Origin of the sequence: Rhodococcus sp. NPDC059969 (genome assembly GCF_042738325.1) — a bacterium.
Classification (GTDB): Bacteria; Actinomycetota; Actinomycetes; order Mycobacteriales; family Mycobacteriaceae; genus Rhodococcus_F.
This window is the reverse complement of the sequence record NZ_JBHWUF010000006.1, coordinates 57,672-173,014: the sequence shown is the minus strand read 5'-3', so window position 1 is coordinate 173,014 and position 115,343 is coordinate 57,672. Positions and strand designations below refer to the sequence as shown.

Sequence of the window (115,343 nt, the reverse complement as noted above, 5' to 3'; positions counted from 1 at the left end):
GGCAACGGGCAAGCATTTCACGATGCCGTGCAGTCCATCTCACAGGCAAGTTCGGTGCTGGCGGGTGCAAGTCCTGACATCTCCGAGCTGGTGAAGAACCTGAACACCCTCGTGCAGTTGATCGCGGACAACCAGACCCAGGTCGATTCGCTGTCGAACTCGGTGACAGTGACCGCCCGCGCGTTCAGCGAACAACGCGAAGACATCAGCGGGGCGCTCGATTCCCTGACCACATTGCTCGGACAGGTCTCGGCGCTACTCGCCGAACACGGCGAGAGGGTCACCGCCGACCTGGGTGCGCTCGCACAGTTGACCGGAGCAGTGGCGACCAAGCAGGACCAACTGCGCGAGATCATCGAAACGGCACCAACGGGATTCGAGAACGTCGCCAACCTCGTCACAGAAGACGGCAGGGCACGCGGCCGCTTGGACATCGCCACCGACCTCTCACAGTTCGACACGACACGAGCACTGTGCGAGAAGATGCCGATTCCACTGTGCACCGGGCCGGGAATCGTCAATCCCATCGAATTCCCTTCCGCAGGCAGTTCCGAGCTGGCACGCATCCTGGGTGGAGGCAACTGATGGCGTCGAACAGGTCCGTGGCGAGCATTGTTGTGGCACTTGCCTTCGCAGCGCCCTTGACCGGCTGCAGTCTCAACTTCCAGCACCTCCCCCTCGGTCGCGGCCTGCCGGGACAGTCGTACCCGTTGAACATGGAGTTCGACGACGCGTCACTACTGCCCGTCGGCGGCGAGGTACGGATCGGGCAGGCCGTCGTCGGCAAAGTCACCTCGATGAGCGCGGAAACCTTTGCCGCCGTCGTCCATACCGACATCGAGTCCGACATCGAACTACCCATCGGCACCCGCGCCCGTATAGAGCTGTCAACCCCGATCGGCGATGCATTCGTCAACCTCGAAGTTCCGGCCGATGCGACCGGCCCCGTCCTCGAACCAGGTTCCACCATCAAACGATCGGAGACCGTTCGCGGGCCCGACGTCGCACAACTACTCGGCGCCGTCGGAACTCTGTTGAACGGCAGCGGGTTGGCGCAGGTCAAGAACATCGTCAGCGAGGCTGATCAGATTCTCGACGGCAGGGACGAGACGATCCGCGATCTGCTTGCGCGCCTTGACGCTTTTCTCGGAACACTCGAAAACCGAAAAGAATCGATCAACTCGGCCCTGGACTCACTGAATCGGCTCAGCGCCTTGATCGGTGACGAGAGCGCCACCATCAACGAAGGTTTGCGCGCACTCACGCCTGCCTTGGGTGTTGTCTCCGACCAACGACAACCACTGCTGGATCTTCTCGATGAGACCGACAGGCTCAGTACCGCAACCAATTCCGTACTCGATCAGTCGGCCGACCAGATTTCCGACATCACCGATCGACTCTCACCCATCCTCGACCAGTTCTCGGCGATGGGCCCGACACTGGGTGAGACGATGACCAACCTGGACAACGCGAGAGTGCTCCTCGAACGCGCCAGCCCAGGTGACTACGTGAACATCGACCTCGACGTCGATCTCGAGGGAACAGTGACCGGAGTGCTCAACGAGATCATTCCCGGTGCCGCACCGCCACTGCCACCTCTGCCTGCCTTCGACCGGGAGCTGCCGATCACGACACCCCTGCAAGGAGGCGCGCGATGAAGAACCGAACCGTCTATTTCGAGATCGTAGCCTTCCTCCTCATCGCGGTGATCAGCACGACGTACGTACTCCGGCAAGTAGGTGCCGGAGATCCGTTCACCGGAACCTTCTCGGTCACCGTCGAATTGGAGAACGCGGCCGGAATCGCACCAGGTTCGGAGGTGGCATACCGCGGAGTCACCGTCGGCGACGTCGAGTCGGTGCAGGTGGACTCCGCCCGGGACCTCGTCGTGATGACGTTGAGCATCGCCGCCGACAAACAGATCCCCAACGATTCGCATGCGGCCATCAGCCAGGACACCGCAGTTCCGGTACTGAAAGTTCAGTTGTCCTCGCAGACCGACGGCGGCCCCTACCTCGCCGAAGGTTCGGTGGTTCCGACTGAGCGCACGTCGATCCCGGTCGCGTTGGGAACCGTCATCGCGAATTTCAACGCTGCTGCCGACACCGTCGATCCGGCAGACCTGCGGACCCTCTCGCACGAACTCGGTGAGGGATTGAACGGATCGGGTCCGGATCTACAGGCTCTCGTCGACAACTTCGACGTACTCGCGCGCACTGTCCGAGCCGATCAACCGCAAGTCAACACACTCGTACAGAATTCTCGTTCACTCTTTGCCGCGAACGAAGACAACGTCGATGCTCTTCCCGAAGTTGCACTCACACTTCGCCAATTGACAGATCAGGTACGAAACTCCGACCCGCAACTGCGCACACTCCTCGATCGAAGCCCGAGCGTTCTCGACAATCAGATACTCCCTCTCATCGAGCAGAGCCGTGAACCGTTCAGTCTGCTGTTGGCCAATTCCCTCGTCTCCACGCAGATCGTCACCGCACGGATGCCTGCCGTCGACGCCTTGTTGGTGGTGGTCCCGAAAGGTTTCGAAAAGTTCGGAAGCATCGTCAAAGACGGACGCGCGCAACTTGATCTGATCACAGCACTCGGTCCGGTCTGCCTCTACGACACACCCCGGCGATCGGTACAGGACACCTCACCGACCACAATCGACAAGAACCAACACTGCACGGACCAGTCGGGCCGCATCCAGAACCGAGGTTCGCAGAACATCCCCACCGCAACCGGAGCAAACACTGGAACGATCGACGGGGTCGCGCAATACGATCCTGCCGTCGGCACGGTCGCTACCGGCGACGGAACATCGATTCGCCTGGGCCTCAACGGTGGTCAGAACACCGTTCTCGGTGACAACTCGTTTGCCGCACTACTAGTTCAAGGAACGCAATGACCGAGACAGCTGAACCCCAGACACCCGAGCCCCCGACACCCGCAATCGTCGACAAGCCCAAGCGGCTTCGCAAGCAGACCGTAGTGATCATTGCCGGCGTCCTGGTCGTCGTCGCTGCGCTCGGATGGGGTGCATTCGCGACCTGGCAGAAATCCGTCGACGACGACGCCCGCACCAGCGCACTCGAGAGCGGACGGCAATTCGCCACCGACCTCGCGACATACAACTTCGAGAACCTCGATCAGAATCTCTCCGTGGTGCGCGACAACTCCGTCGGTGAGTTCGCCGGCCAGTACGCCCAAGTGGCAGCCAACCTGCAGAACATGATCGTGCAGTATCAGGCGACCTCGTCAGCGCAGATCATCTCAGCCGGGCTGGCGAGCAGTGACCGCGACAACGCCGAAGTTCTCGTTTTCCTCGATCAAACGATCACCAACACCAACTCCCCCGATCCGAGGATCGACCGCAACCGCATGCAACTCTCACTGGTCCGCGAAGACGGCGAGTGGAAACTGAGCAACGTGCAATTGTTGTGATCGGGAGGTCTGCCATCAGCAAGCGGCCGTATCGGCACGCAGCAGTATCGGAACGCAGCCGTATCGGAACGCAGCCGTATCGGAACGCAGCCGTGTCGGCGCCTGCCGATAAAGTGGCCTCCACAAGTCGACGTGTCCTTCGTCGGCCGGGAGCGCAGGTTCGAGGAGTGTGTCGGTAGCGGTGGCAGTGGAATCTTCGGTGCTGCTGAAGTGGTACTCCGATACGGCCCGTGACCTGCCGTGGCGACGTGAGGGCGTCAGTGCCTGGCAGATCCTGATGAGCGAGATCATGCTCCAGCAGACGCCAGTGGTGCGTGTTGCGCCCATCTGGGAAGAGTGGGTGGAGCGCTGGCCGGTTCCGTCGGCGATGGCAGCGTCCAGTCAGGCAGAAGTGCTTCGCGCGTGGGGCAAACTCGGTTACCCTCGACGTGCGCTGCGCCTCCACGAATGCGCCGGCGTCCTGGCCACCGAGCACGGTGACGTGGTGCCGCAAGACGTCGACATCCTGCTCTCACTGCCGGGAATCGGTTCGTACACTGCCCGCGCCGTAGCGTGCTTCGCGTACGGACAGCGAGTACCGGTGGTGGACACCAACGTACGACGCGTAGTTGCGCGGGCCGTCCATGGCAATGCGGAACCTGGCAATCCATCCAACACGCGCGACCTCGCCGACGTCGCGGCACTACTGCCGAGGACGCGAGAGCGCGCCGCCACCTACAGCGCAGCTCTCATGGAACTCGGCGCACTGATCTGCACGGCGCGGACACCGAACTGCGAAAACTGTCCGTTGCCGAATTGCGCCTGGGTCGCGTCGGGCAAGCCGGCACACACCGGACCGCCCAAGAAAGTGCAGAAGTTCGCCGGCACCGATCGCCAGGTACGGGGGAAACTGATGGCCGTTCTGCGTGAAAGTCACCGTCCGGTCGAACGTGCGCAACTGGACATCGTCTGGCCGACCGATCCTGGTCAACGTGACCGCGCGTTGCATTCCCTGCTGGTCGACGGACTGGTCGAGCAGACCGACGACGGCCTGTTTGCGCTGGCGGGAGAGGGTACGGCTTAACCGACTCGCATCGGGTCGCATGCTGCTGCGGGTTCGGCGGTCTGGGGTGGTGCGACTTCAGGATCCGAACGTCGAAGTGCAGCAGGAACGACGGGTACAACCGGGTCGCAGGGCGGAAGGGTCACAATCGGTAGTGCAGCGCCTGGCGGTGGCCCGCTGGTCGAGGTCGCAGGCTCGGCGCCGACGTTCGGGCTGTCAGTGGACACCGCGTGCGACCCGTCTGGAGAGAGGGCGATCAGCAATCCCGTCAGCATGAGCAGAAGCGGCAACACTATTGCCGCTGCCCACCGGATCCTGTTGACGGGCTGAACAGCCACGCCAGGCCGAACTTCATTTCCCCTCGCGGCCGCTACCAGCGCAGCGCCGATCGCCAGTTGTGCGCGCTCGCTCAGAAACAGGAAGCCGAGCCCGGCCAGTTCGGCGGCTTCGGCGCAGGGCTGCCTGGCCTCTTGGTTCACCAGCATCGCGACGAGCATCTTCGGAGCTGGGTCTTGTTCGGCGACGAGCAGATCCAAAGTCGCAGCAAATGTCGAGCTGTCTGCAAGCAACTCGGCGGTGGCGTAGCGGTGAGCCGAGTCCACGACGCCGGCACTCGGATCAATGGCCGCGATCACAATCTCGCTGCCGTCCGGCCAGAATGCGAGGATCGGCGAAACACCGTTCAGCGCGTCCACAGTCCGCAGGTAGGCAAGGCGGGCGTCCAGACCGTTGACCAACTCGACGTTCTCGAAAGCACTGGAAGACAACACATCCGGGACAAGTTCGCGCACGTCCGCACGCTCGCACATCACTCCGACGACGGTGGGGCACAGATTCGAGCGCAAAGCTCGGCTGGTGGCGACCTCCGCAGCGGAGGCGAGCGCGTGTGCCGACGTCTGCGCAGAGGGAAGAGTCCCGTCTACACCCCACGGGTGACGGAACTCGTCGATCGAACCAAGTAGCGGCGTGTCGGCATCTACGAGAGCTGTTGAAATGGAACTGTTTTCGAATACAACGCCCAGGCTTTCACGCACTGGATCCTCCATTGACTATTGCGGGGGTCGAGATCTCTGCGGAGCCGTATCAGAACGTCAGGCCACTGAGCGCCATTGCGCCTGGTTCCAGCACGAGGTCCACCGGCGCTCGGCCGTCGACCGTGACGCGATACCCACCCGGGAGAAGTCCGACAAACGAGAAGCGACCTTCGAACGGCTTGACCGTCCGTGTTATCGCATGCCCGCATTGATCGACACCGTCGATCCTCACTGCTTCCGATATTCCGGACGTCACCAGACCCGAGATCTGCCCGTTCGCCGCAACCGGATTTCCCTGGACCGTCTGACCGTCGACAGAATTCCCTTGCGGATCACACACTCCCGGGGTAGTCGACACTCGCACGGTGACGTCGCCCGACCGCACGCGCACCGCACCCCGATCCGCAGTGACCACTGCCGCTATCGGTAAACCGTCAGCGTCGTCCCGATTACCTGCAGTCATCGTCGCGGTTCGAGTGACGTATCGACCTGCTTCCAGATCCCCTACCCGGCAGAGTAACCCGACCTCGTCGATGCCCGAGTCGTCTCCGCAGTAGTCCGGCACGGACGGCAGAGTAAAACCTCGAGGCACCGGAAGTTGCACCACCACGTCCGAGAGCGACTGGTCTCGAACACCGATGTCGACGACGTACGTCACCGGATCACCCTCTCGGACAATGCCGTTGGACGGTCCCGAATCGAGCCCTGGACCGTCAGCGGGATCGAAGGGCGGTGCACCGTCGATCGCCGTCAGCTCGACGGTGAAGGGAGGCACGAACTCTCCTTCGGCTGCCAATCGAACATCCGACTGCATCGGCAGCACGCCGAGCGCAGCAGCGCCGACCACCAGAGCTCCGGTCACGACAACTACGCCGATGCCTCGTACTCCTCGGCGCCACGCCCTCGGCCGGAGTCCGACCGTAGCGGCCTTCGGCCACACCTCTGACAGACGAGTTCTCACGACGCTCCTTCGATGTCTGACTCTCGGGCCCCTGGCGGGCACTCTCGGCCGCATTTGGCGAATCCCGAGCTACGTTCCATAGAAGTCGCTCGAGGGACTCGAAAGCCAATGGTGAAGGCGTGATTGTGTGGGTGAACTTCTCTCACCCAGGGTGAAGTCCCGGGTGAATTGCCCGGGATGGCACGCTCTGGATTCGCACCAGCTACGCTCCTCCCTGTAGATAGATGGATCGAGACAATCCGCCCAAACTCTCCATTTACCGCGGGCGCGCAAGGAGAAAGGGGCCGCGTTGATGTTCGGGATGGACGGCCACGACTGGGCAGCTATTCCCGAAAGACGCACGATTGCCGTGTCGATTCCCCGGCAGGCTCTGTTCGCGAAACTCGACCGCCGCGCCGCTCTGACCATCGTCCGTGCACCGAACGGCTACGGAAAATCGTCGTTGATCGCGTCGTGGCTACGCGCCAATCTGGCCTCCGAACGAATTCTCGTGTGGGTCTCGGCGCCAGCTCCTTCATCGACACTCGCAACCTTCTGGGCGCTGGTCCTGGAGCGAATTCACGCCGCCGGGATAGCATTACCCGACGCCGGTGATCTCGCCGATCCTTTCACCGCGATCATCAAATCCTTGAACGATCTGCCCCGCCCCGTGCTGCTCGTTTTGATCAGGCCGGATCTGGTGCCGGAACCGGAATTGGACGATCAATTGATCGAACTCCTCACTCGCTGCCACAATCTTGACCTCGTAGTGACGCTCTCAGGCTTCGGCATGTTCTCCGAGCCGTACCTTCTCGACACAGATCATGAGGTTGTCAGCGCGGACGAGTTGTTGTTCACGGCAGCCGATACCGCCCACGTACTGGAACAGACCGACGCTCACACGGCTGCGGGCGATGCTGAAAGAATCACATCTTTGACTGGTGGGCTTCCCTCGCTGGTCCGCGCCGCCGCTGCCGCAGTCGCAAAAATTCCAGGCGGCGACAACCGCCGGCAGGTAATCGAGGAGAACGTCGCGCAGGCGACAGACGACTACGTGACTGGTTCCGTCCTCGCCATCGCCGAGCGCGTGAAGCAACACGAGTTCCTGCTCGCGATCGCCTTTGCTCGATCGATCACCGTCGACATCGCCGCAGTCCTGTTCGAGTCCCAGCACCACGATGCTGCAGAGACCGTTCGTCGAATTCGGGCGAGACTGGTGACACTGGAGACTGCCGGATTGCTGTCGCGTTCAGAAAGCGAGGCCGACGAAACCTGGGAATTGCCGCCCGCCATTCGGCAATCATTACTCGCGCGCCACACCCGCACCGGAATCGAACCGTCGCAACGTCTTTCATTCCTTGCCCACAATCGACTCGACGTCGGCCATTACGCGTCGGCGCTGGACTATGCGATCGAGGCACAGAATTGGACCCTCGCAGTAGACATCGTCGAACAACATTGGGTGACGATGATCGTGAGCAGCCTGGACACGGTTCGCTCTGCACTTCAACGGATTCCGGTGGAGGCCGCCGTCAAACACTCCGCGGTCCAGGCCGGCCGCGCCCTGTTCACCATGCATCCGAGTAAGCGCGCGAGTATCGTCGACTCGCTGCCCGAATCGCCCGCCGAACTGTGGAAACTCGGCGCCGCGGCTGAGGCGAAAGACGCCCTCAGCATCGGCTGTGTCCAATCGATCATGCTCAGGCTCGCCGGCGAGTACGGACTCGCGGCAGAGACCACCAGGCGCCTGGCTCACCTCAGTCGCAGTGCGCTGGAGAACAACCCGGAGACCGTCAGCGCACAACTCCCCCTCATGCGACTTCAATGGGCGATCAATTTTCAATTGAGCGGCAGACTCACCGAATCCACGATCAAAGCTCGAATGGCGTACCACGGTGCCCTGTCTCGAGGAGTCGACTTCATCGCTCGCAACTCTGCCGGCAGTGCCGCGCTGAATTGGGCGCTGGCAGGTGAGCCGCGACAGGCCACACATTGGTTCGAACTCGAGCAGAAGCATCCGGACCCCGGAGGTTGGCTCGAACCTGTGGTCAAGATCGCCGGCTTGACCGCACGGGCTCTCACCGCTCTCGACACGCTCGACTTCGATGACGCACGTATCGCCTTGACCGAACTCGGCGTTCCGTCCGACGTCGAGGAACTGTGGGCGTTCGTCGTCTATGCGCACAGCCAATTCGCCCTGGCTCAGGGCACTGCATCTTCCGCTCTGCCGTTGCTCCACAATGCGATTGAAGCGCATTCCATGCAGTACACGGCTACATCTTTCGCGCTTCCTCTGTTGCAATCCGCGGAGATCGACCTCCTGCTCGCACTCGGCGAGGGAAACAAGGCAGTTGCTCTGGCCAAGGATATCGCTGATCCTGCAGCCAACCCGTGGACGCTCGCGTCGGTGGCACGTTTGCGCCAACGGATCGGCCAGAACGAGGCCGCCGTGGCGCTGTGTCACCAGTTCGACTGGTCGGGCGAATCCTATCCGCGGGCTCAGATGGAATCGCTTCTGGTGCAGGCGGTTGCACACTCCGAATTGGGTGAGCCACGCCTCGCCGCTCAGGAATGGTCCAGAGCGTGCAGTATCGCGGAGCAAACCGGACTTCTGCGTTCGTTCGCGACCATCGCATCGACAGACGTCGAGAAACTCGAATCGATGGCGAAGTCGAATTCGCGAGCGCTCACCGAGTTCGCGAAAATGCCTCGAGCTGAATCATTTCCGGAATTCGTGCACATCGTGGAGCTGACCGAACGCGAACAGCGGGTCCTCTCACTCCTGGCGCTCGGAATGGGGTCGGCCGCGATGGCGGACAAACTGTACGTCTCCGTCAACACCGTCAAGACTCAACTACGCACTCTCTACAAGAAGCTCGACGTACACAACCGCAACGAAGCGATCACGAAGGCACGTCAACTGCGCCTGCTGTAGTCCCGGATCGGATCTGATTCGGACTACATTCTGTAGACATGAGCACCGATACCTGCGTCTTCTGCAAGATCGTCGCACTGACCGAGCCGGCGATTCTCGTTCACGAGAGCGAGACGACTCTCGCATTTCTCGACGCCCGACCGGTGAGTCGCGGACACACTCTGGTGGTCCCCAAGCGTCATGCAGAAAACCTCGATGCTCTCGAAAACCATGAGGGCGCAGAGATGTTCCGCGTCGGGACGCTCATCGCCGGCGCTCTACGGCGCTGCGACATCGCCGCAGACGGCGTCAACTTCCTGGTCAACGACGGTCGCGCCGCGGGCCAGACCGTGTTCCACTCGCACCTGCACGTCGTCCCCCGCCATCGCGGCGACAAGGCGAAGTTCGCTGCCGGACTCCTGGCCAGACGAGCCGTCGAACTGGAGCAGGTGGGCTCGTCGATCCGCAGTCAGCTCACCGTCTGAAGGAACTCCGTCACGACGTCGCGGTAACGCTGCGGTTGATCGTCGTGGACCAGGTGACCGGCGTCGGCAATACGTACGTACCGGGTTTGCGGCCGCTCGGCCATCTCTCGCATCTGTCCTTCTGGGGTGATGGTGAATTCCCCCTCGATGAGCAAAGTCGGCGCCTCGATCGCCTTCCACTGATCCCAGAAGTGCCGCGTGCCCCACTCCTCCGAGATGTCGCGGAAGGTCGAGACGTCACCGTGCAGGTACCACCCGTCGTCGCGGCGGTCGAAGGAATCGAGAAAGTACTGGCCGGCGACGGGGCCGAAGAATTCCTTCATCGCGTCCTCGGAAGCAAACGGTTGCGGCCACGCCGAAATCATCTGCGCCCAATCCGCTGCGGTGCGTCCGCGAAAGTCCGGGGCCATGTCTTCGAGGACCAGGGCACACACCTTCTCGGGATGCGCAGCGGCGAAGCACCACGCGTGCAGAGCGCCCATCGAATGACCGATCACGATCATCGGACCTTCGATGGAGGAAACGGCCGATGTCAGGTCCTCGACGAATGCCTCGGTAGTCAGTTCCGCCGGCGCCGGCCTGCCGTGACCGGCGGCGTCGAAGGTGTAGACGTGGCCGAACTCGCGGATCCACGGCACGTGGCGACGCCACGTTCGGGAACTGCCCATGAGTCCGTGCAACAACAGAATCGGCTGTCCCGTTCCACCTTCGTCATGCAACACGAGTGTCACGGTACGCGGTGAAGGTACACGGGTAATGTCGCTTTCATGGCAGTCGTGAAGATCAATGCAATCGAGGTCCCCGAGGGCGCCGGCCCCGAACTGGAGAAGCGCTTCGCAGCACGCGCTCACGCAGTCGAGAACTCCCCGGGCTTCCTCGGATTCCAGCTTCTCCGCCCCACCGCCGGCGAAAGCCGCTACTTCGTGGTGACGCAGTGGGAGTCCGAGCAGGCGTTCGCCGATTGGCGTGACGGTCCGGCCCGCGAAGCACACTCCGGCGAACGCGCGAAGCCCGTCGCTTCGGGTGCGTCGTTGCTCGAGTTCGAAGTTGTCCTGGACGTCGCCGCCAAGAGCTGATCTCGAACGATTGTGCCCGCTCGTGCGGGCACAATCGACGGTCATCTCGGCTTCACGCGTTGACACGGTGCGGGCAGTAGTGCAAAAGTTCGCATGTAAACGCGATGGTCCGACAGGAATCCGGTGAAAGCCCGGAGCGGTCGCGCCACTGTAATTCGAGGTGAAGTGCCTTTTTCGGCACGACTATTCGACAGCCAGACACTTCGGCCATCGCATGGACCTAGGGGACGCGAAAATCCCAGGAGGCTTCGATGGCTCTCGCCTATTCTCCCGATACGTCGATCGATTCGACTCGTCTTGCTTTCCTCGCCGCTGCAGTCGTTCTGTTCGCGATGCTGGCTCTCTACCTGGTCGGATTCGACCAGGGCGCGATCTCTCGCACCGGCATGTACATGCATGAATTGATGCACGACGGACGCCACTTGATGGGCCTGCCGTGCCACTAGTCGACAGTTTCACGAAGCTTCTCATTCGTGGATTGTTGGCTGGTTTGATCGCGGGCATTCTTGCCGGCGGTGTTGCGTTCGTGCTGGGTGAACCCCACGTCAACGCTGCCATTGCGATCGAAGAAGCCAACAGTGCCGCTGGAGAACATGCCGGCGAAGCCGCTGGGCATTCACACGGTGACGAAGAAGAACCACTGGTGAGCCGCGACGGGCAGCGCGCCGGGCTGTTCCTGGCCACAGCGCTGGCCGGACTCGCACTCGGCGCGATCTTCTCGGTCGTCGCCAACTACGCGCGACGACTCACCGGAATGTCCGGGCCGTTGTTGGCGATCACCATCGCCGTCGGCGGCTGGCTGGCCATCGAGGCGGTGCCGTTCTTCAAGTACCCGGCCAACCCGCCGGCCGTTGGAGATCCGGACACCATCAACCAGCGGACACTCCTGTGGTTGGCGGCCGTGATTCTCGGACTGCTGTCCGTCACTGCGGCGGCAGCTGCAGCAAAGGCAGTTTCCGGACACGAGTTCCTCAGTGTGCGCATCGCCGCTCCGGTGGCTGCGTTCCTGGTGATCGTCGCGATCGGTTACGTCTCGCTTCCCGGCATCAACGAGGTGGGCGAGGACTTCCCGGCAACTCTGCTGTGGGAGTTCCGACTTTCCTCGCTCGCAACGCAGGCGACACTGTGGCTCGTACTCGGATTGGCATTTGCCTTCCTCACCGAGCGCGCGACCAAGAACGCCGACGTGGCAAAGAAGTACGCCCTTCGCTGAACCTGCTGTGCGCCTTTGTTAACCGCGGGCGGTTAATAAAGGCGCACAGCAGTTTTTTCAGCTCAGATGATGCACTTCCTGCAGCCCGTACACCGGCGTCGGAATGCCCTCGTAGCGCGCCTTCAACTGCAGCGCGAGGTACAGCGAGTAATGCCGCGACTGATGCAGATTGCCGCCGTGGAACCAGAGCGCTTCCTGCTGCGTCGGCTTCCACATGTTGCGCTGCTCGCCTTCCCACGGTCCCGGGTCCTTGGTCGTGTTCGAGCCGAGGCCCCACACTTTGCCGACCTTGTCCGCGGTGTCCTGCCCGATCAGATCCGCCACCCAGCCGTTCATCGAGCCGTAGCCGGTCGCGTAGACCACGACGTCGGCAGGCAATTCCGTACCGTCTTCGAGGATCACGCTGTTCTCGGTCAGCTCACGAATGTTGCCGTGCGCGAGCTTGATGTCCCCGTTGGCAACCAGTTCGGCCGCACCGACGTCGATGTAGTAACCCGAGCCGCGTCGTAGGTACTTCATGAACAGGCCCGAACCGTCGTCGCCCCAGTCGTGCTCGAAGCCCGCCTTCTCGAGGCGATCGTAGAAGTCCTTGTCGCGCTCACGGATTGCGTCGTACACCGGGATCTGGAACTCGTGCATGATCCGGTACGGCAGCGAACCGAACGTGAGATCGGCCTTGTGCGTCGTCATTCCGGCAGCGAGGGCGCGCTCCGAATACAGATCACCCAAGCCCAGATCCATCAGCGAATCCGACTTCACGATGTGCGTCGAGCTGCGCTGCACCATCGTGACGTCGATGCCGTTCTCCCACAGAGCGCCGCAGATGTCGTGCGAGGAATTGTTGGCCCCGATCACGACGACCTTCTTGCCCACGTACTGATCCGGTCCGGGGTGCTTGCTCGAGTGGTGCTGATCGCCGAGGAACTTGTCCTGGCCGGGGAACGTCGGAACGTTGGCCTTGCCGGACATACCGGTCGCCATCACCAACTGCTTGGGACGCAACGTCAGCTTCTCGCCGTTGCGGTTGACCTCGACGGTCCATTCCTGCGTCTTCTCGTCGAACGACGCGGAGGTGCAGGTCGTGGAACTCCAGTACGGAACCTCCATGACCTTCGTGTACATCTCGAGCCAGTCACCGATCTTGTCCTTGGGCGCGAACACCGGCCAGTTGTCGGGGAACGGCATGTAGGGCAGATGGTCGTACCAGACCGGATCGTGGAGGCACAGGGACTTGTAACGTCCACGCCACTGATCGCCGGGTCGCTCGTGGCTGTCGATCACGATGGCCGGAACTCCGAGCTGACGCATCCGGGCGCCGAGCGCGATACCACCCTGGCCGCCGCCGACGATCACGACGTAAGGCTGTGTGGTGTAACCGAGTTCGCGGTCCTCGATCTCCTTCTGCTCGGCCCACGTGACGCGGTTCGGATCTGCACCGTGCTTCGCTCCCCGCGGCCGGCGAGTGCCCTTGCCTTCTTCGTGCCCCTTCAACTCCTGCAGCGACGTAAGGAGGGTCCAAGCGACATATTCCCCGGGTCGCTCCGCTCCTGCCCGCCGATCATCTACCTTCAGGCGAAGGTGCCCGTGCGCACGCCCGGTAGCAGTCTCGAATTCGATCCAGGCCGACGTGACGCCGTCGGCTTCGTCGGGTGTCTCGGTGGTCCGAAATCCTGAAGGATCGGTGTCGTCGAGACGTTCGGAGAGCATGTCGGCGATCTGCTCGCGACCTTCGACAGTCTTGATGTTCCAGGTGAACGACACCAAGTCTCGCCAGAAGCTGTCGAGCGCGAATTTGTCTGCAACACGCTCGATGTCACGAGCGGCGAGTGCCGATTCGAAATCCGCCAGCCAGGCGTCGACGCGCTCCTGAGGTGTCACCGCCGTCGCCTTCACCTCTGGGGCGACTGCGGAATCGATGGTTTGCGTCATCACTTCTCCTTGTTTGTGAATGTGACACACAGCACATCGCACAAGTGGTCTCGGTCACAAGCGTTGCAGCCTGTTGCAATCCGGCCCTATGTGACCAATCCCTCGATCACATAACTAGTTGAAGTATGCAACGGTATGTACGATTCAAACCGCTTCGATGATGCAAATCCTTCTCATCGCCAACCACCCTCGACCCGCACAGGAGACACGCATGGCACGTGTGAGCGCTACCGCCGAGCTGCCAGCCCCCGGCATCCGACCTGGTGGACTCGTCGGCGTACTGGCCTTCATCGGCATCGTCGCCGCACTCATGCAGACGCTTGTCGTCCCGCTGATCGCAGATCTACCCAAACTGCTGAACACGACGGCATCGAACGCGTCGTGGGTCGTCACCTCAACTCTGCTGGCGGGCGCCGTCGCCACACCGATAGCCGGTCGCCTCGGCGATCTGTACGGCAAGCGACAGATGATTTTGATCTGCACGATCCCGCTCATCGTCGGATCGGTCATCTGCGCGACCGCTAGTTCGCTGGTTCCGATGGTGATCGGGCGCGGATTGCAAGGCATCTGCGTCAGTCTGATCCCGCTCGGCATCAGCGCACTGCGCGATCTGCTTCCGCCGGAGAGACTCAATTCTGCAATCGCTCTGATGAGTTCATCCATGGGAATCGGCAGCGCACTCGGCCTGCCGATCGCCGCAGCAGTAGCCGAGAACGCGAGCTGGCGGGTTCTTTTTTGGGGATCGGCGGCATTCAGTGTGCTGATTCTGATCCTGACCTGGTTCTTCGTTCCGCCAACTCCGATACACAAGGCCGGCGGACGGTTTGACCTGATCGGCGCGGTCGGGCTCACAGTCGGCTTGATTTCCCTCCTCCTGGCCGTATCGAAGGGCGGCAGCTGGGGATGGACCAGCGGCATCACCGTGGGCTTGTTCGTGACAACGATCATCGTGCTTCTCGCCTGGATCTGGTTCGAACGACGCACCGACGACCCGCTCGTCGACCTACGCGTCACGGCGAAACCGCAGGTGCTACTGACCAATATCGCTTCCATCGCGACTGGATTCGCAATGTACGCACAGTTTTTGATCATCCCGCAACTGCTTCAGCTGCCTGAGTCCACCGGCTACGGTATGGGACAGTCGATGTTGGCCATGGGATTGTGGATGGCACCACCCGGATTCGTGATGATGGCGGTCTCTCCGCTCGGCGCACGCCTCTCCGCAGTGCGCGGACCGAAGTTCACACTAATCACAGGCGCGCTCGTACTCGCCCTCGGTTACGGGTCTTCGATGCTGCTTATGGGCTCGACGTGGGGACTGGTGATCGTCGCCTGTATTGCCAATGCCGGTATCAGTCTTGCGTACGGTTCCATGCCCGCCCTCATCATGGGCGCAGTACCACCGTCCGCCACTGCCGCCGCCAACAGTTTCAACACCTTGATGCGCTCGATTGGCATGTCGGTGTGCGCCGCTGTCATCGGTGTAGTTCTCGCACAGATGACCATCCAGACGAATGGCCATCCTCTGCCGTCGGAAGCCGGATTCCGAACCTGCCTGATGATCGGTTGCGGAGTTGCATTGATCGCCGCAGCGATCGCGTTGTCGATTCCGTTTCGAAAGATGTCTTCCCGGATCGAAATACCCGCAGAGCCTGCGTCTGCCGCGGCGAGCTGACCGCAGTCGGGTTGCCCGCACCGTCGTGCGGGCAAACCGGGTCACCCCTCGGCAGGCCTCAGTTTGCCGAGTCCCAGCGACTGAAATCCGACGACGTAGAACAACGTCCACAGCACGGCCCAGTCCACGAAACCCAGTGCATTGCCGTGCAACCCGTCGACGACTGCCGGTTCGTGAAGAATGCGCTCTGCCGCAAAACGGTAGTAGAACAAGAAGGTAACCACCGCCAGCGCAAACGTGAGCACAGCGCGGATCGCCAAGTTGACCCAGTCCGCAAAACCCGTCGGCTTGTTACCGAAAGCGTTGGCCCAGAAGATCATCCAGAAGGCCCAGCACACACCGAGCTGCGCCGGGAACTGATGGACTACGCCGCCCAATTCGGCAACGGAATCGCTGCCCAACAGCGCCTTCACGACCGGCAGTGCCACGAAGTACAAGCCTGTTCCCAACGCGAAGTTGCCGACTGTGGCTGCGAGTGCCGTCTTTCCGCCGCCGCCGAACAGTCTCCACGGCCAGTTGTCGAGCGTCTGGCCGGTCAAGATCACGACCACCACGACGCAGTAGAACCACCCGAGTACGGTGTCGACGGTCATCAACGGATCGGTGGCGGAGAGCGACACGGACGGCAGACCGAAGACGAAGTACAGCGCCAGCGTCGGAACGGCGACAAACGCGATCTCACACAACCCCACCAACGGCTGCTTCATCCCCAGGGAAGTCCACGGCCAATGCTGCCAGTTCAGGACCACCATCACCCAGGTCCCGAAGCCGAAGAGCACGAACAACGCACCCGCGAAATAGCCGAGGCCGCCCTCACGATCGGCCGCGAAATCCGGGTACAAGCTGCCCAAGCCCTTTGCCAGGAGCCACGTCACCACGACGGCGAAGACCGCGGTCGCGACCATGATCGCCAGGCCCTTCGCCGGCTGCGGAAGTCGATCGAAGCCGGCGAACTCGCAGTTGAAGCCGATGAACACCACAAAGAGGATCGCCCAGAAAAGCGCCGCATTAAATGGCAATGGGTAGAAATTCCACGGGCTGGTGGTCGGATCGGCCAGAAGGTACCAACTCGCCACGGCCAGCACGAGAACGATCACGAGGTTGGCGATCCCGAACCCGATCCAGCGGCGTGACGGCTGCCGACTCGGCGTCGCCGGTTCTGTGGGTGTGTCGACTGTAGCGGTCATGTTCCCTCTCCCAGATTGTCTCGCAGGATGATTCGCGAAGTGGTGGCGCAACTATGAAGCTGTTGCGCGGGGCACCGGGAGGGTTGCCGAGGGTTGCAAGCGCCGTCCGATTTTCCGGAATTGCAACACGGTGCAACCCTTCCGCATTGTGGTCGCCGTCACATACAAATCACTCATCGGTTCCCAGGCAACCGGTTCACTGCTTACGAGGAGAAACTGCATGAGCATCACGGGCAAGGTAGTACTGGTCACCGGCGCCGGCCAAGGCATCGGGCGCGGAATCGCACTCCGCCTCGCCCACGACGGCGCCGATATCGCATTGGTCGACCTCGACCAGACCAAGCTGGATGCGGTTGCCGACGAGATTCGACGGATCGGGCGTCGCACAACCACTTTTGTCGCCGACGTCAGCGATCGAGCGCAGGTCAACGCAGCCGTCGAACACGCACACCAGGAATTGGGCGGATTCGACGTCATCGTCAACAACGCGGGAATCGCTCTCGTCGGCCCGATCTCCGACGCGACGCCGGAAGAGGTTTCCAAAATCTGGAGCGTTAACGTCGACGGCGTCCTGTGGGGAATTCAGGCCGCAGCGGCAAAGTTCCAGGCGCTCGGTCAGCGCGGAAAGATCATCAACGCGTCGTCCATCGCCGGCCACGACGGGTTCGCCATGTTAGGTGTTTACAGCGCAACAAAATTCGCGGTCCGAGCACTCACACAGGCTGCGGCCAAGGAATACGCATCGGACGGAATCACCGTCAACGCGTACTGCCCCGGCGTTGTGGGTACCGACATGTGGGTGACGATCGACAAAAGATTCGCCGAACTGACCGGTGCGCCCGAAGGTGCCACCTACGAGAAGTTCGTCGGCGGAATTGCTCTGGGGCGCGCTGAAACCCCGGACGACGTAGCAGGATTCGTCTCGTACCTAGCCGGGCCCGACTCCGACTACATGACCGGGCAGGCCGGTCTCATCGACGGCGGCCTCGTTTATCGCTGAAGTGGTGTCATCACTGAAAACGGCGCCTTCGCTGAAAAAGCGGTTGCCCGAGCCCGCGATGCCGCCCGGTGAGGATCCTCGCGACTACGCGAGGACCCTCGCCGCGGTGTACGACGCGACGATGGCCGGAGACCGCGCATCGGCCCGCCCCAGGGACGTGGTGCGCCAATCGTGGCAGCGCCTGCGTGAACTCGGTATCGACCCCGAGCACAACCGGGTCGAACCGTCCATGGACGTGGCCGAACTCGATCTCCGCCGCCGTGAGTCCGGACTGTACGACGTGCTCGACGACGTCACGCGCGGACTCGAATCGGTCACCGCAAGCGGCGAAAACATCATGGTCGTCGCGGATCTTCGCGGAACTGTGCTGTGGCGCAGCGGGTCCCATCGTGTACTGGACCAGGCCGCGAGGCTGGGATTTGTCGAAGGGGCGAACTGGGCCGAGGACAGCGTCGGCACCAATGCCATCGGAACGGCACTGGTGTCACGTCAGGCGGTTCAGATCTTCTCGGCGGAACACTATGCGCGCAGCCATCATCCGTGGACCTGTGCTGGGGCACCCATCCGCGATCCGCGGGACGACCGTGTCATCGGCGTAGTCGACATCAGTGGTCCCGCCAAGACCGTCCACCCCACCACACTGGCTCTGGTCGACGCCGTCGCACGTCTTGCCCAATCACACCTGCGCGACAAGCATCGGGACAATCTCGATCAATTACGTTCTGTTGCAGGACCGATGCTTGCACGGAGCGGATCACCTGCATTGGTGATCGATACCCATGGCTGGGTAGCGGCGGTCGACGCGCTACCCCACCGCTCGCGCGTGCTGCTCCCCGCAGCTTTGGCTCCCGGCAGGACGTGGTTCCCCGCCCTGGGCCTGTGCGAACTGGATCCGCTTCCCGGCGGGTGGCTGGTTCGGCCGATCACCACCGGCGAGAAAATCACCGCCCCCACGGTGCATATCGATCTGCGCGATTCCGAGAACATGTCGGTGACCGTCACGTCGGGGTTGGGCGAATGGGCGTACTCCCCGACCCAGCGGCATGCGGAGATTTTGTTCCTCCTCGGATCCGAGAGGCGCGGACTGACGGCATCTCGGTTGGCGCAGGATCTGTTCGGAGATCCGGCCCGCACGGTGACCGCGCGGGCCGAGATGTCGCGTCTGCGAAAGAACCTTGCCGGAGTTGTTGCGGCGCAGCCGTACCGGTTCGTCGATGCAGCACAGGTCACGCTCTCCTGCCCCGACGACGGCGCACATCTGTTGCCGTTCTCGAACGCGCCGGCAGTTCGTGCCGCTCGCCGTACTCAGGCCGGTTCGGAGGCCTGAGTAAGCAACTGCAAGAACACCTCTTCGGGCTGAGCGCCGGATACTGCGACCGCACGGTTGGCGACGAAGAACGGGACGCCGCTGACCTGGAGTTGGCGCGCCATGGACAGATCCTCGCGTACCGCCTCCGCGGCGGCATCGGAGTCGAGTTGCTCGCGCACGACATCGGCGTCGAGGCCGACGCTTACTGCCAGCTCGACCAGCACCTCACGGTCGTCGATCACCTTGCCGTCGCTGAAGTGAGCCTTGAACAGCGCTTCGAGGAGTTCGTTCTGCCGCTCGCCTGCGAGATGCAGCAACCTGTGTGCATCAAAGGTATTGGCGGCGATCACGGTTTCGAAGTCCAAGGTCAACCCGACCTCGGCTGCCGTCGCGCTGACGTGGGCGAACATCTGACGTACCTGATCAGGCGCCATACCCTTCATCTCGACCAGGGCGTCGAGTTCGGTGCGTCCTTCTCCCACCGGAGTCTCCGGAGCGAGCTGGTACGAACGCCAGATGACGTTGACGCGGTCCTTGTTCTCGAAACGATCCAGAGCCGAGAGGAACCTGGTCTTTCCGATGTAGCACCACGGACAAGCAACGTCCGACCACACTTCGATGGTCACGTCTTGGTCAATCACGATTTGATCAGTCACCGAAGGTGCAACAACAAACAGGGGCGGGATTAGTCCCGAGTCACGTGACCAGGCCACACCGGAACGCGATCAACGACGCACTCACCCGGTTGGGCACACCGAGCTTGGCGAACAGCGAAGAGATATGCGTCTTGACGGTGGTCTCACCGAGGTACAGCCGTTCCGCGATGACGCTGTTGGCCGCGCCCGTCGCCAGGATTGTCAGCACTTCACGCTCGCGGTCGGTGAGCGAAGCGAGCGGAGTCTGATCGGGTGCCTGCCGACGCGGCGACGAGGCCACGATGGCGCGTAGAGAATCGGCGCTGAACAACGAGTGGTCCGACGCCACCACCCGTACTGCCTGCTGGAACGCCTGCGGGGCCGCATCCTTGCTCAGGAAACTGTGCGCGCCCGCCTCGACTGCCTGCACGACCATGTCGTCGACATCGAAGGCCGTCATCGCGATGACCTTCGGCGGATTGCTCGTCGACATCAATTCTCGGGTGGCCGCCAAGCCGCCGACTCGTGCCATTTTCAGATCCATCAGCACTATGTGGGGACGAAAACGCGTGACCTTGGCTGCGACCTGATCGCCGTCCTCGGCCTCGGCAACCACCACGATGTCCGACGCTGCTTCCAGGATGTCCTTCATCCCGCGCCGAACCCAGGCGTCGTTGTCGACGATCAAAACTGTGATTCGCGAGTCAGCGTCCATAGTGCGCTCAGATTACCCAGTGCCCCCGACAGTTGGAGAGTAGGCGGCTACGACGACCAGGGCACCCAGCAACTGACGAGAAAATCGTCCCCCAGCGCGCCTGCCTCGACCTTGCCGCCGATCTCCCGCGCCTGTTCGGCCAACCCGCGTAGACCTGACCGCGAACCGATGGACGTCATGGGCGCAAGCTCGCTGAGCTTGTTGCGTGCAAGGATGCGAATTCCGTCGTGCGGCGACCCGGTCACCGAAATGACCAGTATCTGGTCGCTCGCGTACTTCTGGACATTGGTCAGTGACTCCTGCACGACGCGATAACAGACGTGCCCCGCCAACATTCCGACATCACCCGGGAGCAACTCCGATTCGAGACGGCAGTGAATACCTGCCGCACGTGCACTGTTGACCAGATCACCGATCGCGTCGATCCCCTGGTGCCCGCCGTGTTCGCGACGATCACCGCTCCCCCTGAGCACTCCGACGATTCCCTTCAATTCGTCCAAAGCCTCGTGCGCGGTGGTTCTGATCATCGCAGCGGTGTTGACGACCTTCTCGGGATTGTCTGCCGCGCTGACCTGTAACCCACCGGCGAACAACGAAATCCGGCTCAGACTGGCCGCGATCGTGTCGTGCATGTCGCGAGCGATCCGCGTTCGCTCTTCGGTGCGAATCATCTCGTCGCGCATCACGTCTGTTTTCTCAGTGGCCAGATCCCGTACGTGTTCGGCCTCGACGAGTTCGGTTCTAGTCCGAATCAGGAGCGAGAGCGCCACGACGATGCCGACCATGACGGCTGCGACGAGCCACGGGATCCAGATGGCGATGTCATATTGAACTACCGCCGAACCGTCCTTGGGTTTCATCGTTCCCATCGTGAGGACGGAGTACTCACGATTTCGAAAAGCGTCGTAGGTCAACGAAATTCCGCAAACGACGAAGACAGCTGCCGCAGCGGCTGCAAGCCGAGGTCCACGAGCGATCCGAGCAACGGCGAACAACGCGATGAGCGCCGCCGTCGCATCGGTGGGGAAGAACAGCGGGCCGACAAGCGTGATCGCCAGAACCACCCAGGGATGTTGATGGCGCCAGACAAGAGATATCCCACCGGCCACGCCCAGGACGAACCCGATCCCGACCAATACCGGTGGCATATTTCCCGACGCGCCTGCGATGCCCACCGTCATGAAGGAACAGAAAAGGCTGAACGCGACAGCGGCGGTAGTCCACACGCGTCGTCGCACAACAGTTCCTTTGGTAGTGATCACCGAGTAAGCGTATCGATCGCCACCGACGCCTCGAATCAGCCGAACGGGTGGACGAACAGTCAAGCTCCGACCGAAAGGATGAGGTGCCCCGATCTTTCGACTGAAGCGGTGAGCGGTCCTCACATCGTTGACTTGTGCCATACCAACTCTCGAAAGGCGCACATCATGCGATCACTCCGCACTCCCCTCGCCCTCCTCGCCGTCGGCGCAGCTCTGTTCGCCACCATCGCCTCGGGCGAAACAGACGAAGCGAAGAAGGTCGACGACAACGGTTCGTCCGCCGCACCTGCGGCTGCGTTCGGTATCGGTGACGTCGTCGAACTGGGCGACTGGCGCGTCCAGGTACACGGCGTTGTCGATCCTTACGTCTCGACCAATCAGTTCATCACCGCGGATCCCGGAAACCGCTACGTCGTCGTCGACACCGAGGTCACCAACAACAGCGACAAGCCGTCGACGGTCTCGTCGATGATGTGCTTCGAACTGCAGGACTCGGCAAACAAGTCGTACAACATCACGTTCACCGACAGCAGCACGTCGAGTGTCGACGGAGAACTTGCGCCGGGCGCTGCCAAGCGAGGCGAATTGGCGTACGAGGTCCCCGAAGCCGCCACCGGTCTGCGCCTTCAGTTCAAGTGCGATCTGTTCTCGTCCGGCTCGGCAACGATCAACCTGTCGTGAACCGTCCGGGCGATCTGCTGCTGAGTCCGTGGGCGCTGGTCTCGGTGGCCGTCATCTTGGTCAACGACCACGTACTCAAAGGAGCCTTCGGGAACACGATGACGGGCAAGCTGTCCGACGTCGCCGGTGTGTTCCTGTTTCCCCTGCTTCTTCTCTCGGTTCTCGAGGTGCTCAGGCGAAGCCTGGTGGGGCGAGCAGCGATCGCCTGGTCCATCGCAGTCACGGGAATCGGCTTCGCCGCCGTGAAGGTGGTACCGCCGATCGGCGACGCGTACGAGTGGGTGATCGGGTTTCTCCGCCTGACCGCAGGAGGATTCCGCGGAGATCTCTTGCCGATCGTGGTCTTTCGCGATCCCTCGGATCTGTGGGTGCTCCCGATACTGTTCGCGAGCTACCTGGTCGTCACACACCACCGCACTCGGGCGCCGGAGGGGGCGCCCGAGCACGAGATGATCAGTCCAGGGCCGCGTCCAACGTGATGTCGACGCCGGTCAGTGCCTTGCTGATCGGGCAGGTTTCCTTTGCCGCCTGGGCAACCTTGGCAAAACCGTCGGCGTCGAGGCCGTCGACCTCGGCGCGAACGGTGAGCTTGATTCCGGTGAGCTTGAAGCCGACCGTGTCAGGGCCGAGTGACACGTCCGCGGTGATGTCGAGGCTCTGCGGGGTTCCGCCGGCCTCGGCGATCAGGGCCGACAACTGCATCGCGTAGCAGGACGAATGCGCCGCGGCGATGAGTTCCTCGGGGCTGGTGGTTCCGCCGGCCTCCTCAGCTGCGCGCTTGGGGAACGACACGTCGAAGGTGGCGACGCCCGAGCTGGTGAGTTCCACCTGTCCCGATCCGGCCTCGAGGGTGCCGTTCCAGGCGGTGCGTGCGGTACGAGTTGGCATTGCTGTCCCTACTTCCGTCTTCACATGATTCGGTGAACGCCTTGCGATCACGAACCTACCCGCGATACGTGAAGTCACACCTACTGTTTCGGACTGCTCTACCCGAGGAGCGTCGCAGACAGCAGTTTCTCGACGCGCGCCTGCGCGGAGTTCTCGGAGGAAAAGTGAACGATACGGCCGATGTCGAAGACCAGTCCGAGCGCCGCATGGACGAGGAACCGCGCTTGGACGATCGTCAACTCCGGCCGTGCCTCGACGCACAGGTGCGCCCACTCCTCGACATTGAGCCGCTGAATGTTGCGCAACTCGGTCCGTGATCGATCCGGCAAGCTGCCGATCTCGGCAAAGTACACGGCCAACAGTTCGCTGGTCCCGAATGAAACCTCGACGTACATCTTCGCCAACGTCTCGACGGCCGCGAGAGGAGTCTCCGACTCCGCCAAGGCCGAACCCAACGTCATCGTCAGACGATCGGACGCCCGGTGGAATGCAGCAGCAAGTAGGTCGGCCTTGCTCGCGAAGTGCCGATACACGCTCGACGCATTGATACCCGCCGCGGCACCGATCTCCTCGATGCTCACGTCGTGGTAGCCGCGCTGATAGAACAGCAAAACTGCTTCCTGAAGCAGCACTTCACGTTTCGACGTCCGGGCGAGGCCGGGTTTGCGTTCGGACGCCACTACCCTCGCGCCATCCTCCTCACCAACGGGCAATTCGACACCGATGACAGACCAGCATGCCGCAAGAATCAGCGCTTCGATCTGCTTGGCGGACAACGCCGATCGGTGTCCGGTGATACTGGCGATCACACTGAGCACGGCCGGTGCGATCAGCTCTACATCGGCCGGATCGAGTTCGGGACGCACTGCGGCAAGCGGTTCGGCGATCCGAAGATTGAGCGTGCGCATTCCCACCCGCAATTGCTCACGATCCTCGTCGACCAGGTAGCGCCCCTCCCAACGGTAGAGCCCTCCCCTGCGCCGATTCTCGATCGTTGCGCGGATGACACCCACCATCGTGGAGTTCAACTGCTCGCGTGGATCTTCGTTTCCGTGCACCGCTGGATCGCTGGCATCCAACAACGCCTGCGTCAGGTTGTTCACCGTGTAGACGAACAGCGCGTATTTCGTGGGGAAATGACGGTAGAGGGCCGGCCCGGAGATTCCGACCTTCGCTGCGATCTCGTCGATACCGACCGCGTGATAGCCACGTTCACTGAACGCCTCCGCGGCAGCGGCCGCGATTTGCGCCTTCCGATTCTTCGGACGCGTCCGTGGTGCAGGTTCACTGCCGCGCACGGAGACGCGTGTCTGTCCGGGCACCAAACCCTCCACTTCCGTTGCTTTCCACTTCCACTGCCTTCGCCCACTGCACCGCTCTTACACAGGCGCGAGTCCGAACGGATCATGGTAACCGTCACGAAAGTCGCAATTCGCGCCCGGTACAGCTTCACCCGAAACCCTACAACGCAGGTGTTGCGACGGACGGATTCCGGAAAAAGAGTCTTGACACACGCTCTCACCCCGGTGTTATGTTAGTGACGATTCGCACAAACTTGCACGAAGTCCGCTGGCGGGCTCATTCCATGCTGCGTGGGGTTTTTCCTTGCCCCCAAGAGGGTTCGACGTCGATAGACCGACCGTAAGAAAGTAGTTGTGAGCACATGATTCGCACTCGATTCACCGAGATGTTCGGCGTAGACCATCCCATCGTGCAGGGCGGCATGATGTGGGTAGGACGCGCAGAACTTGTTGCGGCCACGGCAAATTCCGGTGCCCTCGGGTTCTTGACGGGCCTCACCCAGCCCACACCGGAAGACCTCGTCAAGGAAATTGCTCGGACCCGCGATCTCACCGACAAGCCTTTCGGCGTCAATCTCACTATTCTGCCGTCGATCACGCCGCCGCCGTACGCCGAATACCGCCAGGCGATCATCGAATCCGGAATCAAGATCGTCGAGACTGCCGGTTCCAATCCGATCGATCATCTTCCGCATTTCAAGGACGCGGGCGTGAAGGTTATCCACAAGTGCACTGCAGTTCGACATGCGGTCAAGGCCGAGAGACTGGGCGTCGACGCCGTCAGCATCGACGGTTTCGAATGCGCCGGGCATCCAGGTGAGGACGACATACCAGGGCTGATTCTGATTCCGGCTGCCACGCAGCAACTCACGATTCCCGTGATCGCTTCGGGCGGAATCGCAGATTCCCGAGGACTCGTTGCGGCGCTTGCTCTCGGAGCGGACGGCGTCAACATGGGAACTCGATTCATGTGCACCGTGGAATCCCCTGTAGCACAATCGGTTAAAGAGCAGATTGTCGCAAACACCGAGCGTGATACCAAGCTGATCTTCCGGACCCTTCACAACACGGCACGCGTGGCCGCGAATGCGATCAGCGCAGAGGTCGTCGACATCGAGGCACGCGGCGGCGCAGAGTTCAGCGACATTCAGCATCTGGTCGCCGGAGCACGCGGGCGCAAGGTCTTCGAAGACGGCGATCTCGATGCAGGCATCTGGTCGGCCGGCCAAAGCCAGGGATTGATCAACGACATCCCGACCGTCGGCGACATGATCGACCGTATTGTGTCGGAGGCCGAACACATCATCACCTCACGGCTTTCCGGATTCGTGACGGCGGTGAGCGCGGCATGACCGCCACTGCCGAGGCTGGCTTCCGCTCCGAAATCACCGACGGCGTACTGCGATTGACTTTCGATCGCCCCAAGCGCATGAACGCGATCGATCTGCCCACGATGAACGCTTTCGCGGCCGCCGTCCACGACGGCGGCACAGACCCGGCAGTTCGTACCATCGTCATCACCGGCTCCGGTCGCGCGTTCTGCACCGGAGCCGACCTCGCCGCAGCGGCCGTCAACCCCGCAGACCCGAAGGTCGTCATGGATGCGGCAGCTTCACTGATTCGCGCCATCACCAGCGCCCCGGTCCCGGTGATCGCTGCGGTCAACGGCCCGGCCGCCGGCGTCGGTGTATCCATCGCCCTAGCCGCGGATCTGACGTACGCAGCGTCGAGCGCCTACTTCCTTCTCTCGTTCGTCAACATCGGCCTGATGCCCGACGGCGGTGCCAGCGCGCTGGTACCGGCGGCGATCGGACGCGCCCGCGCGGCCGAGATGGCGTTGCTGGGCGAGCGGGTTTCCGCCGAGGACGCCGAGCGTTTCGGGCTCGTGTCCCGCACCGTCTCCGACGACGCGTTCGACGCACACATCCAGTCGATCGCCGATCGCACGTCGAAGGCTCCTCGACGCGCCCTCGAACTCACCAAACGCGCACTCAATGCGGCTACGTTGGACCGCCTCGATGCCGCCCTGGAGCTCGAAAATACGGGTCAGGCAGAACTTCTCACTGGCGAGGACTTCAAAGAAGGCGCGATGGCGATGCTCCAGAAGCGTGCACCGCACTTCCAGTGACCGCTGCGAATTTTCGTTAACAAAACCACTGTGCACTTCGACGGCTCACTGTAGCCTGAGTCACACAATCACCCACGCATGAGAGGAACCCATCGATGGCCTCCACCGATGCAGTCTCCGAGGCGCAGCGTTCACGCCGCACCAACTGGAACAATCAGATCGCCAGGCATGCGCAGATGATTCCCGATCGCACCGCACTGCGATTCCTGGGGGATTCCATCACCTGGAGCACCCTCGACGCACGCGTCGAGAAGTTGGCAGACGCCCTAGCCCGACGCGGCGTCAGCTTCGGCGACCGCGTGCTCATCCTGATGCTCAACCGCCCCGAATACCTCGAGGTCGTGCTCGCGACCAACGCGCTGGGCGCGATCGCTGTTCCTGTGAACTTCCGTCTGACACCACCAGAGGTCGCTTACCTGGTAAACGACTCCGGCTCCAAAGTCATTGTCGCCGAGGGACCGTTGGCTCCGTTGGCCGGCGCCGCGCGCGCAGCGTCCGAGGGTATAGACATCTCCATCACCGTGGGCGCCCCCGCCGAGGGCGACAGCCTGAACTACGAGGACCTGATCAGCGAAGAGGGTGAGAAGCACGCGTTCGTCGACATCCCGGACGACACTCCGGCTCTCATCATGTACACCTCGGGAACCACCGGTCGCCCCAAGGGTTCGGTGCTTTCCCACTCGAACCTGTCTTCGCAAGCATTGACCTGCATCAGGGCCTTCCACTTGTTCAATGCCGATTCCATCGGCTTCTGCGCCTCGCCCATGTTCCACATCGCGGCCCTCGGTTCCATCGCACCGAGCCTGCAACTCGGCACTACCACGGTGATCCACCCGGTCGGCGCGTTCGCCCCGGGTCAGTTACTCGACATTCTGGAAGCCGAGAAGGTCACCAGTTTGTTCCTCGTGCCCGTGCAATGGCAGGCCGTGTGCGCAGTGCAGAAGGCGCAACCTCGAGCACTGTCACTGAAGAACATCTCGTGGGGTGCCGCACCGTCGTCCGACACGATCCTGCGGGCAATGGCCGAAACCTTCCCCGACGCGTTCAATGTCGCAGTCTTCGGTCAGACCGAGATGTCGCCCATCACTTGCGTTCTCGACGGCGAGGATGCAATTCGTAAGCTCGGATCCGTCGGTCGGGTCATCCCGACCATCTCGGCCAGAGTCGTCGACGAGAACATGGACGACGTGGCACCCGGTGAGATCGGCGAAATCGTCTACCGCGGGCCCACGATGATGAGCGAGTACTGGAACAACCCCACCGCCACTGCTGACGCCTTCCACGGTGGATGGTTCCACTCGGGCGATCTCGTTCGCGTCGACGACGAAGGCTTCGTCTACGTCGTGGATCGCAAGAAGGACATGATCATCTCCGGCGGAGAGAACATCTATTGCGCCGAGGTCGAAAACGTCCTCTACGAACACGAATTGATCATCGAAGCCGCCGTAGTCGGTCGCCCCGACGCCAAGTGGGGTGAGGTGCCGGTCGCGATCGTCGCGATGGCGCCAGGTTCAGCCGTGGACCTGACCATCGAGGAGCTGAGCATCTTCCTCAATGATCGGCTCGCGCGCTACAAGCACCCGAAGGACATCGTCGTCGTGGAAGCGCTGCCGCGCAATGCAAGCGGCAAGGTCGTCAAGGGTGAACTGCGAGAGAAGGTTCGAGCAGTCGACGCAGTTTCCTGACTCCACACACAAACGGGCGGCTCCTCCAGCGAGGTACCGCCCGTTTGTGTGTGCCCGTCAAGCGCTCTGCGAATGCAACTTCCGATGCAGTTCTCGCACCTGCGGAACCAACTCCGGTACCGGGCCTTCGACCGGGATGTTCGGCGCAACCTCGTTGACGGACAAAGACTTCACCGGTGCCGGAGCCACACCCCACTCCGCGAGCCAGTCGCCTAGTTGGGCCGAAGAGCAGATGTAGACGATACGTCCCAGTCCCACCCATGCGTGCGCTGCCGAACACATCGCGCAGTGCTCGCCCGAGGTGAACACCGTTGCTGTGGAGCGCTCTTCCGGCGTCAGGTATTGAGCCGCCCACCGCGCCAGCTCGAACTCGGGGTGGCGGGTGTTGTCGCCGCCCGCAATCCGGTTGCGATCCTCCGCCAGAAAGGTCCCGTCGGCCGATGCCAGGACGGAACCGAAAGGTTCGTCACCGGCATCCAATGCCTCCGAAGCCAATTCGACGCAACGGCGCAGATGACCCAGTTCGATGTCGTTCATGTGCACATCCTCTCCCGTGATACACGAAACGGGCGGCACCGGTGAGGTGCCGCCCGTTTGTTACTTACTCTGCTGTACTACTCTGCTGCGCTTTCGCTTTCGCCGGCCTTGGTCAGCTCGATCGGCGGTGCGTCCGGCACGTCGATCGGCTTCTTGGTGGGCGTGAACGTGAACTTCGCGTCCTCGCCCGAGCCTTCGCCGTCCCAGTTCTCGACGTCGACGAGCACGATGTGACCCGGTCCGATCTCTCCGAAGAGGATCTTCTCGGACATCTGGTCCTCGATCTCGCGCTGGATGGTACGACGCAGCGGTCGTGCACCCAGTACCGGATCGAATCCGCGCTTGGCCAGAAGCGACTTGGCCTTGTCGGTGACCTCCATGGCCATGTCCTTGTTCTTGAGAGCCGCCTCGACGCGAGCGAGCATCAGGTCGACCATCTGAACGATCTGCTCGTTCGTGAGCTGATGGAAGACGACGATGTCGTCGATACGGTTCAAGAACTCGGGGCGGAAGTGCTTCTTCAGTTCGTCGTGAACCTTGAGCTTCATGCGCTCGTAGTTCGACTCCGTGCCCGTTCCCGAGCTGAAGCCCAGGCCGACTGCCTTGGAGATGTCCGAAGTACCGAGGTTGGACGTGAAGATCAGCACTGTGTTCTTGAAGTCGACGGTACGACCCTGACCGTCGGTGAGACGGCCGTCCTCGAGCACCTGCAGGAGGGTGTTGTAGATCTCCTGGTGTGCCTTCTCGATCTCGTCGAACAGCACAACGCTGAACGGCTTGCGACGCACCTTCTCGGTGAGCTGGCCACCCTCTTCGTATCCGACGTACCCGGGAGGGGCACCGAACAGACGCGAAGCGGTGAAGCGGTCGTGGAACTCGCCCATGTCGATCTGGATCAGAGCGTCGTCGTCGCCGAACAGGAAGTTGGCGAGCGACTTCGCGAGCTCGGTCTTACCGACACCGGACGGGCCGGCGAAGATGAACGAGCCCGAGGGACGCTTGGGATCCTTCAGACCTGCACGCGTACGACGGATCGCCTTCGAGACGGACTTGACTGCCTCTTCCTGGCCGATGATCCGCTTGTGCAGTTCCTCTTCCATGCGGAGCAGACGAGTGGTCTCCTCCTCGGTGAGCTTGAAGACGGGGATGCCGGTCCAGTTGCCCAGAACCTCGGCGATCTGCTCGTCGTCGACCTCGGCGATGACGTCCAGGTCGCCCGCACGCCACTGCTTCTCACGCTCGGCGCGCTGAGCGACGAGGGTCTTCTCCTTGTCACGCAGGTTCGCGGCCTTCTCGAAGTCCTGCGCGTCGATCGCGGACTCCTTCTCGCGACGCGCGTCGGCGATGCGATCGTCGAATTCGCGCAGGTCCGGCGGTGCAGTCATCCGACGGATGCGCATTCGCGCGCCCGCCTCGTCGATGAGGTCGATCGCCTTGTCCGGCAAGAAGCGGTCGTTGATGTAGCGGTCGGCCAGCGTCGCCGCTGCCACGAGAGCACCGTCCGTGATGGACACACGGTGGTGAGCCTCGTAGCGGTCACGAAGCCCCTTGAGGATCTCGATGGTGTGCTCGACGGTCGGTTCGCCCACCTGAACGGGCTGGAAACGACGCTCGAGAGCGGCATCCTTCTCGATGTACTTGCGGTACTCGTCGAGAGTGGTGGCACCGATGGTCTGCAGCTCACCGCGGGCAAGCTTGGGCTTGAGGATGGAGGCCGCGTCGATAGCGCCCTCGGCCGCGCCCGCACCCACGAGAGTGTGCAGCTCGTCGATGAACAGGATGATGTCGCCGCGGGTGTTGATCTCCTTGAGAACCTTCTTCAGGCGCTCTTCGAAGTCACCGCGGTAACGGCTGCCGGCCACGAGCGACCCGAGGTCGAGCGTGTACAGCTGCTTGTCCTTGAGGGTCTCGGGGACCTCACCGTTGACGATTGCCTGAGCCAGGCCCTCGACCACAGCGGTCTTACCGACACCGGGTTCACCGATGAGAACCGGGTTGTTCTTGGTACGACGCGAGAGAACCTGCATGACACGCTCGATTTCCTTCGAGCGGCCGATGACCGGGTCCAGCTTGCCTTCGAGGGCAGCTTGCGTCAGGTTGCGACCGAACTGGTCGAGCACGAGCGAGGTGGACGGCGTGCCGGCCTCTCCGCGGGTGCCACCGGTTTCGGTGGGCTCTTTGCCTTGGTAGCCCGACAGCAGCTGGATGACCTGCTGGCGGACGCGGTTGAGATCGGCACCGAGCTTGACCAGAACCTGGGCTGCTACGCCCTCACCCTCGCGGATGAGACCGAGCAGGATGTGCTCCGTACCGATGTAGTTGTGTCCGAGCTGCAGCGCTTCGCGCAGACTCAGCTCGAGGACTTTCTTGGCGCGCGGTGTGAAGGGGATGTGACCGGACGGAGCCTGCTGGCCCTGGCCGATGATCTCCTCGACCTGGCTGCGGACTCCCTCGAGGGAGATACCCAACGACTCCAACGACTTGGCTGCAACACCTTCGCCCTCGTGAATGAGGCCGAGAAGGATGTGCTCCGTGCCGATGTAGTTGTGGTTGAGCATCCTGGCTTCTTCTTGAGCCAGGACAACAACGCGCCGCGCGCGATCGGTGAACCTCTCGAACATCGCTCTCCCTCACACTCTCCGGCGGGCAGGTTCGAGACCGGATGTCTCGTCCCTGGTCGCCGCGTTTCGCTCCGGCACTACAGACTGATCGCCTCGCCGGTCAGCGGACTGACGTCCACGAATCGACAAAGGTTGCACGACCCCACTTATTACTCTAGAGGGCGCGAAGTCCACCTGCTGCTCCTCCACCCGATTGGCGGCGGAAGCCGGACTGCTTACCGTTCACAACGTCGCAGCTGAGGGAATCGTTTCCCGGTTCCTGTACGCCTGAAGCGAACAGCGATTTTCGACGCCTGATCAGCCGAATATCGGGAGTACCCGAGCGCACGGCACCTCACGCGGATTCGACGGATCCAGCGCGTTGAGCGTCAGAGTCGCTGTTCGTTGCGACGCCACCAGCGCGATGTGATCCGACAGGTCCTGTTCGCAACCGTCCTGAACAACTATGTTCGACGCGTTCGACGCGGCGAGTATTCCGCTGCTGTACGGAACGACCACTTGGTCGAACCGAGTCACGATGTTGGTGTACTCGACGTCGTCGGAGTAAACGCCGGCGTCGCGCAGTTCGGTCACGAAGGTGGCGTTGTCGAAATCCGGTCCCCCGACGCCTTCGGGCGGGCCGACCTCCGAGCCGTCCCACAACGGAGCGATGGAGACGATCGTGGAAACCTTCGCGTCGCCGCCGAGGAACTTGGCGTAGTACGCACTGACCGTCGTTCCCTGAGAGTGTCCGATCAGGTCGACCTTCGAGGCACCCGTCGACGAGAGGACGTCGTCGACGAATTCCGACAGTTGCCCTGCGCTGTCTCCGAGTGGCGCGAGACCACCGGCTGCGGAAATCGGCCACGGCTGGTCCGTTCGATTCCCGAAGGTGAGCGCGAAAACGCAGTACCCCTCGTTGGCCAGTGCGGGTGCGAGTACGCCCCAGTTGGTCTGACGGTTGGCTGCCGTCCCGTGCACGAGGACTACCGGATCAGGATGAGCAGCGGAAGGCTTGCATGAGAAATCGTTGGTACCGGGAGCCGATCCACCCGGGTTAGTCGCTTCGAGGGCGATTCCGCTGAAGAAGCCCGACGGAACGGGGAGAGGTTCGTTCGCCGACGCGAGAGGCGCGGCGGACGCGGCCACGGCCGCCGCTAGGAAGAGAGCGCCCACACATGTTCTGATCCCCACCGAAGGCCTCCGCATATTGCTCAACCCACGACGGGCAATACCGAGTTGCACGGTACCGGCCGCTGATGCGCGGGGTCGAGTGCATTGAGAGCAAAAGTCGCGGCGCGCAGCGATGCCGCGATGGCGAGGTGATCGGAGATGTCTTGCTCACAACCGTCCTGAACGACGATGTTGGTGGCGTTCGGCCCGGACTCGAGACCATTTGTATACGGCAGCACCAGCTCGTCGTAGCGAGTCGTGATGTTCGTGTAGTGAACGCCCGGCGCGTAAACGCCTCCCGCACGGAGATTTTCGATGAACTCCGAACCGGCTCCCATGTTCAGACACGCCTTGCAGATCGGGAATCCGGCCTGCGCTGCCTCGGATACCCCTAGTTCGCGAAGGCTGCGGCCGATACTTGCCTGCTCGTTTCCGAGGGTTCCCTTCCACAGCGATGCCACCGAGACGACGTTGTCCACTTTGTCAGCACCGCCGAGGAACTTCGCGTAGTACCCGTTGATGATCGTGCCTTGCGAATGTCCGATGAGATCCACCGACGTTGCGCCGGTAGCACCAAGAACTTGATCGACGAAATTCGACAATTGCGCTGCGCTGGAAGGAATTTCCTGCATTCCGCCGATGGCTGACAACGGCCACGGCTGCTCGGGGAAGTTGCCGTACGTCAGCGCGAAGACGCAGTAGCCCTCGTTGGCGAGCAACGGCGCATAGGTGGCCCAGTTGGTCTGCCTGTTTCCACCGGTTCCGTGAACGAGCACAACCGGATTGGGATGTTCGGCAGTCGGTTTGCATGAAAAGTCATTGGATCCAGGAGCTGAACCGCCAGGATTTCCCAACTCCTGAGGAACTCCTGCGAGGAATGCGTTGGGCACGGGCAACGGAGCCTGAGCCGAAGCCACGGACGTGAACCCGACGAGCATCAGAGCGGCAAGAACCACGCCCCCGAACAACCTGATTCTGTGCACGACCGACTCCTCTGCGAGAGATGCGAACCGTGCAGACGCTAACAAACTAGAACGCGTTACCAATCCGTTTCGGGAAAATGCGCCCGAATCCATTCGCGATCCATTTCAGACGGCCTTTTCGTAGGCTCGGCGCACCTCGGTGGAAATACGTCCCCGGGCCGAGATCTCGAAACCCGCTCCCTTGGCCCATTCACGGATGGCGGCACTCTGATCGCGGTCGGCAACCGGGCGCGATTTGGCCACCGACCCGTTGACCGATTTGGCTGAATTCGACTTTCTTGCATGGGGAATCCACTTTTTCAGTGCATCACGCAGTTCCGCGGCGTTGGCGGCGGTCAGATCGATTTCGTATGCAACTCCGTCGACGGAAAACTCGACAGTTTCGTCAGCGGGCGATTTCTTGTCCAGATCGTCAACCATCGTGACAACAACCTTTTTCACCACGACCATTCCTCCCCGGATCCTTCGATAAGCAGCGACAATAGCACCTGGACAAACGTCCTGTCTCGGCTGATCCGGATGATTGGGACTACTCACCACCGGGTATGCCGATTGACTTGTCTTGCGACAAGGACAGTGCCGATACACTCTTCGCGACGCATCGGGGGATGCATCCGGAGGGGGAATCATTCATCATGGGACACATCAGCAACGCACACACCGACGAACTCCCACCAGCGGAATCACTCGCAACCGCACTCGCCCCACCCGTCAACATCACAAGCACAACGCCGCCCCCACCACTGCCACCGGGATTCCCATCACTGGATCGACCACCACCCAAAATCGAGGTCGAACCCGGCCAACGCCAGCCCATAGCCACCAAATTCGGTCTCACATAAGACATTCCGCCAGACTGGCGTAACGGTTCGGACGCAATTGCCGGATGGAGCACGGCAGCGGGATTGATCGCCTTCGGTGCGATCGGCGAATATGCCTACGATTTCTGCGAGGCTTCCGACGGCGCAAAACTCACGATGACGGGAGCGACTGGACGGAACGGCGTCGACATCGACACCGCAGCACAAGAATGGGTCCACAAAGCCCAAGCAATCTTCACCGACAAAAAGGGCAACACCGCCAACGTCGCATACAGCAAGCCCACCGAATTCACCATCTCCGGACGCCCTGCGATCCGATACACAGCAACCGCAACAAATATCCCCGCCGACAACGAATGCGACCCGCCCTCCGCAACATTCGACATCGTCGAAACACCCAGTTACGCCACAGCCGAGGTCATGATCTTCCTCGTCCAATCGCATCAGGGGCTGCCTAACGCCCTCGCCCAGGACACGATCGACCAAATCATTTCAACAATCCGTCGAACAACAGATTGACGCGCTACCGCCTACCGACGTCGTTGCGCGGTAGACGGTAAAGTCCCCGGAACGCATCGGGGGATGCATCCAGACGGGGGGAATCATGACAGAAGACGGCTCGAGAAAAGACCTCTACCGAGCGCTACTCCGAATCGGCGGAGCCATCGCCGGACTCTACGCATTCTTTTTCATCATGGGACACATCAGCAACGCACACACCGACGAACTCCCACCAGCGGAATCACTCGCAACCGCACTCGCCCCACCCGTCAACACAACAAGCACAACGCCGCCCCCACCACTGCCACCGGGATTCCCATCACTGGATCGACCACCACCCAAAATCGAGGTCGAACCCGGCCAACCCCAACCCATAGCCACCAAATTCGGCCTCACATACGACATCCCGGCCGACTGGAAGAACGCCGCAACCTCAGCCGCTGGATGGAATACGAAATGGGGTCCGGTTACATTTGGTGCGCTCGGCCAGTACAGAAGAAACTATTGCTCGGCCGTTGATGGCAGCACCCTCGCCCTGACTGGGGCCACAGGGCGCAACGGCGTCGACATCGACACCGCAGCACAAGAATGGGTCCACAAAGCCGAGGCAATCTTCGCCGCCAAGAACGGCACTCGCGCCAGCATCGCTTACAGCGGACCCACGAATTTCACCATCTCCGGACGCCCTGCGATCCGATACACCGCAATCGCCACCAATATCTCGGCGGACAACGAATGCGATCCGCCCTCAGCACAATTCGATGTCGTCACCACACCCGGTTACTCCACAGCCGAGGTCATGGTCTTCCTTGTCCAGTCAGATCAGGGACTACCTGACACACTCAACCAGAGCACGATCGACCAAATCATCGCAACAATACGAAAGTCCGAAACTCAGGCGACCGCGCATGGATGAATCCTTTACCGCCGATTCGAGCGAAATCGCCGGGCTGTCGAAACTTGCTACTCAGATCGGCGAGGACGCTGGCGTCGGCTGCCGCTTGGTATTGCACCACACCGCTCCGTTCGGAGATTTTGATGGCGAGTTGATGCGACTACTCTCAACGCCACTCCAGACGTACACCGATGTCACCTACCGCCGCTATGCCAACTTGGCATCCGATTGCGCTACTACCGGCATGCATCTCAATCGTGCTGCGTGGATGTACCACGATCAAGAGAAGCGAAACTACGATGCGCTGAACGCGCACAGTGAAATGTCAATTGTGGACATGTCGCCCTACAATTCCGAGAATCCAATATCTGGCCCCGCCGTGCCGTACGACAGTCCAGCAGAGTTCAAGCCGGCAAACGCCGTCGACTTTCCACCACCCCAGTCTGCGACCGACGACATCCGAAAGGTCATCGCGGAATCTGCGGGGTGGGTGGGAGACGTCGACAACGGATTCAAGATTGTGACCGGATGGAGCCCGCTGGAACGACTGGTTGCACCGCTGAGCGGTAATTGGAACGAGCTCAAACGGATCGGCGACGCATACAAAACCGGCGGCGACGGCATCGAAAAATGCGGCTTGAATCTCGAAGACGGAACGAAGCGAGTCGGCGAGAGCTGGGACGGCCTTGCCGCCCAGTCGTTCGACGGATACTCACGCAAACTGTCGGAAGCGTTGAAATGGGAAGGCCCACACGGTCGAGTCGTCAAAGAGATTCTGTACGTTCTCTCGGATCAGATTCGACGCGGTGTCGAATCAGCCCTTCGATTCTTGGAACGAAAACTCGATGATCAGGTTCAAATTACCGACGGGACATCGGCGATGAAATGGGTTCTTCGCCGAGTTCCGTATGCCGGACCATCCATCATCACGGTAGAACTGGTCAGCGCAGCATTCTCGACCGCACAGAAAGTTCAGGAAATTGTCGACGATATCCGAGTCCTGGTCGAATGTTTGAAGGAGTTCCTCGATCTCGTCACCTCACCATCCGGCAAGCTGAGCGAGATGTCCGAACGGTTACTCGCACCGGTCGTCGACACACTCGACGACGCGAAGAAGAAGACCGAACTCGGCCTGTCGATCGCCGGTGTCGCGGATGCGGAGGGGGTGTTGAATACGCCGAAGACCGGCTACAACCCGGGGACCGGTCGCGATCCGTGGGCTGATGCCGTATGAACTCCGAGATACCTCCCGAGCTGCGCAGCAGCTACGACAAGATCATGAAAGCAGCGGCCGCGGTGGCCGATGCAGCGATCAAGTTGGACCGGGTCACGGACGGGGACTGGGACTCCCGGATCGACGTCACCGACCACTTGCTGAACTTTCTTGCCGACAGACCCGAAGCCTCAGCCGAACTTCGCCACTATGCAGCAAGGGTGGCGGCAGGCGAATGTCGTTGGGAACAAATCGAATCCCAACTTCGAGCGCTCCCTGCTGAACTGGTCGAGCTGAAGAACTCACCCAGATTCATCTGGTTCTCCGCACCGCCGATATCTGACGGGGACGAAGACTACGAACCGTACCGAATCCCTTAGGAGCGTCCCAACTGAAAAAGGTTCGGCCGCAACATGTGCGGCCGAACCTTGATCGAAGTAAAGCTAGCGAGCGGAAGGACGGACGATCGGGAAGAGGATCGTCTCGCGAATACCGAGGCCGGTCAAAGCCATCAGCAGTCGATCGATTCCCATGCCGGTGCCCGTTGTTGGCGGCATGCCCTGTTCCATCGCGGCGAGGAACTCCTCGTCCAGCACCATCGCTTCGTCGTCGCCGGCCGACGCGAGGCGCGCCTGATCGACAAAGCGCTCACGCTGAATGACCGGGTCGACAAGTTCGGAGTAGCCGGTCGCCAACTCGAATCCGCGGATGTACAGGTCCCACTTCTCGGTGACACCCTTCTTGCTGCGGTGATCGCGGGTCAGGGGCGACGTCTCGACCGGGAAGTCACGAACAAACGTCGGCACGTACAGCTGATCGCCGCACTGGTGCTCCCACAGCTCCTCGACAAGCTTGCCGTGGCCGTAACCCTTGTCCTTGGGAACCTCGAGGCCGACCTTCTCCGCCAAAGCGAGAAGCTCGTCGACCGTCGTATCCGGGGTGACCTCGGCGCCGATGGCCGCCGACAACGACGGGTACATCTCGAGAACCTGCCACTCACCACTGACGTCGTACTCGGAACCGTCGGCGAGAGTGAGGACCTGCGTGCCGAATGCTTCCTGCGCAACTTCCTGGACGAGTTCACGAATCATCTTCGCGGAATCGTCGTACGTGCCGTAAGCCTCGTACGTCTCGAGCATTGCGAACTCGGGCGAGTGGGTGGAGTCGACGCCCTCGTTGCGGAAGTTGCGATTGATCTCGAAGACCTTCTCGATACCGCCGACGACGCAACGCTTGAGGAACAGTTCCGGCGCGATACGCAGGTACAGGTCGATGTCGAGGGCGTTCGAGTGCGTGACGAACGGGCGAGCCGCCGCCCCGCCGTGCAGCGTCTGCAGCATCGGCGTCTCGACCTCGAGGAAGCCGCGACTCTCGAGCGCATTGCGCAACGCACGGACGACAGCAACACGCTTGCGGGCGTTGTCTCGAGCCTCGGGGCGAACGATCAGGTCTGCGTAACGCTGACGCACACGGGACTCTTCGCTCATCTCCTTGTGCGCAACCGGCAGGGGGCGAAGCGACTTGGATGCGATCTGCCAGGCGTCGGCCATCACGCTGAGCTCGCCGCGACGGGAGCTGATGACCTCACCGTGAATGAAGACGAAGTCGCCGAGGTCGACGTCGGACTTCCAGGCAGCCAGTGCCTCTTCGCCGACGCCGGCGAGGCTGATCATGGCCTGCAGCTGGGTGCCGTCGCCTTCCTGCAGAGTCGCGAAGCACAGCTTGCCGGTATTGCGCATGAAGATGACGCGGCCGACGACTCCGACCAACACACCAGTCGCCGTGTCCGGCTCGAGTTCCGGGTACTCCGCGCGGATCTGCGCGAGCGTGTGGGTGCGATCGACCGAAACCGGGTACGCCTCCTGCCCCTGCGCCAGGATCCGTTCACGCTTCTCGCGCCGGATACGGAGCTGCTCGGGGGTGTCGTCGACTGGCTGGGCTTCTACATCACTCACGGGGTACAAGACTACTGGGCCGTGTCCACCGCGTTTGTTGCTGGTAGCACCGCGGCCACCGCGAGCACGATTCCCGACAGCACGTACAGCCCGACCCGAACGTGATTCCACATAGTCCAGCCCGCCTCGTACGACGCCCATGCGGCTGCGTCGGTAGCGCTGACCGAGGCAAACGCGTCGTTGCGAGGGACGTGGTAGATCGCGGTCACCGCGAAGGACGCGAGCACCCCGACGCAACCGACAACAGCAAGGACCCAGCCGTCCGGCCTGGAGATCGATGTCCAGATTCCAGCGGCGATCGCGGCGAGCGCCGATCCGACCAGCGGCAGCATCAATGCACTACGCGGCGCTTCGACGTTGATCGCCTGCATCGACGTGATCGCGGTATGTGCATCCACCGACCGCAGGGCGGGCATCACGAAGGAAGAGAAGGCAAACAACGCACCACCGGCAACGAGCGCGCCGAGCGCAGTCACGCCGAGCAACAGCTCCAGAATGATCTCGGACTTCTTCATGACCAAACCCCTGTTCGAGCGGCCTCGGCGGCAAAAGTGGTGAAATCGCGAGCGGGTCGTTCCAGGACCCCTTCGACGACGCCGGTCACACTTTGATTTCGTCCGTCGAGAACCTCGACAAACAAGTAAGTGAGCAACTCCACGACATCACTCGGGACGCCGACTTCCGCCATGCCGTCGGAAAACTGTTGGAGTCCAATTCTTTCGAATGTCACGCGGCGACCCGACTCCGTCGAGATCGCATCCACTGCTGCCGCAAAAGTGAGCAACTCCGGACCTGTCACCTCGAGGACTTGGCCGAGGAGATCGGTTCGAGTCAATGCGGCCACCGCCACGTCGGCGAGATCGTCGACGTCGATGAAGGGCTCCCCCACCTCACCGACCGGAAGTGCCAGGTGGCCTCCCCTGATCGGATCGAGCAGATACCCCTCACTGAAGTTCTGGGCAAACCAACTGGCCCGCACCACAGCCCATTCCAGACCGCTGTCGGCGAGAACCTGTTCGGCTTTCTGCGCCGCGGGTTCACCGCGCCCGGACAGGAGCACCATGCGGCGAACCCCTTCGCGATCCGCGAGATTCGCAAACTCCTCGATGTGTGTGCTCGATCCCGGAACAGCCAGATCTGGCGCATACGTCACGTATGCCACTTCGGCGCCGGACACCGCGGGCCGCCACGTCGTCTGATCGTTCCAGTCGAAAAGTGTCCCGGATGTTCTCGACGCGATTCGGGTACGGATTCCCACCGCCGTCAGCCTCTGCGCAACGCGCGCACCGGTCTTGCCGGTACCACCGATCACCGCTGCCGACTGAATTTCACTTGTTGAAGTCATGAACTCATTCGACCGCGCGACGGCAATACGATCCATAGCCGAAGGTCGCAAAAACATACGCCAGCGTCTACCGTCGAATTATGGATGCATTGTCGATGATGCTGGCCGGGTCGCGGGCGGAAGGTGCATTTCTATTGCGCTCGTTGCTCGATCCGCCGTGGTCGTTACGTATCGAGGACCACGCACCCGTCACCGTGCTGATTCTGGTTCGAGGCACGGCTGTTGTCGTCTCCGACACCGGACAGACCGAGAATCTCGGAGCCGGCGACGTGGCACTTCTGCGAGGTCCTGATCCCTATACCGTCGCTGATCAACCCGGCACCCCAGTCCACGTACTCATCGACGAAGCGCAGAACTGCGCCGCGGTCGACGGCACACCACTCGAGGACATGTCAGTGCTCGGGGTTCGCACTTGGGGCAACTCGACGAGCGGCGAGACCGTCATGCTCACGGGCACATACCGTTTGGACTCCTACGTCAGCCGCCAGATCCTCGACAGCCTGACACCCGTCGCGGTCGTGCGACGCAGTATCGAAACCGAGCCGATGACAACGCTTCTGGAGCAACAGATCGCCTCCGACGGCCCCGGGCAGGAGGTGTTGTTGGACAGGCTCCTGGACCTGGTCCTGATCTCGGCGGTCCGAACGTGGTTCGCCGAGAACCCGGATCGATCACCGCGATGGATCAAGGCCTACGAAGATCCAGTCGTCGGACATGCCTTGCGGCTCATGCACAATCGGCCGGAACACTCCTGGACAGTCGCGAGCCTGGCTCAGGAAGCCGGCAGTTCGCGAGCAGCCTTTGCTCGCCGTTTCACCAACCTCATGGGAATCGGGCCGGTTGGATACCTGACCGAGTGGCGACTGTCCGTGGCCGCGGATCTACTGGCAGACCCCGGGCGAACGGTGTCGTCGATCGCGCGAGAAGTCGGCTACTCGAGCCCTTTTGCCCTCACAACCGCGTTCACCCGCCACCACGGAGTGAGCCCGAAGATGTACCGCCAGACCCGCTGTGCGCCTTTATTAACCGCCCGCGGTTAATAAAGGCGCACAGCAAATACCTCAGTGAGCCGAAACCGCCGCCAACTCGCGGGAGCAATGACGAACTCCGCTGAGCGCACCGAGCAGGCCGGCGGCCTTGATCGCCTGGTACCCGCCCACCAGATCGGTGGCCTTGTGCAGGCCGAGCTGCTGCAACGACGCTGCGGCGAGGCTCGAGGTGTAACCCTCCGAGCACACGATCACCCACTCGACGTCGTGGTCGGTGGCCAGCGCAAGGTGCGCGCTACTGGTGGGGTCGAGGCGCCATTCGAGCACGTTCCGCTCGATCGCGAGTGCGCCGGGAAGAGTTCCCTCGATGGCACGCTGCGCCTGCGGGCGAATGTCGACGAAGATCGCGCCGCGGTGGAAGGCTTCGGTGAGCTGGAAGACGTACATACGATCGATCTGTGCGCGAGCGTCGTCGAGCATTTGGTCGATGGTCATTTGGTGCCCCCCTCGGGCAGGTCGGTCAGCTCGGTACGGGTGCGACGAAGTGTCCGGTGATCCGTCACTTCGTAGAAGGACATTGCCGTCAGCGGCGGCGAGTAGGCGTGAACACTCAGAGTCGGTGCATCAGAGCTGATTTCGACCGGAGCACCGGGAGCATCCGTCGAACGTACGACATCGTGAACCCATCCGAGCGGGAACGAAGCCTGATCGCCGGCGTCGAGCTGGCGTTCCACCAGGGTGTCACCGGCCCAACGGAATTCGGTGAGAGAGCCACTGAGAACGGTCAATGCGCCGAACGAGCCTGCGTGGTCGTGCAATTCGGTATTGCGTTCGGGTACCCAGCTGATGAGCCACACATCGACGTCGTCGTCCGCGTGCAGGCGGGTGGACCAACGGTCGAGCGTCGGGAAGGCGTCGGGGATGAGGTGATCGAAACGGCCGTCGAGCACGCCGTTTGCTCCCTCGTCGGTCAGTCGCAGCAAATCGGCCGGGCGAAGGCGGGTGGGCAACGAGGCACCGCTCGGGCGACGTCCGGAGGGCCCACGATTGATGCCACGACCTGCGGAAACAGTGCGATCAGCAGTAAGAGTCGGGGCCAAAACAGAGAGATCTGCAGAATATGTGGATAGCACGAGCTAGCTCCAAGGAGTGTGAATTGGTCAAGGCAGCGGTCAGCCTCGACAACACTCCTGAGCACCCATGCAGCGATTCACGAGCACCATTGTGGCATAACTTTCGTAATCGCGAAACTGCTGGAGCAAAACCATCGATCAGGCGACCGGTCGTCGACCGGATCCGCGACGCGCCTGATTGCGCTCGAAGACCAACCTCAGCCCTTCGAGGGTGAGGTCGCGTTCGAAGTGATCGATGGTGTCGGATTCGGGGATGATCAGCGGTGCACTGTCCCCGGTTGCGATCACGGAGACGTCGTCACCACCGAATTCGGGCAGTTCGTCGCGTACGCGGTTGACCAGTCCGTCCACGAGGCCCGCAAAGCCGAATACCGCGCCGGACTGCATGCATTCGACGGTGTTCTTCCCGACCACCGAACGAGGACGCACCAATTCGACCTTGCGCAACGCAGCAGACTGCGACGCCAAGGCGTCGGTCGAGATCTCGAGCCCGGGCGCGATACAGCCGCCCAGGAACTCACCCTTGGCGGAAACGACGTCGACACAGGTCGACGTGCCGAAGTCCACGACGATGCACGGACCCTCGTAAAGATGGTGCGCGGCAAGGCTGTTGACGATCCGGTCGGCTCCGACTTCTTTGGGGTTGTCCACCAGCAGTGGCACCCCGGTGCGCACGCCCGGCTCGACCACGACATGGGGAACATGACCCCAGTACCGCTCGAGCATGACGCGGATCTCACGCAAGACGGATGGCACCGTCGACAGTGCGGCGACGCCGGCGATCTGATCGACATGGGTACCCAACAGCCCACGGAAGGTCAACGCCAACTCGTCGGCAGTCATCCGAGGGTCGGTTCGCATTCGCCAGTCCTGCAACAGCTTCGAATGCTCACCAGTTCCGGAAAACAGACCGAGAACGATGTTGGTGTTCCGCACGTCGACCGTGAGCAGCATGGATTACACCAGACTGGATTCGCGCGAGGCCTCGAGTGTCGACAGCATGCGCGGGGTGATCAGACCCGAACCCTCCGGCGCGTGAGCCGGGTCGGAACCGAGTTCGATCTGCTTGTTGTCGGCATCGACGAACACGACGCGCGGGGAGTACTCCTTGACTTCCTGCTCGTTCATCACGCCGTAGGCGATGAGAATGACCAGGTCGCCCGGCTTGACCAGATGCGCTGCTGCACCGTTGATTCCGATGACACCAGTTCCGCGCTCACCGGCGATGACGTACGTCTCGAGACGCGCGCCGTTGTCGATGTCGACGATGCACACCTGTTCGCCTTCGAGGAGGTCGGCGGCATCCATCAGATCCTGGTCGACGGTGACGGAGCCGACGTAGTGCAGGTCGGCGTGAGTCACGGTGGCGCGGTGGATCTTCGACTTCATCATTGTGCGAAACATATCCAGGTCCTTACTCGTGAAAAGTGCTCAGTGAGACAGCAGGTCGTCGATGGCGTCGGCGGACGGATCGGTGTCACGCTCGAGGAAGCCGGTTCCCACGGCAACACCGACATTGTCGATCAGACGGGTGGTTCCGAGCTTGGCGGCCACCAACAGTCGGCCGTCACCCCGCTCGGGAGCGGGGCCCAGATCGACGCCCCGAACCTCGAGGTAGTCGACCTCGATTTCCGGAACAGCTGCCAGGACAGCGCGTGCGGTTTCCAGAATTGCCTCCGCTCCCCCGGCCGCCGCGTGTGCGCCGGCGATCAGAGCTGCGGACAGCGCGACCGCTGCGGCGCGCTGGCTCTCGTCGAGGTAGCGATTGCGAGAGGACAACGCGAGGCCGTCGAACTCGCGGACCGTCGGTACTCCGATGATCTGTACGTCGAAGTTGAGATCCCACACCATCTGACGGATGAGCGTCAGCTGCTGATAGTCCTTCTCGCCGAAGTACGCGTGATTGGGTGCCGCGATCTGCAGCAGCTTCGCCACGACCGTCAGCATTCCCGCGAAGTGAGTGGGGCGTGCGCCGCCTTCGAGTTCGCCACCCAACGGTCCGGGCACGATGGTGGTGCGCTGACCACGCGGGTACATCGTCTTGGCGCTCGGCGCGAACACCAATTCGACGCCCTCGGCGCGAAGCAGGTCGAGATCGGCATCGAGAGTGCGCGGGTATGCGTCCAGGTCTTCGCCGGCACCGAACTGCAGCGGGTTCACGAAGATGGAAACGATCACGACGGCGCCGGTGACCTTGGCCTGACGAACCAGTTCGATGTGGCCCGCGTGCAGCGCACCCATCGTCGGAACGAGCGCCACCTGGCGCCCGACTCCACGCAGTGCCCGCGAGACGCGCCGAAGCTTGTCCGGATCGTGGTGCACCGTCAGTTCGCCGCGCTTGTATCCGCCCTGCAAATCACTCACGACGGTCACCTCCCGTTTCAGTCAAGATGTCGAACAATTCGGTGGGGGCGCCCACCCGCTGGGCCGATCGCAAGGACATCGCTCGATAGCCGGCAGCGAGCTCCGGATCCAGTTCTGTCAGTACGCGCAAATGTGTGTCGACGGCAGCGGCATCGCCGCGTGCCACCGGGCCGGTCAACGCCGAGGGACCGCGTCGTAGTGCGTTGTCCAGGGCGGCCGACAACAGCGGTTGCAGGACACGCTCGGCCACTCCACCCGGATCGCCGTCTATCAACTGCTGACCGAGCAACTCGTCACCTTGCAACGACGCTCGCAGCGCCTCGACAGCGTCGACAACGAGGGTGACCAGGTGATTACTGCCGTGAGCCAGGGCAGCGTGGTAGAGCGCGCGGTTCTCCTCGCGCACTCGGACCGGCTCGCCGCCGATCTCGAGGACGAGAGACTGCGCGATCGCGTATCCGATGTCGTCGCCGGCCGTGATTCCGAAGCACGCCGACGACAGCCGCGCAGTGTCCTCGTCGTGACCGGTGAACGTCATCGCCGGATGGATAGCCAAGGGCAGTGCGCCCAGTTCGGTCAGCGGAGCGAGGATGGCAATACCGTTGGCGCCCGACGTGTGGGCGACGAGCGTGCCCGGCTTGACGGCTTTCGTGGCCGCGAGCCCTCGGACAAGATCAGCAAGCTGGTCGTCCGGAACAGCGAGAACCAGCAGTTCGGAGCGAGCTGCGACGTCGGCAGCCGGAAGAATTTCGGTATCGGGAAGCCGCTTCACAGCGCGGGCGACCGAGGCACTGGAGACTGCGGAGCAAGCGCTGACAACATGACCGGCTCGCTCCAACGCGGCACCGACAGCTGTTCCGACCCGGCCTGCGGAGACAATTCCTACCGTCAATCGCGCAGGTGCAGGTCCATTAGTGATCCCGAAGGAAGTCACCGGATTCCTCTCGTTCGTTCCAGTCCCGCTCGGCGGGTACCAGACGTTCTGCGTCCGAGGATATCCTTCGCCCGAACCGTCATGCCATGGCCAGGCGAGTGATCTGCGACTCAGTCCTCTCGGCGACGGCGTCGACCGGAGCCTTCGGACGGGTTGGTCGAACTCAGATTTGCCATTATTTCGGCGACGGTCAATCCGTTGGAATGAGCACCACTTGCGGCATCTTCCGGGGCAGCGCGACGACGACGGCGCGGCTCGGCGTCGGGCTCAGGTTCTGTTTCCGCAACAACCTCGGGAACAACCTCGGGCGCCTCTTCGACGACGGCGTCTTCGATGACGGCGTCTTCGATGACGGCGTCTTCGATGTTCGGGGCCTGGGCGGGAGCCTTGATTTCTGGCTCGACCGGCTCCGGATCCTTCTCCACCGGAACATCTTTCGCCGTTCGTGTCGGCGAGGAACTCACAGAACTCACCGGAGAATTCTTCGGGGCCTGGTTCCGGGTCTGATCCTGGGGCTTCTGCGTCTCCTGCGGCTTCGGCGTCTCCTGCGACTTCTGCGTCGGTATGACGCGCGGCGCCACGAAGCTGCTGTCGCGCCACGACGTCTCCGCGAACACGACGGTTGTCTCAGCAGTCACCGGATCGTCGTTGGGCGAAGCCAAGCCGCCGACGTTCGGTGCCGGTTGGCTGGGCCCGCTCTGGCCGGCGCCGGGAACGTACAGTCCCGACGGTGCCGGCTGGTACGCACCGTACGAACTACCGCCAAGTTCCGGTACTCGCGTCGAATCGGTCTTGAGCGCGGTCTGTTCGGGCAACAGTCCACCTTCGAAAAGCGCTTCGAGGTTCCGGCGCAGCGCGACCAATTCGGCGCGCAGCCCGGCCAGTTCCTCCGCGTCGGCGGTCACCTCACGACGCACACGGCCTTCGACGCTCAGTTCGTACTCGCGTCGAGCAGAAATTTCACGCTCGAGCTGCAGTTCGTACACGGTCTGCAGATCGGCAACCTTGGCTTTGTCCAGTGCCGACTCACGCCGATACTTGGTCATGGCGATAGCGCCGAGGGTGGCTGCCCACAGAGCGACGACCAGTCCCACCCGAAGAAGCTGAACGCTGTTGCTGAAGATCAGGAACAGCGAAGCAATGACAGCAAGTGCCAGAAGAGCAGCAATGATCATCTGGCTCGCGCTGCGCTTGCTTCGGCGCGCAGACTTCGATCGACCAGAATTTGTCATGGTTGCCAGGGTACTTGCCGAGACCGGGGTCGCCACGTACCTCGGTGGGTGATTTGCCGACCAGGCTGTCAGTGCGCCGGCTCGTCAGGTGTATCTTCCGGCGTCTTGCAACAATGTTCGAGCCACAGAGCTGCCGCTACCAGCGCAATTGCGGCGCCCAACCCCACCCACGCGCCCGGCGTGTCGGAGGCCGCGGCCTGCAGAACCGAGCGCTGTGGGATGAGATACACCAGCACTCCAACCCAGACACCCACGGTAGCTGAACCGACCAAAGCGGATGCTTTTGCCAATGCCAGCGCGCGGGCGGCAGTGATCGGATGGAGTTGTCTGAGCCCGTCGCCGACCTGACGATTCTTGACGCGCGCACGAATGACAAAAGCGAAGACGGCTTCGGCAACGGCCACGAAGTACAGCGACGCTCCCGCATAAACAGGGATGGGCGGCATCGAACCGTAGAACACGCGAATCAGAATCCAGGTGGCCACGGCCGCAACCGCGGCCAGAACCGCGAGTTCACTGATCCGGGTCGGCTTCAAACCCTTGTCTTGTTCGGTCACCGCGCAAGCACCACATCGGTAGTGCGCACACCTTCACGTTCGCTGCGATCGAGGCCGCCGAGAATTTCTGCCACCGACAACTTCCGACCGTCGACGATCAGCGTCGCATCAGGCTCGACGTCCAGCCAGGGAACGAGCACGAAGGCACGAAGATGAGCCCGGGGGTGCGGAAGTGTGAGTTCGGGATCGGAACTGACGACGCCTTCGCAGTCGACCACGTCCACGTCCAGGCTTCGGGGTCCCCAACGCTGTTCGCGCACCCGATCTGCGGCTTCTTCGAGAGCTTGCGAACGGCGAAGCCATTCAGCACTGTCGGCCTCGGGGTCGTCGACCACCAGCACCGCGTTGTAGAAATCCTGCTGCTCGACGCCACCCCACGGCGCCGTCGAGTAGACCGGTGACACAGCAACGACGGCGCTGCCCAACCCGTCGACAACGGACTGCAAGTGAGCCACGCTGTCGCCGATATTGGAACCGATCGACAGAACAGCGCGCGTCATGCCGACCTGGTCCGATGTGCGACGACGGCGACGTCCGCGAAGACCAGCGGAATCGGCGCCGACGGCTTGTGGACCACGACCTCGACGCTCTCGACTCGCAAATCCTTCATGACGCCGTCAGCGATCTCGGCAGCGACGGTCTCGATGAGATCGCGCGAAGGGCCGGCGACGATGGCTGCGGCGGCTTCCGCCAACTCGCCGTAGTGCAGGGTCTGGGTCAGATCGTCCGACGCCGCGGCGGGCGCCAGGTCCATCCACACCGTGATGTCGATGAAGAAGTCCTGACCGTCACGCTTCTCATGGTCGAACACTCCGTGATTACCGCGTACCTTCAGCCCGCGCAGTTCGATTCGGTCCCCCATGTCAGGCCCTTTCTCGTCCACGGTTCCAGGCGTCGACCACGGCAATGGCGTCGAGCGAGGCTTGTGCGTCGTGCACCCGAACGCCCCAGGCGCCTTCGCGCGCTGCAAGGGCGGAGACCACGGCCGTCGCAGTCTCGCGGCCACCAGGTGGACGCGGATTGCCTTCGGGATCGCTGAGCAGAGACCCGAGGAACCGCTTACGGGAAGCGCCGACCAGGACCGGGAATCCGAGTGCGTTGAACTCGGGCAGGGCCCGCAACAGAGCCCAGTTGTGGTCGGCGTTCTTCGCGAACCCGAGGCCGGGATCGAGGATGATCGACGACGAATCAACGCCCGCCTTCAACGCCAGGTCGACCTGCGACAGCAGTTCGTCACGGACGTCTCGGACCACGTCGTCGTAGTGATCGGCACTGCCACGATGGACGTAGTCGCGGGCCGAACGCCAATGCATGAGGATCCAGGGCACTCCGGCGTCGGCAACCACGGACGCCATGTCGGGGTCCGCGCGACCGCCCGAGACGTCGTTGACGATCCCCGCACCCGCTTCGATCGCGGCTGCGGCGACAGAAGCACGCATCGTGTCGACGCTGACGCGGATTCCCGCAGCAACCAGTTCTTCGATCACCGGGGCAATACGGTCAGCCTCGAGTTTCGGGTCCACTCGGGTGGCACCGGGACGCGTCGACTCACCGCCGATGTCGACGATGTCGACGCCAATGCGTTGCAGCTCTAGCCCACGAGAGATCGCCGCGTCACGATCGAGGAATTGGCCACCGTCGGAAAACGAATCGGCGGTGACGTTCAGAATCCCCATCACGACCATCCGGGCCGGATCGCTGTCTGCAACGGAAGCCGCGGACATCTCGCTCACTTACGAAGGATGAGGTCCAGCGCTTCGGACCGTGAGGCCGCGCTGGATTGCAGGAGCCCACGAACCGCAGACGTGGTCGTGCTGGCTCCGGGCTTGCGGATACCGCGCATCGCCATGCACAGATGCTCGGCTTCGATGACGACGATGGCTCCACGCGGGTCGAGCTTGCGCATCAATGCGTCCGCGATCTGACTGGTCAGGCGTTCTTGAACCTGCGGACGCTTGGCGTACAGGTCGACAACACGCGCCAGCTTCGACAAACCGGTGACCTTGCCGGACTTTCCCGGGATGTAGCCAACGTGGGCGACGCCGTGGAAGGACACCAGGTGGTGCTCGCACGTCGAGAACATCGGAATGTCTCGCACGAGCACCAATTCCTGGTGACCCTCGTCGAAAGTCGTGTTCAACGCGTCGTCGGGCTCGGAGTACAGACCCGCGAAGATCTCCTTGTACGAGCGCGCCACCCGGGCCGGCGTATCGAGCAGGCCTGGGCGCTCCGGATCTTCGCCGACCGCGATCAACAATTCCCGTACGGCAGCCTCTGCCCGCGCCTGATCGAACGGGCGGCCCGTTCCGAGCGACACCAGTTCACTGGCCACATCATTCACCGACAACCGAACTCTCCTCGAGAATTGTTCACAGGTCCCCCGCCGCAGAGCCTAGTGGCGCAAGGTCAGCGAGATCCGTCCGGTCCGTCCCAGCGAACGGTGCTCGGTCCCTCGTCCTCAGCCGAATGATGCGGCGGAGGAGTTTGCGGCTGTTCCGGTGCGGGGCTCTGCCACTGGTTTTCACCCGACGGGTTTCCCCGGTTCGGATCGGCGAAGGGTCCACTGTCCGGGTACTGCACCGGGTAGTCGGGCTGTGCTGGGTAGCGGCGGCCGGGGTGCGGCTGCTCCGGGTACGCCTGCTGTCCCGGATGCGGCTGACCGTACTGCCCCTGATCGGGCTGGGGCTGACCGTGTTGGGGCTGACCGTACTGGCCCTGCTGCTGGTTCGGCGGGTTCGGATTCTGTCCACCGGTGTATCCACCCGACTGCTGTCCGGGGTACGTCGGCGACTGGTTCTCACGCGGAGGCCAACCCGGTGCCGACCATCCGGCGGGCGCTCCGTAGTCGGGTGTTCCCGGTTGCGGAGTCTGCTGCGGCGCACTCGGCTGCGGGTACGAAGGCTGCGCGTAGCCGTTCGAGGGTCCCTGGTTGCCATTGTTGGGGAGACCGCCGTTGTTGGGCGCACCACTGTTGGCTGCGCCGGCCTTGACGAGAACAGGGGCGGCAGCGGGCTCCGGCCAGGTTTCGCCACGCTCGATCGCGAGTTCGCGCGGAGTTTTCACCGGCGGACGATCCGAAGGCGTGCGACCGCCGAAATCGTTGAAAGCCGTGATGCGCGGACGCTTTTCGACGCCGGCAAGGATCTTCTCGAGGTCCTTGCGAGTCAACGTCTCACGCTCGAGCAGTTCGGTAGCGATGAGGTCGAGCGCATCGCGGTACTCGTTGAGGATTGCCCACGCTTCGGTGTGCGCTGCCTCGATGAGGTTGCGCACCTCTTCGTCGATTTCACGAGCGATCTCGTGTGAGTAGTCGGACTGCACGCCCATCGAACGGCCGAGGAACGGATCCCCGCCCTCCTGGCCGTAGCGAACCGCGCCGAGCTTGGCACTCATGCCGTATTCGGTGACCATCGCGCGGGCGATCTTTGTCGCCATGTCGATGTCCGACGACGCTCCGGTGGTGGGCTCGTGGAACACCAGTTCCTCGGCGGCGCGTCCACCCATTGCCATGACGAGACGAGCGATCATCTCGGAACGCGTCATCAAACCCTTGTCGTCCTCGGGCACGGTCATCGCGTGACCGCCGGTGCGACCGCGAGCGAGGATCGTGACCTTGTAGACCGGCTCGATGTCAGGCATTGCCCAAGCAGCCAGCGTGTGACCGCCCTCGTGGTACGCCGTGATCTTCTTCTCGTGCTCGCTGATGATGCGACTCTTACGCCGCGGTCCACCGACAACACGGTCCACCGATTCCTCGAGTGAGGCTTCGGTGATGACGGTTCCGTTTTCGCGTGCGGTGAGCAGCGCAGCCTCGTTGATGACGTTGGCGAGATCGGCGCCCGACATTCCGACGGTCCGCTTGGCGAGACCTTCGAGGTCTGCGTTGGGATCGATCGGCTTGCCCTGCGAGTGCACGCGCAGGATCGCGCGGCGACCGGCGAGGTCGGGGGCACCGACCGGAATCTGGCGATCGAAGCGTCCCGGACGCAGCAGTGCGGGGTCCAGGATGTCGGGACGGTTGGTTGCGGCGATCAAGATGATGCCGGTGCGATCACCGAAGCCGTCCATCTCGACGAGCAACTGGTTGAGCGTCTGCTCGCGTTCGTCGTGTCCACCGCCCAGACCTGCGCCGCGCTGACGACCGACTGCGTCGATCTCGTCGACGAAGATGATGCAGGGGCTGTTCTGCTTGGCCTGCTCGAACATGTCGCGAACACGCGAAGCACCGACACCGACGAACATCTCGACGAAGTCCGAGCCGGAGATGGTGAAGAACGGGACGCCGGCTTCGCCTGCGACAGCGCGAGCGAGCAGCGTCTTACCGGTTCCGGGAGGGCCGTACAGCAGCACACCGCGCGGAATCTTGGCGCCGAGCGCCTGGTAGCGAGCCGGGTTCTGCAGGAAGTCCTTGATCTCGTACAACTCTTCGACAGCCTCGTCCGCACCGGCGACGTCGGCGAACGTGGTTTTCGGCATGTCCTTGGTGAGCTGCTTGGCCTTCGACTTACCGAATCCCATGACTCCGCCGCGACCACCGCCGCCCTGCATCCGGTTCATGACGAAGAAGAAGATGCCGAACAGAATGATCATCGGCAGCACGAACAGAAGGATCGACGTCAGCCAACTCTCCTGAGTGACCGTCGTGTTGAACTTGTCCGCTCCGGCGCCTTCGACCTTGTCGAAGATCTGCTCCGACGCACTCGCGGGGTACTTCGCCAGGATCTGCGTCTTACCGTCGGTGGCGTCGTTGCCGTTCTTGAGCCACAGACGAACCTGCTGCTCACGGTCGTCGATCTGCGCCGACTCAACGTTCTTGGCGTCGAGTTGGGAGATCGCGACCGACGTGTCGACGGTCTTGAAGTCGCGGGTGTCGTTGCTGAAGTAGCTGAAGGCATAGATCACCAACAGCACGACGGCTACGAGTAGCACGTTACGGAACACAGTCTTACGGTTCATACAGGTCGGCCGATGTGGCCGGTCCTTTCGAGAGTGCGGGTCTGCCAGGTCGCCTTCCGGCTGCCAACCGGACACCTGCAGGTTACCGCGATCGGCCCCATCGATGCCCGCCAGCAGCCGTGCCGCTTGGTTGGAACGGTCGTCACTGTGTTCAACGTGCGCATTGCCGATCAGGTTCCCGGGCTACGTCGCAGCACAGTTTCCTGTGAGCGAACATGCTCATAGTGGTTATCGTGCGCTTTTCCGACGCTCGTCCGTCGTTATTCGTCAGGCCGTCTCGGAGAGGATTCCCGCAACAGCGTCGGCGGCGCCCGATTGGTCACCGTCGATGATGCGGTGTGCGAGCTGATCGAGTCGCGCAGACAGCCGAGCCGAGGACTCGGGCACGTCCGCCTGCTGGGCGATCGTGTCGTCGAGATCAGCCAATAAGCCACCTCCGGCAAGGTGCCTGACACAACGCCACGTCTCGGCGAAGTTTCTCGCGGTCCCGTCGTCGGTCAGCATCGCGACCCGCAGTGCAGCGTTGGGATTCGACGCCGCCGCTCGAGCCAGCCCGGCCATGATCGCTTCCCGCGCCGCAGTCAGTTCGTCGACGGTCCGATCCTGAAGCCGCACGCCCGAGTCCGCCGAGCGGCCCGCGTCGAGCGTCGGTGCTTCACGAATCACTGCACCGTTGCCGTGCTGGATTTCGACTCGGCCCCGGATCTCGAGGGCAACGAGCGCCTGAGCCAGCGATGCGCGGCTCACGCCGAGTTCGGCAGCCAGGCTGCGTTCGGGAGGAAGCCGATCGCCGGGCGAAAGACCTTGAGCCTCGATGAAATTCGAAATGTGCTCGGCCAACTGCTCGTACAGACGCGGACGCTTCAATCGTCCGGGCAGGCCCGAGCGCGAGCCGGGCGATGACGTCGAATTCATGCCTCGGAGTGTACTTGACAAATGGAGCAGTGGCAGAGAGGCTAGGCCAATTCCAAGTGATGCAGACCACAAGCTGGTCGCGAACGGATTGAGAGTTCGATGGCAAATGTCATAGCCCTGTCAGTACTTGTCCTGGTGTTCGTCATATCCACCGTGAGGTCGGTGAACATGGGTGCGCTTGCCCTGGTGGCTGCCTTTGTCGTCGGAACACTGGTCTTCACCGTCGATACCAGCGAGATCCTCGACGGCTTCCCGGCCAGCCTCTTCGTCATCCTGGTCGGCGTCACCTACCTGTTCGCGCTGGCCAGAAACAACGGCACGGTCGACTGGATCATTCACGCGGCAGTTCGGGCGGTCAGAGGACGAGTGGCCCTCGTGCCGTGGGCGATGTTCGCGGTGTGCGCGGCCGTCACCGCCATGGGCGCGGTCAGTCCCGCTGCCGTCGCCATCATCGCGCCCGTGGCGATGGGCTTCGCCACCCGCTACCGGATCCACCCCATGCTGATGGGCTTCATGGTCGTCCAGGGCGCAACGGCGGGCAGCTTCTCCCCCATCGGAATCTTCGGCGTCATCACAAACGACGTCATGCGCCAGAACGGCCTCCCGTCGAGCCCGGCCTTGCTGTTCGTCTCGACCTTCGCGGCCGCGGCCGCTGTTGCTGCCATCGCGTACGTCTCGTTCGGCGGTCGCGCCCTGATTGCGCGCGGCGCCTCCGAACGCGTGCTCGTCAACGCAGTCGGCAACGCGACTGGCGTCGGCGACACCATCACCGGTTCGGGTTCCGGCGACAACTCGAAGAGTGGCGGCAAGTCCTCGGGTGGGACCGCTCCGCACGAGGGAGCACTCAACCTCGAGCGGCGACTCACCCTGCTCGGACTGGCGTCGCTTGCACTCGGCGCCTTGGTCTTCGACCTCGACGTCGGCTTCACCGCACTGACTGTCGCGGTACTTCTCACCCTGATCTTCCCGGCTTCCGCCCGCGGCGCCGTCGACAAGATCAGCTGGGGCACCGTGCTCCTCATCGGCGGAATCGTCACGTACGTCGCTCTTCTGCAGAACCAGAACACCGTCCAGTGGCTCGGGGATTCTGTTGCACACGTGGGGATTCCACTTCTCGCGGCGTTCTTGATCTGTCTGATCGGCGCGATCGTGTCGGCGTTTGCATCCACCACGGGAATCCTCGGCGCACTCATCCCTTTGGCAATTCCATTCCTCATGACCGGTCAGGTCAATGCAACCGGTCTGGTCATCGCGCTGGCAATCTCCTCGTCTCTGGTCGATTGCAGTCCGTTCTCGACCAACGGCGCGCTGGTGGTCGCGAACGCCGCTCCGGAAGAACGCGACGTGGTGTTCGGGCTGACGATGCGGTGGGGCATGACCATCATGGTGGTGACGCCGATTCTCGCCTGGCTGCTGTTCGTTGTTCCCTGGTCCGTCTGAATCTTCGCTCAAAGAAAGGGAACTCGCGATGAACAGCGAATCCACACTTCTGCGCTCCCTCGACCCCCGCATCTTCGACGATCACGGAGCGGCGGTCAGTTTCGGCGAAGGCGCAACCCTCTCTCGCGCCGACTTGTTTGCCGCCGCCACCGCGGTCGCCGATCGAATCCACGGTGCACAGCGAGTGGCAGTACAAGCCGCCGCCGGCCTCGAGACAGTGGTCGCCGTCGCCGGCGCGCTGATCGCCGGTGTTGCCGTGGTCCCGATCCCACCGGACTCCGGCCCGCTCGAGCGTCAGCACATCATCGCCGATTCCAAGGCCGAACTGATACTCGGAGAAGGGCCGACGGATTCGAGTATCCCGTTGATTCCCATCGATATTCACGCGCGATCCGCGACGTCCTATCCCGAACCGAACGCGGCAGCTACTGCACTGATCATGTACACCTCGGGAACCACCGGAGCTCCGAAAGGCGTTGTCCTCTCGCGAGCATCGATCGCAGCGGATCTCGACGCGCTCGCTCATGTGTGGAATTGGACGCCAGAGGACACACTCGTCCACGGACTGCCCCTCTTCCACGTCCACGGGTTGATTCTCGGCGTGTTGGGCGCCTTGCGCGTGGGTTCGCCGCTGATTCATACCGTCAGACCAACTCCGGATTCGTATGCCGCAGCGGGTGGCTCGTTGTACTTCGGTGTTCCGACCGTCTGGTCACGCGTGTGCGGTGATCCCTCGGCGGCCGCAGCATTGCGATCTGCGCGCTTGCTCGTATCCGGCAGTGCACCACTTCCGGTTCCGTTGTTCGAGCGGATGAAATCGCTGACGGGGTTGGCTCCCGTCGAGCGCTACGGAATGAGTGAAACCCTCATCACCGTCAGCACGACGCACGACGGTGAACGCCGCCCGGGTTGGGTCGGGCACGCCGTTCCGGGAGTCAGGACGAGGTTGCGCGGTGAGAACGGTAAATTGTCGGCGCACGACGGAGAGCAGCTAGGTCAACTGGAAGTCGCGGGAGCCGTGCTCTTCGACGAGTACCTCGGGAACCCCTCGAAGACAGCGGAATCCATCACCGAAGACGGCTGGTTCCGCACCGGCGACATCGCGGTGATCGACGAGAGCGGATTCCACCGCATCGTCGGTCGCGAGTCGGTCGATATGATCAAATCCGGTGGATACCGCATCGGTGCCGGCGAGGTGGAACAGGCACTTCTGGCATACCCCGGTGTTCGCGAGGCCGCCGTCGTCGGTGTGCCAGACGACGACCTCGGACAGCGCATAGTCGCGTTCATCGTCGGCGACGTAGCCGACTGCGCTGTGGTTTCGGACTTCGTCGCCGAATCACTGTCGATCCACAAGCGCCCTCGTCAGGTTTGTCTGGTCGACAGCTTGCCCCGCAACGCCATGGGCAAGGTGCAGAAGAAACTGCTGACGCTCTGAAGGCATGCGTGTTTCCCTCGAAGCGCGCTCGCTCACTGTCTGGTGACCACGACGACGGCGTCAGCCATCCGATCGTGAAAACCGCGTACATCCGGTGCAGAGCTGATCGAGACGATGATCGCGATCGAAATACCCACTGTTACAACAGTACCCAGGACACTGGCGATACTGCCCAACGACATCGTGTTCAGCATGCCGACGAGCTCGTCACCACTACCGAGCATGGCCAACGCCGAAACAGCCGATCCGAGGTACATGGGGATCACGAATGCATTCCGTTTGAAGGACTGCGCCAGGGTCGGGCGCGCACCTCCTACCGAGCGAACGCCTATTCCGAGGGCGAGTTTGCCCAGGGTTACCCCGAATGCTGACTCTCCCCACACGAAGTACACGATCGAACCCATCCCGATCAGGAGGCCGATCAGACCCGAACTTGTCCGGTAGGCATCGAAGTCGAAACCGTTTCCGAGCGTCGCGGTGGAGATCATGCCGCCGACGACCGACACGACTGCGAGAATGGCGAAATCGATGAATCGCGCGGCAACTCGTATCCCGGCTCCGGCCGGCCGAAAACCACCAGGCCGGAATGGAACGCCGGTCGGCGCATACCCCGGGTTCGGTTGCGGCACGACCAGTGGCGGTGCGGCCAGTTGCACGGGGTCGCTACCGGAGCGGGATTCCTGTGCGTTCGAGATGAAGGTCTCGGTCGCAGGTTCGGGTTCCCGTTCGGGTGGACCGAATTGCCCAGCAGCCCTTCGATCCAACGCCGCATCCACAGCAGGATCACCCAGCGCTCCGAGCCACGTCACAAGATCGTCGTACGTCGACGGATTCGCAGCAATCGCCGGCCGCAACTCCGGCGAACTCGACGCGATCTCGAACAGCACCGCCGCCGGGGTCCGCGGATCTCCAGCCTCGAGAGCACGCCCCGAAGGCTTCACCGGCGCAGGCACCGACACGGGCACGGGTACGGGTACAGGTTCAGGTTCAGGCTCAGGCTGAGGCTCAGGCTCAGGCTGAGGCTCAGGTAGACCGAATTGCCCAGCAGCCCTTCGATCCAACGCCGCATCCACAGCAGGATCACCCAACGCCTCGAGCCACGTCACAAGATCGTCGTACGTCGACGGATTCGCAGCAATCGCCGGCCGCAACTCCGGCGAACTCGACGCAATCTCGAACAGCACCGCCGCCGGAGTCCGCGGATCCGCAGCCTCGAGAGCACGCCTCGAAGGCTGAACGGGCTGTCCAAGACTCGGTACCGCAGCTGTAACCGTGGTGGCCGACGCGAACAGTTGCACCCCCGCATACAAATTCCGAACAGCCGGTGAGACGGTGAGAGCGAGAGCAAGCAGAACCACCAGCACCGCCAGAGCAAGATCGAATATCCATGCACTGTAATATATTTCGCCGTACATGGTCGACTGTACAACTAGACGAGCAATCATCAGAACGAGCAGCGCGACACAGACTCCGAGAACAACCTCGCGCGACGGGCGAGGATCAGACGAAGAATAGCGGAGCGACAGCGCTCTGACTCCGACGACGGCAAGAATCCCGACGAGTATCGCGAGAACAGCGAGCACTAACGCATCTCCCCACGGCACGATGCCAAATTGTGTTGCTGCCATTGCGATCTGAGAGAATCCAACACCGAAGCTCCACACCGCGATCAACAGCATGCCGTTTCGTGCCGCTGCGAGCCAGACGTATCCGGGGTGCGTCCCGTCGCCGACGAACGCAACACCGAATGGAATGAATGTAATTGCGGCTGCGGCAATCAAGAACGTGATGCCGTAGTACGGACTAGCCGTGACCGTGTGGAACAGCTCGACACTTGTGCCCTCGCTGATCGAGTGGAGTAATCCGGCTGCGAGGAGAGCGATGCCGAGCGCGGCGATTGTGAGGCGCCAGGACGCAAACCGTCTGGCGAGACCGACTGCCGCAACACCCACCACGACGATCGGAACGGCCGACGACACGAAGAGAACGATCAGGTTCTCGAAAGTCTGCGGCCCGTCGTAATATCGGTAGCGACTGGCGGAGACCAGGATGTAGATCAGCGCGAGTAGCGCCGAGGCCACTGACGACCCCCAAGCCACAAACACAAGCGGCTTCACCAACGCCAACCATCGCGGCGCGGTTCGAGGGTCGATGCGAATTTCTGCTGCTCGCGGTTGAGCGGCGAGCAGGGCGCCGGCAAGCCCGAACCACGCTCCGGCGCCGACCCCGTTGCCGGTGAAGATACTCGAACTCTCACTGAATCGGAACATTCCACGAATGACGTCGTAGGCGACAAGGCCCACGACAGTGGCAATGAGGGGTCCGTTGGACGCCAGACGCAACACTCGTATCTGCCCGACATTCCAATTCGGCCCGAGCATTCCGAGTCGCGCCACGTACGGCAGTAACAGCGACGCCAGCGACAGCAGTGTCGGCAGAACCAGAAGCACCACAAGAGCACTCGAACCGACGCGGGCTATTCCGACGGTCGCACTCCACGGTAAGAAGAGCGACACGAAGAGCAGTGCCGCGGCTGTCCCGTCGCGGGTGTAGTCACCGATCCGAATGTCCTCGAACGCAGATCGGGTCGGTGAATAGCTCTGGGGCGGTGGATACATGCCGTGTGACTGGGGCAAACTGTTTATCGATGGTTCACCGGGTTGACGCGAGTTGTCTTCGGTCATTCGCCAAGCTCCTCAGATGTGGGAAGTGCGCCGAACGGGTCAGGCACTATCGCCGATATTTGGTGGTTCCCGACGAATCACGATCGTTACTAACGATCTTGGCGAAGCATTGATCGTTGGCGATCCGCTTCGAATCGCACCACCCGTTGGCCGCATCCGCATCGGCAAACGTCAAGCCTGCGACGGTGATCCACCAACCACGGAGATCGAAGGTCCGCCATTCGTCACTCCAGAGCAGACGTACCTCCGGATACATGAGACGAAGTTCGAGATGCTGTCGCAGGATCTGGGCAGCAGTCCAATGCACCTGAGCGCCATTGATATCCGCTGCATCGAGTCCGACCCGCTTGGAGGATATCTGGGCCACCCACCTGTTCGCGAGGTCACCGGTGACAAACGGACGATCGGCGTCGGTCTGGGCCCGGAGGGCGTCGAGACTCGCGGATTCGACGTCGCCCGTGGTCGGCTGCGCACTACGCGTGGGCCGAATCGGTGTATTGGTGTCACTTCGCGATGCCGGCCCGGATGTCAGGCTGGTATCACTCGTCCCTTCGTCCTCACACTCGACGAGTTGAGCACCTGACGCTCTCGAATTGGTCAGACTCGAAGACTCACCGAGAGTGTTCGGCAGCCTCCAGAAGCTACCGAGGTCGTACAGGAACTCGCGTTGGATCGAGTTCGTCGTGTTCGTCCCATCGGTTCGGGGAAGATAGATCGGTGCTTCGGAGAAGTCGAACACCGCCGACGCAACGCTCTGGCCGGTGTCGGTGATCGACACACGAAGCGCGTCGGTGGAGACGATGTCTCCGCCGGGACATGATGCTTTCATTTCCATTCGAACGACGAGACCCTCTGCCTGCGTGCGGTATTCAACCGGCGTCAGGGTCGGTGTCCGTCCGCATTTCGTGACGTACTCGTCGCCTCCGTCTGCTTCAGGGACAGCGGGCAGTTTGCCTGGCGCTCCCGACGGTCCGCCGGTCGGTGGGTAGTAGACGAATTCGTCATTGGAGATCGAGGCGAGTCCGTCGTGGGCCTTCGACCACGACCAGTGGTTGGTGTGGGAATCGAGTGACCAACTGATGGAGCCGTCGGCGAGTTCGACGGCAAGAACCCTGCCGTCGTTGGGATGGACGAGAATTCGCTCACCGTCCGAGACCGAGAAAGAGAAGTAGTCACCGATCTTGGTCGACCACAACTGCTCCCCGGTGTCGATTCGGTAGGCCGAAAGTGTGTCCGAGTCGTTGCCCAGCACGATGTCGCCGACGATTCTGTGTAACGAGAAGCGATCACCGCCGGTGACCGACCACAACTCGGTGCCGTCACTGATGTTGTACGCGCCATGCGAACCGATGTACGGACGAGAGTTCGATGCCGAGACAAGCCACGGCGATGCCGGTCTGTCTTCGCCAACTCGAAATCTCTCGGCCCCGTCACGGTCGGACACGATGCTGGAGTATCCGTCCGACGGAAATGGCATCTCGCAGAGGACGCCGGCGAAGCCCTGACCTGGAAGCGCCTCGTAGCCACCGAGATTCGGATTCGAAAGCAGCGCGCCGTCGACCGCGCTGAGCGCCGTCGACCCGATGCTCGAGTAGTAGACGATGCCGTCCACGATCTCGAACGAATGCGAATCGCCGGATCCGACGCAGTCGGTTTCCTGTGGAGTTGTCGTTGTCCACGCCGCGTCGAGGTCGGTGGGGGTTCCGCGCGAAATCACTTGCCCGGACTGGTTGCCGCCCACGGTGAAGAGTGCACCGTCGGAAACCTCGACCAGGGTGGCTGTATCTGTGTCGACACTCGAACGAATCGTCCCCGAGTCGAGCGAGAAGGAAACGACTCGCGCTGTTCCACCAGGATTCCTGACGACACAAGGTAGGGCTGCATCGATCGCGGCGGTCGCACACGACACCGTGCCGGCGACCGGCGTTTGCCATCGAATGGATCCGCTTTCGGCGTCGACAGCAACGAGTTGGGATTGCTGACCCTGTTGTGGTCCGACCGTTGTGATCAGAGTCTGTCCCAACTCGATGAATCTTGCCGTTCCATAGCTCGCACCGAGCGAATCAGGCCACAGAAATCTTCCGCCCGGCAGAACATCGTCAACGTCCAACGACCACCCTGGCGTCGGCCGAGTGGGGTAGGTGTTGACCAACTGGCCTGCCACCGGTCCGTCGGAGTCTCCCGACCGGAGAATCGTGGCAACGGTGACGGTGCCCGCGGCGAGGGCCGCGACGGCGGTAAGAGCCGTAACGGCAACAATCCATCCCCGGCCACGAGAGCGAGCGGCCGGCGGATGTCCGGTAGCCGGAGCCTGCATTGGCGGTGGCGGGGGTGGCGGGGGCGGGGGCGGCAACGTCATCGGCTGTGACTTCCTCTGTCGATCATTCGTCCGCCAGGCAAAGCACTACGACCGGACTCTCTTTACGAACCCAATCGGCGGCGCACGCAGACGTGGACGTGCCGCGGCTGACTACTCGGTGAGTGGCGCTGCTCGAGCTGCACGAGATCGGACTGACATACGTCTCGCTTGTCCCGTCGCCCTTGTCCGCTCCGAGCCTTCGGACGATGCAGTCGCCTACCGAGGCATTTGCGATGACCGTCGCCGTGTCGCTTCCGCTGTACGTCGGCGCTACCGTCCTGGATGTGGTGGTCGAATACGTCGGATACGTCGTACTCGACGTTTCAGATGTGTAGTAGAGAGAAGACGCGCTGTCGTAGTCGTCGAACGCACGGGTGAAGGCGTTGGCAATGAGAAACATCCACACGATCGACAACACCAGAAGTGCGGTGAAGATGTAGCCGATCACCAGACCGGCGATTGCGAGTCCTCGCCCCTGCTCACCGGTTCGCTTGATCTGCGCCAGCGAAATGTGGCCGAGCACGATTCCGACCGGCGCCAGTACGAGCGCCCCAACCAGGGCTGCAATTGCGAAACCGTTGGTGGTCGGCGGTTGGTGCTGAACGCCCTGCGGTTGCGCATTCCAATACTGCTGCTCGCTCTCGGGCGGCAGTGGCGGAGGGGGCGGCGGTGGAGGAGGCGGTGGCGGAAGAGTCACCGAATAGGCCGTCGATAGCGCATTCCGTGAATCTAGCGAGGCCTCACAGACCTGTCTGTCGTCCGTTCGGAGGATTGATGCAGAGAGGCTGAAGTGTGAAGAGTGTTAATCGACGAGCAGGCTCAGCCGCCGTAGACCTCGGGGTCCAGGGTGCCGATGTACGGCAGATCGCGGTACCGCTCGGCGTAGTCGAGGCCGTAACCGACGACGAACTCGTTGGGGATGTCGAAGCCCACGTCGCGGACGTCGACGTCGATCTTGACCGCGTCAGGCTTGCGGAGCAGGGTGACGACCTCGAGCGAAGCGGGGTTACGCGTCTTGAGGTTGCGCATCAACCACGACAGCGTGAGACCGGAGTCGATGATGTCTTCGACGATCAGCACGTGGCGACCGGCGATGTCCTTGTCGAGGTCCTTGAGGATGCGGACGACGCCCGAAGACGAGGTCGAGGATCCGTAGGAGCTGACGGCCATGAATTCCATCTGCGACGGGATCGGCAGGGCGCGGGCGAAGTCGGTCATGAAGAAGACCGCTCCCTTGAGGACGCCGATCAGCAGGAGATCCCCTTCGGGGGCGCCTGCCGGGTAACGCTTGGCGATTTCCTCAGCCAGTTCCGCCGTTCGTGCACGGATCTGTTCTTCGGAGATCAGTACCGATGCGATGTCGCCCTCGTACACGCGTCAAACCCTTCGTCGGTCTTCGAATCCGAGGATCAGCCTGCCACGTCGCCGGGCCGCCACCAACCTCGCCTCCGGTGTTCCGCCGCCGATCGCGACGCCGCCTTGCCCCCGCCAGTCGGTCACCAGGGCGTCGACTGCGCGTAACTGTTTGTCCGTCAATGCTTTTGCGCCGTCCTGCAGCAGCCAGGCGCGCAGAGCGCGTCGACGGATTGCGGTGGGCGCTTCGGCAAGTGTGTCCACTTCCACTTCCCCGTCGACGACAACCCGTAGGAGTAGGGCCTCGGCGTACTCGTCGAGCGCCTCACCGTCCTCACGCAACTGCGTCGCGGTTCGGGCCAATGCTTCGGGAACTCCCCCGCCGAGAATTTCTTCGAGCAGCGGCAACGCCTCGTGCCGCAGACGGACGCGAGTGAACTCGGGATTGTTGTTGTGCGGGTCCTCCCACGGCGTGATTCCCAGGTCGACGCAGGCCGCCCTGGTCACCGATCGACGGATGCCGAGTAGCGGCCGCCCCCAGGGGGCGTCGAAGGCCGCCATACCCTGAATCGATCGCCCACCGGACCCGCGGGAGAGTCCGAGAAGCACGGTCTCGGCCTGATCGTCGAGCGTGTGTCCGAGTAGAACCGGGAGGTCAGTTCTGGCGCCGCGCAAAGCGTTGTACCGAGCCTCACGCGCGGCGGCCTCGAGACTCCCACCTTCGGCTACATCGACGGTCAGGACCGTCGCGGTCCGGCACCCCAGCGCCAGCGCCTGGTCGGCGGCCGAGCGTGCGACAGCATCGGAACCGTCTTGCAGGCGATGGTCCACGATCAACGCGTCGACCGATTCGGTTTCCGCCACGGCTGCTGCGGTGAGCGCCAGCGAATCGGCTCCCCCGGACAGGGCGACGATCACCCGGCGTCGTGGTTCGTATGCGACTGTCCACGCCCGCACGGCCTGTCGCAGCGCCAGCAGGGCAGGCGTCTCGGGCAGCAGCATCTAGCCGAGAACGCGCTTCACCCACGCGTCGGGGTTGTCGATCTCGTCGAGCAACGGCAGGGTTTCCGGCCCGGTCCAGATGGTGTTGAACTGCTCCATGCCGACCTTGAGAACCACAGCGTCGACGAAGGCCTTGCCACGTACGTACTGCGCCATCTTGGCGTCCATGCCGAGCAGCATCTTGATGATCCGCTGCACGGGGTTGGACTTGCGCTGCCGACGCTTGTCGAAGGCCGCGCGGATAGTTGACACCGACGGCACCACAGCGGGACCGACGGCGTCCATCACGTGGTCTGCATGCCCTTCGAGGAGGGTGCCGAGTACGAGCATCCGATCCAGCGCGTCACGCTGGGGTTCTGCCTGCGAGGCGCGCAGCAGGCCGATGATGCCGCCCGCCGTCGCGCCGTCACTGGAGTCGGGTTCCTTCCGCGAGCGCAGCTCTGCAGCAAGGCGACCGACAACGTCGGTCATCGACTCGTCCACCGTCGCACCGAGCGTTTCGACGGATTCCTTCATGTAATCCGCGAGCCAGGGCGAGGACGAGAACTGGACCCGGTGCGTGACCTCGTGCAGGCAGACCCACAACCGGAAGTCGCTCGGGTTCAGCCGAAGGGACCGTTCGACGGAGACGATGTTCGGTGTGACCAGAAGCAGCGTGCCGTGCTCACCGGTGAATGGGTCGTACTGGCCGAGGATCGCCGAAGACAGGTACGCCAGCATTGCGCCGGCCTGCAGGCCCGCCGGCTTTCCGACAATGAGATTGCCACTGCCGTCGGGGTCGGCGCCGGTGAGATGCGCCATCGACCGCGAGGCTGCCGTGATCCATCCAGCCCGGTCCAACACGTCAGCGGCTGGGACCGGTAGACCGTCGGCCAAACCGGTCACTTCACGAACCGGCAGTTCTGCACGCTTGGACGCTTCGGCGAGTTCTGCCGTCGCAGTCTCGGCCGTGTAGCGAGACATCGCCGGGCCACCGCGCGCCAGTTTTATCCCGGCTTTGGCGGCCAGACTCCAGTCGACGGCACCACCGAGCGGAGCCGAGGCTTCGTCATCTTGTGGAGTCTTTTCGGCCACTATTGGCACCCGCAATTCCTCAATGCTCCGGCAATCGCGTCCAGGGCAGGACGGCTCACTTCTGGCGGCCGGTCATTGGACATCAGTGCGAAGGTGAGCACTCGCCCGTTCTGATCGACCACGAACCCTGACAACGCACTGGCCGTCGAGAGAGTTCCCGTCTTGGCCCGTACCCAACCCGCACCGGTTCGGTTTCCGGACGCGTAGCGGTCGGACAAACTTCCTGTTCCGCCGGCCACCGGAAGGTAGTCCAGCAGGGGGCGCAGTTTCGGATCACCGTCACCGGCCGCAGCCGTCATGACGCGATCGAGTACCTGAGCGGGAATGAGATCGTCGACGGACAACCCGCTGGAATCGTGCAGCGAAACTCCGGTGTAGTCGAACCCGGCGGCCTGCAGGGTCTTGCCGGTCGCGTCGACGGCTCCGGTGAACGACGCTTCGATTCCGGAGGCGATCGCAACCTCACGCCCGATGGTCTCGGCGAGCACGTTGTCGGAATGTTCCATCATCTGCAGCAACCGGTCGCTCAGCGGTGCCGACTGCACGGTCGCGATCGGCTTGGCACCGGCAGGCGCCGCGCCGAGACTCACGTTGGCGGGATCGACACCGAGTGCCTGAGCGAGAACCTTGCCCGCGTCCAATGCAGGAGTTTCCGAGCGCGGTGACTCGTCTTGGGTGCCGTCGTACCGACCGCCTTCGATCATCACCGATTCGATCGGCGTGATGTAGCCCGCCGCGATGTCCGCGGGAAACCAGCCGGTGGCCATGTTGTCGCCCTTGAACAAGCTCGAGTCCACCACGACGCTGGTCACCGGCGTACCGGCAGCCTTGATCTGGTCGACGAGATCCGCGATGTGAGCGGCGTTGGCGTAGTACCCGCTCTGCCCCTTCGGCGTCGCCGTCAGCGTCGGGTCACCGCCGCCGACCAGAACGACCTGGCCGGGACTCGCTCCGGGCACCACCGTCGTGGCCAGCCGGTGGTCGAGCGGCAACTTCAGCAGTGCCGCCGATGCGGTGAGCACCTTCGTCGTGGACGCAGGCGTCATCGGCGTCGACGGGTCTGCGCTCCACAGAATGTTTCCGGTGATCGCATCGGCGACAACTCCGGTGAACTTCCCCAGATCCGGGTTGGCCACAGCCGGGCCGATCGCCGCGGCGATTCCCGACGCACTCGGAATGGGTGCGTCCGTCGGGACGGGCACAACCTGGGGTGACGGTGTCACGAGCGCAGGCTGCGGCGACGTAGTCACGGTCGCACTGCCGGCTGCGTCGTTCGACGTACCGAGTTTCACGACGACAACTCCGGCGACGGCCAGTACAACCACTGCACCGACCGCCAGAAGGATGCGGAAGTTACGCCGTCGACTCTCTTCCAACGAGCCGATCTTCTTCTTTCCTTGGCCCGCCAACGCCCCTCCGTCTGTGCTCTGCCTACTGGGTGGTCAGGCAACCTTATCCTTGACCCGATATCCTTCCGACGAATCATTACCGACACGACAGCGAGGAATCGGCGTGGAGTTCGACGTCACCATCGAGATCCCCAAGGGTCAGCGCAACAAGTACGAGGTCGACCACGTAACCGGTCGCGTCAAACTCGATCGCTACCTCTACACAGCTTTCGGCTACCCGGCCGACTACGGCTTCATCGAAAACACCCTGGGTGAGGACGGCGATCCGCTCGACGCCATGGTCCTGCTCCCCGAGTCGGTCTTCCCCGGCGTCGTCGTCGAGGCTCGCGCCGTCGCGATGTTCAAGATGGTCGACGAGGCCGGTGGAGACGACAAGGTCCTCTGCGTTCCGGCCGGTGACCCCCGCTGGGATCACATCCAGGACCTGGGTGACATCTCACAGTTCGAGCTCGATGCGATCAAGCACTTCTTCGTCCACTACAAGGACTTGGAGCCGAACAAGCACGTCGAGGCTGCAAATTGGGTCGGCCGCGCCGAGGCAGAGGCCGAGATCGAGGCTTCGATCAAGCGTCTCGCCGCCGACGGCGGGCACTGAGCTTTAAGTTCTCAGGCCTTACGAAAATCCCCGCACATCGGAAGATGCGCGGGGATTTTTTGTGCTGTTTATTACTCGCCCTGGAAGTTTCTACTCACCTTGGAAGACGGGCGGGCGCTTCTGGAAGACGGCGGTGATGGCCTCGGTCAGATCCTGCGAAGGCAGGAACGCCGCGTTCCAGGCTGCGACGTAGCGAAGGCTGTCGTTCACGCTCGCGCTGCGGGTGTGATCGAGCACGTCTTTGATGCCGTGGACCACGAGCGGCGGATTGAGCGCAATCTCCTTGGCAGTCGCGCGCGCCGCGGCCAGCACTGCGTCGGCATCTTCGAACACGTCGTTGACGAGACCGATCTTCTCGGCGCGCGCTGCGTCGATGTCCTTGCCGGTCAGCGCCAATTCACGCAGGTGTCCGTCGCCGATGATCGCGGGCAGACGCGCGAGGCTGCCCATGTCTGCGACGATCGCGACCTTGACCTCGCGGATGCTGAACTTGGCGTCGGCGCTCGCGTACCGGATGTCGGCCGCGGTGATGAGGTCGACGCCGCCGCCGATGCACCAGCCCTGAACGGCTGCGACGACGGGCTTGCGGCAATCTGCGACGGCATTGATGCCCGACTGCATGCGCTTGATCATGTCGTGGAACTTGGTGCGCGGACCTGCCTGAGCCTTGTCCGCGAGGACGGCACCGAATTCACCGCTCATCGCCGGCAGGTCCAGGCCGAACGAGAAGTGCTTGCCGGATCCGGCGATGACGATTGCGCGTACCTCGGGATCGGCGTCGAGGTCGGCGAAGATTTCGGGGAGTTCACTCCAGAAATCCGGCCCCATCGCGTTGCCCTTGCTCGGCCCGATCAGCGTCACCTGGGCGATGTTGTCTTCGCGCTCGACGGTGAACGCATTCCAGCTCTTCTGTTCAGTCATTACTCAAGAGTAACTAAAGCTCGGGCTCAGCCGAAGACCCTGCCCTACCGAAGACGCTGCCTTCAGCTGAAGATTCCGGCCTCGTCAAGTACGAGCACTACGAGGGTGACGGCCATCAGGGCGAACATGATCAGCATCGCCATCCTCGCCGCCCGCTCACTGGTCGGCGGGAAAACGCGCTGGGCGGGATGCTCAGCCACGTACTCGGACAAGGACATGGTCCTGGCACGTGAGCGTGTCGGATTCTGTACCGCTGCTGTTGTAGCCATGTCGGTGATCCTTTCAACTACGCAATCTCAGTCAGGTACCCCAAAGGTGAAGTACCCGACTGAGTTCGACTTCTCCAATGTAGACCCGCAGACCGAAGAAATCAGCGTGAGTTTCGTGCGAATTACCTGAGAGTCAGTCCACACAGGGGATGCCGCCATTCGAGTCGGTTCGGATGGGTGATCCCTGCGCTCCGGTATCGGGAACCGTGCCGGCCGATACCGACGGACCGGGTTGCACCGGAGCGGTCGAGAACGCGGTCTTCGCGTTGTCCTCACCGATCAGTACAGACACTGATTCGGCCGCTGCCTGCTCGTTCGACACCGCGACCACACCCAACTGCTCGGCCAGCGCCTCTGCGACGGCTTTGGCTCCGACCCCATAGCTGACCACCGACTTTGCCGTCGGAGCTGCGGTGCTCACCTCCCCGACTTCGACGCCCGACGCTTTCATCGCCGACGCCAACGCGGCGCCCAACCCGTCCGTCGCGGTTCCGTTGCGGATGTCCACAACTTCGTTCCCGGTCGAGATCGCGGTGTCCATCGCAGGTGCAGATGCCGAGTCACCTCCCGCGAAGATTCTCGACACTTCACTACGCAGACGTGCCGGATCGACAGTGTTGACGTCCTGACCATCGACGGTCTCGTAACCCTCGATGGGCAGGGTGTAGAAATCGATGTTGCCACCCGCGAGAGCGCTTGCCTGAGAAGCGAATCGGACGGGATCCATGGCAGAATCGATCACCACGTCCTTCTTCACCACGTCGGCCAGTGCCGTCATCTTCGGAATGTTGCCGATGACTCCTGAGCCCTTCAGGTTGGCAATCACCGCGCTGATGAATGCCTGCTGCCGGTGCGTGCGATCCAAGTCCCCGTTGTCCAGACCGTGGCGTTGACGGACAAACGAAAGTGCCTGTGACGCATCGAGAGTCTGGACCCCCGCGGGGAAGTTGGCACCCGAGAAGTCGTCCTGCACCGGATTGTTGAGACACACCTGAACGGGGCCGATGGCCGAGACGACGTCGTAGAAGCCCATCAGGTTCACTTCGGCAAAGTGATCGATCGGGACCTTGAGCAGATTCTGCACGGTGGTCAGCGTCGAGCGCCTTCCGACTTCGCGTGCTTGTTGTTCTCGTGCAGCAGGATCCGTCACACCGTCTGCTACGAGTTTGGCGTCCGCATCAGCCTTCGCCATTCCGTAGGCTTCCTTGATCTTGGCCATTCCGTAGCCGGGTACCGCGACGTAATCGTCGCGTGGGATCGCCACCGCACTGGCCTTACCGCCGTCGCCCGGAACATGGAGCAGGATAAGCGTGTTCGTGTTGTATCCACCCACGTCGCTGTCCCCCGCGTGCAGCTTGTCGGTGACGAACTCTGCCGGCAGGTCGCTGCCGTCCATCGCCTTGCGACTGTCGAGCCCGATCAACAGGATGTTGGTATCCCCGTCGAGCGAACTGCCGGCGTCGTCACCGAGGGCGGAGAGCGCGTCCGATCGGTACAGCCCCGACGTCAGATCCGACTGCACGTACCACCCGATTCCGACGCCGACCAGAATCGTCGTCGACAAGGAGGCGGCCGCCAGCTTGCGCCCCACCGAGAGCGTCGACCGCTGCGGTGGACGCCTACGTCTGTGCCTGGTTGCCGAGTGTCGAGGTCGCGGTTCCACGGCCGACACGCTATCCACCGTTCCTGAGTAAAACCTGTCGATACCGGAGACGGCTGGTCATTCGCTGAAAAAACGCTGAGAATGAAGTCCGAATTGGGCAAATCTGCTCTAGGCTCCGCCCTGTGGACCGCCGACGCTTCCTCAGTGCCCTCGCAGCAGCAACTCTGACCGGAACCGCCGCGGTGACCATGGGAACCGCTTGTTCGTCACGTTCGGTCGGCACGGCTATCGCCGCAGCCGACGAACCAGCAGATGCCGTGCCCGGCGCGGATCTCCCGCCTGCGTTGTTGCCGCCTCCACCGCCGTCTGCCCGGGTGCCGCTGCCCGCCGGCGGATCGCTGACCGCACTGCCCGGTGGTGGAGATCTGCTCGCCCTGACGGTTGACGACGGGGCCAGTTCCGAAGTCGTGCGTCTCTACACACAGTTCGCAAAAGACACCGGCATCCGTTTGACGTACTTCGTGAACGGGCAATACAACTCGTGGACCGAAAATGGCGGACTTCTGAGGCCGCTGGTCGAGAGCGGACAAGTTCAGCTCGGCAATCACACCTTCTCGCACCCGGATCTGACGTCCGTGTCGAAGCAGCAGATCGCCGAGGAGTTGACGAAGAACGGCACGTTCCTGCGCAACACTTACGGCGTGGATGCCGCGCCGTACTTTCGACCGCCGTACGGAAGGCACAACGCAACAGTCGATTCCGTGGCAGCGAGCGTCGGATACACCGTGCCCACCCTCTGGTACGGATCACTGTCGGATTCTTCGTTGATCACCGAGGAGTACATCCTCCAGATGGCGAACCAGTACTTCAATCCGGGGGCGATAGTGATCGGGCACCTCAACTATCTGCCCGTGACCCACGTGTATCCGCAACTGGTGGACATCATCCGGAGCCGAAACCTGCGGACTGTCACGCTCGACGATGTGTATCTGAGGCCGTGACGCCGTGGTGACCGCCGCCGAAAACGAGGTCCCGGCCGAAAACACGGCTCCGTCGGTGAAACAACGCACCGAGGCCTGGCTGCTCGCGGACATCACCGAGGAGCCCGCCGGACATCTTGGGCCACACCGCATGGCGCCGAAGAAGGAGAAGCGCCACCCGTGGTGGAAGGTGATGTGCCTGACGGGTGTCGATTACTTCTCCACTCTCGGTTACCAACCCGGTATCGCAGCACTGGCAGCCGGCACGTTGGCTCCCATCGCGACAGTCGTATTGATCCTGCTGACGCTGTTCGGTGCGCTGCCGGTCTACCGGCGTGTGGCTCGCGAGAGTCCGCATGGGGAGGGTTCGATCGCCATGCTCGAGAAGCTGCTGCCCAAGTGGCGCGGCAAGATCTTCGTTCTCGTGCTTCTCGGCTTCGCGGCCACCGATTTCCTCATCACCATGACACTCTCGGCTGCCGATGCCACGGCGCACCTCGTCGAGAATCCTTTTGCTCCAACCTTTCTCTCCGGACACACCGTCGCCGTCACCCTGGTTCTGCTCGCGCTACTCGCCGCGGTCTTCCTCCGCGGATTCACCGAAGCGATCGGTATCGCTGTCGGATTGGTCGCCGTCTACCTCGCCTTGAACGTGGTGGTCATCTCCGTAGGTTTGTGGCACATCGCGACCGCGCCGTCTTTGGTCACCGACTGGACGCGCGCCATGACCACCGAGCACGGAAATCCGGCGATGATGATCCTGATCGCGCTGATCGTCTTCCCGAAGTTGGCTCTCGGCCTGTCCGGCTTCGAGACCGGGGTCGCGGTCATGCCGCAGATCAAGGGCGATCCGCACGACACCGAACAGAATCCACGTGGCCGCATCAAAGGCGCACGACGCCTGCTCACCACGGCAGCGCTGATCATGAGTGGATTTCTACTGACGTCGAGCCTGGTCACGACCATCCTGATCCCGGAGAACGAGTTCCAGCCGGGAGGCGCTGCCAACGGTCGCGCACTTGCCTTCCTCGCACACGACTATCTGGGTGAGATCTTCGGAACCGTCTACGATCTCAGCACGATCCTGATCCTCTGGTTTGCCGGTGCGTCGGCAATGGCAGGGTTGCTCAACCTCGTCCCCAGGTATCTCCCCCGCTACGGCATGGCGCCGTCGTGGGCCCGCGCCGTGCGTCCTCTGGTCCTCGTGTTCAGCGTCATCGCCATCACCGTCACGATCTACTTCGACGCCGGTGTCGACGCTCAGAGTTCCGCGTACGCAACCGGCGTCCTCGTCCTGATCTCGTCGGCGACCGTCGCCGTTGCCCTGTCCGCCCGCAAGCACGGTCAGCGAAAACTGTTCGTAGGGTTCAGTTTTGTCGCAGTTCTGTTCGTCTACACGACGATCGCGAACATCTTCGAACGCCCGGACGGTGTGAAAGTGGCGTCGTTCTTCATCGCCGCGATCATGGTGGTGTCCTTCCTTTCCCGAATCTCGCGAGCCTTCGAACTTCGCGCCACCTCTGTCGAATTCGACGAGACCGCGCTGCAATTCATCACCGAGGCAGCCGAGAAGGGCTACCTCGCGATGGTGGCGCACGACGTCGACCGCCTCGACGAGGACGAGTATCGGCAGAAGGAATCGCAGCAGCGCGCCGAAAGCAACATCCCCGAGGGCGAGTCGATCATCTTCATCGAGGTCAACGTCACGGACTCCTCCGAATTCAGCACCGACCTCCTCGTCCACGGCCGACAGCGCGGTGAGCACCGGATTCTGTGGGTCGACAGTCCGGCCGTCCCCAACACCATCGCGGCGGTTCTCCTGCGAACGAGGGACATCACCGGAGTGATTCCCGACGTCTACTTCGAGTGGACCGAGGGAAACCCGATCATGTACCTGCTCCGATTCCTCTTCATCGGAGAGGGCGAAACCGCTCCGGTGACCCGTGAGGTCCTTCGCCGCGCGGAACCCGATCAGTCCAGGCGGCCCCACGTCCACGTCGGTTGACGCGGCACTCCCACCGACGCCCACGCGAACGACAAAGGTTCGACAGAGGTGAGTCGGAGGTCGGGAGTGCCAGAGGCTGGAACTTCCGGCGTCATTGTCACACGATCGATCCATTGAGTAAGTCGACGAGAGCATCGCTATGGGTGAGTTGTGGATGATGGCCGGCACCGGGCACCGACCTCAGTTCGACGTTCGGAAGTGACTCGAGGTGCTCGACCGCGTCCGGGGCGATCGGGTCGTTGCTTCCCGTGATGATGAGGACCGGGCCACTGAATCTGCCGAGCGTCTCCTGGAGTTCGGAACGCCACTGCTTCGATTCCGCAAGGGCGAGATGCTCGGCCACCCTCTTCGCGGTGCTTCGCTCGAGGTCACTGACACTGGAATCGAGAGCGGCCGCGCTCGCTTCTGATCCCGTCAGTAGTCGTGACAGCCGTGTTGGGTTCGCGTGTCGGAGGTAGGCGCATACGAGCGGCCTCAGTCTGGCTGAAAGACCTATCGGAGGCTGGAGGAAGAACGGCGCAATCAACGTAAGGGACTTGACCTGCTCCGGTAACCGATCAGCCGCAACTACGGCCGCAGCCGCACCGATGGAGTGGCCGACGAGGTCAGCAGATTCCCCAGCCACTACCGCCGGAAGCCACTGTTCCCAGTCCTGAACGCCGACTCCGCCGCTGAGGCCGAGCCCCGGCAGGTCGACGACCCGCCCCGCGATGCCGGCCGCTACCGCTGCCCACGTATCGGCGTTTACGGGCAAACCGGGAAGGACCACTCGACTGGATCCGGGTACGCCGAGTTCGAATGTCCTCAGGCCGCCGACATCGACGAATCGACGGCTGTCAGTCAGGGCCGCTCCAAATCGATGTGCGGCCAAGTAGTCGGCCCATCGTTCGAGGGACAGCAGCGCGTCTGGCGTGTGTATCCCGTGTCTGTCTGCGAACTCGACGGCGGACGCTGTCGGATATCGGTCGGCGGACATGAAGGTGAGCGTCTCAGGATCCGCCTTGGTGATCTGCTGCGGAAGCCGCTTGATGACACCGATCGGTATTCGTACCCGTGGGACCTTCGCGCCGAGATGTCGACCGACATGTGTGAGCAGGTCCGCCAGCGGCGGGGTGTCGTCGTCGAGAACCCAGTAGGCCATGCCTTCGGCAGCCGGGTCGACCGCTGCGGCCGTCATGAAAGCCGCCAGGTAGTCGACCGTGACGATCGGGAGAAACGTCGATTGGTTTCCGGGCAACGCTGCCGCGGCACCATCCCAAATCTGCTCGATCGTGCCGGCAAGCCCGATGTACTGGTCGGATTCCCCTGTGGCGCTGTCGCCGATCACACTGGAGGGATTGACGATGGTCCATGGAACCCCGTGCTCGAGGGCTCGGGCTTGGAAGATTGCGTCGGACTCCACTTTCGACGCTTCGTATGCGCCAAGCTCCTTGTAGACCGAAGCGCGGTGATCGTCTGACCACGGAACAGATTTGGGGTCTTGTCCACCGACGCGGTAGCCCGACACATGGACGACGCGCTGCAGGTTGGGGAGGTCCGTGGCGAAGTCGATCAGCTTCTCGACGATGCCGACGTTCGCGCTGCGCGCCTCCTCGGCGGTCATTCCGAATCGGTAGGACCCGGCGCAGTTGTGGATCTCGGTGATGGACGGAAATGCCGATGGGCCGCCGGAGACCACCTCAGGAGCATCGAAGTCGACGATCGTCGTGCTGATACTTCGTGTCAGGCCGTGCTCGCTGACCCATCGCTCGACACGCGATCCGGACTCGGCGGTCCGAACTGCCGCCGTGACCTTCGCACCTGCCTCGGCAAGAGTCAGGACGAGGTGCCGCCCGACCAGGCCCGAGGCTCCGAAGACCAGGGCGTGGCGGGAGCCTTCGTGCGGCGTCACCGCGTCCCTCCGACTGTCGGGCAGCGCTGGCTGACGAGCTCCGTGACGACGTCAGCGGCCGCGATGAGGGGTTGCGTGCTCTGCATAGCGCGAGAGACGATGACCGCCCCCTCAATCGTCGACACAACGACGGTTGCCAGAGACCGCGCCTCTTCGTCGCCGAGACCGCTGGCCCCCAGAAACGCGGCCGTCGGTGCGATCCACGATTCGAAGGCAGTGGCGCACGCCAGCCGCAGTCGCTCGCTTTCTGCGCCCATCTCCAGAGTGACGACGGAGACCGGGCAGCCCAGACGAAAGTTGCTCTCGCTGACGATGGCCGTCAGAGCCTCGATCGCAGCGCGGACAGCTCCGGCCGCACCGCCCGCTGATACCGCGGCCTCTGCAATCAGCGTCTCGAACTGCTTCGTGGCGAGCTCAACCGCTGCAACGCCCAAACTTTCCTTCCCGTCGGGAAAGTGGAAGTAGATCGACCCCTTAGGTGCTGCTGCATGCTCGATCACAGCATTGAGACCGGTGCCGCTGTAGCCGTTGGCCTGAATGAGCTCGAGCATGGACTCGGTGAGCCGCGCTTTTGTCAGATCTCCTTTGGATGCCATAGCTCAATAATAGACCGGTCTACATATTTTGCAAATACTAAGAATACTCGCTCAATCAACAAGGTGTGCAGGCAATTGGAGCGAGTGTGGGACTGGGGCCGTCTTCAGCGACCCGCACGCACTCCCACCTCCCCGATCAGCTCGTTACGCCGCGTTAAGAACCTGAAAACTCGGCGAGCAAACCTTCCTTTCCCAGGTGAAGCGGCGGATTATCGAACTGGTCGCGCATCTGGTTACCGCGCGGCATGTCGAGCGCGCCTGAAGGCACAACGGGCCGGGAGGTCACATGCTGCTACATCAATCGATCGGGTTGGAGCGCTTCAACGAACTACCGCGACAGAAGGCGGTTCACGCATTGTTCGAGTGCTGCTGCTCGCTGACGTGGGCCGGATGGGTCAGCGACGGACGCCCGTTCGCCGACCACGCGGAGATCCTCTCGCGAGCCGAGGACGCGATTCTCAACCTCTCGGACGAGGACGTCGAACGCGCCCTGCAGTGCCATCCACCGGTCGGCGTGCGCAAGAACAGCGTACCGTCCCACCTTGAGCAATGTTCGATCTGGGTTCCGGACGACGCCGTCATGGCAACCATCTATCGCGCCGGCGAGGAGTACGAGCGAAACTTCGGCTTCCGGTATCTGTGGTGTTCGCACGGCCATGACGCCGACGACCTGCTCGAGAACATCGGCCAGCGCATGTCCAACGAACGCTCCGTCGAGCGCAAGGTCTGCGTCGACGAACTCGCCAAGATCACGCGGACGAGGATCGAGCGCATGCTCGGGCCCGAGGACGGTTATCCCGAGTACTGAAAAGAAAAGCGGGTGCGGCGTTTTCGCGCTGCACCCGCTTTCATACTCTGAATCGATCAGAGATCGAACTCGGCCGGAGAGATTCCGACGGCAAAACACATGTCGCGTACGACGCCGCGCTCGTGCTCGTCGAAGTTGCCGTCCGCGCCGCCGATGATGATGCCGATCTGGATGACCGCGCGAGCCTGATCCTGCTTCGACTTGAGCTTGGCGATGGTCGCGGTTGCCTCGACCTTTCCGAACTCGTAGTCGGAGGACAGCTTGCTGCAGTACCAGTCGAACTGCTCACGAAGCTCGTCCGGCGGGAAGACCGCGAGCGACTCGTTGCTCATGATCAGCGCGGCGGTCTTCTGACGCTCCGACGGATCGATCGAACCGTCTGCGGCGGCGATCAACGCGCACATTGCCATGCTCGCGTTCTTGAATTCCTTGTTCTGGAACTGGCTGGTCTTTGTCTTGAGCTGGCCGTTCATCTCCTGAGCCTTAGCCTTCAACTGATCCCAGAATGCCATGAGTCTCCTCGAGTATTGCCGCCACACACCGCGCGTGGTCGTACCACCACTCTGCCTGTGCGCTCGGCAATCCGCCATCGGCCACTAGGTGCGGTCGAACACTGCCAGAATTCGCGACTCGGAGATCGGGTCGAGCACGTCCGGGGTGAAGTGCCATTGCGTGCGGGTCCAGGGATCGTGAACCTCGGTCTGCCCTGCTGCCGAAAGATGTTGGCACCCCTCGGACAGTGCGGCGACGGATACTTCCGCGAAGTTCGACTCGTCCTCTCCGACAATCAGTATCGACAAACCGATTGCCGGCCCGCGTTCGGCGAGGAACATGACGGTTTGTGCGTCTTCGGCGGAGTATCCGTGCGGGAAATCGCTGAGAATCAACAGGCGAAGGGAACTCGGGCCATCGGCGACGCCACTCATTCGCGCGAGTTCGCCCATGTCGACGGCCTCGGCCAGTGCCCGCAAGCGCGCCGAGATCTCGGTGTGAGCGGTGATGACCGGCCCCGCGAGCATCGGTGCCAGTCGATCGGTCAATGGTGTGAGCGAGCCGGTCAGATCGACGACGTCGAGTAGCGGCATCGGGCCTGCGGCCATGACGCGCACGGTGACGGCACTGATCAGACCGAGCGCTGCTTTGCTCGACGTACTGTCCACCCAGATCGGCCGACGCAGCGGCAGCGGGACGCAGTACGGAACGGTGAGCGTGCCGCGGTCCGGAGCCGAAAGCTCGCCAAGGCGCATTCCGTCGCTGACGGCCGTGATCTGCGCCGGATCAGTTGTACCCGCCCACGACACCGACTTCCAAGACGCCATCGACCGTGGGAGCACGCCGTCGATCACGCCGAGTTCGTGTGCAAGCTGGGCGCTGTCACGGGCGTGGTTGTCCCGCGCGAGTGAGACGAGGTCGTCGTGACGCTTCTGTGCGGCGTCACGCGCCGCCACTCCCGCTGCCGAGTTCCGCAGCGACGGATCTGCGACGGCTGCGGTCAGATCCTCGTCCAACCGAGCCAGCGCGTACTCGCTGCTGGAGACGAAGGAAGCGGCAGATCGCGAAGCGTCCTCGAAGATCATCCACGCACGCTCCAGGCCCCGGCCCACCTCCAACGGCTCCACCGCGGAATCCCACGCGGGCGCAGCCGTCGGGGCTGGTTGTGCCGGCTCGTCATCCACCTCGACGCCGTGCACCGAGATCAGTTCCGCCAAACCACCCGAATAGCCCTGCCCGACGGCCCGGATCTTCCACGCACCGGACTTTCGATACAGCTCCCAGCAGATGACCGCTGTCTCGGTACCTGCGGTGGGGATCGCGAATTCGGCCAGGACCGAACCGGATTGATCGCTCAGGGTGGCGGAGAGCCCCGCCGTGCGAAAGGCTCCCGCGGCCGTCGCTGCCGGATCCACGCTCACGATGCACAATACCGCTGCCGCATCGGGGTGAAGTCGATCGAGCTCCACCCGGATGCCACTCTCGTCGAGTTGCACTCCAGCGGTGGACGGTTGGTTGTAGAAAACGAAGTCCGCGGACGTCAATGCCCGCAGGTTCGCGTCCGCTACCAGCGCCGACACGTCGAACGGCGTCTGGCTCTCGGCTCGAAACGTCACCACGGGCGCCGGCAGCGGCGCGTTCTGTCCGGGAACAAAAGTCATACCCACAGCAGCGAACTATGCCATGACCCCACTCTCTCGGTCAGCCTTGCAGGTCCGCCACCACTAGATCGGCCACCGCGGTCATCCCGGCGTCCGTGAAGTGCAAGCGCTGCGCCGTCGACTCCGAGAACAGGCCCTCGAACCAACGCTGATCTGCACTCGCACATGCGTCGTGTCCGCCGGCGATGCTCGCCGCCGCAATGTCGACAGTGCGCACACCGTGGGCGTGAGCGACCTCGTCGAACTTCGTGTTGTAGCGCGCGAAATAGTCCATGAACCAGGCTGCGTCGGCGTCGGAGAACGGGATGTTCGGCCAGCATCCGCGAGAGGAAATCATGCCGCCCTCTCCGATCAGGTAGATGCGAGCGTTCGGCGCGCGCTGCGTGACCGCGGTCAGGATGCGATCCAATTCTCCGGCAGCCCGGTCGATTCCGGATTGGGCGACGGAATTCGCGAGCGGGTCGTATCGACATCCACGATCGGTTCCTGGTCCCGGAGCGACGCACAGAGGGCCGAGGAAAATGCTGTTGGAATCGTTGCCGCCGATCGAGATGGTGATCAGGTCGGTGTCCGGGTGGACGGCATCGAGCTGGACCGGCCAGTAGTTCGGAATCAGTTGCGGGGTGTCGATGATGTTCTCGGCGCGGGCCGCACTGCAGGAGACGTCGGCGAACTCGGCGACCTCGAGTGCCCGCGAGATCTTGCCCGCGAAGTTCTCGTACGAACGCGAACAGGCGTCAGGGTACATCGGTTCCAGCCTTGGGCCGGAGGCGCGGGAGTCACCGAGGGCGACGTACTTGATCCCGGCGCCGGATACACCTGACAGCGTTTCCGACTGCGGCACCGAAGCCTGCGCGATCCCGGTGCTCACGAGCGCCAGCACAACGCCTGCGACAGCCGCCGCCCGACCGAGACGTTTCCCTCGAATGATCATCTACTGTGCCAAGTCCTCTCGCGCTCGGCCGCTCGACTGACGGCTCGACATGCCGCCTGAGGTTAACGCACAGAGTGGACAACGATGTCCGGTTCGGCAGATGGCGATCGAAATCACCTACCGCCGAACCGGATTCGTCAGAGCTTATGCAGTTTCGACTCAAGCAGTGAGGAAGCGGCCCAGCTGCGGCGCAGCTTCTCCTGCGTGCTTGGCCTGGATGCCTTCACCGATGGCCTGCAGCTTCCATTCACCGTTCACGCGGTACACCTTTGCCATCACCATTCCGGTGAAAGCCATGCCGCCCTGGAGCGTGTACCGGGCGAGCTCGGAGTTGGTGGTGCTGTCCACGAGACGGCAGAAAGCATTGGAGACCTGCTCGAACGTGTGTCCGCGGTACGAGGTCACGGTGAAGATCACGGTGGTCACGTGAGCCGGGACTCGCTGCAGATCGACGAGCATGACCTCGTCGTCTCCGTCGCCGTCGCCGGTCAGGTTGTCACCCATGTGACGGACGGAGCCGTCCTTGGACGTCAGCTGACCGTAGTAGCAGACGTCGACGAGATTGCCGTCGGCGTACAGGAGCGCCGAAGCGTCGAGGTCGACGTCGGCGGTACGGCTGCCGAACAGGCCGCTCTTCTTGATCGGATCCCAACCCAGACCCATCTGGATCATGGTGAGCGCGACGCCGCCCTCCTTGCGGAGCGTGACCTTCTGGCCCTTGGTCAGGCTGACGGGACGTCCCTTGACCAGGCTCACCTCGGGCTGCTGCGCCGGCGGCTGGTTCTGCACGGGAGGCACCGGGGGCGCCTGGTTGTACGTCGGCTGCTGGTTGTAAGTCGGCTGCTGGTTGTACGCAGGCTGCTGTGCCGGTGGGTAGGCCGGCGGCGTCGGCCCCTGGTTGTAGGCGGGCGGCTGGTTGTACGCGGGCGGGGCCGGCGGAACCGGCGGCGCGTTGTACGAAGGCTGCTGCTGCGGCGGCTGGTTGTATGCCGGCGGTGTCGGAGCGACAGACGAGGGCGGGGTGATCGGAGCCGGAGCCGCGACCGGAGTGGGCGGCGGCGGCGCGGGCGCATCGTCGACGGACACACCGTGATCGGTGACCAGCGCGGCAAATCCACCCGCGTAACCCTGGCCGACGGCGCGCACCTTCCACGCACCCTGCCGTCGGTACACCTCGAGCGCGATGACGATGGACTCGGTGGTGAGGCCGTCGATCACGTACTCGTACAACACGTTCCCGGTCGCGTCGGATATCCGAGCGGTCGGTGCAGCGCTGCGTCCGAAGTTCGACGACGCGTCGTCGAGCGTGATGACGGCGCGAACCTGCTCGATGTCAGCCGGAACGCCGGCGAGTGAGACTCGGAGTGAGGCAATGCCACCCGGGTTGGGCACCAACTGCACACCGGGTCCGGTGGGCTGGTTGAAGAAGACGAAGTCGGCGTCGGAACGAACTTTTCCGTTGCTCGTCACGAGGAGTGCAGACAGGTCAGCGGCTGCAGCCAACTGAACCGACACAACTACATCCGAGACGTCCAGCGGGCCGTTCTGCCCTTTGGCAAGCGATACAGACAACTAAATCCCCTTCATAGAGAGCGTGTATTACCCGAGCGCGGAAGAGAACCACCGCAATATCTCCGCGCTCGCTGCGATACCGGACCTTTCTGTCACAGTAACGGTCGGCCGTTGCCAATTCAGTTCTTCCAGCTCACCGTGCCTCGGCCGGATCGCGAAATCGGAGTATTCGAGCATGTCCGCATCCAACGCACCGTCACCAGCCGAGATCACGACGGCTGACTGATCCAGATCACCCGACTCGACCAATCTGCGGCGCACCTCTGCCAGCGCGCGTGACTTCGAGACCGCGTCGGGCATCGTGTAGATCTTCCGGCCTTGACGCGAGACGTTCCAGCCTCGTGCCACGCACCACCCATTCCATTCGGTTTCGAAATCACTCGGCATCACGGTCAGATCGACGACCAGGTACGGAAACAGGTCGTCGGCAACACGAATGGAGCTGACCCAACTCGAGTCGATCCGCGTTTCCAGTTCTGCCTGAACCTGCGGCAACTCGGCGCCGGCCTTACGGGTCGAACGGTCGATCTCGTTTCGCCAGTCGCGATCGGCTTCGCCGTCCACCAGGATGTTTCCGCCGTTGCTCGTGATCGCGTACTTCCACGGTCCGCCCGGAAGATCGATCCGCTGGAACTGCGCAATGGTCCTGGTGGTTGTCGGAATCACCGGAACCCGCGAGCTGAGCGCAGTCAGCAACTCGATCGATTCGACGCTCATGTGTGAGAGCGGGCCGCCGTTGTAGTACTCGACGCACAGCGGGCTCGGTGCCGAATCCAGATCGGAGCCACTGGGATCGCCGCCGATCGCGGCCTGTGAATAGATCATCGTGCGGTCCAGATCGGTGGCGATCAGGACCTGGGACGCAGCGGTGTCAACACGGCTCACGTGATGTCCTTGATCAGCCCGACACACGAGTAGGCGAGATCAGGGACGACCTCGACCGGAACCCCACGGGCCTGTGCCAACAACCGAATGTGTGCGTGCTCCGGGGCTTCGAGTTCGCGCACCAGAACCTTCCAGGGAAGCCGGCGCAGCAGCACCCTCGTTGTTTCTCCGACACCGGGTTTGACGAAGTTGACCGTCGATATCCCGTATTCGACCTGCACCTTCTCCACCGACTCCCAACCGGCCCAGGTCGGCGTCCGATCGGAATCGAGCACTGCGGCAAGAGAATCCGCGACATCGGCACGGACGGAGTCGAACTCGGCCGAGACCACGTCGAGCAACCTGTTGGAAACGTCGACGTCGGCGAGGTCGGCGTAGAACTTGGCGCCGTGGAAATCACCCGGCCCGATGAGGGTGTCGTTGAGGACTGTTCGTGAGACCAAGCCCGACACCGTCGAATTGAGGCACGCGGACGCGATCAGAAAATCGTCGCGGGTTCCGTACGTTCGCACGCAGTGGCCGGGGTCTGCGAGAACAGCCAGATCGGAATCGAACTTCGCTCCGCCCGCCTCGTGGTACTCCGTCAACGCTGCGTCGAGTTCGCGGGCGATGGCGCCCTTACCGGTCCAGCCGTCGACGAAGACGACGTTCTCCGAGTCATGATGGTGCGCAAGATAATCGAGCGCGACGGAATCGATGCCCTTGCCGCGGACGATGGACACCGCGTAGTGCGGCAGCGTCAATCCGCGGGTCTGCTGGGCCCAGCGGCGCATCAGAATCCCGATCGGTGTTCCGGCCCGGGCGAGTGAGACCAGCGTGATGTCACTCCCCCGCTCGGCCAGCACCAGGTCCATCACGGTCCCGACAGCGCGTGCCAGGCGAGGAGCGCTCTCGGCGAGCACCGTCTCGAACAGATCCCGGTACGCCTGATCGGGTTGGTACTCGATTGGAAGGGACTCCGCGTAGTGCGCCTCACCCGACTGAATGCGCTTCTCGCGCACGGAAACATCGGCTTCGAGATCCACATGCGAGAGATCCTTGAGCAGCCACTTCACTTCACCCGGCGAGTACGAACCGAAATCGGGTCCGACCAATGGTTCGTTCATGACGACTCTCCTGCTCTGGAATCTCGCAGCGCCGACGGATCGGCCCCGCGAACGGTGGCGACCAAGACGTCGGTGCCGGAGTTTCGCAGCACTTCGACCACTCCGTCCATCGCCGTCAACCGATCGGTGTCGGCCGGCTCGTCCACCACGAGCAATGCAACCGCGTCGACCGCCGCATCAGGCCACTGCGCGTTGTAGACGTATCGAGGCTCGTTTTCACCCAGTTCCGGTGCCGGAAAGGTGAACCCGCGGCGCAGCGGGTATCCCGGCAAGTCGACGACGTACGCGGGTGAGCGAGTCGTGGTCTGGTACCGAACCGCTCGCCCAGAGCTTTCCAAGCCCGCAGCGATGCGCAGTGGCAGGTACATCAACTCCTCGTGACCGATCACGATCACAGCACGCGACGCGTCGATCGATGATCCGAGAAGCGACACCGCCGCCTCGACGGCTGACTCGAATGCCTCGGTGTCGCCGTCGAGAAAGCCGTGCCGGCCACCGTCGGGGACGTGCGCCGGCCACGGCAGATCCAGGCGGGACAGCGTGCCGCGTCGGTCACCGATCGGATTGAGATCCGGAGCATCCAGAGCCGTGACACGCTCGGTCAGGCCGTCGGGCAGAACCGTTGAACCCGAAGCGAGAGAGACGTAATCGATCCGCACGCCCAACTCTGACGCCGCGGCTTCGCTGGCGACTCGGTGTTCCTCGGTTCTCATGTCCACCAGCGAGGCCACGACGTAGCGGCTTCGCGGGCATTGCCCGTGCAGCGCCCGGATGGCGTCGATCGCGGTGGCGCCGGTGGAGATCTCGTCGTCCACGAGTACCAGTGGCAGGTCGTTCTCGAACAGTTCGGCGGACGTCGGCTGCATCAGATGGCTCGTGGCGTGCGAGTGCCCCTCCTCGAATCCGGCGAGCGTCGTAGCACCGGGTACGTCTCGGCGCGTGGAGTGCAGGTAGCAGTGAGCGTGCAGGCGAGCTGCGACGCAGTGACCCAAACCTGTTGCTGTTTCGGCGAACCCGAGAACGACGACGTCGGCACCATCACCGAGGGTGGTTCGCACCAAGTCCCCGAGGTCGTCGGCAGCACCGATGACCACGGACGGCTCGGTGGGCACGTGCTTACCCAGCACGGTGGACACCAGCAGGTGCGCCCGGCGCGGATTCCGTCGAAGACCCGGGATCACCAGATCGGGCACCGAATGCCCGAGTGACGAATCACCGTGAACGAGGTGCAAGCCGAATTCTGCTGTAGCCCAGGGAACATTCTTGGACTGGACAAGCTCTGTCATCGATCGACCAACGCCGTCAGCAACTCGACAAACGTGATCCCCTTGTTGGTCACACCGAACACGTGAGCGCGGAGCGCGGTCTGCCGCGCCCAATTGCGATGCGGCTTCATCTCGTTCATCTTGTTCCGGTAGCCGGAGGCCTGAACTCCACCGGCGTCGGCACCGAGAATGTCGAGGGCATCGTGATATTCCTCGTGCGTGACCGCGGACAGCGCATTGACCGCCGCGACGTGCGACGGGTGGATGACCGTCTTGCCCTGGATACCGTTGGCGCGGTCCAGCGCGATCTCGCGGAGCAGACCGTCGAGGTCGCGGCTGACGAGATGCTGACGGAACCGGACGGCGTCGTGTTCCTCGAACGGAGTGGCGCGCAGCATCGGCCGGAACATGCGTTCGTGATCGGCGAAGTACTCCCACACGGGCCCGGTGATGACAAAACCCGAACCGTCGGCGCGGCCGAGGTAGTTGACGATGTCGGCGATGACGTCGACCACCACGCGCACGTCGTAGATGGTCAGATCGCGGTCGCGACGGATGCCGAAGGTGCTGCACATGTCGGTGGCGCCGATACGGACGGCAAGGATTCGATCGCGGTGCTGCGCGAGAATCCCACTGATGGTGCGCAATTCGAGATCACGCGTATCACGGTGAACGAGCGCGGGTGATTCGAGCACCGGCATCGCGTAGAGATGCTTACCCAGCAACTCTGACGCATCCGCGACGGCGTCGAGGAACACGGGGCCGGACTCGCTGCCGAACTTGGGGATGACGAACCCGGTGAGGGCGGCGCGCCCCTCGGTCAACGATGCCGCGACCTTGTGGATGTCCGCGACTTCACGAACCCGAACGAACAGCAGCATTCCGACGGCGTCGGTGGACGCGATCTTGTCGAGAGCTTCGACCGCGTTTGCTCGCGCCGATTCGACCTCGTGATCGGCGACGGCGTCTTCGAGATCGAGCACCATCGAGCTGACGCCCTCGGACGCACGCTTGGACACGATATCGGCCAACCCGGCCCGGGTGGCAGGAACGTAGAGAGTTGCACCCAGAGCAATCGCGAGCAGATCCCTCTCGTCGGAATCCGCGAACGATCGAGGCGCGTGCAGGAACAATTGCTCCCGCACGTCATCCTCGAGATGTTGAAAGTGCTGCATTTCTCTTCTCTCTGTAACCGCAATCAAGTCCATGAAACGACCCCCTGTGACAACGCGTCGAGCAACTCCGATCCCCCGATCGGCCCGACCATTCAGTTCTTGCCGGCTCGCGCCCGCATCTTCTCGACAACTTCGGTGATGAACGTCGATACCGAGTCCAGCTGTAATACATACGACCAGTAGTCCGGATGAGTTCCCGACAGTGACGCACTCGCTCGCTCGATCCTTGCTAGTTGAGCATCGAGTACGGAGCCCCACTCCGCCACCAACCCTTGGTTAACAGCGAACATCTGGGCGTCTTTCAACCGGAAACGAACCTCACGTTCCTTTTGGCTCGGATCTGCCCGAACTGCACGCAGAGTAGCGAGACGGTCCGTCACGGCGTCTGCGCACGCTTCGGCGTCGGCGAGGTGCACTCGGGCTTCGGCCATCAAAGCCAGTGCATGTTCTGGGTTTCCCGCAGCCAGCGACTGCTTCGCTTCCTTGAGATCGATGTCGGCCTGATCGATATGCGCTCGGCTGCGACTGCTGTTGTCGACGAGGTCAGCAGAACTCGCGGCGTTGAACTCGCGGAGCAATGCCGAGTACGCCGGGTCGAGTCGGTCCACTCGCGTCCGGACTGCCGACAACCTGGTCGAGACCGAGGTGATCGTCATCTCGGCACGGTGCTGGGTCGACGGGGCTTCTGCCAGCGCTTCCTCGAGCGCCGATACCGCTTCGCGGACACTCTCGGCACGGGTGCGGACGGCGTCGGCACGACCAGAGGTGCGCGCATTGTCGAGCGCTGCAACCGCATCGTCGAGGTGTTCGGAGGCCGTCGCCACCGACGGGTACTCGCGATATCGCTGATCGGTAGCGGCAAGTTTTTCCCGAACGGCGTTTGCCAGGGTTCGGGCCTGTTGGCCGAGAACGGGAATGGCGGACATCGTGACCGTCGCCTGCTCGAGATGCGCGCGATTCCCGTTGTAGAAGGCGTCGACGCCCTGTGCCGCTTCGACGAGTTCGGCTACCGACTTCTCGAATGCGGCCCGAGCTCCGTTCGGGTTCTGGTGGAGTACCTGATCGTTGCCGTATCGCTCGGATGTGTCGAGGTAGTCCGACGCTGCCTGGTAGCACCGGTCACGAACGGGTTCCCACTCCGCGCGCAGCCCTCGCTCGGGGTACAGCTCGGCGGAAGCGTCGACTGCTGCCGACGCGATTGTCTGCCGCTTGTCCATGTCGAGGAACGCCGAAACCATGGCCGTCTGCGCCTCCCGCGCACGACTGACCGACTCCCCCACTCTTGCCCCCCGATTGAAGCGCTCCGACCATCTTCCCACCACGATTGAATCCTACGGGTCCAGCACTTCGCTTCTCGGTTCGTAATTCTGCTGTTACGGCGAACACACCGGAACTGCGGTTAGGGTGGTGGAGGTAAACACACTCCCAAGACGACTTCGCGTCGTAGTGGGCCTTGTCTCTCCTCTTGAAAGGACCCCTGAATGGGCGTCAGCTTGACCAAAGGCGGCAATGTCTCTCTCACGAAGGAGGCCCCGAACCTGACTGCAGTGGTCGTCGGCCTGGGCTGGGACGCGCGTTCCACCACCGGAGCTGCTTTCGACCTCGACGCCAGCGCAATCGGCGCAGGCTCGAACAAGAAGGTCCTCTCCGACCAGCACTTCATCTTCTTCAACAACCTCCGTTCGCCCGACGGCTCGATCGAGCACAAGGGTGACAACACGGACGGCGAAGGCGAAGGCGACGACGAGCAGATCGACGTGAACCTCGCAGCGGTTCCCGCCGAGGTCGAAAGCGTTGTCTTCCCCGTCTCGATCTACGACGCAGAAGCTCGCTCGCAGTCCTTCGGCCAGGTCCGCAACGCGTACATCCGCGTCGTCGACAAGTCGAACGGCAACGAGCTCGCTCGTTACGACCTCTCCGAGGACGCTTCCACCGAGACCGCCATGGTCTTCGGTGAGCTGTACCGCAACGGTGCAGAGTGGAAGTTCCGCGCAATCGGCCAGGGCTACGCGTCCGGCCTCGCGGGCATCGCGCGCGATTACGGCGTCAACGTCTGATCTTCGCTCTCGACGAGCTGACTCGGGGAAGGTTCCGCAGTAGTCTGTGGAACCCTCCCCGTTTTCACGTTCGGATGCGGTGAGAGACCGCTTGCAGTAACCACTCTGCATTGACCAACTAGAAAGGGCCACGCTCCGTGGTACTGCGAATATTCGGTTTATCCATCGCAATTTCGATCCTCGCGATGATCGTTGCGTTCATCTACGGCGGACCCGAGGCACTGTTCCTCGTCATCATCCTGTCGATTCTGGAAATCTCGCTTTCGTTCGACAACGCCGTCATCAACGCCACTGTTCTGCAAAGAATGAGTGAATTCTGGCAGAAGATCTTCCTCACCATCGGCGTCATCATCGCTGTCTTCGGTATGCGTCTGGTGTTCCCACTCGTGATCGTCTGGGCTGCTTCCGGACTCGGTCCTGTAGCTGCACTCGACCTCGCGCTCAACCCGCCGCCGGACGGAGCGGCGTACTTCCCCGGCACGAACGAGCCGAGCTACGAAACCATCCTCACGGACGCTCACCCGCAGATCGCTGCCTTCGGTGGCATGTTCCTGCTGATGCTCTTCCTCGGCTTCATCTTCGAAGAGCGTGAAATCACCTGGCTGTCCTGGCTGGAGAAGCCCCTCGCTCGCATCGGCAAGCTCGATCAGCTTTCGGTCGTCGTGGCCGGCATCGTCCTGGTACTGAGTGGTTCGTTCCTCGCCGCTGACGACAAGGTCTCGACCGTCATGATCTCGGGCGTTCTGGGCATGATCACCTACATCGCGGTCAACGGTTTGGGCGAACTGTTCAATCTGCCGGAAGAAGGCGAAGAGGAAGAAACCGCCAAGTCCGGCGGACCCACGCAGCTCGCGAAGGCAACCGGCAAGGCCGGCTTCTTCCTGTTCCTCTACCTCGAGGTCCTCGACGCGTCCTTCTCCTTCGACGGCGTCATCGGCGCATTCGCCATCACGGCGGACCCGATCATCATCGCCCTCGGCCTCGGCTTCGTCGGCGCGATGTTCGTCCGTTCCATCACGGTCTTCCTGGTCCGCAAGGGAACGCTCTCCGATTACGTCTACCTCGAGCACGGTGCCCACTGGGCCATCGGCGCTCTGGCTGTCATCTTGATGGTGTCCATCGGCGTTCACATCAACGAGATCATCACCGGCTTGGTCGGCGTCTTCTTGATCGGCGCTGCTTTCATCAGCAGCCTCATTCGCAACAAGCGAATCGCGAACGAAGATCCGAAGTTGGACGAGAACACTCCGGCAACTGTCTGACGTTCTTTTTCGAAACGCCCGCGACCAATTGGTCGCGGGCGTTTTGTTTGTTATGCCTCAATTGGAACTTTCTGCATTCACAGCCGCGCGGCTATTGTTCAGCCGCGCGCCACATTCAGCCTGCGGCTGAACAATTGCCCTGCGGGTACGAAGAACCGATTCGTAAAGGAAACCATGGACGAGATAGTCATAGAACGCGCAACCGACGAGGACGACGCGGAAATCCTTGTTCTACAACGCTGTTGCTGGGTTTCGGAGGCAATCTCCAACAACAGCATGGACATTCCCCCGCTCCACGAGGACCTTCCCACGGTCCGGGCCTGGGTTCAGGAGTCGACCGTCTGGACCGCACGACGCAGCGGCAGGCTCGTCGGGGCCGTTCGAGGCACAGCGGACGGGACCGCTTGGCAGATAGGGCGTCTCATGGTGGCACCGGACTCGGCGGGTAACGGCCTCGGCCGGCGCCTCCTGCAGCACGTGGAACAGAATGCTCCGGCGCACATCACCAGTTTCGAGTTGTTCACGGGAAGTAGGAGCGTCCGGAACATTCGCCTGTACTCCCGGGCGGGTTACGTGCAGTTGCCGACGGACCCCAACCACATCCCCGGAGTTGTCTACTTGTCGAAGCCGAAGGTCGCCGTCGCCGACTGAACGGCGATACTGATGTCCGTGGTGAACATTCGCGTCGCAGCACAGACAGACTTGCCGTTCTTACGTGAGCATGACTCGCACATCGCAACCGAGGAACTCACGTCCGTGGTTAAACGCGGTCGGGTGCTCCTCGCTGAGCACAATGGTGAAGCGGTCGGGTGGCTGCGCTGGGGCTTGTTCTGGGACGAAATTCCGTTCATGAACATGCTGACCGTCCTGTCTTCTCACCGCAACCAGGGCACCGGACACGCCTTGGTCGCATATTGGGAAAAACAGATGAACCGTGCGGGACACTCACAGGTTCTCACCTCCACCCTCGCCGACGAATCAGCCCAGAACTTCTATCGCACAATGGGATACACCGACACCGGAGTCTTGTTACTCCCGGGCGAATCCTCCGAGATCTTCCTGCGGCGAGACCTCGAGACGGCGCCCGATCTGACCGATCCCCACATTACCCGCGAGTAATATATGGTGGTCGTCACACCACGATCTCAGGGTGGGGCGTGGCACACCAACGTGGAGGACGAGTATGTCGTCAAGGGTCGTATCTCGCGCAGTTGTCGGAGTACTCGCGCTTGCACTGACAGGCGTCGGCGCACCGGTAGCGCTCGCGCAGCCGGCCCTTGCCAAGTCCCCCGATGACGGTTTCTACAGCTACGACGGCGCGGCACCCCTCTCGTCGTACGCCCCGGGTGCGGTCCTCGAGACTCGCACCGTGCCGTACACCGTGCTCAACATCCCGACCCCGATACAGGCAGTGCAGGTTCTCTATCGCTCGACCGATGCCCTCGGCCAGCCGTCCGCCAACGTCACCTCGATCTTGCGCCCGGCCAACGCCCAACCGAACAAAGTTGTTTCGTACCAGTCCTTTTACGATTCGCTGAACCCCGACGACAGTCCGTCGCGGGCCATCGCGGGTAACACCCCGATCGGTGACTGGACGCCGAGTGGACGCAACTTCAACATCGGCGGAACCTTCACGAGCATCGAAGCGGCTCTGTTCGGCCCACTCTTCGCGCTGGGCTACACGATCGTCGTCCCGGACACCGAGGGCCCGGATGCAAACTTCGCTGCCGGACCCGAATACGGGATGATGACGCTCGACGCTCTGCGTGCCGCTCGAGATGTCCAGGAAACCGGAATCACCGACGACGCCGAGATCGCGCTGATGGGGTACTCCGGCGGAGCGATCGCCACCAACTGGGCTTCGATCCTCGCTCCCGCGTACGCACCGGAGATCAACGACAACTTAATCGGCGCCGCGCAGGGCGGCGTGCTGGTCAATCCGGCCAACAACCTTCGCTACGCGAGCGGAAGCATCGGGTGGGGCGGCGTTGTCGGCATGGCAGTCGTCGGCGTTGCGCGTTCGTACGACATCGATTTCGGGCAGTATCTCAGCGACCGTGGACGCGACGTCATGGCTCGACTCGAAGACGCGTCCATCGGCAATGTGCTGGCGCAGTATCCCGGACTGACCTGGCAGGATCTGGTCAAACCCGAGTACGCCGATCCCAATACGGTTCCCGAGTACGTCGATGTCGTGAACAAGATCAACATGGGCACCGCGGCGACACCGACCATTCCGATGTTCATCGCGCAAGCAGCCAACGGCACCATCGAGGGCACCCAACCCGGCGGCCCCGACGTCGGAGCAGGAGACGGCGTCATGATCACGGGCGACGTCCGCAGCCTCGCACGCAAGTACTGCGACGCCGGCCTGGCGATTCAGTACGACCAGTACGACACCATCAGCCACTTCCTCGGCGCCATGCTCTGGCTCCCAGGTGCGCTCGCTTGGGTCGACGACCGATTGAACGGTAAGCCTGCACCATCCAACTGCGCGAACATCGCACCGGGGAACTCTCTTGCGCCGCAGGAACATGCGCGCTAACTGGCCTGCGGAACTACTTCGACGGTTCCACCTCCCACCGAACGTGAGTCACCAACGGTTCCAGACTCAACCGGCTGACGGCGGATTCCAGGAGTCCGTCGTCACGCTCGGCGGCAGCCAGTTCGGCCACCACCCGCACGCGGTCGCTGTCCGGGATATCGAAGGACTGCACTGACCGCAGTTGGAACTCCGGCCTCGAAATGGACTGCACGGTAAGACCTCTGATGTGGGCTTCGGCGTCGCCGTGGCAGGTCACCTCGAAGGTATAGTCCGCCGGCGGTTCCTCGCGACCGGTGCGGGCAGGCTGGTGATCCATCATCCGACCCAACGGCCTCAACAGCGTGTTCGCCAACATGATTGCGCCGGCACCGAACACCGCCACCCAGTACATTCCGCCGCCGGCCAGCGCGCCGACGGCGGCCGTGGCCCACAAGGTTGCGGCGGTGTTCAGGCCGGTGACCGAGGCCCCCTGCTTCATGATCACCCCGGCACCGAGGAAGCCGATCCCCGAGACGATCTGCGCTGCGACGCGCGTCGGATCAGCGTCCGGCCCCTGAAACCCGTACGCGCCCATGATGACGAAGAGCGTCGCACCCAAGCTCACCAACGCATTGGTTCGCAGACCCGCCATCCTTGCGCGCCATTGCCTTTCGATCCCCACGGCAGCGCCGAGGACGAGCCCGAGCGCAATCCGCACAAGGATGACGTGAATTTCCACGGTGAACTCCTAGAGCCAGGTCGCGAATCGACGGATGAACATTCCCTTGGCCACCTGCGTGACGACGCAGTATGCCGCGAGAGTGAGGACCAGCCACGGGAAGTAGTTCCACGGCAGTGAAACCAATCCGAGGGAATGACCCCAGGACGTGAACGGGAACACCAGCGCGAAGACGCAGGCGGCGCCCGTGCTGAGCAGTACCGGCAGCGATGCACGCGACTGGATGAACGGGATCTTGCGGGTGCGGATCATGTGAACGATCAGCGTCTGCGAAATCAATGACTCGATGAACCAACCCGATTGGAACAGGGCTGCGTGCTCGGGAGAGTTGGCAGCGAACACGAACCACATCAGCGCAAACGTCGAGATGTCGAAGATCGAACTGATCGGGCCGATGAACACCATGAACCGGCGCAGGCTCTTGGTCTCCCACTTACGGGGCTTCGCGAGGAAGTCGTCGTCGACTCGGTCCCACGGGATCGTGAGCATCGAGAGATCGTAGATCAGATTCTGCAACAACAGAACTACGGGAATCATGGGGATGAACGGCAGCAAGGCGCTGGCGACGAGTACCGAGAAGACGTTCCCGAAGTTCGACGACGCGGTCATCTTGATGTACTTCTGGATGTTTCCGAAGGTACGACGCCCTTCGATGACTCCCTGTTCGAGTACGCCGAGGTCCTTCTCCAGCAAGATGATGTCCGCGGATTCGCGGGCGATGTCCGCCGCCGTGTCGACGGAGATGCCGACGTCCGCGGCCCGCAGTGCGGGTGCGTCGTTGACGCCGTCACCGAGGAAACCAACCGTGTGGCCGACCCGGCGCAGCGATTCGACAATACGTGCCTTCTGCATCGGATCCGTCTTCGCGAAGACGGTTGTCCGCTGCACCAACTCGTCGAGGGCGTCGTCGCTCAACGCTTCGATCTCGGCGCCGGATACAACAGTTCCCACGTCGATACCGACTTTGCCGCAGACGGTTTCGGCGACCAGTTCGTTGTCACCCGTCACTACCTTGACCGCGACTCCGTGGCTCGCGAGGGCTTCGATCGCCCCGGCCGCAGATTCCTTCGGCGGGTCGAGGAACGCGAGCAGCCCGACCAGGGTCATGCCCTCTTCGTCGGCCGTCGAGTACTCGCGGCGCTGCTCTTCGACGACCGTCTTTGTTGCCACCGCAAGCACTCGCTTGCCTTGACCGTTCAGCTCCGCGACCAGACGGTCGACTCGGGCCAGCCATCCCGGTGTCAATTGGTGGGTCACCCCGTCCAGTTCCACCGATTCACAGACCGAAAGGAGCTCTTCCACTGCACCTTTGGTGACGATCAGATCGGCGTCTCCGTGGTCGACCACCACGGAGAGTCGACGGCGCTTGAAGTCGAAGGGAATCTCGTCCACCAACCCGTGGCGACGCGAGATCTCCTCGACCACTCCGGGACCGGCGGCCTCGATCACCGCGTCGTCGAGAAGACTGCGCAATCCGGTCTGATTCACGGAATTGACCGCCGCTAGCCGCAATACGTCCTCGGACTTACGTCCGGCAGTATCGAGATGCTCACCGAGAACGATGCGGTCCTCGGTGAGAGTTCCGGTCTTGTCCGTGCACAGAACGTCCATGGCACCGAAGTTCTGAATCGCGTTGATCTGCTTGACGATCACCTTCTTGCGCGACATGTGGAGCGCACCCTTGGCCAGGTTCGCCGTCACGATGAGCGGCAACATTTCCGGAGTCAACCCCACGGCGGTGGCGACGCCGAAGAGTAGTGCTTGGCTCCAGTCCTTGGTCAGTCCGTTGATGATGAACACCGCGGGAACCATGATCAGCATGAACTTGATCAGCAGGTAGCTGACGCTGCGCACCCCGACGTCGAAGCTGGTTTCGGGTCGCTTGGATGCCAATTGTGCTGTCATGGCACCGAAGTAGGTTCGCTTGCCGGTGTGCACCGCAACGGCGGTGCCGCTGCCCGACACGACGGAAGTACCCATGAACCCGATGTTCTCGGCTTCGAGCAGTCGATCGACGTCGATCCCCGAGGATGGTTCCGCAGACTTCTCGGCCGGCATCGATTCACCGCTGAGCATGGACTGATTGACCTGTAGATCCTTGGCCCGGATGATGCGGACATCGGCCGGGATCATGTCGCCGGCGGCAAGCTGGACTACATCACCTGGCAGTAACTGCTCGATCGGAATCTCAGCCGTGACCACGGTGTTGTTGATCTTGCGGGTGGCCGCGACTGTTGTCGTCACCATCGCCTTGAGCGCCTCGGCGGCGCGGCTCGAGCGATATTCCTGCCAGAACCTCAGTGAGACACTGACAAAGATCATCAACCCGAGAGTGATGATGCCCTCGTAGGAAGGTCCGTCTTCCGGGTCCGCCCACACCACGTCCGTCCCGACCATGATCAGAGCGAGGAATACCAGGATCAGGATGAACGGGTTCTTGAAGGCCCCCGCGAACTGCACGATTGCCGGCGCCGGGCGGTCGTGGCGGACGTCGTTGCGCCCGTATTGCCGACGAAGATCGTCGATCTGATCGTCGCGAAGGCCGTTGGCCGTCGTGGTCAGATCCGCGAGGACGGTGCGCGTGTCCGAGGCCGAGTAGTCGACCAATTCCTGTGCGCTTTCCTTTGCCAGGACTGTTGAATGTGTTTGTTGTGCACTGTTTCTCGTGGGCCGTGGCCGCAATGCGAGAACGGAAAATGACATGACGAATCTCCTCGGCTGCCCGAACGCATCAGACCACGTCAGTGCATGAGGGCAGCAGAATGCGCTGAGCGACAATGGAAGTCGTCAGCGGACGCGGCAAAGCCGCGCAGATGAAGCCGAGGATGCAAAGAGTCAGTGACTGAAGAGCAAAAGACCGGGGTGAGCATCGTCGGCAAGAACAGAAGGATGGGTCGAATATCGACTCGGCGGGTCGTCCACGATGGTCACCTCCTGAAAGGTCGGGGCGTCCGTTGACGCCACACGATTGCATGCGCACAGCACACGCCAGGAGAACCGAATATCGACGTACTCTCGCCTTCGCCGGAAGAAACCGGCATCAAGCTGCGAAAACACCTCCACGTCCGAGTTTTGGCACTGCACGACGTGTCCCGATCCAAACCGGGAAGCCACTTTGGATCACCCCTTAAGCCGGGGAGATCTGTCCTAACCTTGGGCGTCTCTCGACGTCGTGAGATCAGTGGCCTGTGTTCGTGCAGAAGCCTCACCTAACGAGGTACTGCACCCAGAGGGTAGTTCTCAAATCTGTTGCCTGTCAACCGAGCAACTCAGACGGCGGACAATCCTGCCCGTGCGACGGCGCCGGCGAAGAGTGCCGTCACGGCGGCACCCATGACACTCTGATCAACCTCTTCCGGATCCACCGAGTGCTCGAGAACGAGCCCGGATATCAAGGCCATCAACGAGATTGCGGTTGTCCGCACGTCGAAGGAATCGTCCACCCCCCATTCACGGGCACGTTCGCCGATCAACTCCACGAGTTGACTGCGCAAGTGGCGACGCTCACGTAAGTACGCCTGAGCGATCTGCGGATCACGCCCGGCGAGGACTCCGAATTCGAGGACGAGCAGTGACCACCCCGGATCGTCGACCATCCACGTTGCAATTGCCTCGCCGCCTTTGCCCGCCGCATCCGCCGGGTTCATGCCGGCAATCTCGGCGAGTACGCGGCCGGCCAGTTCGAGAGACCGTTGCGCAAACAGTTCGGCGAACAGATCCTGTTTCGACTCGAAGTTGGAGTAGACAGCCCCCTTGGTGAAGCCCGCTCGGCGAGCGACTTCAGTGAGACGTGCAGCACTGAATCCGCGCTCCGCAAACTCTTCCGCCGCAGCGTCGAGCAGTCTTTGCCGCACCACGTCACGTCCGGGGCGGGTTACCGGAGTCCAGTCCGGTTGACGAGATTCAGTCACGATACCTAGAGTATTCAATACCTCGGGTATTGACAAGCTCTTTACTTTCGACAAGATCAGGACTCTTTCGTGACCACTACGCATCCAGCACACGCCGCACCAGACAACAGCTCCACCCACGACGAACACCACCACGACAATCTGCTCGTGAAGTACGGCGCACCCAAGGTGATGGCCGCGTTGTTCGTCGGCGTGCTCCTGCTGCAGATGGGCTTCATCCTCAGCTACGTCGCCGCCTTCCATCAGCCGACTCCGCGAGACATCGAAATCGCGGTCATCGCCGATCAGGGCGCACCCGACGGCACGGATCAGCAGATCGCCGACAAACTCAACGCCATCGACGGCAGCCCGCTCGACGCTCAGGTGGTCGACAGCACGGCGACCGCTCGCCGCATGATCAACGACCGAGAGATCCAGGGCGCGTTTGTCATCAACCCGGCCGGACCGGACACCCTGATCACCGCGAGCGCGGGCGGTAGCTCCATCGCGACGTCACTCGAAGCGGTGTTCACGAAGGTCGAGGCAACGCAGGACCGACAGTTCGTCGTCCGCGACGAGATCCCCGTCGGAGCGCACGACAACCGCGGCCTCTCCGGCTTCTACCTCTCGGTCGGCTGGGTCGTCGGCGGCTACCTCCTCGCGGCAGCCATCGGACTGTTCATCGGTGCGCCGAAGACGCTCCGCCAGGCAAGCGCACACACGGGCGTGATCGCGATCTACTCGGTCATCTCGGGAGCCCTCGGCGCCCTCATCACCTCACATGTACTCGGAACTTTCGCCGGCCACTGGTTCCCGCTCTGGATCCTGGGAACAGCCGTGGTGTTCGGCACCGCTATGTTCACACTCGGATTGCGCGCCGCCATCGGCGTTCTGGCCGTCCCGCTGGCTATCGCCGTCTTCGTGATCCTCGGCAATCCCAGTGCGGGAGGCGCATTCGGCTCCAACGTGATTCCCTCGTTCTACGCCGCCATCGGCCGATGGATCACACCCGGCGCCGGCACCGAGGGCGTCCGGAGCATCGTCTACTTCAACAACGTCGGCGTCGGCCAGCCTGCCCTGACGCTCTTCCTGTACGCGCTGATCGGTGCGGTCATGCTGTTCGGCTTCACGATCCGTCGTAACCGAAAGTCCACCGACACGACGCCGACTCCAGCTGTGGCGAACGCCGACCAGTCCTAGTCTGAACTCATGACGAGCCTCCTCCACCCCAACGCCTCGCACGTCGCCGAAACACTGATCTCGCGGGGTCACCACGGCGTCATCGTCACGCAGCCCGACGCCACGCATACCGCGGCCGAGGCAGCGGCGGCCGTCGGGGTGGAGGTCGGCGCGATCACCAAGTCGCTGGTGTTCCTTCTCGACGACGATCCGGTCCTGCTGCTGGTCTCCGGCGCACATCAGGTCAACCTGAAGGCCACCGGCGAACGCCTCGAAGGCAAGCTCACGCGGGCGCCGCTGGAAATGGCGAAGGCCGCGACGGGCCAGCCGATCGGTGGGGTCGCTCCGCTCGGGCATCCCACCAACCTGCCGACGTACATCGATACCGCCCTCGAGCAGTACCCCGAGTTGTGGGCAGCCGCCGGGCACCCCAACACGGTCTTTCGCACGACGTACTCCGAACTCCTCCGAATCACCGCCGGCCTCGCCGTCGACATGGACTGAAGCACTTCAGCCAACCCGGTCCGAAACCACTCGTACGTGCGTCCACCTATAGTTGGACGCACCATGTGCACTGCAACCAGGACCCCGGCCGGCAACCACTGGCGACGACGGCACGTAGATCTGTGCCGCACCGACGCATGTCTGTGTATGCCGAGCGCAGTCACCTCGACCACACCGCACACCTCGAGTTCCAGCCGGAGAGTTCCCGTTGTCTGACAAGCCGAATGCCGTTTCCAGCCACACCACCCCCGACGTCCCCGAAGTAGCGGCGACGCCCGAGTTGTCCACCGGCATCTGCGCCGGCGACTACCGCGCAGCGCTTCGCCGCCACCCCGCCGGTGTCACCGTCGTGACCCTCGATTCGGGTACCGGCCCGGTGGGTTTCACCGCCACCTCGTTCTCGTCCGTCTCCCTCGAGCCGCCGCTCGTCTCGTTCAACATCGCGGAGACGTCGTCGAGTATCAACGCACTCAAGGCCGCCGAGTCCTTGGTGATCCACCTTCTCGGCGAACACCAGCAACATCTGGCCCAGCGCTTTGCGCGTAGCGCCGATCAGCGTTTTGCAGACGAGTCGCTGTGGGCGGTACTCGACACCGGGGAACCGGTTCTGCACGGCACCCCCAGTTGGATGCGCGTCAAGGTCGACCAGCTGATCCCCGTCGGCGATCACACACTGGTCATCGGACTCGTCACGCGGGTTCACGCCGAAGAAGACGACGAATCCGCTGCCGCGCCCCTGCTCTACCACGAGGGCAAGTACTACCGCCCGACTCCGTTAGGTCAATAGACAACTGTGCGCCTTTATTAACCGCCCGCGGTTAATAAAGGCGCACAGCAAGTTAGAGCGCTACGTACTTGGTATCGAGGTACTCGTCGATACCCTCGGTTCCGCCTTCACGACCGAAGCCCGATTCCTTCACGCCACCGAACGGCGCGGCAGCATCGGAGATCGCGCCGCGGTTGACGCCCACCATGCCGGTGTCCAGCTTGGCCGAGACGCGCATCGCACGGTCGATGTCACGGGTGTAGAAGTACGCCACGAGACCGTACTCGGTGTTGTTCGCAGCCGCGATCGCTTCGTCTTCGGTGTCGAAACCGACTACTGCCGCAACGGGTCCGAAGATCTCTTCCTTCAGCAGGCGCGCATCGGCGGGCACCTGGTCGAGAACCGTCGGGGTGAAGAAGAAGCCGGGGCCTTCGGGTGCCGATCCACCGGTGCGAACGCGAGCACCCTTGGACACGGCGTCGTCGACGAGTCCGGTGACGGTTGCGAGTTGCTTGGTGTTGATCAGCGGGCCGATGTTGGTGCCCTCGGCGTCACCGGCGCCCACCTTCAAGGCCGCAACCTTGGCGGTGAACTTGTCGGTGAACTCCTCGCGCACCGAGTTGGCGACGTAGATGCGGTTGGCCGCGGTGCAGGCCTCGCCGCCGTTGCGCATCTTCGCGAGCATTGCGCCGTCGACAGCCGCGTCGATGTCGGCGTCGTCGAAGACGATGAACGGTGCATTGCCACCGAGTTCCATCGACGTTCGGAGCAGCTTGTCAGCGGCATTGCGCACCAACAGCTTTCCGACGCCGGTGGAGCCGGTGAAGGTGACCTTGCGCAGACGCGCATCTTCCATCAACGGTCCGCTGATGGAAGCCGCGTCGGACGTCGGGAGGATCGAGAGCACACCGTCGGGCAGACCCGCGTCGGCAAACACCTGACCGAGAAGCTGCATGGTCAGTGGAGTGTCCTCGGCCGGCTTGACGATGATCGTGCAACCGGCAGCGAGCGCCGGTCCGATCTTGCGCGTGCCCATGGCGAGCGGGAAGTTCCACGGGGTGATCGCGAGGACCGGTCCGACGGCTTCCTTGGTGACCAGGATGCGACCGTTGCCGGCCGGAGCCTGCGTGAAACGGCCACCGATGCGGACTGCTTCCTCACTGAACCAGCGCAGGAATTCGCCGCCGTAGTTGACCTCACCGCGGCTCTCTGCCAACGACTTACCCATTTCCAGGGTCATCATCAGCGCGAAGTCCTCGGCGCGGGCGTGCAGCAATTCGAAGGCGGTCCGCAGGATCTCGCCGCGTACACGTGCCGGAGTGGCCGCCCAGTCTTCCTGCGCCGCAGCGGCGAGGTCGAGCGCGCGGATACCGTCGGCTGCGGTGGCGTCGGCTACCTGGGCAAGTTCCTCACCCGTTGCCGGGTTGTAGACCGCAAAGGTCTTCTCGGCCGGGACGAGCTTGCCGCCGAGCCAGAGACCCTTGGGTACCGAGTCGAGAAGATCCGAGACGTTGGACATGTCAGTTCCCCTGCGCTGCAGAGCGGATGGCGGTCTCGAGGACGGTCAACGCGTCGTCGAGCAGCTCCTCGGAGATGACCAGCGGCGGGAGCAGGCGGATGACGTTGCCGTAGGTACCGCAGGTGAGGATCACGACGCCGGCAGCGAGGCACTCGGCGGCGATCTTCTTGGTGATGTCGGCGTCCGGCTCCTGTCCACCTGGCTTGACCAGCTCGATGGCGAGCATGGCGCCGCGACCGCGAACGTCACCGATGACGTCGAGTTCCTTTGCCAGTGCGTTCATTCGGCCGACGACGGTCGACTCGATGGTGCGTGCGCGGCCGCAGAGGTCGAGCTCGCGCATCTGGTCGATGGACGCCAGTGCAGCGGCGCAGGCGACGGGGTTACCGCCGTAGGTGCCACCGAGGCCGCCGGGGTGGACGGCGTCGATGAGCTCGGCGCGGCCCGTGACAGCGGCGAGCGGCATGCCGCCGGCGATGCCCTTGGCGAGCGTGACCAGGTCGGGGACGATGCCCTCGTGATCGCTGGCGAACCAGGCGCCGGTACGAGCGAAGCCTGCCTGAACCTCGTCGGCGATGAAGACGACGCCGTTCTCCTTGGCCCACGCGACGAGCGTCGGGAGGAATCCTTCTGCGGGAACGATGAATCCGCCCTCGCCCTGAATGGGCTCGATGAGGATGGCGGCCGTGTTGGCAGCGCCGACCTGCTTCTCGATCATCGTGATGGCGCGCTGTGCGGCCTGCTCACCGGTGATCTTGGAGCCGTCGACGTTGAGGCCCTCGCGGTACGGGTAGGACATCGGGACGCGGTAGACCTCGGGGGCGAACGGACCGAAGCCGCTCTTGTACGGCATGGACTTCGAGGTCAGTGCCATCGTGAGGTTGGTGCGGCCGTGGTACGCGTGGTCGAAGACGACGACTGCGTCGCGACCGGTCGCGTGACGGGCGATCTTGACGGCGTTCTCGACGGCTTCTGCGCCGGAGTTGAACAGCACGGAACGCTTCTCGTGGTCACCGGGGGTGAGTTCGGCGAGACGCTCGGCGACCTCGACGTAGCCCTCGTACGGAGCGACCATGAAACAGGTGTGGGTGAAGTGGGCGACCTGATCCTGAACTGCGGACACGACGGCCGGGTTGGAAGCGCCGACGCTGGTCACCGCGATACCGGCACCGAGGTCGATCAGCGAGTTGCCGTCGACGTCGACGATGACTCCGCCGTCTGCGTCGGCGACGTAGACCGGAAGGGTGGATGCGACGCCTGCGCCGACGACCTTCTTACGACGTTCGGCGAGCGCAGCCGAGCGCGGGCCCGGGAACTCCGTGACGATGCGACGCTCCTGCGGAAGCCGGTATTCGATTGCACTCATGTGACCACCCTCTCGGTTGTGTATTGCATTCGAGTATGCGACGCGCGAAGCACCGCAAGCACTGCCGAAATGGATACCTGACGCTGCGGGGCTACTCCATATCGGCAACGACAGCTAGCCTTGATCAGGTGACGGTTCCGATCTCGTGGCTCTTGCGCCAGAAACACCTCTCGCTGGCCCTGCTCACCGACCGAGCGGCCGCCACCCATCCCGTCACGTTTGCGCAGGCCACAGAGCTGACGGACCCCACACCGTGGCTTTCTGGCGGTGAGTTGGTGCTCACCACCGGGCTGGCACTGGTGGGCGCCGACGCCACCGACTACAGCGAGTACATCGACCGTCTGGCCGCCGCAGAAGTGTCGGCTCTGGGTTTCGGGACCGGCCTTTCCCACGAGAGTGTGCCCGCCGACCTGATTGCCGCCGCCCGCAGTCGCGGACTTCCCCTGCTGGAAGTGCCGTTCACGACCCCCTTCGCGGCCGTCACGCGCGCGGTGATGACTCGCCTGAGCCAGCAGGAATACGAATCGGTACTGCGCGCCGCAGAAGTACAGACACGCATCACCCGAGTTGCGCTGCGCGGTGGCGTCTCTGCGATCGTGCGTGAACTGGCCACCGCCACAAAAACGTCGGTGGCGTTTGTCGGAAATCGGATCACCGCGGTGCACCCGGCAAACCAGAAGTCGTTGATCAACGAGGTTCGCGCGGTCGCGGCCACCACCCGCGATCCCAACGCTCCGGCGTCGATCTCGCAGAGCACACCCGAACGGACGTTGACACTGTCCCCTGTCGGAGTCACCGACAGTTGGCACGGATACCTCGCCATGGCCGGCGCCGGGCCCCTGAGCAACATCGACAGAGTGCTGCTCGGGCATGCCGTCTCGTTGCTCACCCTCGAACTCGAGAAGCCTGTTCGGCTACGGGCCGAGCGAACCCGACTCAATGCCATGGCTTTCGGGCTTCTGCTCGACGGCCGAATTCCCGAGGACGGCGTGCCGTCGTATCTGGACGAAGCAAGCGACACCCACGGCAACGTTCGTGTAGTCCACGTTCGCGGATCCGGCCTCGGACCCGTTCTCCGCGAACTCGACAACGCTCTCGCCCGGGCAGGCCGCCCGCTGTTCGCTCAATCCGAAGACGGCGCGCTGACCGTACTCCTTCGTGGAACCGACACCATCGACACAGCCAAAACGCTACTGGCGCAACTCTCCCCCACCGAGGCAAAAGCTGTGCGTGCCGGAATCAGCACCCCTCACCGCCTTCTCGATGCACCGCGCGCACTCGTTCAGGCCCGCGCCGCAGCCAACCTCACGACGGCCACGGCGCGCATTCTCGAGTTCGACGCTCTGAGCGGGTCGACGATTCTGGCGTCCGAGCCTGCCCGTGAGGCACTGATCGCCATGGCTGCGGACACCATCCCGGTGCTGACGGAACACGACCAGGCACACGGAACCGCACTGGTCGCGTCACTGCGCGCCTATCTCGAGGCGAACGGCCAATGGGAGTCGGCCGCAGCCGAACTCGGTGTTCACCGGCACACCCTCCGAGGCCGCATCGCACGCATCGAGGAACTGCTGCAATGCGACCTCGGGCAGGCCAGGGTCAGAGCTGAACTACTGCTCTCGCTACTCGCCTGGGAGGGCCGCTGAAGGCTCCGCAGCACACACCGAAGCGAAGCTGGACGCACCGCGAACGAGTAGTTCGAGTTCGGCGTCGACCGTGCAGAGCCGTGCTGTGTCCAGCGCTCCGCTGCGGCTCACACTCGACATCAAAGCCGTGAACCGGCGCACCGCTTGTGGATTGGCGGCGGTCCACAGCTCGACCACGTCCGGAATACCTTCACCGAGCGCACCGGACACGAGGTCCGCGAAACGCGCCGTCAACCTGGCATGGACGGCGGCGCTGCCCATGACCTCCCAATGCGAGGCACCGACGGCAACGTCGACGCCGCCGAGAACATCGCCCAGATCGAGAGCGGCGGAGAGTTCCCGGTAGATCGCCGCCGCGGCCGCGGCCGTCGTATTCTCCTGCAGTGCAATGTCCGCCAGGGCGAGCGCTCCGAAGGACGCCTCGATACGGTCGCTTGCCGACAAACCTTCGGTGAGCTCCCGCACCGGAGCGGCCCATCGATCGATGTCGGCGCGCGGGTTCACGGTGAACCGGCCTGCGGCACCCGGGCGGCGCAACACCCAGCTCATCTCGGATTCCAACAACTGCTGCAAGCGATCGAGAGCCTTCAACTGTTCGGTGGCACTGAGATCGGAGTTCAGGATTTCGCGTCGAAGGTCCTCTGTGCCAAGCACTTCGCTGACCACAGCGTAGGCCAGAGCCGCTTCCGGACTGTGGACTCCGAGGTGTTCCTCGAGCCGGAACAGAACGCCGGGTCCGACGCGGTTGACCAGTTCGTCGACCACCGAGGTGATGATGATGTCGCGGCCCAACCGGTGTGCGCGGACTGCGTCCGGTGCAGCCTCGACGACGGAGAGCGGGAAGTACTGCGGGAGACGATCGGCGAAGATCTGATTGTCCGGGACGGTCGACGCGCCCAGTTCCGCCGTCAGCACGTTCTTCGATTGCGCCACCAGCACAGCAAGTTCCGGCCGCAGGAGACCCTGCCCGGCACGCGCCCTGACCGCCAGAGCCTTGGCGTCCGGCAATGATTCTTCGAGTCGCTTCATCGCGCCCGCCGAGACCAGGTTCTCGATCAACCGCTCGTGCTGATCGAGCAGAGCGGGAGCGCGGTGCTCGGCCAGGCTGATCGCGAGGGTCTGATCTTCACTGGCCTCGAGCACCGACGCGGCCACTTCGTCCTGAGCGGCCGCGAGCAGTTCATTACGCGAGGTCGCGTCCAACGCTGCGAGTGCGATCTTGATGTTGACCTCGCGGTCCGAGGTAGCCACGCCGGCCGCGTTGTCGATGAAGTCGGCGTTGATCCGGCCACCGCCGGCGGCATATTCGATGCGAGCGCGTTGGGTGAAACCGAGGTTGCCGCCCTCACCCACCACCGTCGCACGCAACTCGTCACCACTGACGCGAACTGCGTCGTTGGACGGATCAGCTGCGTCGACATTGCTTTCGGTCGACGCTTTCACGTAGGTACCGACGCCGCCGTTCCACAACAGGTCCACCGGAGCGCACAGGATCGCTCGGATCAGTTCCTGAGGGGTCAGCTTCTCCACGGTGATGCCGAGGGCCGCACGCGCCTCGAGCGGAAGGCGGATCGACTTCGCGCTGCGCGGCCAGACGCCACCGCCAGGCGACATCACGGTGCGATCGAAGTCGTCCCAGGACGAGCGCGGCACGGTGAAGAGCCGAGCGCGCTCGGCGAACGTCGTCTCGGTGTCGGGGTTCGGGTCGATGAAGATGTGGCGGTGATCGAATGCCGCGACCAGACGGATCTTGTGCGAGAGCAACATTCCGTTGCCGAACACGTCGCCGGACATGTCGCCGATGCCCGCGACGGTGAACGGATCGGTGTCGACGTCGAGGTCGCGCTCGGCGAAGTGGCGTCGTACCGCTACCCAGGCGCCGCGAGCGGTGATGCCCATCGCCTTGTGGTCGTATCCGGCCGAACCGCCGGAAGCAAAAGCGTCGCCGAGCCAGAAACCACGCTCGACGGCGATGCCGTTCGCGACGTCCGAGAACCGTGCAGTCCCCTTGTCTGCTGCCACGACGAGGTAGGAGTCTTCACCGTCGTACTCGATCACTTCGGCCGGATGTACCGCTGCGCCGTCGACGATGTTGTCCACCACGTCCAGCAAGCCGCGAATGAAGGTGCTGTACGACTCCTGCACCTGCGCCGGAGTCGGTGACGACGTGCCCCGAACCACGAACGCGCCTTTGGCACCCGAAGGAACGATCGGGGAATTCTTCACGCTCTGGGTCTTCATGAGGCTCAGGGCCTCGGTGCGGTAGTCCTCGTATCGATCCGACCAACGCAGGCCGCCACGGGCGACGGAGGAACTACGCAGATGAACGCCCTCGACATTGGGTGCGCTGACGTAGATCTCGCGGAAGGGAACGGTCTTCTGTGGGGTGGAGAGCAACTGCGAGTCGATCTTGAAAGACGCGTACGGCAGCGGGTCGCCGCTCTCGCCGCGCAGGTACCAGTTGGTGCGCAGAGTCGCCTGCAGGAACGAACGCACGCCGCGCAAGACGCGGTCCTCGTCCAGAGTGTCTGCACCGTCGACTGATTCGTCGATGGCCGATGCCGCGGTAGCCACGGCTGTCTCACGCGATCCCGCAACGGTGGGATCGAAACGCGCGGTGAAGAGTTCGATCGCCTGTCGTACGAAGAGTGGCTTCGCTGCCAACACTCCGACGATGTAGCTCTCGGACAACCCGATACGAGCCTGAGCGAGGAAACGGCACGCAGCGCGCAGCAACTCTGCGTCGCGCCACGTGATGTCTGCTCGTCCGATCAGACTGGAGAAGGCGTCCATTCGGGTCTGGCCGGCGATGACGGCTTCGAAGGCGTCCGCCATCTTCTCCAGCGCACCTCCGTCGAAAGTGCTCGGCTCGAAGGTGAAGTAGTGCGCCGAACCCAGAACGGTCGGAATCGGGCGGTGCGTCGACACTCGGAGTCCGAGGGATTCGAAGTTCTCGCACAGATCGGAGAGGGAGGGCTCTCCGGACGGCCACAGCACCACGCAGGTCAGGTCACCACTGCTCAGGTCGTCACCCTGCCGGAAGACGAGTCGCTGGCCCGCTGCCGCCAGTTCGGCGACCAGTTCGAGCGCCGGGTCACCGGGTCGATCACCGCCTGCCGATCTCGATTCTGCAGCTGCGGTCTTGGTCGCCGATGATGTGCTCGCCATTGAACACCCTCCTGGAAATTATTGGATCCGAACACTTTCCAGTGTTGCGTGGATCACCGGAAAGAGGTCGTGCCCGATAGGAGTACCAACCCCCATCGGGCACGACATTTCGGCAGTTGCGGTGAGCTCAGTCGCCCAACCTGATCGGAGCGAGCTCCTCGAACACGTCGCCGGGTCCGGGATTCTCGGTAGGCGCAGCGCCGCCGAGATGGTTGACGACGCCCCATACCGCGTTGATCGCGGTCTGGATCGCGCCCTCAGCCCAGCCGGCGGTCCACGACACGTCGTCACCGGCGAGGAAGATTCCCCGATGACGCGGTTCGAGATCATTCTGCACGAAGTGGGAGAACAGGCGCTCCTGATAGCGGTAGTGCCCCGGAAGGTTCGCCTTGAATGCGCCCATGAAGTCGCGCTCGGTTTCCCACGACAGCGTCACCGGGCTCGAGATGATGTGGCTGCGGAAGTCAACGCCGGGGTAGATCTCTTCGAGAGAGCGCAGCATGATGTTCATGCGCTCGGTGGCGTCGAGCGCCAGCAGCTTCAGCGAATCATCCGACCAGGTGTACGACAAACAGATGAGGCCAGGTTTTCCCTCGCCCTGATCGAGCAGGTAGGTGCCGCGACTCATACGGTCGGTCAGTGTCATCGACACCGAATCACGGCCGGTCACGGGGTCCTTGTCCTTCCAGAACGGGCGGTCGACGAGAACGAACACCTTGGTCGAACCCATGTAGTGGGTGCGCTCGATCGCAGTCCAGTGGTCGATCGGGAACAGATCGTCGTCGCACCTGATGTTGTTCAGCAGCATCCAACTCTGCACTGTCACAACAGCACTCGCATAGGTTCGAATGAAACCTTCGGAGTCCGTGACGGTGATGTTGCCAGGCTCGGTACGTCGGAGTTCGGTGACGCGGGGACGTGTCTTGCCGTCGTTGAGCGAAGCGACCGTCGTACCGGCAGGCCAATGCGCCATCTGCGCCGGGGCGCGGTTCCACAACCGCATCGGCAGCTGCTGTGATCCACCCACGATGCCGCGGTGGTCGTCGTCGGCGGCCGTGATGACCACACGAAGGATTTCGAGGATCGAGTTGGGGTAGTCGGTATCCCAACCACCCGTACCGAATCCGACCTGCCCGAACACTTCCCGCATGTGGAAGGACTTGAAATGCTTCGACGCGGCGAGGAATCCGTAGAAGGTCTGGTCGTCGTAGCGCACCACGAGGTCGTTCCAGATCCGCTTGATTTCTGCGGTGTCGCGGTCACGAATGGCCTGCTGCAACGGAATCAGATCCGCATGCTCTTCGAGAGTGCGCTGCCAGGCCTTTGCCACCTCGGTGTAGATCGGCGGCAGATCCTCGAGAGCGTGCGCGTAGTGGCTCTCGCCCTTGAGGTCGATGACCGTGCTGGGCGTGACCTCGGCAAGAGGATTGGGGAACTCCTCGGTCTGCAGACCCAGTTCGTTCAGGTAGTGGAACAACGTCGTCGACGACGGTGGGAAACGCATTGCGCCCATCTCGGCGACTACTCCGGGGTGCCCGTCGAACTCGACCGATCGCATCCGGCCACCGATCTGATCGGCTTCGTAGACAATCGGTTTGAGGCCGATTTTGAGCAACTCGTAGGCCGCGATCATGCCGGAGAGGCCGCCACCGATCACGGCAACTTCGGTACCCAATACCAGATCGGGCACCGAGCCGAGCCTCGCCGGGCTGGAGACGTAATCGTCGTACGGGAACGGGAAATCCGGCCCGAACATCGTGAGCGGCGGCTGCTTGCCGGGTTCCGAGGAACTGTCCGGAGCTACTGGGATGGTCATCTACGGTTCTCCTTGGAGACAGTTGTGACAGAACGGTCTGGATACAGATCGAGGCGTCGATCGTCGAGATGCGTATTGAGAGTGCGCGATTGCGCGACGGTGGCGGCAGCAAGATCCGCGAAGAGCAACTCCTGACCACCCCCGGCTCTCGCCAACTCGGCACCGTCGGGCGAGATGGCGCACGAGAGCCCGCAGTAGGTCAGGTCGGTTTCGGCACCGCAGCGATTGACGTAGGTGAGAAACATCTGACTTTCGTATGCGCGGGCCGGAACCACCTGCTGCGCAATGTGTTCGTAAGGAGTCATCAAACCCGTCGGCACGATCAGCCATTCGGTTCCGGCGTCGGCGTGTGCCCGAACCGCTTCGGGAAATTCCACGTCGTAGCAGATCAACAATCCGCAGCGGATGCCCTCGAAGTCGAACCCGACCACCAAGGTCTCACCTGGCCGGAAGTGCTCGCGGTCGAGCGTGCCGAACAGGTGCGTCTTGCGATAGTGCGCAAGCGAAGTGCCGTCGCTGCCCACCACCTGCACGCTGTTGTAGACATCTCCCCCGTCGAGTTCGGGATAGCCGTAGACGACTGCGATGCCCGCGCTGCGAGCAATCGCGGCGACGGAATCGAAGATCGGGCCGTCGGCCGGCTCCGCACGCAGCGACACCAGTTCGCCGATGTCGTAGCCGGTTGCGGACATCTCCGGCGTCAGGAGGATCTTCGCACCGGACGCAGCAGCCTCACGGGCTGCCGTATCGATCGCAGCGAGGTTGAACTCCACCGACGCAAAGGTGTCCGGTGTGGTGAGCGGACCTTGAAACAGGCCAACTCGGACAGAATCGACATGCATGGTTCGCTCCTTCAGGAGTTCCGTGACGCCAATTTTCGACGGTGCGTGTGACGGGGACAACTACCAGCGTGACTGGTGCCGCCAATCATGTCAACACTTGTTTCCTAAGAATCAACATTCACGCAATCAAGTCTCACGAAGACGGGGCGCGGGGCCCTTCCGGCAACGCCGGATTCAGGACCCACAGAACCTTCGCCAGAACCGCGCCTTCGGCCTGAAAGCTGTGATTGTGCGTAGGCGTGAATGTGAAGGAATCGCCCGCCTCGAGCACAACGTCCTCGGCGTCGACGGCCTCACCGTTCGGATCCGTCCGACCGCCCTCGAACGAGACCCGCAGGCCACCCTCGAGCACGTGTACGAAGTTCACGTCGATCGGCAGGCTGTAGAACTCCTGACCGCTTCCGCCACCCGGTTCCAGCTCGCCGAGCAGCACCTGGATTCGACGCTCGTTGGTAGGCGTGAGCAGGTACTCCGTCATCTTCTCGCCGCCGAAGCTGATTTGCGGCATGGCGTCGGCGCGAACCACTTCACCGGCGGACGCATTCTCGAACAGGGATCCGACGGGGATCTCGAGCACCGCACACACCTTGATCAGGGTCGCCACCGACGCGTTGACGTGATCGCGCTCGAGTTTCGAGAGGTACCCCTTGGTCACACCGCAGGCCTCGGCCAGGTCGTCGAGGGTCAATCGCTTCGACTGACGTGCCGCCTTGAGCCTCACCCCGATGCGCGGACCGACCGGCTCGACCGCTTCCTTCGCCTTGGCCACTGAACCCACTCCTTCACGACCACCGTGTCCCTTTCAGGAAACAGGGGTTGACAACCGAGCCTCTTGAAGAAACCATACTTGCTCAGAGAGCTACATCACTGAAGGGCGCCCGGTGTGCGCCGAATCGAGAGCAGGGACCTCTGCACATGGCTACCAACAACCCCGGATCGTTCATCGGACCCGTCGACGCCACGCGCGTCCCCCGCTACGCCGAGCCGACCACTTTTGCGCGTCTGCCGCGCCTGGACGAGGTCTCGCGCGCCGACGTGACGATTCTCGGCATTCCTTTCGATTCGGGTGTCAGCTACCGCCCCGGCGCTCGTTTCGGTCCGGGCCACATCCGCGCTGCGTCGAAGCTGCTGCGTCCGTACAACCCGGCGCTCAAGGTCTCCCCCTTCGCCAACCAGCAGGTAGCCGATTTCGGTGACATCGGCGTCAACCCCTTCGACATTCAGGAAGCTCTCACGACGGTTCAGTCCGCCGTCACCGACCTGCGCGCCGACGGTTCCTCCGTGCTCACGCTCGGCGGCGACCACACCATCGCACTGCCGATCCTGCGCTCACTGGCCCGCGATCACGGCCCGATCGCCGTCCTGCACTTCGACGCTCACCTCGACACCTGGGACACCTACTTCGGTCAGCCATTCACCCACGGCACCCCTTTCCGCCGCGCCAGCGAAGAGGGCCTGATCGACATGGAGCGCTCGCAGCACATCGGTATCCGTGGACCGCTCTACAGCGAGCAAGACCTCGAGGACGACCGCGTCCTCGGCTTCCAGGTGATCCGCAGTGACGACTACGAGGTCGACGGCGTCGCCAGCATCGTCGAGCGCATGCGCAAGCGCCTCGACGGTGGGCCGGTGTACGTCTCCGTCGACATCGACGTACTCGATCCCGCCCACGCCCCGGGCACCGGAACACCCGAAGCGGGCGGCATGACCTCTCGCGAATTGTTGAACACACTGCGGGGGTTGGTGGGACTCAACGTGGTCGGCGCCGACATCGTCGAGGTAGCGCCGGCGTACGACCACGCCGAGATCACCGGTATCGCAGCGGCTCACGTCGCCTACGAGTTGCTGTCGGTACTCGCACTCAATCGCTGAAGCAGCACAACGGTATCCGTGGTGTGATGCATCTCGGGGGTCGCGGGGAGATCACGTTCCCGCGACTCCGAGACCAGCACCTTCCACCCATCGGTGAACAGCGACTCCACATATTCCGGGGTATGCAGCATGGCCCGATGATGCTCGGTGGGCGACTCGTGGGGCGAGTGGCCCACGATCAGAAGATGCCCATCCGGCGCGACCAGATCGCCGAGCGCCCGGAACAATTCCCCGCGCGCGGGTTCGAGCATGTGGAAGAACTGCGCAGACACCAGATCGAACGAACGACCCTGCGGATCCCACTTCGTCAGATCGGCTTCCAGCCATTCGATGTCGACGCCCTCGCCCTCGACGTGAGCCTGGGCGCGACCGAGCGCAACCGACGAGATGTCGGTGCCGGTGACCTTCCACCCGCGACGCGCCAACCACAAAGCGTCGGCGCCTTCACCGCAACCGACGTCCAGTGCGGTGCCCGGCGCGAGGTCGGAGGCCTCGGCAATCAACTGCGGGTTGGGGTTTCCGCTCCACCGCGCTGGGCGTTCTTCGTACAGCGAGTTCCAGAATTGTGCGTCCGCCTTGGCGTACGGATTCTCGGTGGTATCGGAGTTTTCGTGGTGATTGTGGTGTTCGTGGCTCATTCATCCAGGATGAACATCTCCCGCAATTCACGCAACAATCTTTGCTGAAACAGCAATTCCTTCATTTCGACGCTCTGCTAACGTCACGCGTCGTGGCCGGTGGATTTCCCGTGTTTCGCCTGTACTGCACCTCAGCAGGCTCTCATGTTTTGTGTTGTGCGCATTTTCCCGAGTTCAGCGGTTCGAAGCCGGACAAAGAGTTCAGCGCCCAGCAGAGCTTCGACCGCGCAGTGGAGCAGATTCTGCGCGAGGCATCCTTCGAACCGACGACCGTGACTTTGATCGGCGAGCAGCAGGGTTATCCCGTCGGAGACCATTTGTTCGATGCGACGGTTCCTCGAACCGGCAACGTCTCCTTTGCCTTTCAAAAGGCCGGACCGCCGTGGATCGTTCTCGGCCTCGATGTTTCTTCTGAAAAATTCTGGTCCGAGATCGACGACGACGAAGATCTCCGCGGTCTCGGCCCGATCGCCCCGGCGACCTCGGTTCCGGCCGTAGTACTCACGGAGACCGGGTGGCCACATCGAAGTGCCCTCGACTCCCCCTGAACTGAGCCAGAACTCCAGCCTTCGTGAAATCGAACAAAAATCTGCCGGATTTTCGTGAGGATCAACCGAGATGCCCGTCACGTCCTACGCCAAGATTTAGCGGTCACACTCGACTGCGCCCTCACGATTCACTCCCGGGCCCCGGCTCCTTCACGGAGGCACAATGAAACACCGCTCCTATTCGACGCTTGCCGCGACCGCGGGGCTCGCGCTCGTGTTGTCGGCTTGCAGCTCGGGAGGCACGTCCTCGGGCTCCGGTGGCAGTGAGCCTCTGACAGACGGAACCTTCCGGTATGCGTTGCAAGGCGATCCCGGCGCACTCAACCCGATCATGTCCGGCTCGGCGACAACCGCGGAAATCTCGAAGCTGGCGTACGACTCCCTGGTCTACCAGGATCCTGAAACCAGTGAATTCAAACCATGGTTGGCCGAGAAGTGGGAAGAAACGCCGACCTCCGCGTCCTTCACCATTCGTGAAGGCGTGACCTGTACCGACGGATCGACGCTGACCGCACAGACCGTCGCGAACAACATCAACTTCGTCGCCGATCCGGCCAAGGGTTCACAACAACGTGGCACCACAGTTCCCATCGGCGCTTCGGCCACTGCCGATCTCGCCACCCGCACCATCACGGTAACCACTCCGGCGCCGACCCCGTTCCTCCTCCTCACCATCAGCCGCCTCCCGATCATGTGCGATGCCGGACTCGAGGATCCGACCGCCTCGAACAACAAGTCGCTGGGCTCCGGCATGTTCGAAGTCACCGAAGTCTCGGCCAACGACCACTACACGTTCGAGCGTCGTGACGGCTACAGCTGGGGCCCCGACGACACCACCTCCGACACACCGGGTGTCCCCAAGACGGTCATTGCTGTCATGGCACCCAATGTCAGCACCGCAGCAAACCAGCTTCTCTCGGGCGAACTGAGCGCATCTCCGATCGCCGGTCCGGACAAGGATCGCATCGATGCCGCCAACTTCGACTCGGTCCAGCGCCCACTTCCCGCCGGTCAGATGTACTTCAATCAGATTGCGGATAATCCGACCAGTGATCCCGCCGTTCGAAAAGCTCTAGTCCAGGCCGTCAATCTCGACGATCTCGCTGAAGTGATCACTGGCGGCCAAGGCACCCGCGCAACAAGTCTTGTCTCCGTCGAACCCCGCGCCTGCGTGTACGACTCTGTCGCAGGCAACATTCCGGACTTCGACCTCAGCGCAGCAAAGGCAACACTGGACGCTGCAGGTTGGACCGCCGGCTCTGACGGCAAGCGAAGCAAGGACGGAAAGCCGCTGACCCTCCGCCTCTTCTACGCTGCCGGCGAAGATGCGCGCAGCGCAGCAGCCGAACTCACTCAGACGGCATGGTCCGACCTCGGCGCGACCGTCGAGGTGACAGGAGCCGACCAGACCAAGGTTGTCGACGTCATGCTCAGCGGCAAAGACAACAACCAGTGGGACATCGCGTGGATCCAGATCAACAATTCGGTTCCCAGCGGGTTCGTCCCGTTCTTCTCCGGTCCTGCTCCGGCAGCAGGTAAGAACTTCTCTTCGATCAACAACCCCGCCTACGAAGCAGCCGTTGCCAAGGCATCCGGCTTGACCGGCGACGCAGCGTGCGCGGAGTGGGCAGACGCCGAGTCACAGATCACCAAAACGGTGTCCGCAGTCCCGTTTGCCGATACGGTCTTGAGCTTCTACTTCAACAAGGCCGGACTCGCATTCGGTAAGACCTTCATCGGTTCTGCGTTGCGCCTCTACCAGTAGGCAGGTCGACCGAACGCGGTGCGTCAACGAGATACGTCAGATCAGTGTGATCTGACGTATCTTGTTGCCACACCGATCGTCTCGTTGTCGAGTTCGACGTAGGTCAGCTGAGGAATGCTGGACGCAAGTTCAGTGAAAGCCCACTTCGCAACGTTCTCGAATGACGGTCGGAAATCGAAAATCTCCGGCCAGGCACCGCTCGCCAATTGCTCGGCACATCGATCGACGGACTCGTCCAGAGCGTCCGTGTCGACAAACCATCCACGTTCTCCGAGTTGGTCGTCCTCGAACGAGAACGCCACTCGCATCGTCACCCGAAATCCCTCGACAGGCATCAGCGGCGGCAGTTTCTTCAGTGCCCGAACCGGCGCCGGAAGCCCTTGCCTCGCAGAGAATGTACGACGGATCTCGATGCTGAACATGCGCACCAACGTATCAATGTTCATCGAGCACAGTTCTACGAGCGGACCAATCGCGCAATCGCGTCGTTCGCTTCTTTGATCTTCGCGTCCGCCTCGGGTCCACCGGCAACAGCGGCTTTGACGACGCAGTGGCCGATGTGGTCCTCGAGCAGGCCCATGGCTACCGCCTGGAGAGCCTTGGTCATCGCCGCGACTTGAGTGAGAATGTCGATGCAGTACTTGTCCTCGTCGACCATCCGCTGCAGGCCACGAGATTGACCTTCTATGCGACGCAGTCGCGCCAGGTAGTCGTCCTTGGCGGAGATGTAGCCGTGCGAATCGCTCGTGCAGCATGCATCGCCAGTCGAATTACTGCCTGGAGCACTGCCAACTTCTGTCGCTTCCGACATTCGATGTCCTCCTTTTCGTCAACGCGTGATGTCGCAACAATTCTCATTTCCGGGGCGAGGTGCGGATACTCTTCGGCTTCCGTTGTCCTGCAGAGCAATCACTGCGCACATCGCCAGGCACTTCGCCACTGCACGAACAGATGGGTGCATGGCGATTGCCGATGCCTGTTTTCCCGCTGCTGCGAAACGCATTCGATCTCAGTGCCCGTGGTGCGCGTGGTTCGCATGTTCGGACACAGGTGGGGTCGCATTGTCGGCCGTCAGCGTGAATTCCGCTGTACGCACCACCCCGTCGTGTTTGAAGTCCAAGAACAATCGGTAGTCCTCGGCACTCGGCATGTTGGCGTAGAAGGTGATTGCCGGACCAGCTGGCGTGACACCGTCACCGGGATGACCGTCCGGATGCACATGGAGATATGCGAGGTCGGAGGCACGCAACGCGACCAGATGCCCGTACGCGGCAAGGTAGGGCTGCAAGTCTGTGACCGGGATTCCGTCACGACTGACCGAGAGCGTGAGCTTCGATGTCTGGCCGGCATGGGCCGCGCCTTCGAGGGAGACTGTGTATCCGTCGACCGTCGTGGCGGCAGCAGCGGCAGGCAACGGCCGGGGATCATAGGAGCCGACGACGCGTACATCCGCACTCAGCGTGATTCCGTCACCGCCGTCCGGGGTGAAGTCAGCGAAGACTCGATAGTCTCCCGAATGAGCGAAATCAACTGACACATGCCAGTTTCCGTTCTCATCCAATTCGGGATGCACGTGCTGGAACTCGGTCAGGTCCAGACCGACCACGATCAGATGCAACTGCTTGTCGTGGGTGTCCGTGTACTGAGTCAACGGAGTTCCCGCTGAATCCAGAATCCGGAATTGCAGAGGTACATTGCTGCCGACAGTCGCCTCCGACGTTACCAATTCCAGTGTGTAGCCGTTCTTGCTGAACATCTTGCCCTCCAAAGTTTGGGTCGGCAGCACTTCCGTTGCCGTCTGCGTCGGGTTCGACACTCCTTGAATTCGAACCTGTTGCAATTTGTACCATACCCCCCTAGGGTATGCAACGAACTACTCGAACACCCTGAATTCACTCGAAGGAGATCCGATGCGCATCTACGCAGAGCGCCGGCCGAATGAGTTCCAAGAACAGCATTTCCCCGCGCACCTCAACGAAGCGCTGCGCCGATGTCGCCCAGGCTCGCTTTCGACACCCCCTGACCACACGAGCATCACCTATACCCCGTAGAGGTAAGGAACTCAGAATGTCCACACAACCG

108 protein-coding genes and 2 riboswitches (2 of these 110 cut by a window edge) are annotated in these 115,343 nt (G+C 62.7%); of the genes, 42 read left to right on the top strand and 66 right to left on the bottom strand.

Annotated elements, in window-relative coordinates; genetic code table 11:
• The 5 genes from ACFWAD_RS18370 to ACFWAD_RS18350 all read left to right on the top strand — a co-directional run.
• Positions 1 to 585, top strand: the 3' portion of a protein-coding gene (locus ACFWAD_RS18370; RefSeq protein ID WP_378546326.1) for an MCE family protein. It extends 495 nt beyond the left edge of the window; only the last 585 of its 1,080 coding nucleotides appear in the window; its start codon lies beyond the left edge, outside the window; the stop codon is at positions 583 to 585.
• Complete coding sequence (locus ACFWAD_RS18365; protein ID WP_378546324.1) at positions 585 to 1,658, top strand: MCE family protein; 1,074 nt, start codon at positions 585 to 587, stop codon at positions 1,656 to 1,658. The genes ACFWAD_RS18370 and ACFWAD_RS18365 overlap by 1 nt, the downstream gene beginning before the upstream one ends.
• Positions 1,655 to 2,905, top strand: a complete 1,251-nt coding sequence (locus ACFWAD_RS18360) for an MlaD family protein (protein WP_378546321.1) — start codon at positions 1,655 to 1,657, stop codon at positions 2,903 to 2,905. The genes ACFWAD_RS18365 and ACFWAD_RS18360 overlap by 4 nt, the downstream gene beginning before the upstream one ends.
• On the top strand, positions 2,902 to 3,441 hold the full coding sequence (locus ACFWAD_RS18355; protein WP_378546318.1) for a hypothetical protein: 540 nt from the start codon (positions 2,902 to 2,904) through the stop codon (positions 3,439 to 3,441). Before ACFWAD_RS18360 ends, ACFWAD_RS18355 begins: the two co-directional genes overlap by 4 nt.
• A 181-nt stretch (positions 3,442 to 3,622) precedes the next feature.
• The gene (locus tag ACFWAD_RS18350) at positions 3,623 to 4,504 is read left to right on the top strand and encodes an A/G-specific adenine glycosylase (RefSeq protein ID WP_378536154.1); all 882 of its coding nucleotides are present in this window, start codon (positions 3,623 to 3,625) and stop codon (positions 4,502 to 4,504) included.
• Here ACFWAD_RS18350 and ACFWAD_RS18345 read toward each other — a convergent pair.
• Together ACFWAD_RS18345 and ACFWAD_RS18340 are read right to left on the bottom strand one after the other, a co-directional pair.
• A complete protein-coding gene (locus ACFWAD_RS18345) occupies positions 4,501 to 5,517 on the bottom strand; it encodes a hypothetical protein (protein WP_378546315.1) in 1,017 nt (338 codons plus the stop codon). The genes ACFWAD_RS18350 and ACFWAD_RS18345 overlap by 4 nt on opposite strands.
• A 49-nt stretch (positions 5,518 to 5,566) precedes the next feature.
• Positions 5,567 to 6,478, bottom strand: a complete 912-nt coding sequence (locus ACFWAD_RS18340) for a hypothetical protein (protein ID WP_378546312.1) — start codon at positions 6,476 to 6,478, stop codon at positions 5,567 to 5,569.
• A 292-nt stretch (positions 6,479 to 6,770) separates the two neighbouring features.
• Between ACFWAD_RS18340 and ACFWAD_RS18335 the strand changes: the two genes are divergently transcribed.
• Positions 6,771 to 9,392, top strand: coding sequence for a LuxR C-terminal-related transcriptional regulator (locus ACFWAD_RS18335; protein WP_378546309.1), 2,622 nt, complete (start codon positions 6,771 to 6,773; stop codon positions 9,390 to 9,392).
• Between the two features lie 38 nt (positions 9,393 to 9,430).
• Positions 9,431 to 9,856, top strand: coding sequence for an HIT family protein (locus tag ACFWAD_RS18330; protein WP_378546306.1), 426 nt, complete (start codon positions 9,431 to 9,433; stop codon positions 9,854 to 9,856).
• Here ACFWAD_RS18330 and ACFWAD_RS18325 read toward each other — a convergent pair.
• Entirely contained in the window at positions 9,841 to 10,578 is a 738-nt protein-coding gene (locus ACFWAD_RS18325) for an alpha/beta fold hydrolase (protein ID WP_378546303.1), read from the bottom strand. The two genes, ACFWAD_RS18330 and ACFWAD_RS18325, sit on opposite strands and share 16 nt — an antisense overlap.
• Positions 10,579 to 10,623: 45 nt before the next feature.
• Here ACFWAD_RS18325 and mhuD point away from each other — a divergent pair, with 45 nt between their 5' ends.
• The 3 genes from mhuD (at position 10,624) to ACFWAD_RS18310 (ending at position 12,145) form a co-directional block, all read left to right on the top strand.
• Positions 10,624 to 10,932, top strand: a complete 309-nt coding sequence (gene mhuD, locus ACFWAD_RS18320; protein WP_007726927.1) for a mycobilin-forming heme oxygenase MhuD — start codon at positions 10,624 to 10,626, stop codon at positions 10,930 to 10,932.
• An 88-nt stretch (positions 10,933 to 11,020) separates the two neighbouring features.
• A riboswitch (cobalamin riboswitch) is annotated at positions 11,021 to 11,159 on the top strand.
• 24 nt (positions 11,160 to 11,183) lie between these two features.
• Positions 11,184 to 11,378, top strand: a complete 195-nt coding sequence (locus ACFWAD_RS18315) for a CbtB domain-containing protein (protein ID WP_003945915.1) — start codon at positions 11,184 to 11,186, stop codon at positions 11,376 to 11,378.
• Positions 11,369 to 12,145 carry a CbtA family protein gene (locus ACFWAD_RS18310; protein ID WP_378534934.1) on the top strand — a complete coding sequence of 259 codons (777 nt, stop codon included), beginning with the start codon at positions 11,369 to 11,371 and terminating at the stop codon, positions 12,143 to 12,145. Before ACFWAD_RS18315 ends, ACFWAD_RS18310 begins: the two co-directional genes overlap by 10 nt.
• A 57-nt stretch (positions 12,146 to 12,202) precedes the next feature.
• On the opposite strand, the gene ACFWAD_RS18305 is transcribed toward ACFWAD_RS18310, so the two are convergent.
• Positions 12,203 to 14,074, bottom strand: coding sequence for an NAD(P)-binding domain-containing protein (locus tag ACFWAD_RS18305; RefSeq protein WP_378546300.1), 1,872 nt, complete (start codon positions 14,072 to 14,074; stop codon positions 12,203 to 12,205).
• Between the two features lie 211 nt (positions 14,075 to 14,285).
• On the opposite strand from ACFWAD_RS18305, the gene ACFWAD_RS18300 reads away from it, so the two are divergent.
• Entirely contained in the window at positions 14,286 to 15,749 is a 1,464-nt protein-coding gene (locus tag ACFWAD_RS18300; protein WP_378546297.1) for an MFS transporter, read from the top strand.
• Positions 15,750 to 15,790: 41 nt separating this feature from the next.
• Here ACFWAD_RS18300 and ACFWAD_RS18295 read toward each other — a convergent pair whose 3' ends face one another.
• Positions 15,791 to 16,936, bottom strand: a complete 1,146-nt coding sequence (locus ACFWAD_RS18295; RefSeq protein WP_378546294.1) for a hypothetical protein — start codon at positions 16,934 to 16,936, stop codon at positions 15,791 to 15,793.
• A gap of 220 nt (positions 16,937 to 17,156) precedes the next feature.
• Between ACFWAD_RS18295 and ACFWAD_RS18290 the strand changes: the two genes are divergently transcribed.
• Together ACFWAD_RS18290 and ACFWAD_RS18285 are read left to right on the top strand one after the other, a co-directional pair.
• Positions 17,157 to 17,936 (top strand): acetoin reductase, encoded by a 780-nt coding sequence (locus tag ACFWAD_RS18290; protein ID WP_378534928.1) that lies wholly within the window; start codon positions 17,157 to 17,159, stop codon positions 17,934 to 17,936.
• 58 nt (positions 17,937 to 17,994) lie between these two features.
• Entirely contained in the window at positions 17,995 to 19,263 is a 1,269-nt protein-coding gene (locus ACFWAD_RS18285; RefSeq protein ID WP_378546688.1) for a GAF domain-containing protein, read from the top strand.
• On the opposite strand, the gene ACFWAD_RS18280 is transcribed toward ACFWAD_RS18285, so the two are convergent.
• The 3 genes from ACFWAD_RS18280 to ACFWAD_RS18270 are packed head-to-tail and all read right to left on the bottom strand — an operon-like array spanning position 19,242 to position 21,998.
• Positions 19,242 to 19,886: a DsbA family protein gene (locus ACFWAD_RS18280; protein WP_223257813.1), complete on the bottom strand. Its 645-nt coding sequence runs from the start codon at positions 19,884 to 19,886 to the stop codon at positions 19,242 to 19,244. The genes ACFWAD_RS18285 and ACFWAD_RS18280 overlap by 22 nt on opposite strands.
• A gap of 55 nt (positions 19,887 to 19,941) precedes the next feature.
• Entirely contained in the window at positions 19,942 to 20,595 is a 654-nt protein-coding gene (locus ACFWAD_RS18275; RefSeq protein ID WP_378546291.1) for a response regulator, read from the bottom strand.
• 47 nt (positions 20,596 to 20,642) lie between these two features.
• Positions 20,643 to 21,998, bottom strand: coding sequence for a sensor histidine kinase (locus tag ACFWAD_RS18270; RefSeq protein ID WP_378546288.1), 1,356 nt, complete (start codon positions 21,996 to 21,998; stop codon positions 20,643 to 20,645).
• Between the two features lie 24 nt (positions 21,999 to 22,022).
• On the opposite strand from ACFWAD_RS18270, the gene ACFWAD_RS18265 reads away from it, so the two are divergent.
• On the top strand, positions 22,023 to 22,538 hold the full coding sequence (locus ACFWAD_RS18265) for a DUF4352 domain-containing protein (RefSeq protein ID WP_003945701.1): 516 nt from the start codon (positions 22,023 to 22,025) through the stop codon (positions 22,536 to 22,538).
• A complete protein-coding gene (locus ACFWAD_RS18260; RefSeq protein ID WP_378534924.1) occupies positions 22,535 to 23,017 on the top strand; it encodes a hypothetical protein in 483 nt (160 codons plus the stop codon). Before ACFWAD_RS18265 ends, ACFWAD_RS18260 begins: the two co-directional genes overlap by 4 nt.
• Here the strand turns inward: ACFWAD_RS18260 and ACFWAD_RS18255 are convergent.
• Positions 22,992 to 23,426 carry an OsmC family protein gene (locus ACFWAD_RS18255; RefSeq protein WP_003945839.1) on the bottom strand — a complete coding sequence of 145 codons (435 nt, stop codon included), beginning with the start codon at positions 23,424 to 23,426 and terminating at the stop codon, positions 22,992 to 22,994. The two genes, ACFWAD_RS18260 and ACFWAD_RS18255, sit on opposite strands and share 26 nt — an antisense overlap.
• Before the next feature lie 98 nt (positions 23,427 to 23,524).
• A complete protein-coding gene (locus tag ACFWAD_RS18250) occupies positions 23,525 to 24,748 on the bottom strand; it encodes a TetR/AcrR family transcriptional regulator (RefSeq protein ID WP_378546285.1) in 1,224 nt (407 codons plus the stop codon).
• Between the two features lie 341 nt (positions 24,749 to 25,089).
• On the opposite strand from ACFWAD_RS18250, the gene ACFWAD_RS18245 reads away from it, so the two are divergent.
• The 3 genes from ACFWAD_RS18245 to fadD5 all read left to right on the top strand — a co-directional run bounded on the left by ACFWAD_RS18245 (position 25,090) and on the right by fadD5 (position 28,540).
• Positions 25,090 to 26,079 (top strand): NAD(P)H-dependent flavin oxidoreductase, encoded by a 990-nt coding sequence (locus ACFWAD_RS18245; RefSeq protein ID WP_378546282.1) that lies wholly within the window; start codon positions 25,090 to 25,092, stop codon positions 26,077 to 26,079.
• Complete coding sequence (locus tag ACFWAD_RS18240) at positions 26,076 to 26,855, top strand: enoyl-CoA hydratase (protein ID WP_378546279.1); 780 nt, start codon at positions 26,076 to 26,078, stop codon at positions 26,853 to 26,855. Before ACFWAD_RS18245 ends, ACFWAD_RS18240 begins: the two co-directional genes overlap by 4 nt.
• A gap of 95 nt (positions 26,856 to 26,950) precedes the next feature.
• Positions 26,951 to 28,540, top strand: coding sequence for a fatty-acid--CoA ligase FadD5 (gene fadD5, locus ACFWAD_RS18235; protein WP_378546276.1), 1,590 nt, complete (start codon positions 26,951 to 26,953; stop codon positions 28,538 to 28,540).
• A 57-nt stretch (positions 28,541 to 28,597) separates the two neighbouring features.
• Here fadD5 and ACFWAD_RS18230 read toward each other — a convergent pair whose 3' ends face one another.
• From ACFWAD_RS18230 to ACFWAD_RS18210, 5 genes are all read right to left on the bottom strand, one after another.
• On the bottom strand, positions 28,598 to 29,077 hold the full coding sequence (locus ACFWAD_RS18230) for a nucleoside deaminase (RefSeq protein WP_378546273.1): 480 nt from the start codon (positions 29,075 to 29,077) through the stop codon (positions 28,598 to 28,600).
• Positions 29,078 to 29,154: 77 nt separating this feature from the next.
• The gene (locus ACFWAD_RS18225) at positions 29,155 to 31,698 is read right to left on the bottom strand and encodes an ATP-dependent Clp protease ATP-binding subunit (RefSeq protein WP_003945604.1); all 2,544 of its coding nucleotides are present in this window, start codon (positions 31,696 to 31,698) and stop codon (positions 29,155 to 29,157) included.
• A gap of 297 nt (positions 31,699 to 31,995) precedes the next feature.
• Positions 31,996 to 32,886, bottom strand: a complete 891-nt coding sequence (locus tag ACFWAD_RS18220) for an esterase/lipase family protein (RefSeq protein WP_378546270.1) — start codon at positions 32,884 to 32,886, stop codon at positions 31,996 to 31,998.
• A 5-nt stretch (positions 32,887 to 32,891) separates the two neighbouring features.
• Positions 32,892 to 33,833 carry an esterase/lipase family protein gene (locus ACFWAD_RS18215; RefSeq protein ID WP_378546267.1) on the bottom strand — a complete coding sequence of 314 codons (942 nt, stop codon included), beginning with the start codon at positions 33,831 to 33,833 and terminating at the stop codon, positions 32,892 to 32,894.
• Positions 33,834 to 33,938: 105 nt separating this feature from the next.
• Positions 33,939 to 34,277 (bottom strand): Lsr2 family protein, encoded by a 339-nt coding sequence (locus ACFWAD_RS18210; protein ID WP_378546685.1) that lies wholly within the window; start codon positions 34,275 to 34,277, stop codon positions 33,939 to 33,941.
• 461 nt (positions 34,278 to 34,738) lie between these two features.
• On the opposite strand from ACFWAD_RS18210, the gene ACFWAD_RS18205 reads away from it, so the two are divergent.
• The 4 genes from ACFWAD_RS18205 to ACFWAD_RS18190 all read left to right on the top strand — a co-directional run bounded on the left by ACFWAD_RS18205 (position 34,739) and on the right by ACFWAD_RS18190 (position 37,643).
• Positions 34,739 to 35,173: a hypothetical protein gene (locus ACFWAD_RS18205; RefSeq protein WP_378546264.1), complete on the top strand. Its 435-nt coding sequence runs from the start codon at positions 34,739 to 34,741 to the stop codon at positions 35,171 to 35,173.
• 85 nt (positions 35,174 to 35,258) lie between these two features.
• Positions 35,259 to 36,071: a hypothetical protein gene (locus ACFWAD_RS18200; protein ID WP_378546261.1), complete on the top strand. Its 813-nt coding sequence runs from the start codon at positions 35,259 to 35,261 to the stop codon at positions 36,069 to 36,071.
• Positions 36,064 to 37,284 carry a hypothetical protein gene (locus ACFWAD_RS18195; protein WP_378546259.1) on the top strand — a complete coding sequence of 407 codons (1,221 nt, stop codon included), beginning with the start codon at positions 36,064 to 36,066 and terminating at the stop codon, positions 37,282 to 37,284. The genes ACFWAD_RS18200 and ACFWAD_RS18195 overlap by 8 nt, the downstream gene beginning before the upstream one ends.
• Positions 37,281 to 37,643 (top strand): hypothetical protein, encoded by a 363-nt coding sequence (locus tag ACFWAD_RS18190; RefSeq protein ID WP_378546256.1) that lies wholly within the window; start codon positions 37,281 to 37,283, stop codon positions 37,641 to 37,643. The genes ACFWAD_RS18195 and ACFWAD_RS18190 overlap by 4 nt, the downstream gene beginning before the upstream one ends.
• 63 nt (positions 37,644 to 37,706) lie before the next feature.
• On the opposite strand, the gene lysS is transcribed toward ACFWAD_RS18190, so the two are convergent.
• The 3 genes from lysS to ACFWAD_RS18175 are packed head-to-tail and all read right to left on the bottom strand — an operon-like array spanning position 37,707 to position 40,563.
• Positions 37,707 to 39,218 carry a lysine--tRNA ligase gene (lysS, locus tag ACFWAD_RS18185; protein ID WP_116057298.1) on the bottom strand — a complete coding sequence of 504 codons (1,512 nt, stop codon included), beginning with the start codon at positions 39,216 to 39,218 and terminating at the stop codon, positions 37,707 to 37,709.
• A gap of 11 nt (positions 39,219 to 39,229) precedes the next feature.
• Positions 39,230 to 39,733: a DUF1772 domain-containing protein gene (locus ACFWAD_RS18180; protein ID WP_378546253.1), complete on the bottom strand. Its 504-nt coding sequence runs from the start codon at positions 39,731 to 39,733 to the stop codon at positions 39,230 to 39,232.
• A complete protein-coding gene (locus ACFWAD_RS18175) occupies positions 39,730 to 40,563 on the bottom strand; it encodes an NAD(P)H-binding protein (protein ID WP_378546250.1) in 834 nt (277 codons plus the stop codon). The genes ACFWAD_RS18180 and ACFWAD_RS18175 overlap by 4 nt, the downstream gene beginning before the upstream one ends.
• An 80-nt stretch (positions 40,564 to 40,643) precedes the next feature.
• Here ACFWAD_RS18175 and ACFWAD_RS18170 point away from each other — a divergent pair, with 80 nt between their 5' ends.
• Positions 40,644 to 41,603, top strand: coding sequence for an AraC family transcriptional regulator (locus ACFWAD_RS18170; RefSeq protein ID WP_378546247.1), 960 nt, complete (start codon positions 40,644 to 40,646; stop codon positions 41,601 to 41,603).
• Positions 41,604 to 41,624: 21 nt separating this feature from the next.
• Here the strand turns inward: ACFWAD_RS18170 and ACFWAD_RS18165 are convergent, their stop codons facing one another.
• The 14 genes from ACFWAD_RS18165 to ACFWAD_RS18100 form a co-directional block, all read right to left on the bottom strand.
• Entirely contained in the window at positions 41,625 to 42,047 is a 423-nt protein-coding gene (locus ACFWAD_RS18165) for a rhodanese-like domain-containing protein (protein WP_003945445.1), read from the bottom strand.
• Positions 42,044 to 42,604 carry a cysteine dioxygenase gene (locus ACFWAD_RS18160; protein ID WP_378546682.1) on the bottom strand — a complete coding sequence of 187 codons (561 nt, stop codon included), beginning with the start codon at positions 42,602 to 42,604 and terminating at the stop codon, positions 42,044 to 42,046. The genes ACFWAD_RS18165 and ACFWAD_RS18160 overlap by 4 nt, the downstream gene beginning before the upstream one ends.
• A gap of 219 nt (positions 42,605 to 42,823) precedes the next feature.
• A complete protein-coding gene (locus tag ACFWAD_RS18155) occupies positions 42,824 to 43,639 on the bottom strand; it encodes a type III pantothenate kinase (protein WP_230816726.1) in 816 nt (271 codons plus the stop codon).
• 3 nt (positions 43,640 to 43,642) lie between these two features.
• On the bottom strand, positions 43,643 to 44,089 hold the full coding sequence (gene panD, locus ACFWAD_RS18150; RefSeq protein ID WP_003945761.1) for an aspartate 1-decarboxylase: 447 nt from the start codon (positions 44,087 to 44,089) through the stop codon (positions 43,643 to 43,645).
• A gap of 27 nt (positions 44,090 to 44,116) precedes the next feature.
• Entirely contained in the window at positions 44,117 to 45,049 is a 933-nt protein-coding gene (panC, locus tag ACFWAD_RS18145) for a pantoate--beta-alanine ligase (RefSeq protein WP_378546243.1), read from the bottom strand.
• The gene (locus ACFWAD_RS18140) at positions 45,042 to 45,983 is read right to left on the bottom strand and encodes a Rossmann-like and DUF2520 domain-containing protein (RefSeq protein WP_378534888.1); all 942 of its coding nucleotides are present in this window, start codon (positions 45,981 to 45,983) and stop codon (positions 45,042 to 45,044) included. The genes panC and ACFWAD_RS18140 overlap by 8 nt, the downstream gene beginning before the upstream one ends.
• 110 nt (positions 45,984 to 46,093) lie before the next feature.
• Entirely contained in the window at positions 46,094 to 47,215 is a 1,122-nt protein-coding gene (locus ACFWAD_RS18135; protein WP_378546240.1) for a DUF6779 domain-containing protein, read from the bottom strand.
• A 68-nt stretch (positions 47,216 to 47,283) separates the two neighbouring features.
• A complete protein-coding gene (locus tag ACFWAD_RS18130) occupies positions 47,284 to 47,751 on the bottom strand; it encodes a DUF3180 domain-containing protein (RefSeq protein WP_230816814.1) in 468 nt (155 codons plus the stop codon).
• Positions 47,752 to 47,768: 17 nt separating this feature from the next.
• Positions 47,769 to 48,272, bottom strand: coding sequence for a 2-amino-4-hydroxy-6-hydroxymethyldihydropteridine diphosphokinase (gene folK, locus ACFWAD_RS18125; protein WP_378546237.1), 504 nt, complete (start codon positions 48,270 to 48,272; stop codon positions 47,769 to 47,771).
• A complete protein-coding gene (gene folB, locus ACFWAD_RS18120; RefSeq protein WP_378546234.1) occupies positions 48,269 to 48,634 on the bottom strand; it encodes a dihydroneopterin aldolase in 366 nt (121 codons plus the stop codon). The genes folK and folB overlap by 4 nt, the downstream gene beginning before the upstream one ends.
• Before the next feature lies 1 nt (position 48,635).
• Entirely contained in the window at positions 48,636 to 49,496 is an 861-nt protein-coding gene (gene folP / locus ACFWAD_RS18115) for a dihydropteroate synthase (protein WP_378546679.1), read from the bottom strand.
• 5 nt (positions 49,497 to 49,501) lie between these two features.
• Entirely contained in the window at positions 49,502 to 50,119 is a 618-nt protein-coding gene (gene folE / locus ACFWAD_RS18110; protein ID WP_019746783.1) for a GTP cyclohydrolase I FolE, read from the bottom strand.
• Positions 50,120 to 50,178: 59 nt separating this feature from the next.
• On the bottom strand, positions 50,179 to 52,728 hold the full coding sequence (gene ftsH / locus ACFWAD_RS18105; protein ID WP_378546231.1) for an ATP-dependent zinc metalloprotease FtsH: 2,550 nt from the start codon (positions 52,726 to 52,728) through the stop codon (positions 50,179 to 50,181).
• Positions 52,729 to 52,995: 267 nt separating this feature from the next.
• Positions 52,996 to 53,643, bottom strand: a complete 648-nt coding sequence (locus tag ACFWAD_RS18100; RefSeq protein WP_378546228.1) for a FadR/GntR family transcriptional regulator — start codon at positions 53,641 to 53,643, stop codon at positions 52,996 to 52,998.
• A 99-nt stretch (positions 53,644 to 53,742) separates the two neighbouring features.
• Between ACFWAD_RS18100 and ACFWAD_RS18095 the strand changes: the two genes are divergently transcribed.
• Positions 53,743 to 55,083, top strand: a complete 1,341-nt coding sequence (locus ACFWAD_RS18095) for an SLC13 family permease (RefSeq protein WP_378546225.1) — start codon at positions 53,743 to 53,745, stop codon at positions 55,081 to 55,083.
• A gap of 28 nt (positions 55,084 to 55,111) precedes the next feature.
• Positions 55,112 to 56,521 carry an acyl-CoA synthetase gene (locus ACFWAD_RS18090; protein WP_378546222.1) on the top strand — a complete coding sequence of 470 codons (1,410 nt, stop codon included), beginning with the start codon at positions 55,112 to 55,114 and terminating at the stop codon, positions 56,519 to 56,521.
• Between the two features lie 32 nt (positions 56,522 to 56,553).
• On the opposite strand, the gene ACFWAD_RS18085 is transcribed toward ACFWAD_RS18090, so the two are convergent.
• From ACFWAD_RS18085 to dacB, 7 genes are all read right to left on the bottom strand, one after another.
• Entirely contained in the window at positions 56,554 to 59,205 is a 2,652-nt protein-coding gene (locus tag ACFWAD_RS18085; RefSeq protein WP_378546219.1) for an RDD family protein, read from the bottom strand.
• A gap of 46 nt (positions 59,206 to 59,251) precedes the next feature.
• On the bottom strand, positions 59,252 to 61,564 hold the full coding sequence (locus tag ACFWAD_RS18080; RefSeq protein ID WP_378546216.1) for a PQQ-binding-like beta-propeller repeat protein: 2,313 nt from the start codon (positions 61,562 to 61,564) through the stop codon (positions 59,252 to 59,254).
• Between the two features lie 22 nt (positions 61,565 to 61,586).
• Positions 61,587 to 62,261, bottom strand: a complete 675-nt coding sequence (locus ACFWAD_RS18075) for a DUF4190 domain-containing protein (protein ID WP_378546213.1) — start codon at positions 62,259 to 62,261, stop codon at positions 61,587 to 61,589.
• A 122-nt stretch (positions 62,262 to 62,383) separates the two neighbouring features.
• The gene (gene hpt / locus ACFWAD_RS18070; RefSeq protein WP_019746778.1) at positions 62,384 to 62,938 is read right to left on the bottom strand and encodes a hypoxanthine phosphoribosyltransferase; all 555 of its coding nucleotides are present in this window, start codon (positions 62,936 to 62,938) and stop codon (positions 62,384 to 62,386) included.
• A gap of 3 nt (positions 62,939 to 62,941) precedes the next feature.
• Positions 62,942 to 63,919 (bottom strand): tRNA lysidine(34) synthetase TilS, encoded by a 978-nt coding sequence (gene tilS / locus ACFWAD_RS18065; protein ID WP_378546210.1) that lies wholly within the window; start codon positions 63,917 to 63,919, stop codon positions 62,942 to 62,944.
• Positions 63,920 to 64,993 carry a zinc-dependent metalloprotease gene (locus ACFWAD_RS18060; protein ID WP_378448269.1) on the bottom strand — a complete coding sequence of 358 codons (1,074 nt, stop codon included), beginning with the start codon at positions 64,991 to 64,993 and terminating at the stop codon, positions 63,920 to 63,922.
• Entirely contained in the window at positions 64,993 to 66,402 is a 1,410-nt protein-coding gene (dacB, locus tag ACFWAD_RS18055; protein WP_378546207.1) for a D-alanyl-D-alanine carboxypeptidase/D-alanyl-D-alanine-endopeptidase, read from the bottom strand. Before dacB ends, ACFWAD_RS18060 begins: the two co-directional genes overlap by 1 nt.
• Positions 66,403 to 66,505: 103 nt before the next feature.
• Between dacB and ACFWAD_RS18050 the strand changes: the two genes are divergently transcribed.
• Positions 66,506 to 66,997, top strand: coding sequence for an inorganic diphosphatase (locus ACFWAD_RS18050; protein WP_378546204.1), 492 nt, complete (start codon positions 66,506 to 66,508; stop codon positions 66,995 to 66,997).
• Positions 66,998 to 67,087: 90 nt separating this feature from the next.
• Here ACFWAD_RS18050 and ACFWAD_RS18045 read toward each other — a convergent pair whose 3' ends face one another.
• From ACFWAD_RS18045 to ACFWAD_RS18035, 3 genes are all read right to left on the bottom strand, one after another.
• Positions 67,088 to 67,918: a crotonase/enoyl-CoA hydratase family protein gene (locus ACFWAD_RS18045; RefSeq protein ID WP_007727023.1), complete on the bottom strand. Its 831-nt coding sequence runs from the start codon at positions 67,916 to 67,918 to the stop codon at positions 67,088 to 67,090.
• Between the two features lie 62 nt (positions 67,919 to 67,980).
• On the bottom strand, positions 67,981 to 68,187 hold the full coding sequence (locus tag ACFWAD_RS18040; RefSeq protein ID WP_378448154.1) for a hypothetical protein: 207 nt from the start codon (positions 68,185 to 68,187) through the stop codon (positions 67,981 to 67,983).
• A gap of 133 nt (positions 68,188 to 68,320) precedes the next feature.
• Entirely contained in the window at positions 68,321 to 69,850 is a 1,530-nt protein-coding gene (locus ACFWAD_RS18035; RefSeq protein WP_378546201.1) for an LCP family protein, read from the bottom strand.
• Between the two features lie 188 nt (positions 69,851 to 70,038).
• On the opposite strand from ACFWAD_RS18035, the gene ACFWAD_RS18030 reads away from it, so the two are divergent.
• The gene (locus ACFWAD_RS18030) at positions 70,039 to 70,791 is read left to right on the top strand and encodes a polysaccharide deacetylase family protein (protein ID WP_378546676.1); all 753 of its coding nucleotides are present in this window, start codon (positions 70,039 to 70,041) and stop codon (positions 70,789 to 70,791) included.
• 4 nt (positions 70,792 to 70,795) lie between these two features.
• Complete coding sequence (locus tag ACFWAD_RS18025; protein WP_378546198.1) at positions 70,796 to 72,775, top strand: amino acid permease; 1,980 nt, start codon at positions 70,796 to 70,798, stop codon at positions 72,773 to 72,775.
• A 97-nt stretch (positions 72,776 to 72,872) separates the two neighbouring features.
• Here the strand turns inward: ACFWAD_RS18025 and ACFWAD_RS18020 are convergent, their stop codons facing one another.
• Together ACFWAD_RS18020 and ACFWAD_RS18015 are read right to left on the bottom strand one after the other, a co-directional pair.
• On the bottom strand, positions 72,873 to 74,666 hold the full coding sequence (locus tag ACFWAD_RS18020) for an alpha/beta fold hydrolase (protein WP_378546195.1): 1,794 nt from the start codon (positions 74,664 to 74,666) through the stop codon (positions 72,873 to 72,875).
• On the bottom strand, positions 74,663 to 75,262 hold the full coding sequence (locus tag ACFWAD_RS18015; protein WP_378546193.1) for a TetR/AcrR family transcriptional regulator: 600 nt from the start codon (positions 75,260 to 75,262) through the stop codon (positions 74,663 to 74,665). The genes ACFWAD_RS18020 and ACFWAD_RS18015 overlap by 4 nt, the downstream gene beginning before the upstream one ends.
• A gap of 286 nt (positions 75,263 to 75,548) precedes the next feature.
• On the opposite strand from ACFWAD_RS18015, the gene ACFWAD_RS18010 reads away from it, so the two are divergent.
• Positions 75,549 to 76,070 carry a 2-oxo-4-hydroxy-4-carboxy-5-ureidoimidazoline decarboxylase gene (locus ACFWAD_RS18010; protein WP_007727034.1) on the top strand — a complete coding sequence of 174 codons (522 nt, stop codon included), beginning with the start codon at positions 75,549 to 75,551 and terminating at the stop codon, positions 76,068 to 76,070.
• Positions 76,071 to 76,126: 56 nt separating this feature from the next.
• On the opposite strand, the gene ACFWAD_RS18005 is transcribed toward ACFWAD_RS18010, so the two are convergent.
• From ACFWAD_RS18005 to ACFWAD_RS17965, 9 genes are all read right to left on the bottom strand, one after another.
• Entirely contained in the window at positions 76,127 to 76,582 is a 456-nt protein-coding gene (locus tag ACFWAD_RS18005) for a tellurite resistance TerB family protein (protein WP_003941110.1), read from the bottom strand.
• Between the two features lie 84 nt (positions 76,583 to 76,666).
• Positions 76,667 to 78,223, bottom strand: a complete 1,557-nt coding sequence (locus tag ACFWAD_RS18000; RefSeq protein ID WP_378546190.1) for a TerD family protein — start codon at positions 78,221 to 78,223, stop codon at positions 76,667 to 76,669.
• Positions 78,224 to 78,263: 40 nt separating this feature from the next.
• Positions 78,264 to 79,157, bottom strand: a complete 894-nt coding sequence (locus tag ACFWAD_RS17995) for an SGNH/GDSL hydrolase family protein (RefSeq protein ID WP_378546187.1) — start codon at positions 79,155 to 79,157, stop codon at positions 78,264 to 78,266.
• A gap of 159 nt (positions 79,158 to 79,316) precedes the next feature.
• Positions 79,317 to 80,729 carry a TerD family protein gene (locus ACFWAD_RS17990; protein ID WP_378546184.1) on the bottom strand — a complete coding sequence of 471 codons (1,413 nt, stop codon included), beginning with the start codon at positions 80,727 to 80,729 and terminating at the stop codon, positions 79,317 to 79,319.
• Positions 80,730 to 80,756: 27 nt separating this feature from the next.
• Positions 80,757 to 81,614 (bottom strand): HAD family hydrolase, encoded by an 858-nt coding sequence (locus ACFWAD_RS17985; RefSeq protein ID WP_378546181.1) that lies wholly within the window; start codon positions 81,612 to 81,614, stop codon positions 80,757 to 80,759.
• A complete protein-coding gene (locus tag ACFWAD_RS17980) occupies positions 81,611 to 82,720 on the bottom strand; it encodes a cysteine protease StiP family protein (protein ID WP_378546178.1) in 1,110 nt (369 codons plus the stop codon). The genes ACFWAD_RS17985 and ACFWAD_RS17980 overlap by 4 nt, the downstream gene beginning before the upstream one ends.
• Positions 82,717 to 84,006 (bottom strand): phosphoribosyltransferase family protein, encoded by a 1,290-nt coding sequence (locus ACFWAD_RS17975; protein ID WP_378546175.1) that lies wholly within the window; start codon positions 84,004 to 84,006, stop codon positions 82,717 to 82,719. The genes ACFWAD_RS17980 and ACFWAD_RS17975 overlap by 4 nt, the downstream gene beginning before the upstream one ends.
• Positions 84,003 to 85,160, bottom strand: coding sequence for an HpcH/HpaI aldolase/citrate lyase family protein (locus ACFWAD_RS17970; protein ID WP_230816763.1), 1,158 nt, complete (start codon positions 85,158 to 85,160; stop codon positions 84,003 to 84,005). The genes ACFWAD_RS17975 and ACFWAD_RS17970 overlap by 4 nt, the downstream gene beginning before the upstream one ends.
• Positions 85,161 to 85,252: 92 nt before the next feature.
• The gene (locus tag ACFWAD_RS17965; RefSeq protein WP_378546171.1) at positions 85,253 to 86,398 is read right to left on the bottom strand and encodes a hypothetical protein; all 1,146 of its coding nucleotides are present in this window, start codon (positions 86,396 to 86,398) and stop codon (positions 85,253 to 85,255) included.
• A 243-nt stretch (positions 86,399 to 86,641) separates the two neighbouring features.
• On the opposite strand from ACFWAD_RS17965, the gene ACFWAD_RS17960 reads away from it, so the two are divergent.
• The 5 genes from ACFWAD_RS17960 to ACFWAD_RS17940 all read left to right on the top strand — a co-directional run bounded on the left by ACFWAD_RS17960 (position 86,642) and on the right by ACFWAD_RS17940 (position 91,024).
• Entirely contained in the window at positions 86,642 to 87,217 is a 576-nt protein-coding gene (locus ACFWAD_RS17960; RefSeq protein WP_003941199.1) for a TerD family protein, read from the top strand.
• Between the two features lie 137 nt (positions 87,218 to 87,354).
• On the top strand, positions 87,355 to 88,479 hold the full coding sequence (locus tag ACFWAD_RS17955) for a DUF475 domain-containing protein (RefSeq protein ID WP_029254390.1): 1,125 nt from the start codon (positions 87,355 to 87,357) through the stop codon (positions 88,477 to 88,479).
• Positions 88,480 to 88,653: 174 nt separating this feature from the next.
• Complete coding sequence (locus ACFWAD_RS17950) at positions 88,654 to 89,130, top strand: GNAT family N-acetyltransferase (RefSeq protein ID WP_378546168.1); 477 nt, start codon at positions 88,654 to 88,656, stop codon at positions 89,128 to 89,130.
• A gap of 18 nt (positions 89,131 to 89,148) precedes the next feature.
• Positions 89,149 to 89,598 (top strand): GNAT family N-acetyltransferase, encoded by a 450-nt coding sequence (locus tag ACFWAD_RS17945; RefSeq protein WP_378546165.1) that lies wholly within the window; start codon positions 89,149 to 89,151, stop codon positions 89,596 to 89,598.
• Positions 89,599 to 89,662: 64 nt separating this feature from the next.
• A complete protein-coding gene (locus tag ACFWAD_RS17940; RefSeq protein WP_378546162.1) occupies positions 89,663 to 91,024 on the top strand; it encodes a lipase family protein in 1,362 nt (453 codons plus the stop codon).
• A 13-nt stretch (positions 91,025 to 91,037) separates the two neighbouring features.
• On the opposite strand, the gene ACFWAD_RS17935 is transcribed toward ACFWAD_RS17940, so the two are convergent.
• The 3 genes from ACFWAD_RS17935 to ACFWAD_RS17925 form a co-directional block, all read right to left on the bottom strand.
• On the bottom strand, positions 91,038 to 91,742 hold the full coding sequence (locus ACFWAD_RS17935) for an MgtC/SapB family protein (protein WP_003941187.1): 705 nt from the start codon (positions 91,740 to 91,742) through the stop codon (positions 91,038 to 91,040).
• A 9-nt stretch (positions 91,743 to 91,751) separates the two neighbouring features.
• Complete coding sequence (gene mgtA, locus ACFWAD_RS17930; protein ID WP_378534721.1) at positions 91,752 to 94,445, bottom strand: magnesium-translocating P-type ATPase; 2,694 nt, start codon at positions 94,443 to 94,445, stop codon at positions 91,752 to 91,754.
• A gap of 347 nt (positions 94,446 to 94,792) precedes the next feature.
• Positions 94,793 to 94,966: riboswitch (M-box (ykoK) riboswitch) on the bottom strand.
• A 45-nt stretch (positions 94,967 to 95,011) separates the two neighbouring features.
• Positions 95,012 to 95,596 (bottom strand): TetR/AcrR family transcriptional regulator, encoded by a 585-nt coding sequence (locus tag ACFWAD_RS17925; protein WP_039972784.1) that lies wholly within the window; start codon positions 95,594 to 95,596, stop codon positions 95,012 to 95,014.
• A 126-nt stretch (positions 95,597 to 95,722) separates the two neighbouring features.
• On the opposite strand from ACFWAD_RS17925, the gene ACFWAD_RS17920 reads away from it, so the two are divergent.
• The 3 genes from ACFWAD_RS17920 (at position 95,723) to dszD (ending at position 98,102) form a co-directional block, all read left to right on the top strand.
• Entirely contained in the window at positions 95,723 to 96,832 is a 1,110-nt protein-coding gene (locus ACFWAD_RS17920) for a hypothetical protein (protein WP_378546159.1), read from the top strand.
• Between the two features lie 9 nt (positions 96,833 to 96,841).
• Complete coding sequence (locus ACFWAD_RS17915) at positions 96,842 to 97,315, top strand: YbaK/EbsC family protein (RefSeq protein WP_378546156.1); 474 nt, start codon at positions 96,842 to 96,844, stop codon at positions 97,313 to 97,315.
• Between the two features lie 208 nt (positions 97,316 to 97,523).
• Positions 97,524 to 98,102 carry an NADH:FMN oxidoreductase DszD gene (dszD, locus tag ACFWAD_RS17910; protein ID WP_003941189.1) on the top strand — a complete coding sequence of 193 codons (579 nt, stop codon included), beginning with the start codon at positions 97,524 to 97,526 and terminating at the stop codon, positions 98,100 to 98,102.
• 52 nt (positions 98,103 to 98,154) lie between these two features.
• Here the strand turns inward: dszD and ACFWAD_RS17905 are convergent, their stop codons facing one another.
• Both ACFWAD_RS17905 and gabT read right to left on the bottom strand, forming a co-directional pair.
• Complete coding sequence (locus ACFWAD_RS17905; RefSeq protein ID WP_042922728.1) at positions 98,155 to 99,600, bottom strand: NAD-dependent succinate-semialdehyde dehydrogenase; 1,446 nt, start codon at positions 99,598 to 99,600, stop codon at positions 98,155 to 98,157.
• Position 99,601: 1 nt separating this feature from the next.
• The gene (gene gabT, locus ACFWAD_RS17900; RefSeq protein WP_378546153.1) at positions 99,602 to 100,966 is read right to left on the bottom strand and encodes a 4-aminobutyrate--2-oxoglutarate transaminase; all 1,365 of its coding nucleotides are present in this window, start codon (positions 100,964 to 100,966) and stop codon (positions 99,602 to 99,604) included.
• 128 nt (positions 100,967 to 101,094) lie between these two features.
• Between gabT and ACFWAD_RS17895 the strand changes: the two genes are divergently transcribed.
• A complete protein-coding gene (locus ACFWAD_RS17895; protein WP_378546150.1) occupies positions 101,095 to 102,612 on the top strand; it encodes a PucR family transcriptional regulator in 1,518 nt (505 codons plus the stop codon).
• On the opposite strand, the gene ACFWAD_RS17890 is transcribed toward ACFWAD_RS17895, so the two are convergent.
• The 4 genes from ACFWAD_RS17890 to ACFWAD_RS17875 form a co-directional block, all read right to left on the bottom strand.
• Positions 102,589 to 105,780 (bottom strand): NAD-glutamate dehydrogenase domain-containing protein, encoded by a 3,192-nt coding sequence (locus tag ACFWAD_RS17890; RefSeq protein ID WP_378546147.1) that lies wholly within the window; start codon positions 105,778 to 105,780, stop codon positions 102,589 to 102,591. The genes ACFWAD_RS17895 and ACFWAD_RS17890 overlap by 24 nt on opposite strands.
• Positions 105,781 to 105,907: 127 nt before the next feature.
• Positions 105,908 to 107,596, bottom strand: coding sequence for a flavin monoamine oxidase family protein (locus ACFWAD_RS17885; protein WP_378546144.1), 1,689 nt, complete (start codon positions 107,594 to 107,596; stop codon positions 105,908 to 105,910).
• Positions 107,593 to 108,438 carry a carbon-nitrogen hydrolase family protein gene (locus ACFWAD_RS17880; RefSeq protein ID WP_378546141.1) on the bottom strand — a complete coding sequence of 282 codons (846 nt, stop codon included), beginning with the start codon at positions 108,436 to 108,438 and terminating at the stop codon, positions 107,593 to 107,595. The genes ACFWAD_RS17885 and ACFWAD_RS17880 overlap by 4 nt, the downstream gene beginning before the upstream one ends.
• 133 nt (positions 108,439 to 108,571) lie before the next feature.
• On the bottom strand, positions 108,572 to 109,207 hold the full coding sequence (locus tag ACFWAD_RS17875) for a helix-turn-helix domain-containing protein (protein WP_378546138.1): 636 nt from the start codon (positions 109,205 to 109,207) through the stop codon (positions 108,572 to 108,574).
• A gap of 146 nt (positions 109,208 to 109,353) precedes the next feature.
• On the opposite strand from ACFWAD_RS17875, the gene speB reads away from it, so the two are divergent.
• A complete protein-coding gene (gene speB / locus ACFWAD_RS17870) occupies positions 109,354 to 110,310 on the top strand; it encodes an agmatinase (RefSeq protein ID WP_378546135.1) in 957 nt (318 codons plus the stop codon).
• Here the strand turns inward: speB and ACFWAD_RS17865 are convergent.
• Positions 110,274 to 110,948, bottom strand: a complete 675-nt coding sequence (locus ACFWAD_RS17865; RefSeq protein WP_378546132.1) for a class I SAM-dependent methyltransferase — start codon at positions 110,946 to 110,948, stop codon at positions 110,274 to 110,276. The two genes, speB and ACFWAD_RS17865, sit on opposite strands and share 37 nt — an antisense overlap.
• A 92-nt stretch (positions 110,949 to 111,040) precedes the next feature.
• On the opposite strand from ACFWAD_RS17865, the gene ACFWAD_RS17860 reads away from it, so the two are divergent.
• Positions 111,041 to 111,496 (top strand): hypothetical protein, encoded by a 456-nt coding sequence (locus ACFWAD_RS17860; RefSeq protein ID WP_378546129.1) that lies wholly within the window; start codon positions 111,041 to 111,043, stop codon positions 111,494 to 111,496.
• A 163-nt stretch (positions 111,497 to 111,659) separates the two neighbouring features.
• Positions 111,660 to 113,261, top strand: a complete 1,602-nt coding sequence (locus ACFWAD_RS17855; protein WP_378546126.1) for an ABC transporter substrate-binding protein — start codon at positions 111,660 to 111,662, stop codon at positions 113,259 to 113,261.
• 41 nt (positions 113,262 to 113,302) lie between these two features.
• On the opposite strand, the gene ACFWAD_RS17850 is transcribed toward ACFWAD_RS17855, so the two are convergent.
• The 3 genes from ACFWAD_RS17850 to ACFWAD_RS17840 form a co-directional block, all read right to left on the bottom strand.
• Complete coding sequence (locus ACFWAD_RS17850; protein ID WP_378546123.1) at positions 113,303 to 113,707, bottom strand: 6-carboxytetrahydropterin synthase; 405 nt, start codon at positions 113,705 to 113,707, stop codon at positions 113,303 to 113,305.
• 11 nt (positions 113,708 to 113,718) lie between these two features.
• Positions 113,719 to 114,072, bottom strand: a complete 354-nt coding sequence (locus ACFWAD_RS17845; RefSeq protein ID WP_378534699.1) for a metal-sensitive transcriptional regulator — start codon at positions 114,070 to 114,072, stop codon at positions 113,719 to 113,721.
• Between the two features lie 198 nt (positions 114,073 to 114,270).
• Positions 114,271 to 115,077 carry a hypothetical protein gene (locus ACFWAD_RS17840; protein ID WP_378546120.1) on the bottom strand — a complete coding sequence of 269 codons (807 nt, stop codon included), beginning with the start codon at positions 115,075 to 115,077 and terminating at the stop codon, positions 114,271 to 114,273.
• Positions 115,078 to 115,328: 251 nt separating this feature from the next.
• Between ACFWAD_RS17840 and ACFWAD_RS17835 the strand changes: the two genes are divergently transcribed.
• Positions 115,329 to 115,343, top strand: partial view of an MFS transporter gene (locus ACFWAD_RS17835; protein WP_378546117.1) — the 5' portion only. Its footprint extends 1,416 nt past the window's final position; 15 of the gene's 1,431 nt are visible here — the first part of the coding sequence; it begins with the start codon at positions 115,329 to 115,331; the stop codon falls past the right edge of the window.

Coding starts and splice junctions, on each gene's coding strand:
- ACFWAD_RS18365 (WP_378546324.1), top strand. CDS start 585: ATGGCGTCGAACAGGTCCGTGGCGAGCATTGTTGTGGCACTTGCCTTC.
- ACFWAD_RS18360 (WP_378546321.1), top strand. CDS start 1,655: ATGAAGAACCGAACCGTCTATTTCGAGATCGTAGCCTTCCTCCTCATC.
- ACFWAD_RS18355 (WP_378546318.1), top strand. CDS start 2,902: ATGACCGAGACAGCTGAACCCCAGACACCCGAGCCCCCGACACCCGCA.
- ACFWAD_RS18335 (WP_378546309.1), top strand. CDS start 6,771: ATGTTCGGGATGGACGGCCACGACTGGGCAGCTATTCCCGAAAGACGC.
- ACFWAD_RS18330 (WP_378546306.1), top strand. CDS start 9,431: ATGAGCACCGATACCTGCGTCTTCTGCAAGATCGTCGCACTGACCGAG.
- mhuD (WP_007726927.1), top strand. CDS start 10,624: ATGGCAGTCGTGAAGATCAATGCAATCGAGGTCCCCGAGGGCGCCGGC.
- ACFWAD_RS18315 (WP_003945915.1), top strand. CDS start 11,184: ATGGCTCTCGCCTATTCTCCCGATACGTCGATCGATTCGACTCGTCTT.
- ACFWAD_RS18305 (WP_378546300.1), bottom strand. CDS start 14,074: ATGACGCAAACCATCGATTCCGCAGTCGCCCCAGAGGTGAAGGCGACG.
- ACFWAD_RS18300 (WP_378546297.1), top strand. CDS start 14,286: ATGGCACGTGTGAGCGCTACCGCCGAGCTGCCAGCCCCCGGCATCCGA.
- ACFWAD_RS18295 (WP_378546294.1), bottom strand. CDS start 16,936: ATGACCGCTACAGTCGACACACCCACAGAACCGGCGACGCCGAGTCGG.
- ACFWAD_RS18290 (WP_378534928.1), top strand. CDS start 17,157: ATGAGCATCACGGGCAAGGTAGTACTGGTCACCGGCGCCGGCCAAGGC.
- ACFWAD_RS18285 (WP_378546688.1), top strand. CDS start 17,995: ATGCCGCCCGGTGAGGATCCTCGCGACTACGCGAGGACCCTCGCCGCG.
- ACFWAD_RS18275 (WP_378546291.1), bottom strand. CDS start 20,595: ATGGACGCTGACTCGCGAATCACAGTTTTGATCGTCGACAACGACGCC.
- ACFWAD_RS18270 (WP_378546288.1), bottom strand. CDS start 21,998: ATGGCACAAGTCAACGATGTGAGGACCGCTCACCGCTTCAGTCGAAAG.
- ACFWAD_RS18265 (WP_003945701.1), top strand. CDS start 22,023: ATGCGATCACTCCGCACTCCCCTCGCCCTCCTCGCCGTCGGCGCAGCT.
- ACFWAD_RS18255 (WP_003945839.1), bottom strand. CDS start 23,426: ATGCCAACTCGTACCGCACGCACCGCCTGGAACGGCACCCTCGAGGCC.
- ACFWAD_RS18245 (WP_378546282.1), top strand. CDS start 25,090: ATGATTCGCACTCGATTCACCGAGATGTTCGGCGTAGACCATCCCATC.
- ACFWAD_RS18240 (WP_378546279.1), top strand. CDS start 26,076: ATGACCGCCACTGCCGAGGCTGGCTTCCGCTCCGAAATCACCGACGGC.
- fadD5 (WP_378546276.1), top strand. CDS start 26,951: ATGGCCTCCACCGATGCAGTCTCCGAGGCGCAGCGTTCACGCCGCACC.
- ACFWAD_RS18230 (WP_378546273.1), bottom strand. CDS start 29,077: ATGAACGACATCGAACTGGGTCATCTGCGCCGTTGCGTCGAATTGGCT.
- ACFWAD_RS18225 (WP_003945604.1), bottom strand. CDS start 31,698: ATGTTCGAGAGGTTCACCGATCGCGCGCGGCGCGTTGTTGTCCTGGCT.
- ACFWAD_RS18220 (WP_378546270.1), bottom strand. CDS start 32,886: ATGCGGAGGCCTTCGGTGGGGATCAGAACATGTGTGGGCGCTCTCTTC.
- ACFWAD_RS18200 (WP_378546261.1), top strand. CDS start 35,259: ATGACAGAAGACGGCTCGAGAAAAGACCTCTACCGAGCGCTACTCCGA.
- ACFWAD_RS18195 (WP_378546259.1), top strand. CDS start 36,064: ATGGATGAATCCTTTACCGCCGATTCGAGCGAAATCGCCGGGCTGTCG.
- ACFWAD_RS18190 (WP_378546256.1), top strand. CDS start 37,281: ATGAACTCCGAGATACCTCCCGAGCTGCGCAGCAGCTACGACAAGATC.
- ACFWAD_RS18180 (WP_378546253.1), bottom strand. CDS start 39,733: ATGAAGAAGTCCGAGATCATTCTGGAGCTGTTGCTCGGCGTGACTGCG.
- ACFWAD_RS18175 (WP_378546250.1), bottom strand. CDS start 40,563: ATGACTTCAACAAGTGAAATTCAGTCGGCAGCGGTGATCGGTGGTACC.
- ACFWAD_RS18170 (WP_378546247.1), top strand. CDS start 40,644: ATGGATGCATTGTCGATGATGCTGGCCGGGTCGCGGGCGGAAGGTGCA.
- ACFWAD_RS18165 (WP_003945445.1), bottom strand. CDS start 42,047: ATGACCATCGACCAAATGCTCGACGACGCTCGCGCACAGATCGATCGT.
- ACFWAD_RS18155 (WP_230816726.1), bottom strand. CDS start 43,639: ATGCTGCTCACGGTCGACGTGCGGAACACCAACATCGTTCTCGGTCTG.
- panD (WP_003945761.1), bottom strand. CDS start 44,089: ATGTTTCGCACAATGATGAAGTCGAAGATCCACCGCGCCACCGTGACT.
- ACFWAD_RS18135 (WP_378546240.1), bottom strand. CDS start 47,215: ATGACAAATTCTGGTCGATCGAAGTCTGCGCGCCGAAGCAAGCGCAGC.
- folK (WP_378546237.1), bottom strand. CDS start 48,272: ATGACGCGCGCTGTTCTGTCGATCGGTTCCAATATCGGCGACAGCGTG.
- folB (WP_378546234.1), bottom strand. CDS start 48,634: ATGGGGGACCGAATCGAACTGCGCGGGCTGAAGGTACGCGGTAATCAC.
- folP (WP_378546679.1), bottom strand. CDS start 49,496: ATGTCCGCGGCTTCCGTTGCAGACAGCGATCCGGCCCGGATGGTCGTG.
- ftsH (WP_378546231.1), bottom strand. CDS start 52,728: ATGAACCGTAAGACTGTGTTCCGTAACGTGCTACTCGTAGCCGTCGTG.
- ACFWAD_RS18100 (WP_378546228.1), bottom strand. CDS start 53,643: ATGAATTCGACGTCATCGCCCGGCTCGCGCTCGGGCCTGCCCGGACGA.
- ACFWAD_RS18095 (WP_378546225.1), top strand. CDS start 53,743: ATGGCAAATGTCATAGCCCTGTCAGTACTTGTCCTGGTGTTCGTCATA.
- ACFWAD_RS18090 (WP_378546222.1), top strand. CDS start 55,112: ATGAACAGCGAATCCACACTTCTGCGCTCCCTCGACCCCCGCATCTTC.
- ACFWAD_RS18085 (WP_378546219.1), bottom strand. CDS start 59,205: ATGACCGAAGACAACTCGCGTCAACCCGGTGAACCATCGATAAACAGT.
- ACFWAD_RS18080 (WP_378546216.1), bottom strand. CDS start 61,564: ATGACGTTGCCGCCCCCGCCCCCGCCACCCCCGCCACCGCCAATGCAG.
- tilS (WP_378546210.1), bottom strand. CDS start 63,919: ATGCTGCTGCCCGAGACGCCTGCCCTGCTGGCGCTGCGACAGGCCGTG.
- ACFWAD_RS18045 (WP_007727023.1), bottom strand. CDS start 67,918: ATGACTGAACAGAAGAGCTGGAATGCGTTCACCGTCGAGCGCGAAGAC.
- ACFWAD_RS18040 (WP_378448154.1), bottom strand. CDS start 68,187: ATGGCTACAACAGCAGCGGTACAGAATCCGACACGCTCACGTGCCAGG.
- ACFWAD_RS18030 (WP_378546676.1), top strand. CDS start 70,039: ATGGGAACCGCTTGTTCGTCACGTTCGGTCGGCACGGCTATCGCCGCA.
- ACFWAD_RS18015 (WP_378546193.1), bottom strand. CDS start 75,262: ATGGCATCCAAAGGAGATCTGACAAAAGCGCGGCTCACCGAGTCCATG.
- ACFWAD_RS18010 (WP_007727034.1), top strand. CDS start 75,549: ATGCTGCTACATCAATCGATCGGGTTGGAGCGCTTCAACGAACTACCG.
- ACFWAD_RS18005 (WP_003941110.1), bottom strand. CDS start 76,582: ATGGCATTCTGGGATCAGTTGAAGGCTAAGGCTCAGGAGATGAACGGC.
- ACFWAD_RS18000 (WP_378546190.1), bottom strand. CDS start 78,223: ATGACTTTTGTTCCCGGACAGAACGCGCCGCTGCCGGCGCCCGTGGTG.
- ACFWAD_RS17995 (WP_378546187.1), bottom strand. CDS start 79,157: ATGATCATTCGAGGGAAACGTCTCGGTCGGGCGGCGGCTGTCGCAGGC.
- ACFWAD_RS17980 (WP_378546178.1), bottom strand. CDS start 82,720: ATGAACGAACCATTGGTCGGACCCGATTTCGGTTCGTACTCGCCGGGT.
- ACFWAD_RS17975 (WP_378546175.1), bottom strand. CDS start 84,006: ATGACAGAGCTTGTCCAGTCCAAGAATGTTCCCTGGGCTACAGCAGAA.
- ACFWAD_RS17970 (WP_230816763.1), bottom strand. CDS start 85,160: ATGCAGCACTTTCAACATCTCGAGGATGACGTGCGGGAGCAATTGTTC.
- ACFWAD_RS17965 (WP_378546171.1), bottom strand. CDS start 86,398: ATGGTTTCGGCGTTCCTCGACATGGACAAGCGGCAGACAATCGCGTCG.
- ACFWAD_RS17960 (WP_003941199.1), top strand. CDS start 86,642: ATGGGCGTCAGCTTGACCAAAGGCGGCAATGTCTCTCTCACGAAGGAG.
- ACFWAD_RS17950 (WP_378546168.1), top strand. CDS start 88,654: ATGGACGAGATAGTCATAGAACGCGCAACCGACGAGGACGACGCGGAA.
- ACFWAD_RS17940 (WP_378546162.1), top strand. CDS start 89,663: ATGTCGTCAAGGGTCGTATCTCGCGCAGTTGTCGGAGTACTCGCGCTT.
- mgtA (WP_378534721.1), bottom strand. CDS start 94,445: ATGTCATTTTCCGTTCTCGCATTGCGGCCACGGCCCACGAGAAACAGT.
- ACFWAD_RS17915 (WP_378546156.1), top strand. CDS start 96,842: ATGACGAGCCTCCTCCACCCCAACGCCTCGCACGTCGCCGAAACACTG.
- ACFWAD_RS17905 (WP_042922728.1), bottom strand. CDS start 99,600: ATGTCCAACGTCTCGGATCTTCTCGACTCGGTACCCAAGGGTCTCTGG.
- gabT (WP_378546153.1), bottom strand. CDS start 100,966: ATGAGTGCAATCGAATACCGGCTTCCGCAGGAGCGTCGCATCGTCACG.
- ACFWAD_RS17890 (WP_378546147.1), bottom strand. CDS start 105,780: ATGGCGAGCACATCATCGGCGACCAAGACCGCAGCTGCAGAATCGAGA.
- ACFWAD_RS17885 (WP_378546144.1), bottom strand. CDS start 107,596: ATGACCATCCCAGTAGCTCCGGACAGTTCCTCGGAACCCGGCAAGCAG.
- ACFWAD_RS17880 (WP_378546141.1), bottom strand. CDS start 108,438: ATGCATGTCGATTCTGTCCGAGTTGGCCTGTTTCAAGGTCCGCTCACC.
- speB (WP_378546135.1), top strand. CDS start 109,354: ATGGCTACCAACAACCCCGGATCGTTCATCGGACCCGTCGACGCCACG.
- ACFWAD_RS17865 (WP_378546132.1), bottom strand. CDS start 110,948: ATGAGCCACGAACACCACAATCACCACGAAAACTCCGATACCACCGAG.
- ACFWAD_RS17855 (WP_378546126.1), top strand. CDS start 111,660: ATGAAACACCGCTCCTATTCGACGCTTGCCGCGACCGCGGGGCTCGCG.
- ACFWAD_RS17850 (WP_378546123.1), bottom strand. CDS start 113,707: ATGAACATTGATACGTTGGTGCGCATGTTCAGCATCGAGATCCGTCGT.
- ACFWAD_RS17845 (WP_378534699.1), bottom strand. CDS start 114,072: ATGTCGGAAGCGACAGAAGTTGGCAGTGCTCCAGGCAGTAATTCGACT.